The following is a 115,343-nucleotide window of genomic DNA, read 5'->3' on the forward strand; positions in this document are numbered from 1 at the left end:
TTTGAAAAACAAAATGATATCGTTCGAATTTTTAAAGAAGAGACAAATCAAACAGTTGGATATAATTTTTTTAATTGTTCAAATTTAATTGATGTTAGAACTGGGCAAGTTAGCCTGACTGAAGAACAAGCAAAAAAAATAAATGAAGCGATTATTTCTGCGGGATTCTCTGATGTTTTAGAAACGGAGCAATCCCCCAAGTTTGTTATCGGTGAAGTGAAAGAATGTTTTCCACATCCCGATTCAGATCATTTATCAATTACACAAACTGAGGTAGATAATGGTGAGATTCTTCAAATCGTTTGTGGAGCACCAAATATTGCTCAAGGCCAAAAAGTTGTAGTTGCCAAAGTGGGTGCTATGATGCCTAACGGGATGGCTATCTGGGATGGCGAGTTAAGAGGAGAGCCGAGTTATGGTATGATTTGTTCAGCTCAAGAATTGAATGTGAAAAATCCTTCAGGAAAAAATGGTATTTTAGTTCTGCCAGATTCTGTTATCACAGGTGAAATATTTCAAATAAATTAACTCGAATTAGTCTATAAAAGGCTTGAAAAGCTATCTTTCAAAAAATAGAAATGTATTTTTTGAAAGATAGCTTTTTATAATGTCTTTTTTTATAAGAATATTCCTGAATGATTCATACTTTTTTCAAAAAATAAAAATTAGTGTGTTTTTCACTTCATTCAGGACAGTAGCTTGTTTGGTTTACTGATTTTACTTCAAATTTACAAAGCACTCATTTTTTTGTCAGGCAATTAAGATTTTTGGGCATACTGACCCCTTGGAATGAGCCATTTTTTTTAACTATTGTATTGAGTATGAGTGCTACTCCCATTTAAAATGCTGGATATTCCACAAGATTTTACGAAAGAGTTTCTGATAAACGTGGGAGGAACTGAGTTTCAAAGAGGTTTTCCTTCCCGAATGAACAAGCTTACCTGCCACTTTAAATAAGAACAAGCGAATGGTTGATACTTGAAAACCTTTGGTTTCTTTCGTAAAACAAAGAGTACGCATAAAATTGACCATGTTATAAGCTAGTACGCTCACCATCATGCGTGCATGATTTTCTAAGAAACGAGGGCTGTCGGTTTTATCGAAATAAAACCCATTTTTGGCCTCTTTAATATAATTTTCCATGGTTCCTCTTTTAGAATAAGTTTGAAAGACCGCTTCTGCAGAAATATCTTCTGATAAATTAGTTACGATAAATTCATGTCGAGCAATCAATTCTGTTGCTTCACGCGTAGATTTAATACAAACTCTTCGTGAATGTGACCAGCTCTTCGCTTGATAGAGTACAGAAGCGTAGTGAACTTCTTTTCTATACCAATCGTGTTGATCATCTATAGAGATAAATTGCTCAGCGATTTTGCCTAATTTGCGATTCGATTTCAATCGAATAACATAAAAATTTCGACGTTCTTCACATAGCTCATATAATTCAGGAGTTGCAAAACCACTATCGGCACGCACTAGAATAGAACTTACAGGTACGGTTTCTTGATAATGGTCAAAAAGTGGTTGGACAAAATCTGCCACACCATTGGATGTGTACACGTTACCAGAACGAAGTTCTGCTTTCAATAAATCACCGGTCAAGCCTTCAAAGGCAACTAGCGGATGATAGCCATTCGTTTGGTAATGAGCGTTATAATTCGAATTTTCTTGATTCCCGAAGGTATCCGAATGAGTTGAGTCTAAATCAAAAATCATCTCAGTTGTATTACGTGCAGTCCGTACTTTATCAAGCAGGATTTGATTGACTTCTTGCAATTGGAAAATATTTTCTTGATTTAACCGATCCCAAAAGCGAGAAATAGACGGTTGTGAAGCAAGTTGTTCTTTAGCTAATAGGCTCTGGAAAATGGGATCTTTTGATAAAATGTCAGCCGAAGAATCTGTTTGATAGCCACCAATCAATTGAAAAATAATTTGTTCAATTATCGCCTGATTAGTATGTTTATGATAAAGTCGATTATCATTAATGATGAGGTTTTGTTTTAAAATATTAGAAAAATTAATGGTGTGCATAAACTCCTTAACTAATATTAACCCGGAATCTGAGGATAAATTACCACCAGAATGTGATACCGAAATGTTTGAATTGAAAAGTAACCGATTTTCATGTAAAATTGCCATAGAGAGAACCCCTTTCTTTGGTTACGTTTAGGTGATTTAACCATAACAGATTGGGGTTTTTTTTGCACACCCAAAGGGTGTTGAGAAATCCAGCTTAAACTAGCGCTAGAACAGTTTTTCCAGAGCATTTCAAAAAAAGTATGAATTATTCAGGATATTGTATGTTTCTTAAAGAATGCACCTATAATCACTTTATTTTTTATGGTAAACTAAGATTTGGATTGAGGTAGGAAAGGAGGGTCATCATGCCTAAATATGATGGACCTAGTTATCAAAATAATCAAGATAGTCAAAAAAAATTCAAATTTCCTTTCTATCGTGACGTAAAGAAAGTAACGAGTGAGGAAGAGTCTTTTAAAACTTCCCATTTAAAAAATAATGACATTCAGTCAACTAAACAATTAATAGAAAAGAATAAAAAAAGTTCGGAAGTTGATTTTATAACTTTTCAAAAAGACAACACGTCCGTTAGAAATTACCTCTCCACCATTAGCAGAGAGGAACAAAAGAAACAGAATGAACTGAAAAAACAAAAAAAGCAATTTGAAAAAAGAATCAAGCAAACGACTTATTCAAAAGAATCTTTAAAACATGTGGCTACACCTTTTCAAGAAGGAAGAAGTTCGACTCCTTTTAAAGTTCAAAAGGTTCCTTCTCCTTATTATGGTTTTCAGGAAAGATCAACTGAAAAGGATGAAGAAACGGATTATTTGGAAATTCTTACAGAGTTAGAAAAAGAGCCGGAAGATCGTTTATTATTTGAAGAATATCTATTAGATAAAAAAGATTTGTTTTTTGATCAAAAAGAAGAAGCGGTACAAGAAATAGAAGTCATCCAAGAAGTAGCAGAAGTAGAAGAATTTGAAGTCATGCAAGAAACAGAAGAAGTAGAAGAATTTGAAGTTATGCAAGAAGCAGAAGAAATGGAAGTTATCCAAGAAACAGAAGAAGCAGAAGAATTGGAAGTCATGCAAGAAGAAGAACTGGAAGTTATCCAAGAAACAGAAGAAGCAGAAGAATCGGAAGTCATGCAAGAAGAAGAACTGGAAGTTATCCAAGAAACAGAAGAAGTAGAAGAATCGGAAGTTATCCAAGTAGCGGAAGCGTTACAAGAATCAGAACCAAAAGAAATTAAAAAAATGGACGAAATTTCAGGAAATGAAGAAGATGCTGTCAATAAGTCTAAATTAATAGTTCCAACTAAAACTTTACGTCCTGCTAAGAAAAAGCGTGGATTATCTCGTTCATTAGCAGGTATGATTGAGGATGAGCAAAACATTCGTCTTAACCGTGGGAAAAATATTGCAAGATATTTTGGTGAAGGAACTGCTATACCAAAAAAAGTCAGACAACCTATTAGTCCAACTCGAGTCTCTAATAAAATCAAGCCTAAGAATTCTGAAGAAATTGAAAACATGGAACTAATGGCTGCGTTAAGTCGAATGAATTATTTAGATAAGCAGACATTTCCGACCAATGATATGGAACAACCAGAAAAAATAGAGCAGTCAATTGAAGTACAACCAGAAGTACAACCAGAAGTTCAGATGGATACAAATGATATGGCTGAAACTCTTATCGGAATAGTTGAAGAAGAAAATCCTATTACTAGTGCTAGTGTAGAAGTAATAGCAGCCGAGAAAGAGATAGAAGATACAGTGGGAAATAGCAATGAATCAATAGAGATGAGTGAAGAAATATATGATGAGAATTATATGTTTCCATCAGTAGATCTTTTACTTCGCCCTGTGAAACTCGAACCGAACGCAATTGATGACTGGGTGTTAGGTCAAGCAGAAATATTGAATGAGACATTAGATGCATTCAATATTCATGCTCAAGTTATCGGTTGGACGATTGGACCAGCAGTTACTCAATTCGAACTTCAATTAGGTCGTGGTGTAAAAGTTAATAAAATAACAAACCTATCGGACGACTTGAAACTTTCATTAGCTGCAAAAGATATTCGTATTGAAGCTCCAATTTTAGGGAAAAGTTCAGTAGGCATTGAAATTCCAAATAAAAAATCTAGACCGGTCATGCTATCAGAAGTTATGGAAAGTAAAGAGTTTATAGAAAGTGATTCTCCTTTAACGGTAGCTATTGGGGTTAATATCGCAGGAGATGCGGTAGTTTCCACTATTGATAAGATGCCTCATGGACTGATTGCTGGTGCAACTGGTTCAGGTAAAAGTGTCTTTATTAATTCAATTTTAATAAGCTTACTGTATAAAGCTACGCCAAGTGAAGTGAGATTAATTTTAATTGATCCAAAAGCAGTTGAGTTGGCTCCTTATAATGAAATTCCTCATTTACTTTCACCGGTTATTTCTGAACCTAAAGCAGCAAGTGAAGCTTTAAAATGGGCAGTAAACGAAATGGAAGAGCGTTACCAAAAATTAGCTGCAGCCGGTGTTCGAAATATTCAACGATTTAATGAAAAAGCGAAAGAACATAAAGAATTTGGTTTGAAAATGCCTTATATAGTGATTGTCATCGATGAGTTAGCCGATTTAATGATGGTTGCTAGTAACGATGTGCAAGATTCTATTGCACGAATTACGCAAAAGGCTAGAGCAGCAGGTATTCATTTAATTGTAGCCACACAACGTCCTAGCGTGGATGTCATTACGGGTACAATAAAAAATAATATTCCAACTAGAGTAGCCTTTATGGTATCTAGCCAAGTAGACTCACGCACCATTCTAGATACTGGTGGAGCTGAAAAACTACTTGGTAGAGGAGATATGTTGTTTCAAGAAAATGGTTCAGGGCGTCCAATACGTGTGCAAGGTACGTATGTTGAAAAAGAAATAGAACGAATCGTCAAACATGTAAAAGATCAACGGCCCGCAAGGTATCTTTTTGAACCAGAATCTCTGATGGCAAAATTAGAATCAGTAGAAGGTAAAGATGATTTGTTTGAAGATGTACTGCCATATATTGTTTCAGAAGGGCAGGTATCGGCTTCAGCACTTCAGCGTAAATTTAAAATAGGATTCAATCGAGCAGCTAATTTGATTGAGTCGCTAGAAAGCCAGAATTTTATATCAGGACATAAAGGATCAAAACCGCGAGAAGTATTTTTGACTAAGGTAGATTATGAAGAAAAATTTCTATAAATAAGTTAAGTAAAGGTGAGAAAATTAATTTTTTCTCCTTTATTTGACATTTTTAAATATAAGTGTACTAAATTTCAGTTATAAAAATTATATTAAAAAGATATGTCAATTATTTAATTGAATCCGTTCACAATATTTCATTCTATCAAGAGTGAGAGGAATTAAAGGTTTAAAGTGTGCTATTAAATTATTTCATGGTATACTAAATTCGTTGTAATTTTGTCTTTTTTGACTAATAACAAGCGGTTCAGCTTAGCCATCAATTTATGAAACAAGATGGAAATTTACTTTATTGCATCTTTTTACGCAAACTTAAAAGAACGAACTGGGGCGTTACACAAAAAAATGCTCTTAAATTGTAGCAGTCAGAAAGAAAAAGTTGAATTTACGAATATGGAGGAAATAAAGTAATGAATAAAGAAACAATTTATCATTTCGTTGGTATTAAAGGTTCAGGTATGAGTGCTCTTGCTTTGATTTTGCACGATAAAGGATTCAAAGTTCAAGGTTCTGATATAGAAAAATATTTCTTCACTCAAAAAAATATAGAAGAAGCTGAAATTCCAATTTTTAATTTTAATAAAGAAAATATCAAGCCAGGCTTAACCGTTATTTCTGGAAATGCCTTTTCAGACGACCATGAAGAGATTGTTGAGGCAAATGAAATAGGTTTAACTGTTATACGTTACCATGATTTTCTTGGACAGTTTATTGGTCAATTCAATAGTGTTGCTGTTACTGGTTCACACGGTAAAACAAGTACTACAGGTTTATTGGCGCATGTGTTAAGTTCACTTAAAAACACAAGTTATTTAATAGGAGATGGAACAGGTCATGGTGTACCTGATGCAGATTTCTTTATATTAGAAGCCTGTGAATACCGTCGTCATTTTTTAGCCTATCAACCAGATTATGCTATTATGACAAATATTGATTTTGATCATCCTGACTACTATAGCAGTATCGATGATGTCTTTGATGCTTTCCAATCAATGGCTAATCAAGTGAAGAAAGCCATAGTTGCTTGTGGAGACGATGAACAACTTGAAAAACTTCAAGCTAATGTGCCAATTCTATACTATGGTTTTGGGGATCATAATGATTTTCAAGCTAAAAATATGACTCGTTCAACAACGGGCTCTACTTTTGATGTTTATGTACGAGATGAGTTCTACGGGCATTTTGATATCCCTATATTTGGTAAACACAATATATTAAATGCACTTAGTGTGATAGCTATTTGTCAATATGAAAATATTGATAAAGAGGGTGTAATAGAAAATCTAAAGACATTTAAAGGCGTTAAGCGCAGATTTACTGAAAAACAAATGTTGGATATGGTGATCATTGATGATTATGCACATCATCCATCTGAAATTCGAGCAACAATTGATGCAGCTCGTCAAAAATATCCAGATAAAGAAATTATCGCTATTTTTCAACCACACACATTCACTAGGACAGTGGCATTGCTGAGTGAATTTGCGGAGTCGCTGAATTTGGCCGACTCGATTTATTTATGTGATATTTTTGGATCAGCACGTGAAAATCAAGGAGATATTACAATTCAAGATATGGTTGATAAAATCGATAATGGAGCGGTCATATTAAGTGAAGAGAATATGTCACCATTATTGGAACACCATGATGCAGTAGCTATTTTTATGGGTGCTGGAGATGTTCAAAAATTTGAATTGGCCTATGAAACATTGTTAAGCCATTCATCATTAACAAATTAATGAAATAAAAAACGAGAGCAGGAAAATATTGTTTAAACAATATTTTTCTGTTTTTTTTTGTTGAAGCTGATTTCAAGCGTGTTGGCTATCTGCCTGTTTTTTTGTTAAAATAATAACGCTAAGTAAGATCAGAAAATAGATTTAAAAAAAAGAACAGACTAAAATAGTTGGCAATAATAGTAGTAACTAAAAGTAGTGACCAAAAGGAGATTTCTTATGAATGAGAAAAAAAAATTAGTTCTAATCGATGGGAATAGTGTAGCATATAGAGCCTTCTTCGCGTTGCACTCTCAATTAGAGAGAATGAAAAATAAAAATGGATTACACACTAACGCATTATATGGATTTCATAATATGATTGACAATGTTTTAACAAAAGAAAAACCAACTCATATATTGGTCGCTTTTGATGCTGGAAATACGACATTTCGTCATAGTTATTTTGAAGCTTATAAAGCTGGACGTTCAAAAACACCAGGAGAATTTTCAGAACAAATGCCTTATTTGAGAGATTTGTTGGACGGATTTGGTATCAAACATTATGAATTGAAAAATTTCGAAGCAGATGATATTATTGGAACTTTGGCAACACAAGTTGATCCAACTATTTATGATGTAGTGGTTATTTCTGGAGACCGAGATTTAACACAATTGGCAAAAGAAAATGTGCGTGTTGATATCACGGTAAAAGGGGTCAGCGAATTAAAAGGTCACACAATTGAAACCATCCAAGAAGAGATGGGCATTAGCCCACTACAAATCATTGATATGAAAGGCTTAGCTGGGGATGCTTCGGATAATATACCAGGAGTAACTAAAATTGGTGAAAAGACGGCCCTTAAACTGTTGAAAGAATACGGTTCAGTAGAAGGAATCTATGAAAATATTGATTCATTAAAGAAAAGTAAGATGAAAGAAAATCTTATAAATGAAAAAGAAATAGCATTGTTAAGTAAAAAATTAGCAACTATCGATACCGAAGCTCCAATCGAAATCAAAATTGACGATTTAATTTTTTCTGGATCACACATGGAAAAACTTATAGCTTTTTATCGAGAAATGGATTTTAATTCTCATCTAAGTAAATTAGATACTTCTGAATATGACGCTGAACAAAATAACCAAAAAGAAGAAATTTCATATAAAATAGTGAGCGAAATTACAGCAGACATGTTTAATGATGATATGGCTCTTTACGTTGAAATGTTAGAGGATAACTATCATACGTCTCCAATTTTTTGCATAGGATGGGGCGATGATAAACAAATATATATTGCAGAACCTGAAATAGTTTTCGCTTCAGAAGATTTTAAAAGTTGGGCGAGTAAAGCAGAGGCTAAAAAACAAGTATTTGATGCCAAAAGAACCTATGTAGCTTTAAAGAGACAAAATATTGATATCACATCTATTAATTTTGATATCTTATTAGCCTCTTATCTACTGAATACCAAGGACAATAGTAAGGATTTATCTGAAGTTGCTATAGAACATGATTATTATGAAGTCTCTTCTGATGAAAGTGTCTATGGAAAAGGTGCAAAGCTTGCTATTCCGGAAGAAAAATCAGTAACATACGATCATATAGCAAGAAAAATAAAAGCAATCCGCGTTTTAAGCAAACAATTGAATGATAACTTAGAAGAAAATGAGCAAACTAAGTTGTTTAATGAAATGGAATTGCCTTTATCATTTATTTTAGCTGATATGGAACTTACTGGAGTAAAAGTAAATGACAAACGCCTAATGGAAATGAAAGAAGAATTTGCCATTCGACTAAATGATATTGAACAGCGAGTTTATGAATTAGCTGGTGAAAAATTCAATTTAAATTCACCAAAACAATTAGGTGTTATTTTATTTGAAAAGATGGGATATCCTGTCATCAAAAAAACCAAAACAGGTTATTCAACTGCAGTTGATGTTTTAGAGCAATTAAGAGAACAAGCACCTATTGTAGAGCACATTTTAGATTATCGACAAATTGCTAAAATCCAATCAACCTATATAGAAGGATTACTGAAAGTGATCGATAAAGAAACGGGTAAAATTCACACACGCTATATGCAGACGGTTGCACAAACTGGTCGTTTAAGTTCGGTTGACCCTAACCTGCAGAATATCCCGATTCGATTAGAAGAAGGTAGAAAAATCAGGCAAGCTTTCATTCCTAGTCATGAGGGTTGGAAAATCTTTGCATCTGATTACTCACAAATCGAATTGCGTGTATTGGGACATGTTTCAAATGATACACTATTAAAAGAAGCTTTTATTGAGGGTCAAGATATCCACTCAAGTACGGCTATGCGTGTTTTTGGTATTGCTTCTCCAGAAGAAGTTTCCCCTGAAATGCGACGCAGAGCTAAAGCAGTTAACTTCGGAATTGTCTACGGCATAAGCGATTATGGCTTATCACAAAACTTAGGTATCAGTCGAAAAGAAGCACAACAGTTTATTGATACGTATTTTGAAAAGTATCCAGGTGTAAAAACGTACATGGAAGATATTGTGAGAGAGGCAAAAGATAAAGGGTTTGTTGAAACGCTTTTCCAACGCCGTCGTTATTTACCAGAAATAAACTCTCGAAATTTCAATTTACGCTCATTCGCTGAAAGAATAGCAATCAACACACCTATCCAAGGTAGTGCAGCAGACATTTTAAAAATTGCTATGATCAAAATGGATAAAAAATTAAAAGAATTAAATATGAAAGCAACCATGTTGTTGCAAGTTCATGATGAACTTATTTTTGAAGTGCCCGAAGATGAAATAGAACAATTAGAAGCATTAGTAGTTGAAGTTATGGAAGGGGCAGTAGAATTATCTGTTCCGTTAAAAGTTGATAGCAATAGTGGGAAAAGTTGGTATGAAGCCAAATAATAACTGAAGTGTTTCAGCTGTGTTCGTTCGCAGCAGAAACACTTTTCTATATGTAGAGAGGAGGTAGAAATTTGCCAGAATTGCCAGAAGTTGAAACGGTTAGAAAAGGTTTAGAAAAACTTGTGTCAGGGGCAAGCATAAAATCCGTTGATGTATACTGGGATCGGATTATTTCTGGTTCTATCGCAAGCAGTGAATTTAAGCAGCTTCTAACAGGTGAAAAAATTATTGGCTTTGATCGACGTGGTAAATATATTATCTTTCATTTTAGGCAGTGGGCGATGGTTTCACACCTGCGTATGGAAGGTAAATATGAGGTAGAAGACTCATCAAAGCCACTCAAAAAGCACACGCACGTAGTTTTTCACTTAGCTGATGGGAGAGATTTACGTTATTTAGATGTACGCAAATTTGGCCGAATGACTCTTGTACCTTTAGGGGAAGAAATCAGTATGACAGGGATAAGATTACTTGGACCAGAGCCTACTGAAGAAACATTTGATGAAACAACTTTTTATAATAATTTGCAAACTAAAAAAAGAGCAATCAAACCGCTTTTATTGGATCAAAAGATCGTAGCTGGTTTAGGAAATATTTATGTAGATGAAGCACTTTTTCTAGCCAAAATACATCCATTAAGGATTGCAAACAGCTTGAAAAAAGATGAAGTTTCTCAGTTACACAAAGCAATCATAAAAGTACTTGGTGATGCAGTTGAAGCGGGCGGAACGACTATTCGCAGCTACCAAAATGCGTTAGGGGAAGCGGGAACCTTTCAAGTGAATTTATCGGTCTATGGTAAAAAAGGAATTCCCTGTATTCATTGTGGTACGCCAATAGAAAAAATAAAAGTTGCACAAAGAGGGACTCATTTTTGTTCTAAATGTCAACGATTGGCAGCTGATCAGTGAAAAAAGGGGAGATAAGATGACTGTGATTTTAGGTTTAACAGGGGGGATTTCCACAGGAAAATCAACTGTAAGCAAGATATTCAAAGAGCAAGGCTATCCAGTAGTAGATGCAGATGTTGGAGCAAGAGAAGTAGTGAAACCAGGAACAGATGGTTTAGAAAAAATAAAAAAAGAATTTGGAAATAAGGTTATTCTGACAGATGGTACATTAGATCGTACTGCTTTGGCTAAAATCATATTTGATGATGTGGAAAAGAGAGAGTTGCTGAATAAAATGTTGTCACAACATATTCATCAATGGATCGTAACTAAAAAGAATGACTACCTGAAGCAAGACCCAGCAATCATTGTTCTGGATATTCCCCTTTTATTTGAAATGGGTTATGAAAATGAAGTGGATCAAATTATGGTGGTAGCTACATCAGAGGAGATCCAATTAAATCGATTAATGAAGAGAGACAATATTGAAAAAAAAGAAGCAACTCAAAGGATCAATTCCCAGTTGCCTATTTCAAAAAAAGTCATTCTTGGAGATATTATAATTGATAATAGCGGGACGATCGAAAATACAAAAAAACAAGTTTTAGACTGGATAAACAAAAATAAAGACTGATAAGAGCATAAATAGTAAGGCGAAAAGAACAATCATTTATGGATTGTTCTTTTCGCCTTACAGTCAAAGGATTACCTCGTTTTTAAGCGGTTTTATCTCTGGTTGTTGTATGGTATAATAGAGTAAACATTTTCGTGCGAAATTAGTGTAGATACGAATGACACTTAAGATAGGGATGATAAACATGCAATGTCCACGCTGTCAAAATAATAATTCTAAAGTTGTCGATAGTCGTCCAGCAGATGATGGTCGTGCTATTCGCAGAAGAAGAGAATGCGAAGCTTGCAAGTTTCGTTTTACTACATTTGAAAGAGTAGAAAAAACACCTCTTTTAGTCATTAAAAAAAATGGCACTAGAGAAGAATTTAATCGAGAAAAAATTTTAAGAGGTCTAATACGCTCTTGTGAAAAACGTCCAGTAGCAATGGAACAAGTTGAAAAAATAGTAGATGAAGTAGAAAACCAAATCAGAGGATTAGGTGAAAATGAAATTTCCTCTGCTATTATTGGGGAGTACATTATGGAGAAATTAGCTGATATTGATGAAGTAGCTTATATCCGTTTTGCTAGTGTTTATCGCCAGTTTAAAGATATGAGTGTCTTTTTGAAAGAATTACAAGAATTTGAAAGAAAAAAAGCTGGAAAAATTAATTGAGATAGAAAGGTATGAGTCATTTTGGGGTATCCATGGAAAAACTTAAGTCCTAAAGATGGTTTTTTAGTAAAACAACAAGCTTTACTTTCGGATATCGATCAAAAAATTCTAACTTTTTTGTATCAACCTCTAATAGGGACTGCAGCATACAGTCTTTATATGACATTGTGGACTGAGATAGAAGAAGAAGCCTACTGGAGTGAAGGTGTCTTACATTCTGAGCTATTAGCATTGCTCAATATCGGTATTCCTGAGCTATACCAAGCTAGAATTAAGCTGGAAGCAATTGGATTGCTTAAAACGTATCTTCAAACAGATCCGACCAAACTAATAATATATGAATTGCAAGCTCCTCAAACAAGTGATGTCTTTTTTAAAGATGACTTGTTGAGCTTATTATTATTAGAAAGAGTAGGAGAACGAAAGTTTAAAAAATTAAGAAATCGATTTATTATTGAAAGTATAGATAAAAAGAAGTTTCAAGAAGTCACGAAGTCTTTTTTAGATGTTTTTCAATTTGATACTGAATTATTAAAACGAGAAAAAGAACTGCTGAAAGAACCTGTTTCATATATCGGTAAAACAAGTTCTTCAAATCCTAAAATCGATTCGAAAACATTTGATTTGAAGTTTTTTTATGCAGGATTGAATCAGCAATATATTAATCGCTCTTCTATTACTAAAGAAATAGAAGAAGCGGTACTGGTGTTGCATACATTATACGGATTAGATGAATTAGCGTTGCAACAATTTGTGCTGAATGCTTCAGATATTGAAACAGGTCAAATTGACGAAAAAAAAATGAAGAAGCTAGCATATGATGATTATCATAATAAAAACCAACAAAATATTTCTTTAAAAGATGTGGTAGAAAAAGATATACAAGTTGATTCTAACCAACAACAAATGCGTGAGAATGAACTGACCCAAAGAGGTTTAACAAAAGAGGATATTGCAGTTATTGAAGTGAGTGAGCAAATAAGTCCGGTTGATTTTATGAACTCTATAAAAGATCAAAAGGGTGGTTTTGTAACAAAACATGAAGAGTGGACTTTGGAAGAAATCGTTAAGAAAGCTAATTTACCGACCTCAGTTATCAATATCCTGATTCATTATATTTTAGTTGTGAGAAACAACCCAACACTTGATCAAAAGTTAGCTTATAAAATTGCAAATGACTGGGCGCAAGAAAAAGTAGTCGCACCTGAAGAAGCTATTCATAAAGTGAAAAAAATGTATTTAGAAAATTCTGAGAAAAGACAACAACAAGAAAATCGTAGTAAAACTTACGCACAAAATAGAAATAAAGGTAGTTATGGCAAGCAAACGACTATAAGGAAAGAAACGCTTCCTGATTGGGCTAAAGCAGAAAATAACCAAACAGAAGAAACGCCAATGAGTGAAGAAGAGAAACAATCCTTTATGGAACGTTTGAAACGAATACAAAATTTTGGCAAAGAAGGTGAATAGTAATGGAAGATATTGGTGAGAGTCTGACACGAATGATCAAGGAACGAAACTTGAATCATAAATACGAGGAATTGATCCAAGAAGTATTAGATGATCAAGATGTAGCTGAATTTATTGAAGAAAATCGTCAAAAACTTAGTAATGAAGCAATTGTCAAAAGTTATGCTAAGTTGTATGAATATGTGCAAGAAAAAAAGAAATTTCATTTAAAAAAAGGAATGATGGCACCAGGCTACCATCCTAAATTAGTTTTGAACTACCATTACATTGATGTAACTTATGTGCCTTCTGCTGAATTGATAGCTAAACAAAAAGAATTAGAAATTAAAAATCGGATTTATTCTATGGATATGCCTAAAGATGTTCGTAATGCAAAATTAGCTGATTTTGAGATGACTGATGAACGAAGACTAGCTGTTTCAGAAGTATATAATTTCATTCATGACTATTTGACTAATCCAAAAGAATTTTATAAAGGGTTGTATTTACAAGGCTCGTTTGGTGTTGGCAAAACCTATTTATTAGGAGCGCTAGCACACGAACTGGCAGAAAAAGGTTTTTCTACTACCTTGATGCATTTCCCATCGTTTGCAGTAGAAATGAAACAGTCTATCGGTAAGAATAACACAGGCGAAAAATTAGAGTTTGTCAAAAAAGCGCCCATACTAATGCTTGACGATATTGGTGCCGATTCAATGTCTAGTTGGATACGTGATGATGTATTAGGAGTAATTTTACAGTACCGAATGCAAGAACAATTGCCTACTTTTTTCTCTTCTAATTTTGATATGAAGCAACTTGAAGAAGAACATTTAAGAGTAACTCAAAGAGGCGAAGATGAGCCATTAAAAGCCAAGAGGATTATGGAACGGGTTCGTTATTTAGCTAAAGAAGTTAAAATGACGGGTTCTAATCGACGCCATCTTCAATAGAGAAATGAACAAATAAACATTATCCCCTTGAAATTAAAATTAAAAAGTGCTTTAATGATAGGTATAAAAGAAATCATTGAGAAAGACACCTAAACTTGGTTGCGATTTTTTAGAGAAGAAAACATTTGCTGAGAGTTTTCTAATTTCGTTCTTGTTTTGACCCCTTTCGAGTGCCGCTGTGAACTTTTTCCGTATTAGCAGTTGGTCGTTTAGCTAGCGTTAACAGCTTAGAGTGAATTTAGTGTATTTGCTAAATTCTGAATCTGGGTGGAACCACGTAATGAACGTCCCGTTTATAGTATTTAATATACTATAGATGGGACTTTTTTTGTTTTTTAGCTGAATAAAGATAGTATTTTAAAATTAGATCATGGAGGAATATACTATGTCAGAAATTAAAATCACATTTCCAGATGGAGCGGTAAAAGTCTTTCCTACTGGTTCATCTACAAAAGATATTGCTGAAAGTATCAGCAAAGGATTAGCTAAAAAAGCACTAGCTGGTAAGTTTAATGGGGAATTAGTTGATTTAGTACGCCCGCTAGAAGTAGATGGTGAGATTGAAATCATTACACCAGATCATGAAGATGCATTACAGATCATACGTCATTCAACGGCTCATTTAATGGCAAATGCCTTACGTCGTTTGTACCCAGATATAAAATTTGGAGTAGGTCCTGGAATTTCAACTGGATTTTACTATGACACAGACTCTGAAACTCCGATTACTGAAGAGGATATTCCAAAAATCGAAGCTGAGATGATGTCAATCGTAAAAGAGAATAACCCAATTGTCCGCAAAGAAGTTTCTAGAGAAGAAGCCTTAGAAATATTCAAAGATGATCCTTACAAAGTCGAATTAATTACAGACCTTCCAGAATCAGAAAAAATCACGGTTTATGATCAAGGAGATTTCGTAGATCTATGTCGTGGAGTTCATGTTCCTTCAACAGGCCGCATTCAAGTATTTAAATTATTGTCTCTTGCTGGTGCTTATTGGAGAGGTAATTCGGATAACAAAATGATGCAACGGGTTTATGGAACAGCCTTTTTCGATAAAAAAGATTTAAAAGAGTTTATCCAAATGCGTGAAGAAGCTAAATTACGTGATCACCGTAAATTAGGTAAAGAACTAGATTTATTTATGCTTTCTCCAGAAGCTGGTTCGGGGTTGCCTTTTTGGTTACCAAAAGGTGCTACGATCCGTCGCACGATCGAACGTTACATTACCGACCGTGAGATCAGTTTAGGTTATCAACATGTTTATACACCGATTTTGGCTGATGTAAACTTATACAAAACATCCGGTCACTGGGATCACTATCATGATGATATGTTCCCACCTATGGATATGGGAGACGGCGAAATGCTTGTCTTGCGTCCGATGAACTGTCCTCATCATATGCTGGTTTACAAAAATGATGTGCACAGCTATCGTGAATTGCCGATTCGAATTGCTGAATTAGGCCAAATGCACCGTTACGAAAAGAGTGGGGCCTTATCTGGATTACAACGAGTGCGTGAAATGACTCTGAATGATGGTCATACATTTGTACGTCCTGATCAAATTGAAGAAGAATTCAAACGAACATTGGAATTGATGTTAGCTGTATATGGAGACTTTAATATTACTGATTATCGTTTCCGTTTAAGCTACCGAGATCCTAAAAATACAGAAAAATATTTTGATGATGATGATATGTGGGAAAAAGCTCAAATGATGCTTAAGACAGCAATGGATGATATGGAATTAGATTACTTTGAAGCAGAAGGAGAAGCAGCCTTTTATGGTCCAAAACTAGATGTGTTAGTAAAAACAGCTATCGGGATTGAAGAAACACTTTCAACGATCCAATTAGACTTTTTGCTTCCAGAACGGTTCGACCTAACATATGTAGGAGAAGATGGCGAAAATACTCACCGTCCGGTAGTTATCCATCGCGGAATCGTTTCTACAATGGAGCGCTTCGTAGCTTACTTGATCGAAGAATACAAAGGGGCGTTTCCTACTTGGTTAGCACCAGTTCAAGCTACAATAATCCCAGTTAACTTAGATATGCATACTGATTATGCGTATGAGATCAAAAAACAAATGGACAGTATTGGGATGCGCGTGGAAGTTGATGAACGGAATGAAAAAATGGGCTATAAAATCCGTGCCTCTCAAACACAAAAAATACCTTATCAATTAGTTGTTGGAGATAATGAAGTTCAAGACAACACAGTTGCTGTACGCAAGTATGGTGAGAAAACTACTGAAACAATTGCATTAAGTGATTATTTAGAAAAAGTTTCAGCAGAAATTAAAAACTTCAGTAAATAAGTGATATTAATGATAAATAGCTAGTAAATGAACTATGAGATTATGATAAAGCTTAGAAGATAGTATGTACTGAAATTATTTTTGAACTGGGATTTGTTTAGTTAGTTTCGCAAATACCGCTCGATTTTTTCTTTGCCTACGAGATATTTGTTGTGATCAACTTGATTCTCAATTTTTGGCAAGCATAGCTATACTGTGTAAAAGTAAAATGGACTCTATAGAATGGACACTACAAAAAGGTGCTCTCTATAGGGTCTATTTTTGTATACTGATATAAAGAAGAATAAGGTGATACTTGAAGAAACGTTACTTTTCTCAAGTCCACAATCTACATCACTTGCACTTCGTGCAGAAAGGAGTAGCTATTTATAGAAGCAGGATTTGATCCGGAAATGATTGGTAAAAGTAGGATAAGATCAATCGTTCTTTGTACATTAAAAACATGAAAATCAGAGGGTTAATCGATGAACTATGAATAAGTGATAGGGTATAATGAACTTAATAAAAAAGATGTAGAGAGATTGGAATCTCTCGGTTATAAGAATTCTGTTATATTATTTGAGACATTGAGTTCATCTGATAAAAAAACTGAAATTATCAATGACTATGGATTTGAACCGGAGTTTATTGAATCTATTCATACTTTGATTGATCTCACAAGAATTCAATGGGGCAGTCCTAATTTTGCCAGGATGTTAGTTTCTGCCGGATATACTAATGCAAAAATGGTCTCAATGGCTGGTGCAGACGAATTATGTGGCAAACTTGATAAGGTGAATAAAGAAAACAACTATTTTAAAATGAAAATTGGCCTTAGAGATATCAAACGGCTAGTGATAGCGACGTCATATGTTTCATGAATAAGGAGGAAAGAACTATGAAAATAATGGTAACCGGTGGTACGAATGGAATGGGAAAAGGCGTTGCTAAAGTATTAGCAGCTACTGATGACCACTCACATGAAATAATTATTTTGTGCAGATCGAGAGAACTTGGCGAGAAAGTAATACAAGAATTTAAGGAAACGACTCTCAATGAAAAAGTGTCACTAATTATATGTGACCTTACAAAACTAAGTGATGTTCACAATGCGATAAATGAGATTCAAAGTAAACATACTTTTCTGGATGGAATATTTATTAATGCCGGATTAGGCTATGCTGCCAAAAGAGTAGAAACAGAAGACGGTATGGATCCACATTTTCAAGTCAATTATTTATCTCATTTTATGTTGACCTTAAACTTATTGAGCTTATTGGAAAGGTCTCAAAGCGGAGGTAGAGTCATTTTTAATGTAACAGAAGGAGGTGAAATATATTGGGATGATATGCAAATGAAAATTGATTGGGGGTACGAAGCTGGTATCCAACAGGCAATGGTTGCCAAAAGAATGTTTCTTGTGAAATTACATGATTTATACAAAAATAAACATAATACAAAAATATCATTTATCGGCTTTCAAATCCCTAAAACTGTGTGGAGCAACCAATTAAATATTATCCCTGCACCTATGAGAATGATGGCAACTTTGATGAAGTTATTTGGAAGGTTTATTACGATAGAAGAATGTGGAGAAATGATGGCTCCTCTGTTTACTGAAACTCAGAAAGAAAGCCTTAAAAAATCCGGAAAATTTATTACTTTGAAAAATGATGAATTTATAGAAATCAAAGAAGATATGGTCATATTGAATCAAGAGTTGCAAGAAAAATTATGGGAAATCAGTCTCAAATTATGTGCAGATGAAAAAACAAATCAAATTTCTAAATCACTTTTTAATCTTGAGCAATTCGATGAATAAGATTGCTCAGAACTCTTCTTTTATAAATCGAAACGAGAAAAAGTAAATGTAAACCATCTGGAAATCGGTCTGATTCCATCGCTAACAACTTGTCTCCAGTTCCATTACGTTGAATCCAAATCTGGTTGTCCATGAAGTACTGAATTTCGAAAAAACAGATATGATATATCAGAAAATGATTTAGGAGTAAATTGCTACTTATTCTAGTATATTAGGGGGAGACGAAATGAAAGGGAAAACACTGACTAACTGGTTATGCCTTTCAGGCATAGCAAGCCTCATATTTTATATCTTGCATGCTGTAGTCGGGGCGATGAACTATCCTGGATACGATTGGAGAAGCCAAGCAGTAAGTGATTTAACTGCAACGAATGCCCCATCATTTGTGGTCGCAAATGGGTTAACATCCATTCACCATTTATTTGCCTGCTTGAGCTCTGTACTGGTTTGCATAATCATTCAGGGTAAAGGGAACAAGGTATTGCGATTTGGGATATATCTGTTTGCTGTGATGAATTGGGTATCAGCGATAGGATACACTCTTTTTCCATTGACAGATAGTGGTTATGCTGGAACCTTTCAAGATGTAATGCATGTATACGTTGTTACAGGTGTTGTTGTCGTTTTATCGATTGTTTCAATTAGTCTGATTATTATCGGAGGATTCAAGGATCACAAAAAATATCAGTCATTGGCTATATGGGAAGCAGTCACGCTAGTGTTTATGTTTATCGGTCCCATCGGCACAAGCATAGTACCCAACGCGTATTTTGGAATAGCGGAGCGTTTTAGCGTTTATAGTGTGGCTGTTTTCAATGCTGTCTTAGGGTTGTATGGCTTTGTTTTCATTGATAAAGTCGAAGAAAACTTTAAATATCGAAAGGACGTATAAGATAACATTTCTTTAGGTCATCATATTTCATCAGTAGCCATAATTTAATCTCAATTTCAGCCTAATTAGTGTTAGAATGTATTAGGCATTAGGCTGGTAGACTCTCTGATGTGGAGGTACGGTGTCTGATTAAAAATAAATATATTGGTCTAAGACGAGCACATTTATGCTGTTGTCTTAAGGCTTCTTTCATTTACAAGAACAAATTTGGATTTAAAGACAGCTTAAATATCTGAGAAGCATTTCCCACTACGTTCAATTTCAAGATAAACTCCATAAAGAACAATGAAAGTATAAAATAAACTAATAGTGGCAGGCTTTTTTTATTTTTCATCATGAGCTCGCTTCTTTGATGCTAACGTTTTAACACACTTAGATATTTATGGACTACTATAGAACAAAAAATTTTAAATGAATTAAATAATTTAATGATACGAGTTATATATATCTATCAGTGTCATGGCTTTATTTCAAAAAGTAATCAATTCAGTTATGTGATTAAGGTTACGAGTATTATAATAAAATCAGAGATAAAAGTTCAAGAAGAATTGGATGCTAAAATAAAAAACCATGGCCGTAATCGTTTTGGAAGGAGTAGAGAGATGAAGAATAGAATGAAAGCAGCTCTTATTGGAGGAGCTTTGTTAGGAATTGTTTGCGTAGTAGGAGCATACGTCCGGTCTGGTTTTTCAGCGACTCCCGTTTTTGTGTTTTCACTCTGGTATAACCGAGTTATTATTGGTCTAGTCGTGGGCGCTCCATGGGGGAAGACAGTTAGAAGTAAAGCATTACTTCGTGGAGGTCTGTTAGGCCTTTTAGTTTCCTTTGCATTCTACAGTTCAACAGGATTTCAGGATCCTATCAGTTTTGTGGCTGGGATCGTATATGGCGTTTTACTGGAAGTATGGCTCAGTCGAACTGGAAAAACGAGAAAGCTATAAAAATTGATTAAATATAATTTATTCATTTTTATTGTAATCTAACTTCGATAAAGGTCTGTGTAGCGTATAGGCTCTTAAATTTTTTTTAGGCACATGGACGTAATAAAACTGCCCCTTTTTTTGAATTTACAGAAAAGAAGCACTAAAAAGTAGATTAAAAGACAAATGAAAAACGGAGGAAAATACTTATGGATAAATTTGGATGGGCTTACATTGGCTGTGGAAGTATTGCTCACACAACAGCAAACGAATTGGTGAAGACAGATGATAATCAAATCGTGGCTATCTGGAATAGAACAAAATCGAAGGCTGAAGACTTTGCAAAAGAATATGGTGGAACTGTCTATGATACCGCAGAAGAAGCGATTAACGCTTCAGGTGTAGAGGGTGTATATGTTAATGTAAACGGTGATAAGCATGCCGAATACACAAAGCTTTCTATTAAGAACAAGAAACCGATACTTTGTGAGAAACCATTTGCTGTCAATGAAAAAGTGGCAAAGGAAGTATTTGATTACGCTGCAGAAAAAGATGTGTATGTCTCAGAAGCAATGTGGACATGGCATAACGAGACAGCTTTGCAGGTGAAAAAGTGGGTGAAATCTGGTGTAATCGGAGATATACAGTCAGTTGACTGTGCCTTCGCGGTCCAATTGCTAAAACATTCTGATAATCTGCGACTTACAACCCTTTCTATGCTTGGTGGAGCGCTTTTAGATCTTGGTGTCTACGCAATCAGATATTGCTACGAGCTTTTTGGTATGCCAGAAACCATTCAGTGCGAAGGCGACATGCACGCGGTGGATTACGCGGAAGAAATCAAATTTAAGTATCCAGACTTTCAGGCTGAAATACATATTTCCATGACAGAAGAAGCTGGAAACTTCTTTGAAATAAAAGGAACAAAGGGGTCTATTTCTGTTCCAAAGTTTAATTCAGCAAAGCAGGCAACGTTGAGAACTGATGGGAAAGAAGAAATATTCGAGATGGAGGGACTTTTATATGGCACACAATTTTCCAATGTAGCAGCTGAGATTCGTGCTGGAAAAAAAGAAGGAGAAATGATTCCTGCCAAAAGTACTGTAGAAGTAATGTCACTATTGGATGAATGCCGTAGACAGATGGGGCTTGTGTATCCTCAAGAACAGGCTAGAGATTTTGAGTGAGAAAAAACAAATAATCAAATACTAAAAGTTAAGATGATCAGTCCCGGACAATCAAAGTCTAATGTAGATCTGCAACTCTAAAACTTTAGGTTTGTAAAGGTGGAGAAGCAATGGGGACCAGAAGAAAAGAAGAATTTCTGGATAGTATTGTTGAAGAAATTGGTAATAGAAAGGGTGTTTTTAGTGCGATACTCTGCGTGGAAAGCGGGGATAACAGTTTTTCTTGAACAAGAACCACTGGTGAAATGCAAAAGGATAGCCAGTACTTTATTGCTAGTGTTACGAAACTATGTTTCCACTTGCCCAATTGACTTTACGTACATATGGGAATAAGTGCAAAAGTGGGTGACAAGAATGGGCTATGTATACTCGGTTCACAATTAGCTTTTACTATACTAAATCTTTGAAAAATTAATCGTTTAGCTTGATCACGAGTTAAGTATGAGGATAGTCGGTGACTGATATATGAATAAAAATTATGATGTAATCAAGAAAGGAATACTTGTTACAATAGGTAGTTTTATTACTTTAGCAGCAGCTTTTATCTTGTATTTTCTTATCTTTATGGTTTTTTAAAATATGGCAAGTCAAGAGAGCCCATATAACTTTGTTTCATTCTTGCGAGTTGGATATGGGATCATATGGCTGCTTCTCTGTTCGATAATATATCGTGCCAAGATATACGACTGGCTTAAAGCTAGTGTGCTTACTAGTTCACTTGCTACCTTTATGATTGGAATTGGAGTACAATTATTTGAAAAACCGATCATAGTCGGTTTGATCATGTTTGTAGTTGTTGCAATAAGTGTATTTTTGCTGCATAGAATGAAGAAGCAATGGTATCATTACTACTCTATTGTAATTTCTATGATTGCTACATTATTTTACTTATAACCTATTACCCGAAACTATTGAAAAAATAGGATGTTGGACCTTTTTTTGAGTACGATATGAAAGAAATCAGTGCATAAATGAAGACTGAGTTGGATCGCAACAAATCATCGTGTAGATATAGGTTTTGCTGTGATCGCAACTTTGATATTTCAATATAATAAAGTATTTGAGAAACCAAAAGAAGGCACTCCACGATGATTAATTTCATCGTAGAGTGCCTTCTCTGTTTTCAACCTTATCTATTTGTAGGTACTATTAGTTATTATAATGAAGAAATAGTTTGATGTGACGGGGCACTGACTGTTTTTAATTAAGTAATAAATAAGTATGAGGTCTAAATTTTTTTAATGTCGTATGTATAATAGCTCTCTAATATATATAATTCATTTGACATTTCTCTTAAATCTATGTAAGATATTAATTGCCTACCAAACGGAAGGTAGGGGAGGAGTGGGATCACCTTGGAAACAAAAAAAAAAATTATAGATGCAACATTTGGATTGTTTGCTGAAAAGGGTATGGAGTTTTCTTTGAATGAAGTTGCTAATATTGTAGGAATAAAAAAAGCTTCTATTTATGCACATTTTCCAAGTAAAGAAGAGTTGTTATATCAATTATTTAATCAAGAGATTGAAGAATACTTTACTGTTGTAGAATCTCAATCAAAGAGTCTGAAAGAATTTTTTTTAGGAATTTTAAACTATTACAATAGTTCACGAAAAAAACTGTTGTTTTGGAAAAGATTGCTTTTGTTTCCACCTGATACGATGGATAGTGAAATAAGGCAAAAAATAATAGATTTGTCGGAGCAACGCTTTAAAAAAGTAAAAGAGCTTATAAGTAGTAGTTCATCTCCAAATGACAATAAAGAACAAAATGATGATTTATTAACGGTTATGTTCTTGTCTGTTATTCATGGATTATTATCGAGTGAAATTATTTATTCAAAACTAAATATAAAAAGTAGTTATGAAAAAGAGTGGAAAATCTTAGAAAATATGTTAAAGAAGGAAGAATGACATGCTAAAGCCAAAATTTTTTTCAATCATAAAAAATAGAAAAAAAGAATTACCTATAACTCAACTAAAAGATGATATAATTGCTGGTATTATTGTTGCTATTATAGCATTACCTTTATCAGTTGCATTAGCAATTGCCTCAGGAGTCGCACCCGAAAAAGGTCTTATAACAGCTATTATCGGAGGGTTTTTAATTTCCTTCTTAGGAGGAAGCCGAGTCCAAATCGGCGGACCAACTGGAGCGTTTGTTGTTATTGTATATGGAATTATTGCACAATTTGGTTTGGATGGTTTGCTGATTTCGACAATTCTAGCAGGTATATTCATGATCATTATGGGAGTAGTGAAGTTAGGTAGTGTAATTAAGTATATACCTTACCCAACGACAACGGGGTTCACAAGCGGAATCGCAATCGTACTATTATCCACCCAAGTTCAAGATTTTTTTGGACTTGAGATTGATGAAGTTCCCTCTGAATTTATAGCAAAATGGGAAGTTTATATCCAAAATTTTAACACAATAGATTTATCAACAACTTTAGTGGGATTAATTTCACTTTTGATTATCATAGTTTGGCCGAAGATCAATAAAAAAATTCCAGGATCATTAATAGCGTTAGTTTTGGTTACTCTTTTTGTTAAAGTATTTAATGTTCCAGTTGAAACTATTGGAAGTAGATTTGGAAATATATCCAATTCCATTCAGTTGATCGATTTTTCATCGATCGATATATCATTACCAATTATTAAAGAATTGATTAGACCCGCATTGACAATTGCATTTTTAGCAAGTATTGAATCATTGTTATCTGCAGTTGTATCTGATGGAATGATTGGGAAGAAACATAACTCAAATATGGAACTTGTTGCACTGGGTATAGCTAATATTTCATCTGCGTTATTTGGCGGTATCCCAGCGACAGGAGCAATAGCACGTACGGCAGCAAATGTAAAAAATGGTGGACGAACACCAGTAGCTGGAATAGTTCATGCATTAACATTGTTATTGATCATGTTGGTCTTTATGCCATTAGCAAAGCTAATTCCGATGGCTACATTGGCAGCCATATTGGTTATCGTTGCTTATAATATGAGCGAATGGAGATCGTTTAAAGGTATTTTTTATTCAACTAAAAGCGATGTTGCTGTGTTGCTAGTCACTTTTGTGCTAACTTTGTTATTCGACTTAGTTGTCGCAATAGAAGTTGGAATGATTATTGCAATGTTCTTATTTGTAAAAAGAATGTCAGAAAATAAACTGATAGAGAATGTAAGCCATGAACTTGGAATTTTTACAGATGACGAAGATGACGAATCAGATATTTTGGATGAATCATTAAAAGAACATTTAGATAGCAAAATCGTAATTTATGAAGTAAATGGTCCGCTATTTTATGGGGTCGTTAATACATTCCTAGATATGCTTAATGAGATGAAGAGTACAACAGATGTAATGATATTAAGAATGAAGAATGTTAACAGTATGGATGCAACAGCTCTGAATGCCGTAAAACAGTTAGAGAAAAGATGCAAAGTTCAAAATATACTGATTTTATATTCTGAAACGAATACTCAACCCATGAATGTTTTAGAAAAAAGTGGGTTTGTTGAAAAAAACGGAAAAGATCGTTTCTTTGATACAACTAAAGATGCAATTAAAGCAGCAAGCGAAATGGTGAAAGCAGATCGCAAATCTCTTCTATAAAAATCTTATACAAACTAGCAACAATAAGTTTTTAATATTTATTCTAGAAAAACTATCATAATCTTGGACCAATGCTTCCGTCAGCTCATCTAGACGGTTAAGGCATTGGTTCTTTTTTATGGATTTTTAAATGATCAGCTCGCTATACGGGAAGTGCAGTATAGAAAGAGCTAATCTTGGATTAAACAACAAACGGATACTATCATTACTTATTTCTAAAGTGTTTTTAAAAAGTAAATTCATCTAACGATAGTGAATTTTTGATTTATTTACTGTGTAGTGTTTTTTAACTTAAAGTTTTATAAAGCAGCTATTCGTATTGTAAACGATTTCTATAATAGTTTGGTACAATGGTATTAATAAGAAACAAAGATGGGGTGTCTTTATGACAACAGACGTACCAGAAAATAAACTAGTATCTATTGAAGAAATTAAAGAGGTGTGGTCAAAAACCTATAGCGGAGAAGGAAAACCAGACTGGTCACATATTTTTCCGTTTTATCATGAACATATCATCTTTCAAGATTCAATCCAGAGAATAGAAGGTAAAGTTAAGTTTGAAGCAATGTGTAATCGTTTGGCTAAACGCTGCAAAAGTTTAGAAATGGATATCTATCATATTATTAAAAATGATAATGTTGTAATGATGGACTGGAAGATGACAATGTCCTTCCGATTTTTTCCAGCGAAACCGATTTATGGTTCCACAAGATTAACTTTTGATAGCAAGGGTCTAATTATTGAACAAAGAGATTATTACGATCTTTGGGGTGATATTTATGATGGGATTCCTATTATCAGATCAATTTATCGTTGGTTTATGAGAGCATTTTTTGGATAAGGAGATGCAAAGTGATAAATAAATGTCCAGAACAATTGCTGTTCATCAAAAATAGTAGAACTGTTCAAAAAAAGAGTGATGAATCGATGGATGGAAAAATTTGTGTCGTATCTGGCGCAACTTCCGGTGTAGGTTATGAGGCTGTAAAAAAATTAGCTGCTGGCAAAGCGGATATTGTGATGTTGGTTAGGAATGAAAAGAAAGCTAAGGCTGTCAAAAAAGAGCTTGAAAAAAAACATTCCATTTTTGTTGATTATTTTATTGCCGATTTTTCTGATTTGAAACAAGTTGAAAAAGCTGTTAGGGCAATCGTAGATAAATATCCAAGAGTGGATGTATTGATCAATAGTGCTGGCATTCATTCAACTAAAAAGATATTAAATAAAGATGGTTATGAAATGGTTTTTTGTGTCAATCATTTGGCGTCTTTTTTGATTACTAATCTGTTATTGAATAGACTGATTGAATCTTCGCCATCAAGAATTATCCAAGTTAATTCTGAAGGACATCGCTTTAACGGACTGAAAACAAACGATTTAAATTGGGAAAAGCGTATTTATACTGGCTTGAGAAGTTACGGGGCCTCTAAGACGGCACAGTTATTGACCGTTAGGCAGTTAGCTGAAAATCTAAAAGATACCGGTGTTACGATCAATGCAATGCACCCGGGTGGTGTGAAAACTAACATTGGTAATAACAACGGCAGATTATATCGGTGGTTTTTACACCATGTAACTTGGCATTTTTTAAAAGATCCGGAAATATCTGGCGAAGCAATTTATTATTTAGCTTCAGCTAGTGAACTAAGCAATATTAGTGGTAAATTTTTTAACTTAACAATCGAAGAAAAACCAGCAAAACATGCTTTAGATTCGAAAAAACAAGAAGAAATATGGAATCTGAGTCTGGAAATGACCGGTCTAATACAAAAAGGTGGGTGATAGAATGAGATATGATGCAATTATTGTCGGTGGGGGAATCGCCGGATTGACAAGTGCAGCTTTTCTAACAAAAAACGGCTATAAAATACTGCTATGCGAAAAAGAAGATAAAGTTGGTGGTTTAGCGAACTCATTCTATTATGATGGTTTTTTGTTTGATACGGGTGCCAGAGGAATCATTGATTCCGGAATTGTTAAGCCGATGTTAAAGCAGCTCGATATAGATATTGAATTTGTTAAGAGTATTGTAACGATCGGGATCGAAAAAGAAGCGATACGAGTCGAAACAATCGACAGTCTGAATGATTATCGAGAAATGCTTGTAAACCTGTATCCTGATAGTGAAAATGATATCGACGTCATACTCCATGAGATAAAAATAGTTATGGATCATATGGATGTTCTATATGGAATTGAGAACCCTTTATTCAAAGATTTAAAAAAAGATAAAGACTATCTTTTTAAGACATTGTTTCCCTGGCTATTCAAATTTTTGACGAAATCAGGTAAAATCAAAAAATTCAATTTACCCGTTTATGATTATCTGAGTCAGTTAACTGATAATCAATCATTGATTGATATAATAAGTCAACATTTTTTCCAAAAGACTCCTGCTTCTTTTGCGTTAAGTTATTTCAGTTTGTACTTGGATTATGAGTACCCACTTAAAGGAACCCTTGATTTGGCTGAAAAGCTAAAAGAGTATATCATTAAAACAGAAGGCGTTATAAAAACAAGTACAGAAATAAAAAAAATTGACCTTTTTAATAAAACCCTTCTTGATCAGAATGACCAGTATTACGAATATAATCAGTTGATTTGGGCAGCGGATACTAATCAGCTATATAAATCGATTGATATGGAAACGATCGGTGATAGTAAAATCAAGAAAGGAATAGAGAAGCAGAAAGAACTTCTCAAAGGAAAAAAAGCAGGGGATTCAATTTATTCCTTGTATCTAGCTGTTGATTTGGGTAATCAGTACTTTAAAAAAAAATCGAGTGGTCATTTTTTCTATACACCTGATAAAAAGGGTCAATCTACCATTTTTGAGAAACTTGAGACAGTAAGTAAAGCAACTGAAAAAAAAGAAATTTTTGATTGGATGAGTGAGTATCTGGATTATACTACTTATGAAATTGCTATCCCAGCATTGCGGAATGAAAAACTTGCTCCAAAAGGAAAGACTGGATTAATGGTCAGTGTCCTGATGGATTATGATTTTATCAGTAATATTAAATCTTTAGGTTTGTATGAAGAGTTTAAGTACTTTGCTGAAGATAAGATGATTAGTGTCCTTGATGACAGTATTTATGGAGAAATAAGGCAAAAAGTGATTCATCAATTCAGTTCTACGCCACTTACCATTGAAAGGCTAAGTGGTAACCTTGAAGGCGGAATAACCGGTTGGGCTTTTACTAATGATGATATACCAACCATAACTAAGATGACTAAAATCAAAAAAACTTGTAATACACCAATTCCAGATATATTACAAGCCGGTCAGTGGACCTTTAGTCCTTCAGGTTTACCAATCAGTATCTTAACCGGAAAGATTGCAGCTGATAAAGCAGTTAAGACTTTGAAGAAAGGAAGAAGAAAATGAGAAATATTGTTCTATATAAAAGTAAATATGGAAATACTTTTCAGTATGCAACTTGGATCGCAGAAGAATTAGATTGGGAAATAAGAGATTTTTCAAAATTTAAAAAAGCAGAAATAAAAAACTATAATACCATTATCTTTGGTAGTGGCGTATATGTGGGTAAAATGAATAAAATCAAAAAAGTTCTTGAATGGTTTAAAGAAAAGCCAATCATTATTTTTGCCTGTGGTGGCAATAATAATGTTGAGAAAGATATCAATGATATTAAAATCAATAATTTTAGTGAAAATCAGTTAGCATTTCATACATTCTTTTATTTGCCTGGGGGTGTTGATTTTTCTAAGGTAAAAGGCATTATTAAAATAATGATAAATGTATTTATAAAAATTGTAGAAAACAAAAAAAATAAAAAAGAATATGAAGAAGCAATCCTTAAGAGTTATTATCATCCGACAAATTATGTAGATAAAAAGCACATTCAAGCGATTGTTTCTTATGCTAAAAAGATTTAAGATGGACTTAGGGATCTATCGTTTATATCAGTTTGTTTGTAAAATCGGATTATAGATCTTTATTCGTTAAAAACTAATAAGTCAGAAAAATCACAGTATTGTTTTAAAGGTTGAAAAATAAACTTTATAGTGATGTGGAACGTCAAAAAAATTATAAAAGGAGTAGGAAAATGAAACAAAAAACAAAAACATATATCAACGCAATTTTATTAGTTATTACATTAATTATTAATGGTATGGGTGCTTTTGGTTTAATCAATGGTCTTTCGCAAAAAGAAGTATCAGATATGTACCCAACTTTAATCACACCAGCACCCTCAACTTTTAGCATTTGGAGTGTTATTTACACATTTTTGATTATTTCGATAGTTGTCATGATCATTAAACATAAAGAGTCATATTATGGACGTGCTGTTGATGAAATCAGCTTTCTCTTTTGGGTATCATGTGCTTTAAATATTGTCTGGATAATAAGCTTTTCTTATAACTTGATTGGTTTATCAACAATTTTTATTTTTAGTTTTCTAGTTATTATGATTCTAATTGTAAAAAAAATTGGGAGGATCCAAACGCGAAAACGCTGGTTGCTTCCAATAACTTTTGGTTTATATTCAGGATGGCTTTTTATAGCAACGGTAGTAAATATAGCCGCTTGGCTTGTTAAAATTGAATGGGATAGATTTGGAATAGCTGCTGAAACTTGGAGTTCTATTATTCTTTTAGTTGCAGTAGGATTGACTTTGGTAGTCTTATTAAGTACAAAAAACGCAATATTCCCAATTCCTATTGCTTGGGCATATTTTGGGATCTATAATTATTTATTAGCACCAGAAGGTTTCCAAGGACAGTATAACTTCTTGCAAAATGTTGCATTAATAGGAATAGTACTTTTGGTTGGTATTTCAGCAATCCAATTTTATAAAAATCGATATAGTATTATGCCGGATAATTCGGTGAACACAAATCAATACTCAGTTAGGTAAATGCCTAGAAGAATCAACTTTCAGAAGTCTCTTTCTCATATCAATTAGTAAGATAGTCTTATTTGATAACACAAATATCAAAAAACAAAACAAATAAGATTGACAATTCTAATTCAGTGAAGTATAATAAATGAGTTGAGAAAATCAAGCAGAAGCACCCGCTTCTCGCCTAAGTTGACGAAAGTGTCTCTGGGCTAGATATAAACGATGATAACTTGCATTCGGTGTGAGTTAGAAATTATTTATAGGCGGGTTCGTAATGAACTCGTCTATTTTTCTGCTGTTCTTTCTCTCAAATCTAATGGAGGTGTATGACCATAGCAAAAGATATGATGGTAAATGACGGCATTCGTGCACGTGAATTGCGCGTTATTGGTAGTGACAGCGAACAACTTGGTGTAATTACCAAAAGTGAAGCGTTAAAACTTGCAGAAGAAGCAAACTTAGACTTAGTACTAGTAGCTCCAAAAGCAAAACCGCCTGTAGCACGTATTATGGATTACGGTAAATTCCGTTTTGAGCAACAGAAAAAAGAACGCGAAGCTCGTAAAAATCAAAAAGTCATTAATCTCAAAGAAGTAAGACTTAGTCCTACAATTGATTTGAATGATTTCAATACCAAATTACGTAATGCACGTAAATTCCTTGAAAATGGAGATAAAGTTAAGGCTTCAATCCGATTCAAAGGTCGTGCCATTACTCATAAAAGTATTGGTAAAGAAGTGTTAGATCGTCTGGCTAAAGAAACAGCTGATATTTCAACTATTGAATCAGCTGCTAAAATGGATGGTCGTAGTATGTTCTTAATTTTAGCACCAAAGACTGAAAAGTAAGAGTATTTTGAGGAGGAAATAACAAATGCCAAAACAAAAAACACACCGTGGTTCAGCAAAACGGTTCAAAAGAACAGGTAACGGCGGATTAAAACGTCACCATGCTAAAACAAGCCATATGTTTGCAAACAAATCACAAAAACAAAAACGTAAATTACGTAAATCAACAATGGTATCTTCTAGCGATATGAAACGTATCCGTCAACAATTAGCTAAATGGTAATCAATTACTTTTAGCATAATCGGTTCATTGTGAAATGAACAAATGTAATTCAAATTAGTCAAAAGAGTTTTCTTGTAGAGAAAACATCTTAGAGGAGGAAATTAATATGCCACGTGTAAAAGGTGGAACGGTTACTCGTAAACGTCGTAAAAAAATATTAAAATTAGCAAAAGGATACTATGGTTCAAAACATGTTTTATTCAAAACTGCTAAGCAACAAGTAATGAAGTCTTATACTTATGCTTATAGAGACCGTCGTCAAAAGAAACGTGATTTCCGTAAATTATGGATCGCTCGTATTAATGCAGCTGCTCGTTTAAATAACATGAGCTACAGCACTTTAATGCATGGCCTTAAATTAGCAGAAATTGAAGTTAACCGCAAAATGTTAGCTGATATTGCTGTAACGGATGCTCCTGCATTCACAGCATTGGCTGAACAAGCTAAAACTGCATTAAACAACAAATAAATTTCAAATTTATTAAAGACTAAAAGCTGCTTCGTTTTAATGCGAAGTAGCTTTTTTTCTACAAAAAAATAAAAAGTTGTTAATTTTGACAAATAAACTACAGAATAAACTGTGAGTGATGATTGCTGTGAGATGCCTATAAATAAGCAATTCCAATCATTTTAAATGAGTATCTGGTTAAAATTAAATGCAATTATTGCATTATTTTAATAATTTATATTGAAATTGTGATAATAAGATGATAAGATAATTTGAGTAAACTAATATTAAAAATTGAATAAATAATTACTCGATTTATTTTATAAATGAATGATAAGAGAATAAGGGGGAAATAACATGAAAAAAAGTAAATTACTTAGCTTATTAGGTTTAACAGCGACATCTGCATTAGTTTTAGCAGCTTGCGGTGGCGATGGAGATACAACAGATACTGGAAGTCAAGATTCTGGATCAAGTGAAGAACAAGTTCTAAATCTTATTGAAAGTGCTGAATTGCCAAATATGGATTCTGCAAAAACAACAGATACAGTAAGTGGTACTGTTTTGAACAACGTAAATGAAGGATTGTATCGTCAAAACCCAGAAAATAAACTTGAATTGGGGATGGCTGCGGAAGAACCTGAAGTCAGCGAAGATGGTTTAACATTTACCTTTAAAATTAAAGAAGATGCAGTTTGGTCTAATGGAGACCCTGTAACTGCTAATGATTTTGTTTTTGCGTGGCAGCGTCTAGTAACTCCTGAAACAGCTGCTGAATACTCATACATGATCGATGGAGTAGTTAAAAATGCTTCTGCAATTTTAACTGGTGAAATGGAACCTTCAGAATTAGGTGCTAAAGCTGTTGACGATAAAACGTTAGAAGTACAATTAGAAACAGCTAAACCGTATTTCAAAGATCTATTGACATTACCGATGTTTTTACCACAAAATGAAGCATTTGTAACTGAGCAAGGTGGGGATTATGCAACAAATAGCGATACTGTGCTTTACAATGGTCCTTTCGTATTGGATGAATGGGATGGAACTGGCTTAAGCTGGGTATTAAACAAAAATGAAGAGTACTGGGATACAGAAGCTGTAGCACTAGATACGATCAATGTCGATGTAGTTAAAGAAACGTCAACTGCAATCAACTTGTATGATACTGGAGCAGTAGACCGTATTACTTTATCAGGTGAATATGTCCAAACAAAACAAGGGGATCCTGAATTAAAAACTCAGCCTACATCATCTGTATTTTATTTTAAATTTAATCAAGAACGTGATGGAGAAGAAACAGCTTTAGCAAATGAAAATATCCGTAAAGCAATCGCAATGGCATTTGATAAACAAGCCTTTGCTGACACTGTTCTTCAAAATGGTTCTATTCCAGCTAATGGGTTAGTCCCAGCTGAATTAGCTGCTGATCCAGCTTCAGGTGATGATTTCCGTGCACAAAGTGGAGATCTATTAACATATAATGTTGAAGAAGCTCAAAAATATTTTGAAGAAGGTTTGAATGAATTGGGAGTGGATTCACTTACTTTAGAAATTTTAGGTGATGATACTGAAAATGCTAAAAAATCTTTAGAATTTATGCAAGCACAATTAACTTCAAATCTTCCTGGATTGGAAATCAATCTAAGAAATGTACCGTTTAAAATTCGTTTAGATGCAGATACAAACCAAGATTACGATATCGAAATGGCTGGTTGGGGTGCAGATTACGCTGATCCAATTAACTTCTTAGAATTGTTCCATTCAGAAAATGGGAACAACAAATCTAGCTACGCTAACCCTGAATACGATGCTTTGGTTGAAAGTGCTCAAACAAACGTATCTGATTTAGAAGGTCGTTGGGAAGATATGTTAGAAGCCGAAAAAATCTTGATGGAAACAGGCGGAATTGCACCAATCTATCAACGTGCATACTCTGTTCTAGAAAAAGACTACCTTAAGGATTTAACATCTCACTTAACAGGTGCAGAATATTCTTATAAATGGGCTTCAATTGAAGGAAAAGAATAATTTTTTAAAAAAAAGAGCGAATTTTATTCGCTCTTTTTTTGTGTTTACTATGTGAAAAAGCTAAGATTCCTATGAGAGTAATTCGATACTCGTTTCTCTCTCTTTTAAATGATGATAAAATGATGAAGTTATGAATTATTTGTGATTAAATTTATTATGATTTATTAGGAGGAACAGCATTGGAAAAGAAAAAATATCTTCAGTTAATGGGATTATCACTTGCTTCTGTTAGTTTATTAGCAGCATGTGGCGGAGACTCAGAAGAATCAACAACTGATAAAGATGGTAACGACAAGCAAGTATTGAACTTAGTTGAGTCAGCTGAGCTTCCAACAATGGATTCCGTATTAGCAACAGACTCTGTAAGTTTTAATGTAATGAATAATGTTAACGAAGGGTTATTACGTCAAGGACCAGATGGCGAACTTGAGTTAGGAATGGCTGAAGAAGAACCAGTCGTTAGCGAAGATGGATTGACTTATACATTTAAAATTAGAGAAGACGCTGTATGGTCAAATGGTGACCCGGTAACAGCAAACGACTTTGTTTTTTCATGGACAAGCTTGGCAACACCTGAAACAGCTGCAGAGTACTCTTATATGATTGATGGAGTAGTTGCAAATGCAACAGCTATTTTACAAGGTGAAATGGAACCATCTGAATTAGGCGTAACAGCTGTTGATGATAAAACTTTAGAAATTCAATTAGAAAAAGCTGTTCCTTATTTTGAAAGTTTGACAACATTGTCAATGTTCTTCCCGCAAAACGAAGCTTATGTAACTGAAAAAGGGGAAGCTTATGCTTCAAATAGTGATAACATTCTTTACAACGGACCGTTTGTACTAGATGAATGGGATGGAACCGGCTTGAGCTGGGTAATGAATAAAAATGAAGACTACTGGGATGCAGATGCTGTTGAGTTAGATACGATCAACATCGACGTTATCAAAGAAACTTCAACTGCTTTGAATCTATATGACACTGGTTCAATCGATCGTATGGTATTATCTGGTGACTATGTTCAAACACAACAAGGCAATTCAGATTTGAAAACTCAACCAACTTCTACTGTTGCTTACCTTAAATTTAACCAAGAACGTAACGGAGAAGAAACGGCTTTAGCAAATGAAAATATTCGTAAAGCGATCGCAATGGCGTTCGATAAGCAAGCCTATGTTGACACGGTTCTTCAAAATGGATCTATCCCAGCCGATGGACTTGTTCCAGAAGCTTTAGCGGTTGATCCAGCAACAGGAGAAGATTATCGTGAACAAAACGGCGACTTACTAAGTTTTGATAATGAAAAAGCGCAAGAATATTTTGACAAAGGGTTAGATGAATTAGGTGTTGATTCATTGTCACTTGAAATTTTAAGTGATGATACTGAGAATGCTAAAAAATCAATCGAATTTTTACAAGGTCAACTAACACAAAACTTGCAAGGTCTAGAGATCTCATTAAGAAATGTACCGTTTAAAGTACGTTTAGATGCTGACAGTAATCAAGATTACGATATTCAGTTAGCTTTATGGGGAGCAGATTACGCTGATCCTATAAACTTCTTAGAATTATTCCATGCAGAAAATGGGAATAATAATTCTGGATACGATAGTGCTGAATACAACAGCTTAGTTGAAAGTGCTCAAACAAATGTAACTGATTTAGAATCACGTTGGCAAGATATGCTTGACGCAGAAAAAGTATTAATGGAAGAAGCAGGTATAGCACCAATCTATCAACGTGCTTATGCAATTCTAGAAAAAGACTACGTTAAAGATTTTACTACTCATTTAGTTGGAGCAGAATGGTCATTCAAATGGACATCTGTAACAAACTAATTTAAATTTTAGTATATTTAAAAGGAGAGATGAGGCTGAGACGAAATTGTCCTGGTTTCATCGCTCCTTTATTTATATTCCAATTGAAAAAGAGCTAAATACAAAATATTAAATTAAAAAGCTCTTTAAAAGCTCTTTAAAAGCTCTTTAAAAGCAGTGGCATAATAAACTAAATAGGAGGATCATAAAATGGAAGAAACAGAATTAAAAATGTTGAAAGAATTAACAGATGCGAATGGAATTGCAGGGAATGAAGGCCAAGTGAGAGATGTTTTTGTTAAGTACGCAAAAAATAATGCAGATAGCATCAGTTATGACGGTTTAGGCAGCGTGATCGCAAAAAGTATTGGCGATAAAAATGGTCCTAAGGTATTATTTGCTGGACATCTAGATGAAGTTGGTTTTATGGTGACAAAAATTACAAAAGAAGGCTTTATTAAATTTCAAACAATTGGTGGCTGGTGGGCACAAGTTATGTTAGCTCAACAAGTCGAAATTACAACAGCAAAAGATAAAGTTATCCATGGCGTTATTGGATGTAAACCACCGCATGTCTTGACTGTTGAAGTGCGTAATAAAGCTTATGATATCCAAGACATGTTTATTGATATTGGAGCCACTTCTAAAGAAGAAGCAACCGAATGGGGAATTAAACCAGGTGATATGGTAACGCCTTACACTGAATTTAAACGTTTAAACGGATCAAAATTTATGTTAGCTAAAGCTTGGGATAACCGTATTGGAACAGCTGTAACTTTAAAAGTATTAGAAAATTTAAAAGCCGAAGGGCACCCTAATAAAGCATTTGCAGTTGGAAATGTGCAAGAGGAAGTAGGGTTAAGAGGAGCAAAAACAGCAACTCATTTAGTGGATCCTGATATTGCTTTTGCACTTGATACTGGAACAGCTGGAGATACCCCAGGTATGACTGAAAAGGAAGCAGATTCTAAGTTAGGGAAAGGTCCTCAAATCATCATTTATGATGCTTCTATGGTAACCCACAAAGGGTTACGTGACTTTGTTATAAATGTTGCTGAAGAACTGGATATTCCTTTCCAATATACAGTGATCGCGGGCGGAGGAACTGATGCAGGAAGTCAGCATGTCAGTAAAAATGGCATACCTGCAATAGCTATTACTGTAGCAACGCGCTATTTGCATTCTCATACCTCAGTCATTCATGAAGATGATTATTTAAACACCGTGAAATTAGTTACAGAAGTAATTAAACGATTAGATACTAAAACTGTCGGAAAAATCAAATACAATAGTTAAGAAATGGAAAATAGAAATAAGCTGTATTGTATAGAGAAAAATTATAGAATACAGCTTATTTCTATTGATATCAATTTTTGTGAAAAATCAATGAATTTTTAACTAATCTTTTATAGGTAAACTAGAATAACGTTTCTTTTTAGTAACATAACAAGTAAACTGGATATAAATGATCCGATAAGAAAGGGGGGAATAGATGAAGAGAGCTAAAAAAAGAATTGCAGTAATAGGTGGAGGAATAACGGGGTTAGTTACTGCTTATCGAATTAGACAGCAAATCATAGAAGAACAGTTGCCCTTTGAACTTGTTTTAATAGAGTCTGCGTTAAAGTTAGGTGGTAAAATTTGTACAATCAAGGTCGGAGATAATTACTTTGATTTAGGGGCTGAATCTATTGATATTCGCTATCCTGAAGCGATAGATCTAATTAAAGAATTAGGCCTAATGGACCAATTGATTTACAGTGAAGGAAATAAGCCAGACATCTTTTTTTATAATAAGTTACATAGTCTCGACTATCCAACTTATAAAGGTATTCCAGTAAGAAAAATGGACATCTGGAAGAATAATTTATTAACTTTTCATGGTAAAATAGCTAGCTTTAAAGATAATCTATTCCCTATCAAACCTTTGGAAAAAGATATTGAAATGAGCAGATATCTGAAAAAAAGATTTGGAGAAGAAATGGTCGAACACATAGTTGAACCGTTTTTTTCAAAGATTTATGCTAGTGATTTAGATGAAATGGGAATTAAATCTTCTAAAGAGGTTATTTATTCTTTAGAACAAAAATATGGGAGTCTCTCAAAAGGAATCAAGCATCACCCCGAATTGCTAGATGGTCCTGGTAATTACGTTACTTTTCAAAAAGGTTTATCCGTTTTAACGGATAAACTAACCGAAATTTTAAAACCTCATATTCAAACAAGTAAAAAAGTAGTTGATATCAAACAAGGTATTGAAGGTACGTACATTATAGATCTTAACCGAAAAGAACAGGTGCGTGTTGGTGCAATTTGCATTGCAACGCCAGTAACTGAATATTCAAAATTGATCAAAAATGAGACCTTCGGGCAAATTTTTGATCAAGTGGAAACAGCATCTATCGGCTATATCTTGTTTAAGTTTAAAAAAGAGGCTATAAAAAATGAACCAAAAGGATTTGGTGTAGTTACTCCTAGACGAAGCGATTCTTTTGTAACGTCAATCGTTCTTTTAAATAAAAAATGGTCGTTTCTTAGAGATGAAGAAGATGTATTTATTGGCGTAAGTTTTGGTAGAAAAGGGGAAGACTTGCTTGTTTCTTTGAGCAATAAAGAAATAGAGGAGTCCATACTTAAAGACTTAAAAACGATACTCGGAATCACGGAAAAACCTATAAATCGTATTGTAAAACGCTGGCCTGATGCGATACCCCAGTACACCGTAATACAAGAAGAAAAAATAAAAGAAATGATTGAATTGCTAAAAAATGAATATCCGGGAGTGTATATTTCTGGAATAGGGCTAGAAGGTTTTGGTGTCAATCAATGTATTGGCCAAGCTAATAAAACGAGTAAAAAAATAGTTGATCATATAAAAAAACAAAATTGTATTTATAATAAATGAGATAGCTTATAAAAAAATAAAAAGACTCTTTTTAACATTAAAAAGGTTCTTTTTATTTTAAACTTTGTTTTCTTAGTGTAAGGTATTGTATAAAAGATAAACTAAAAATAGGAGTGAGGGAAGAAAATGAAGTTAACTATATTAGGTTTTTGGGGCGGGTACCCAACAAAAAATTCAGGTACAAGTTCTTATTTATTAGAAACAGAAAATTATCATTTATTGATCGATGTAGGAAGTGCTTCTTTGATTGCTTTAGAAGATCATTTAGATCCATTACAATTGGATGCGGTTATCTTATCTCATTATCATTATGATCACATAGCTGATTTAGGCGTTTTACAATTTACACGTCAATTGAAACGAATGAAAAATAATCTTGAAAGAGCTCCTATGTTTCCTATCTATGGGCACCAAGGAGACAATGAAAATTTTAAACGATTAACTATGGACACTGTGAGTGAAGGGATAGCTTATGATGAAGGTCAAAAATTATATATTGGTCCATTTGAAATACAGTTTATGAGAACTCTGCATCCAGTGGAATGTTATGCTATGAGAATTGTTGAAATAAAAACAGGTAAGATATTAGTCTATACAGCAGATTCTGGTTATCTACCCGATTTCGTTACCTTCAGTAAAGAGGCAGATGTATTATTGGCAGATACAAATTTCTTCAATGGAATGGAGAATCATCGTGTTCATATGTCAGCAGCTGAAGTAGGTAGAATTGCAAAAGAGGCAGATGTGAAAAAAGTTATTTTAACACACTTGCCACAAGTTGGAGACCTAGAGCTGTTGAAAGCTCAAGTAATCAATGAAACACCAAAAACAGAAATTATATTAGCTGAAAAAGATTTAGTCATAGAGATTTGATGAAAGCTGTAATAAAGTGAAATAGAAAAATGTAGAAATGAGGAAACAATAGATGTACTATGTCAAAAATATTCGTGATGGTAAAGAAATAACAGATCCTACAATCAATCTGGCAATCGAATACCATTTGTTAAATAATGTTGTATTGGATGAACCAATATTGCTTTTTTATATTAATGAACCCTCTATCATAATTGGAAGAAATCAAAATACGATTGAAGAAATCAATACAGAATATGTAGAAAAAAATAATATTCATATAGTCCGCCGATTTTCAGGTGGTGGAGCTGTTTATCATGATTATGGAGTCTTTTGTTTTTGTTTTATTACACAAGATGATGGAGATTCTTTCCGCGATTTTGGTAAATTTACAGAGCCTATCATAGAGTCCTTACACAAAATGGGCGTTGAAGGTGCTAAGCTTGAAGGTAGAAATGACTTGCTGATCAATGGACAAAAATTTTCTGGAAATGCAATGTATTCAAAAAATGGTCGAATGACGGCGCATGGTACAATCATGTTTGATAGTGATATTGAAGAAGTCGTAAATGCTCTTAAGGTAAGGAAAGATAAAATTGAATCAAAAGGAATCAAATCAATAAGAAGCCGTGTGACGAACATAAAACCTTATTTAGCTGATGATTATCAATTTATGAATACAAAAGAATTCCGAGATCGGTTATTATTAAATATATTCGATGTGGATAGTGCTGAAGACGTTAAGGAATACAAATTGACGGATCATGATTGGAAGCAGATAGAAGAACTCTCCGAAAAATATTTTAATAATTGGGATTGGAATTATGGGAAATCACCAAAATTTGAATTGGTTCGCCGTCATCGTTTTTCAATTGGTTCAGTTGAATTTAAAATGAATGTGGCTAAAGGATTAATTCAAGATATTCGTATTTTTGGAGATTTTTTTGGATTAGGAGATATTTCAGATGTTGAAGAAAAATTGACTGGTATTAAATATGATATTTTATCTATAAATGAAGCATTAGACGATATAAATATTAAAAAGTATTTTGGAAATATTACTAAAGAAGAATTAGTGCATTTAATATACTAAAAAAAGCTGAAGCAGTTAGGATAACTATCCTGAGCGCTTCAGCTTTTTTTGCTATCTGTTTTTTCTTCCTAAACCGATGGCATTCTTCATTTTTATGAGTGTTTTATTGGCTACAGAACGAGCTTTAATAGCACCTTCATCTAGAATCAAGTCTAGCTCATCAGAATCGATCAATTCATTGTGTCTGATTTGAATAGGTTCTAGTACAGCTACAATAGCTTCTCCTAAGTCTTCTTTAAATTGGCCATATCCGCTATTTTGATAACGATCTACCAGTTCAGCAATACTAAAATCAGTAAATGAAGCATAAATCGTTAATAAATTTGATATACCAGGTTTATTTTCAGAATCATATTCAATAACCCCACTAGAATCGGTCACAGCACTTTTGATTTTTTTACGAATGATTGCAGGCGCATCTAACATCGAAATAAAACTTTTTTTATTATCATCAGATTTACTCATTTTTTTTAAAGGATCTTGCAAGCTCATTATACGACCGCCAGATTTTGGTATTTTAACTTCTGGTACAGTCAGCAAGTGATTACCATTGCTGTATTTATTATTAAAACGAGTGACAAAATCACGCGTTAATTCTAAGTGTTGTTTTTGATCATCCCCAACAGGAACTAAATTTGATTGATAAAGAATGATATCTGCAACCATTAAAGGCGGATAAGTTAATAAACCAACTGATACACCAGAACGACTATTTTTTGCGGATTTATCTTTGAATTGTGTCATCCGTTCTAATTCGCCGATATTCGTATTGCATTGAACGATCCAAGCAGCTTCAGCATGTGCAGAAACTTCAGATTGAATGAAAATTATAGCTTTGGCTGGATCTAACCCGATAGCTAAGTATAAGGCAGCAAGACTTTTCGTTTGCTGCCTAAGTTTTAGCGGCTCTTGTTGCACAGTAATAGCATGTTCATCAACGATACAAAAGTAACTTGTATAACTTTCCTGTAAAGATATAAATTGTTTCATTGCCCCAATGTAATTTCCAATAGTAGGAGTTCCACTAGGTTGAATACCTGAAAAAATTGTCTTCATTTTATCCACCCCTTATTTCTAAGTACATCAGTACTAGTATACGTCATTTTTAAGCCGATTATAGATTTTGTTGAAAACAAGTACTAAAAAATCATCTTTCAATCAAATAATACGCTAGCAATGTAATCAAACTAACGACTAATAATGCTGAACCTACCTTTAAAAAAAGGAAATACCCTTTGCCAATTAGTTTTGAGAGAGGTTTAATAGTGAACTCTTCATCGGAATGTCTACCTTTGCGAATATTAAAAGCCGTTTTTCGCATACTGTAGTTAAAGAAATCAAAAAAACCTGATGAAAAAGATGCGCCAAAAAGACCGATAATGAGAAATAAAGAGGCTCCATAGAAAGTAAGATTTGTAGTATGATAGAATGACAGCTCTTTATAAGCAATTAATTCAATCAACAAGCATAAAAAGAGCGACACCAAAAAGATACGCATAGGTGTTTTATTTTGTTTCACTGATTTTCCTCCTTAAAGTGTACATACAATAGTACTAAACTATATTATAATAGGAATACTATGAAAAATATATGAATATTTTAAAAAGAGATAAGGATCAAACTTGGCAATACATATCTGATTTCTATTCATATTCTAATCTTATTTTAATCTTATAGTGTAATATGATAGCATAATTAAAAAAAGTTTTGCAATATTGGTTTTGACAAGCTATTCTATATAGTATATTCTTTTTTGTAGGAGAATTAAAATTAAAATTGTTGGAGGTGCTATAATCGATGAAAAGCTATGCTAGATTTTTAGGAAAACGCGTGTTATACATGTTGTTGACATTATTTTTAATTGCATCGATTACTTTTTTCTTGATGAAGCTTTTACCGGGTACTCCATATAGTAACCAGGATAAACTTTCAGAAGAACAAATCTATATTATGAATGAACAATATGGATTAAATGAACCGGTGCCGGTTCAGTATTTAGTATATATCGGAGGATTACTTCAAGGTGATTTGGGAGTATCATTCCAGTTTAGCAACACTCCAGTAACAAAACTATTATCTACGCGTGTAGGGCCGTCTTTACAGCTAGGTATTCAAGCCGTTGCATTAGGGACAATATTTGGTATTGTTTTAGGTGTAATAGCGGCAATGTATCAAAATACTTGGATCGATACGCTTGCAACTTTTTCAGCGATATTAGGAAGATCAATTCCTAACTTTGTTATTGCTGTTTTGTTACAGCTAGTGTTCGGTGTATATCTCCAATGGTTCCCAATCGCTTTATGGGATGGAGGATTCAGCTCATCAGTTCTTCCTACGTTAGCATTAGCAATCTCTCCTCTAGCAGATTCAGCTCGTTTTATTAGAACAGAAATGGTAGATGTCTTAGGTAGTGATTACGTTGAATTAGCAAGAGCCAAAGGATTAAGCAGATGGACAGTAGCTTTTAAACATGGTGTCCGCAATGCTCTAATTCCGTTAGTAACGATTTTAGGACCTATGGCTGTTGGTTTGATGACTGGTTCAATGGTTGTAGAAAACATCTATGCTATTCCTGGTATTGGTGAACAATTCGTTAAATCGATCATGACAAATGATTACCCAACGATCATGGGCGTAACTATCCTTTACTCTGCTATGCTTGTATTTATTATTTTAGTTGTTGATATTTTATACGGAGTAATTGATCCGCGTATTCGTGTTTCTACTGAAGGAGGGGACAAATAATGAATAAACAAGAAAATACTCCTGTTGTAGATGAATTTAAAAATTTGTCTCCTGACATGTTTGCCCCAGCTACTGGGTCAAGTATTGGAGATAACGAAAAAATTTCTGCACCTTCATTAAGTTTTATTCAAGACTCATGGAGAAGATTGAAAAAGAATAAAGCGGCTGTCGTTAGTTTGGTAGTCTTAATAATCATGATCGTTCTTACGATTGCAGCGCCAATCGTCGCACCTTATGATCCAGATATCCAAACAGTAGAGTTTGCGAGCCTGCCACCTAAAATTTCAGGAATTGATATTAATGGTTTAAACGGAACTCAAAAAGTTGGAGAAACTCGTATAGACAAATATGCCGAAAAGGATGTTCCTGAGGATCAGTATTATATCCTAGGTACAGACAGCTTAGGCCGTGACTTGCTTTCCCGTATTCTTTACGGTACAAGGGTATCCTTGATTATTGCTTTTGTAGCAGCCTTTTTTGATCTAACTATAGGTGTAACTTATGGTTTGGTTTCAGGTTGGATCGGCGGTAGAGTGGATAACTTTATGCAACGTGTTTTAGAAATATTATCAGGTGTTCCAAACCTTGTTGTAGTTATCTTAATGTTATTGGTACTAGAGCCAGGGATTATGTCTATTATTATTGCTTTAGCCATTACTGGTTGGATTTCAATGGCTAGGGTAGTCAGGGCACAAACCTTAAAATTAAAAAATCAAGAATACATTTTAGCTGCTCGTACATTAGGTGAATCTTCAATTAAAATTGCATTTAAACATCTAATTCCAAATTTATCCGGTATAATTATCATTCAAACGATGTTCTCGATTCCTTCTGCCATTTTCTTCGAAGCATTCTTGAGTTTCATTGGTATAGGAATTCCAGCACCAACGGCTTCATTAGGAACATTGATTAATGACGGATACAAAACATTTCGCTTCCTACCCCATTTAATGTGGTATCCAGCTGCAGTTATTTGTATATTAATGATTTCATTTAACTTATTGGCTGATGGTCTGCGTGATGCATTTGATCCGAAAATGAAAGATTAGCGAGGTGAAAACGAATGAGTAATGTATTAGAAGTTAAAGATTTAGAAATTACGTTCGACACCTATGCTGGTAAAGTAAAAGCTATCCGCGGTGTCAGTTTTGATTTGAAAAAAGGTGAAACGTTAGCTATCGTAGGAGAATCCGGTTCAGGAAAATCTGTTACAACACGTAGCATCATGCGTTTACTGTCACAAAATGCTAATATTGAAAATGGAGAAATTTTATTTAATGGTGAAGATCTTATCAAAAAAACTGAAAAAGAAATGCAAGGTATTCGTGGTAAAGAAATTGCAATGATTTTTCAAGATCCTATGACTTCGCTTAATCCAACAATGACGATTGGTAAACAAATTTCTGAACCAATTCGGTTGCATCAAAAATTAAATAAAGAAGATGCTAGAAAAAGAGCTTTAGAACTATTAAATTTGGTAGGGTTACCAGATGCCGAAAGACGGATGAAACAATACCCACACCAATTCTCTGGTGGACAAAGACAACGTATTGTTATTGCGATCGCTCTTGCATGTAACCCTGAAGTATTAATTGCTGATGAACCAACAACAGCATTAGATGTAACGATCCAAGCACAAATTTTAGATTTAATGAAAGAATTACAGAAGAAAATTGCAACGTCAATTATCTTTATTACACATGATCTAGGTGTAGTAGCAAATGTTGCAGATCGTGTTGCGGTAATGTACGCTGGTAAAATTGTTGAAATTGGAACAGTTGATGAAATTTTCTATAATCCACAACACCCATATACATGGGGATTGATCAGTTCTATGCCAACATTAGAGATCACTGAAACATTGTATGCCATTCCTGGGACACCACCAGATCTATTGGATCCTCCAAAAGGGGATGCATTTGCTCCACGTAATGCATTTGCAATGAAAATTGATACCGAATTAGAACCGCCTTTCTTTAAAATTTCTGAAACACATTCAGCTTTAACGTGGTTATTACATCCGGATGCTCCTGCAGTTGAGCCGCCACCAGAAATTAAAGCACGTCATAAAATTTATGAAGAAAAATTTGCCCCACTTCATGGATCTTTAAAGGACGCTAAGACTCAAGTCGAAGGAGGGGTAAACTAAATGGAAAATAAAGAAAAAATCTTAGAAGTTAAAGGTTTAAAGCAGTACTTCAATAAAGGTACAAAAAATGAAGTTCGTGCAGTAGATGATATTACTTTTGATATTTATAAAGGTGAAACTTTTGGTCTTGTTGGTGAATCTGGTTCAGGTAAATCAACAACAGGTCGCTCAATTATCCGTTTATACGATCCAACGGCTGGAGAAATTGACTTTGAAGGTACAAAAGTTCATGATATATCTGGTAAAAAAGATATGTTGAAATTCAGAAGAGATATGCAAATGATTTTCCAAGATCCTTATGCATCTTTAAATCCAAAAATGAAAGTCCGTGATATTATTGCTGAAGGTATCGATATTCATGGATTAGCCAGTTCTACTGAGGATAGAAATCAACAAGTAGATGATTTACTAAAAACTGTTGGTTTAAATCCAGATCATGCTTCACGCTATCCACATGAATTTTCAGGTGGGCAACGACAACGCATAGGGATCGCTAGGGCTTTAGCAGTCAAACCTAAATTCATTATTGCGGATGAACCAATATCTGCTTTGGATGTCTCAATTCAAGCTCAAGTTGTAAACTTGTTGATGGAATTGCAAAAAACTCAAAAATTAACATTTTTATTTATTGCCCATGATTTATCAATGGTTAAATATATCAGTGACCGAATTGGTGTAATGAATACTGGGAAATTGCTTGAATTAGCTCCTGCTAATGAAGTTTATAACACACCCTTACATCCTTACACTGAAAGCTTATTGTCTGCCGTACCCTTACCAGATCCTGAATATGAGCGTAACCGTGTACGTACTCCATATATTCCTCGTGAACAAAATGGGGAACCTGAAGAATTACGTGAAATCTCTCCTGGACATTTTGTTTACTGTAGAGAATCTGATATACCAGCTTTAAAAGAAAAAAAAGCAAGCTATAAAAAGTAATATGAAAAGGCTGTAAATTAGACAATAAAGTCTGGTTTGCAGCTTTTTTTGTAAATCTGATTTGTCAAATTAAGCTATACAAACTATCTTCATCCATATAACTCATAAAAACTTCCAACGGTGTTTGGTAATTTAGTGACTTCCTTGGAATGTTATTTCGTTTGTGTGCAACAGATGATACGAAAGTCTGGTCAACTTCGTTGAAATCCATTTTTTTTGGCAATCCATCTTTTCGAAGAAGTCCATTAGAATTCTCATTTAAAGCTCGTTGTGAAGGCGTTCCAGGATCAGCGAAGTAAATAGCGACATCATGTTGGTTGCACAAAGATTTCCAGTTGGAAAACTCCTTTCCGCAATCAAACGTAATGGATTTGAATAAATTTTTTGGTATGGCTTGGAACCATTGATTCATGGCATTCTCAATGTCGCAGGCTTTACGCCCTTTGGGCTTTAAGGTAATGATAGCTTTTGATAAAATCTCTACTAGAGTAATAACCGCACTTTTGTGGTGAACACCTACAATGGTATCTCCTTCGATATGACCAAACTCTTCTTTAAATGTGGGATAGTCTATTATTCTTTCAGAGATATTTCGTTTATAAGCTTGTCTACCTCTACGTTCTTGATGTCCGTTAGGTTTTCTTTTCCCTTTCATCGGGAGTGTAACTTCATCGAATATTCTTTCTTTAAACTGCCTATAAAGTGTTCGTACGGAACAGTCTATTGTCATTTCTTTACGGCCAATAATGACATCCGGCGTCCAGCCCTCAGCTACTTTTCCCTTGATATAAAGCTGTTGTTCTTTTGGTAAATCAATTTTTTTGCGTCCACACTGTTTCTTGTTTTTTTTATACCGTAGGTAATGGTCGAAAGCTGTGTGTCCTGCTTTGAAGAACCTGATAACATTATTAATCGGTGTACGAGTACGATTCAAGTAAGTAGCTATTTTAGCAACTGGAACACCTTGGTGGTAATAAGCTTCTATCATCACTAGTTCATCCATGGTAATATGGGTATAGGTCATTCGTGATCACTCCTTGTTTTCTGTGGTTGGAAATACAATTAGAGTGTATCACGAATGGCTTTTTTATTTGTATAGCTTAATCTTACAATCGACGAAAAGAAAAACTATAAACAATCAATAGTAAAAAAAAAATTTTTTTTGAACGAAATATTGTTTATAATAAATTCTTATTTGTACTAATTATTGTTAGTTTCATTTAGAATAAAACATGGTTAAATATGATTTTTGATTATGCAAATAAGAACTGGTAAAATATATTATCCTAAATTTAATAAGAAGTGACAAGAAAATGACAAAAGGGGTAGTATTTTTAAAATGAATGTTTTATAATGAAGTTGTAAGGCGTTTCATAGTTTCATTACTGATCCTCAATTTTTTTGAACAATTTATCTGATTAAAAAAGGAGAGAGTAACATATGGTAACTTTATATACATCGCCTAGTTGTACATCATGTCGTAAAGCTAAAGCGTGGTTAGAAGAAAATAATATTACTTATAATGAAAGAAATATTTTTTCAGAGCCACTAACAATCGCTGAGATCAAATCGATTTTAAAAATGACAGAAGATGGTACCGAAGAAATCATTTCGACGCGTTCCAAAGTATTTCAAGAGCTGAATGTCGATTTAGATGATTTACCTTTAAATAAAATGTTCGATTTGATTCAAGATAATCCAGGTCTGTTACGTCGGCCAATTATGGTAGATGAAAAAAGATTGCAAGTGGGTTATAACGAAGACGAGATTCGTCGTTTCTTGCCTCGCGAAGTAAGAGCACTTGAATTGAAACAAGCTCAACTTATAGTTGGATATTAACAATTAGTTCAAAACTACGCATCTTAACAGTGTCGTAGTTTTTTTGGCACTTTTAACTTTACATTTAATTTATTTCGTTTAGAATGGTTATATAGATTATTCATAAGTTGAAATATTTTTAACTGTGAAGATGAGAAATGAGGTGTAGGACTATGGAAATGGAACATATTAACGAAAACACCATCCGAGTATTGATTGAGAACGCTGATTTAGAAGAGAGAGGCGTAACTTTTTTGGATCTTTTAGGAAATCATAAACAAATTGAAAATTTCTTTTATAGTATTTTAGAAGAAGTAGATGTAGACGAACAATTCCATGAATCTGATGCCATTACATTTCAAGTATTACCAAATGGGAATGGGTTAGAATTATTCATTAGCAAAGGTGGTCCAATAAACGATCAATTAGACTTTTCTTCAGCATCTGAAAACCTTAATTCAGATGAATTCTCTCAATATATAAAAAAACAGATGGTACAAAATTTAAATAAATCTGAAAATGAAAATGAGGACGGGAATGAGATTAAAAGTCCTGAAGATGAAACAAAAGAGATTGTTTTAAGATTTGATCAGTTTGAAAATATGATCGCATTATCAAAAATGATGTATTTAGATAATGCACTTTCTAATTTGTTTATTTATAAAGAAAGATATTATTTGAATTTGATCTTTCCTATTAACGAAATGACTGAAAGAAGTGCTGATGAAGAAATTTCACTTGCATTAGAATTTGCTGAAAAAACGCCAGTTACTCAAGGGATTTTAGAAGAACATGGCAAAGTAATTATGGAAAATAAGGCACTTGAATTAACACGTCACTATTTCAAATAAACTAAATAGTATCGATTATGAAATCAAAGAAGGTTTTCCTTTCTTTGATTTTTTTGTTTTAAAATAGATTTCCTCTCTTTTTTTGCGGATAGTTAGTATGTGAAATGTATGAGGGGAGACTATAGTGATGCTAATTGCGTTAAACAATAAAAACCAATATCTTAATGCGATGAATGAGCAAAAAATTAAGAATCAAAAATATGACTATTATTGTCCGAATTGTAGAGAACCTGTTTTTCTCAAGAAGGGACTAATCAAACAAGCTCATTTTACACATTTTCAAAAAAGTGAGTGTAATGTTTTTTCAGAAGGTGAAACTGAAGAACATATTTTGGGTAAAAATATACTTTATCAGTGGTTCACACAACAAAAGATTCCCTGTCAATTGGAAGCTTATTTGTCAAATTTAAAACAACGGCCTGATCTATTGATTTGGTTAGATGAACAAACTCCAATTGCTATTGAATTTCAATGCAGTGCTCTTTCTATTCAACGGATGGTTGAACGAACGACTGGATATATTAAAAATGGATACAAAGTTTATTGGATTTTAGGAAAACAATATCATTTTAAAAATAGGTTAACTAGTTTCCAAAGATTATTTATCAATGAGCATAAATTAGTAGGATGCTATTTTTTAGAATTACATGTTGATAAAAATATATTAATGGTTCATTGCCGTATCAATCAGCAAGGGAATTCAACTCATATAAGTTCCTGCTCTAGTCAATTTGAGTTAGCTAAAATGAGTACCAACTTAGAATATATTAGTAAGCAATTATTATTTTTTGGAAAAAGCAATCAAAATGAATCCAAAAACCAGTTGATTCAAAGTCACTATTTTTTGAATCAAGGGAGAAATTATCAAGTACCGGAGATTGTATTGTTCCAAAAATATATTTATAAAAGAGGAGATTCTTTGATTTCTTTGCCGGTAGAAGTTTATTTACCTGTGAAAGATCAAATATTTATTAAGTCATTATCTTATTTTTGGAAATACCTATTATTGGAATGGCTAATGGAAAGAGACAACAAAGAAGTTATTACTAAGAAAGAAGTGTACCAAAAATTTTCTTTGATGGTAAAAAATAATGAGTTGATTTTTCATGTTATGCCACTTATAACAATTGAAAGCAAAAAAAAGTGTGTTGATCATTTCATGGCTCTTTTGACCCAAAGAGGTGTATTGTCAGCTATTTCTAATTCAGATTGGATAATTCAAAAAAAACCTAAACGGTATGGAAATGAGAATGAAAAGATGACCGATTTTTTATCTTTAGATCAGTAACATATAGTTGATTCTTAAATGAAAGTTTCTTTATTTAAAAATATTTTATGGTAAGATTAAAGATAAGAAAATTTCAAGGAGGTTTTTTAATGAGTGAGCCAAAAAAATTACCAAAAAGGGATAAGATACCTGATGAATCAACCTGGGACTTAGGCGTGATTTTCCAATCCGATGAAGCATTTAAACAATCATATAAAGAGTTAGAAAAAAAAATAGAGTCTGTTGTAACTTATAAAGGTACATTAACTAACGGATCAGAAAGTTTCTTGAGAGCGATTCAAACTATTTTAGACTTATCTAATCAAATGGAGAAGTTATACGTTTATGGTCAATTAAAAAATGATCAAGACACAACGAACTCAATCTATCAAGGAATGTATGAACAAGTCACTAAATTAGCTACGCAAGCTCATGAGGCTATTTCGTGGTTCGAACCTGAAGTGTTAGAATTACCAGAAGAAAGATTAAATCACTATTTTATTGAAAATGAAGAGTTAACTATCTACAAACACTTTATTGATCAATTAACAGCGACTAGAGAACATGTTCTAAGTGCTAATGAAGAAGCATTGTTAGCAGGAGCAGGAGAGATTTTTAATGCTTCCAGTCGGACGTTTAACATCTTAAATAATGCAGATATAACATTTCCAACAATCAAAGATGAAAATGGAGATGATATTCAATTAACACACGGAGTCTATGGGCAATTAATGGAAAGTACTGACCGTTCTGTTCGCGAATCGGCTTTTAAAAATCTTTATAAAGTGTATAAAGGATTACAAAACACTTTTTCAAGTACTCTCTCTTCACATGTTAAATACCATAATTACAATGCAAAAGTTCATCATTATCAATCTGCACGTGAAAAAGCTTTAAGCAGCAATCATATTCCAGAATCTGTTTATGATACATTATTGGATGTCGTCCATGATCATTTACCGTTATTGCATCGCTATGTTGCTTTAAGAAAAGAACTGTTAGGTGTAGATGAGCTTCATATGTACGATATGTACACGCCTATTAGTGGAGAAGCTGGTATTAAGTATACTTATGAAGAAGCTGAAGCTGAGACTTTAAAAGCTCTTCAACCACTAGGTGAGGAGTACTTGTCTGTTTTAAAAAAGGCTTTTAATAATCGATGGATCGATGTCATAGAAAATGAAGGCAAAAGAAGTGGTGCATACTCTTCAGGAGCGTACGAAACAAATCCTTATATTTTGTTGAATTGGCACGATTCACTAAACCATTTGTACACGCTCGTTCATGAATTAGGACACAGTGCCCATAGTTACTACACAAGAACGAATCAGCCATATGTGTATGGAGATTATTCTATTTTTTTAGCAGAAATAGCTTCTACTACAAATGAAAATATTTTAACGGATCATCTGTTAGAGACACAAACAGATCCGAAAGTCCGAGCATATGTTTTAAATCATTATTTGGATGGGTTTAAAGGCACTATGTTTAGACAAACTCAATTTGCTGAGTTTGAACATTTTATACATGAAGAAGCAGCAAAAGGGACACCTTTAACAAGTGATTTTTTAACAGATTATTATGGAGAATTAAATGCACAGTATTATGGTCCAGATGTTGAAAAAGATCCTGAAATTGCTATCGAATGGACTAGAATTCCACATTTTTATTATAATTACTATGTTTATCAATATTCAACAGGTTTTTCAGCTGCTACAGCTTTAGCAGATAAAATCGTTAAGGGTGAAGAAGGAGCTTTAGATAAATACTTGACCTATTTGAAATCTGGAAACAGCGATTATCCTATTGAAGTAATGAAAAAAGCGGGAGTAGACATGACCAATAAAACCTATATAGAGGATGCTATGAAAGTATTTGAAGCTAGATTAAATGAATTAGAAGAATTGATTGAAACCTTAAAAAGTTAGGCCGTTTGAAAAATAAAGCAGTTACAATATTAGTGCTTCCTTTAGCAATCAGGGGCTTCAGTGAAATTGCCATCCCTGAAAAATTTTCATGTAATTAATTTAGTTTACTCGCACTAAAAAATTATAGATCAAAAATTTAATAGTATGCAAAAAAAAACTAAGCCAAATGATATATTGGCTTAGTTTTTTAGTATCAATAAAAATTAGATCAAATTGAATTTTAAAGTACTTGCAATGAAGCTTTATTAATTAAACGGGTTTTATTTTTTGAGATTATTTGATTTCTTGCTTCAATGATCATTGGATTAGGGTTTTGCAGTGCTTGAAGCAGTTCGACCGTAATGCCTTCTTCAATCAATAAACCGTGCTCTTTATGATTGTCATTAAATAGTAAACAAGAAGGGGTATTAAAAGCATTTACCTCACAAGCTATTTTTTGATCAGCTTCAAAAGAAGTTTTTGTAAAGTCTAATTCTTTATCTTCAAGAAACATAGGAATATCTAATTTGGCTTGCTCAGCAGATTCCAAAACAAGATTTTCTGAAAAGACTCTATTTTCTTCAAGTAATGCATGTTGCAATTCAAGTAGGAAATTACGGCCTTTTTTCTTTCCTTGCATAGTTGCAGCAGTATAATAAAGACAAATGTCATACACTACAGAATGTACAGAATTACGTAACTCTAAATCACTTTTTGGTAAGTTGTTTGTAGAAAGATACTGAGTCACCGTGGTTAAATTATGAACTGGAATAAAATTAACACGAATTTTACTAGCAGCTTTTTCAATAAAATTTAATACTTCCTTTTCAGCTTGGAAACAAGTAGAATCAATTGGATTAATAAATAAATAAATTTCAATCAACTCATTATGAGCTGATCCATTTTTAGTATACGTAGTTGAGAACATTTATCTTCACCTTAGTCTTAGTATTTTTAAATCTATTTTCGTACTCTATTGTTGTTTACAAGTATACTTTATCAAAAATAGCTAAGAAAATATAATAAAGGGTCTCATTTTCGGATGATTTTTTGTACAAATTGTAACAAAGCCGCCACATTTCGGTTTTTCTATCTTAATACCATTAATAATTAATCAACTTGATTCCATCATTCGTTTGATTTTATTTTTCGTTGATCGTTTTTTGATTGAATAGAGCTGAAGTAAATGGTCAAAATAAACTTCCCCTACTTCACGAGAATTTGTTTCGAATTCTAACTCATAGTCTGTTTTAGAGCCATACGAACTTTCATCTATTACAATTAGACCTTGCTCAATTTTTTTTCATAACGCTTTGTTACCAATGAACCAAATAAAGAGAGTTCTTTTAAATTAACGTTCAATTCAGTTAATTGCTTGGCTACATGGCCATCTAATTTGATCGTATGAGTATTTAAGAGCAGTTTTCCTTGCTTCAATGATAAGTTATCAGTCGTTTCTAAAAAATCTTTTCCAGTAGGTGTTTTTAGTGTTAGTTCTGCAGAATCTGAAAATAAACGGATGCGTAAAGCAGAATGTAATTTTTTTAGTTTCCAATCTTTCGTATCGTAATAATAATTTTCTTGAAGATAAAAATCTTTTTCAGATAAGTTTAAGCTGCTTAACAATTTAGTATATTCATTTTTTGTTAAACTATTGTTAAATTCAATTTCTACCTGCTGAGCCATTTATTTCATCCCTTTTTAACTTGATTTAAGTATCGTGATAAGTATATATTTTACTAGTGCTAAATTATCTATCTATCATATCATTTTATTTCTATTTTAGTATATTTCATCTTTCTAATTAAATATGTTAAAATGAAGCCATATAGCGCTTTGAAAAGTGCGAAATCATAAGTTCCTAGAAGAGGGTATAAAGTGATGAATCAAGATCAAAAGTGGGAAGATTTTTTAATACCTTATAATCAGGCTGTTGAAGAATTAAAAATAAAACTAAAAGGAATTCGTAAAGAATTTAGTAAAGGGAATCGGCATATTCCAATCGAATTTGTTACTGGGAGAGTAAAACCGGTAAATAGCATTATTGGAAAAGCAGCTTTAAGGAATATTCCGTTCGATAAAATAGATACTGAGATGCAAGATATAGCAGGATTAAGAATCATGTGTCAATTTGTAGAAGATATTCATGAAGTAGTTAGACTTTTAAGAAATCGAAATGATATGAAAATAATTGAAGAACGAGATTATATAACGAATAAGAAGGAAAGTGGCTACCGGTCGTACCATGTTGTATTTGAGTACCCAGTGCAATTGATCGATGGCGAAAAAAGAATACTTGTTGAGATACAGGTGCGTACATTGGCAATGAATTTTTGGGCTACGATTGAACATTCATTAAACTATAAATATCAGGGTGAGTTTCCAGATGCTATTAATGTTCGTTTAAAACGAGCTGCAGAAGCTGCTTTTCAACTAGATGAAGAAATGTCTCAAATTAGAGAAGAAATACAAGAAGCGCAACACTTATTTTCTCACAGTAAAAGACCAGTTATTGATGAAACATCAAACAGGTATTAATTTATTTGGTAGTTACTGTTTGAGATTTCTGCATTATCAGGTGTAATTAAAAGGGAGGGACAACTTTGAAAATAGCAGTAGTTAATAATAATGGAGAGCAATCTTTAAAACTAGCTAAAGAATTTCGGATACTCTGCTTGAAAAACCGTCTTCTATTAGATGATAAAAATCCAGATATCGTTGTAACGATCGGTGGAGATGGAACATTGTTGTCCGCTTTTCATAGGTATGCCCATATGTTAGATCATGTTCGATTTGTGGGGGTACATACAGGACATTTAGGTTTTTATACAGATTGGCGAGATTACGAGTTAGAAGATTTAGTCTCAAGTTTACTTAGAGATGAAGGTGAAAGTGTTAGCTATCCATTGCTTGATGTTAAGGTAACATACCAAGGGCAAAAGGAATCTTCTCACTTTTTGTCCTTAAATGAATCAACAATGAAACGGATAGATGGAACAATGGTGTGTGATGTATTCATAAAGGATGAACTGTTTGAAAGGTTTAGAGGAGATGGAATGTGTGTTTCGACACCTACTGGTTCGACTGGCTATAATAAGTCTGTAGGAGGAGCAGTTATCCATCCTCGACTGGAAGCACTACAGCTGACTGAAATCGCTCCTATTAATAATCGGGTATTTCGTATTCTAGGTTCACCCTTAATTGTTGCACGGGATGAATGGATCAGAATCAAACCAATCACAACTGAGGGGTTTGTTTTAACCATCGATCAATTGACATCTTCCGAAAAAAATATTACTGAATTAAATTATAGCATTGCGAAAGAACGCATTCACTTTGCTCGTTACAGACATACTCATTTCTGGAGCCGAGTTGAAGATGCTTTTATTGGAGCGAAAAAAAAATATGAAATTTAGTTGGATATATGATCTGCCAACTAGTCTACAAGTGAAATCATTTTTAAAAATAAAAGGAATTTCACGTAGTTTACTAGCAAAAATAAAGTTCCGCGGCGGGAAAATTGAAGTCAATGAAACTGAAGTAACTGTGCGTTATCTCTTGAAAGAAAACGATAGTATACAAATCACGATTCCTAATGAAACTCCTCATGAAACAACAGTTCCTATCGATATTCCGATTGATATCTTGTATGAAGATCAACATTATTTAGTTGTAAATAAACCTTATGGAGTTGCTTCGGTACCGTCTCAAGTTCACCCTGAAAGTACCATGGCAAATCGAGTTAAAGGTTACTATGTACGTCAAGGTTACGTTGATCAAGTTATTCATATTGTGACTCGACTTGACCGAGATACTACAGGATTAATGTTGTTCGCTAAACATGGCTACGCACATGCATTAATGGATGTGCAGTTAAGAAGTAAAGAAATTCAAAAAAAATATACTGCACTGATCAAGGGTCAGCTAGACGAAGGGGAACATGGATTTATTGATGCTCCTATTGCACGAACTGTCGATTCCATTATTACAAGAAGAGCTCATTCCTCTGGAAAAGAAGCTTTAACCGAGTATTGGGTCAAAAAGTCTTTCCCACAAGCAACCTTGGTCGATATTCAATTGCATACCGGAAGAACTCATCAAATAAGGGTTCATTTTACTCATATTGGCCACCCGTTAATGGGAGACGACTTATATGGTGGTGAGAAGAATAATTGGATAGTTAGGCAAGCGTTGCATTGTAATGAATTAAATTTTATACACCCTTTTACAAACGAAAAAATAAATCTTACACTAGACCATCCTGAAGATATTGCCCAATGGCTACATCAGCATAAGCAGCAAGAGGTCAATCGTTAATGAAATGAATTTAGGAAGGGGTGTAGCCCTTGAAAGAAGTACAAGTAGAATTTGAAGAGCAAATAGAACAGTTGAAAAGCTATTTAATAGCTGAAGATATCAATTCATTCAGAGAAAAATTTTTAGAATTGCACGTTTATGAACAAAGTCAAGTTTATCTATCCTTGTCAAAGGATGAACGTTTAAGAGCATATAACTTTTTATCTCCTAATGAAATGGCAGATACGTTCGAAATACTCGAAGAAGAAGAAGAATCAGTCGAAAAATATTTGGAAGAAATGAACCCTCAGTATGCTGCAAATATGCTGAGTGAAATGTACCGAGATAATGCAGCAGATATGCTGAATCAACTAGAACCTTATACGATCAAAAAATACTTAAGTTTAATGCCAAAAAAAGATGCTGATGGCATTAAAAAATTGTTGAAGTATGAAGACGATACTGCTGGTTCAATTATGACAACTGAGTATATTTCAATTTTTGCAAATCAGACGATCCAGTCAGCCATGGCGATTTTAAAAAAGAAAGCACCAGAAGCTGAAACGATTTATTATGTATATGTAGTAGATGCAACTAGAAAATTAGTTGGTGTTATATCATTAAGAGACTTAATCGTGCATGAAGACGATGAAATGATTTCAGACATTATGGGTGATCGTTTGATATCTGTAAACGGCAATGATGATCAAAGAGACGTCGCGCGCACTATGCAAGATTATGACTTTCTAGCTATTCCTGTAGTAGACGATGAGGAACGGTTGATAGGAATCATTACTGTAGATGATATCATGGATGTTATCAGTGATGAAGCAGCCAGCGATTACTCCGGTTTAGCTGGGGTCGATGTAGAAGAACGATCTGAAAACCCATTTGTTGTTGCTTCAAAAAGGCTTCCTTGGTTGATCATATTATTATTCCTTGGAATTGGAACCTCCACTTTAATCAGCAATTATGAAGAGATGATCAGTAAAGCAAGTATTTTAGCTGTATTTATATCATTGATAACAGGAACTGCAGGAAATGCAGGGACCCAATCATTAGCTGTTGCTGTTCGTAAATTAGCAGATAATGATGAAAATAAAAGAAATTTCAAGAAATTAATTATAAGTGAAATAGCTTCCGGTCTGATAACCGGTGTTGTGACAGGAGCCACAATATTCTTAGCAGTAGGAATTTGGAAAGAAAATTTTGTTTTAGGATCAGTTATAGGTATAGCAATGCTAGTAGCAATCACAATTGCCAATCTTGCCGGAAGTTTCATCCCTATTCTAATGGAAAGAATAGGGTTTGACCCTGCAGTTGCTAGTGGCCCATTTATTACGACACTTACAGATTTAACCAGTGTATTAATTTACTTTAATATTGCTGCATTGTTTATGGAATATTTAGTTTAGAAAAATTATTAGCGAGATAGTGATTAAATTTATAAAGATGGAAGCTACAATTGCGCTAGAAAAGGATGAACATTTGTGCCAGTAAGAAAAAAAAAGAAGATTACCAAGAAACAAAAAGAAAAAAGAACAAAATTTATTTCTGCTGGATTAGTCCTTCTGCTAGTTTTCTCAGTAGGATTATTTTTAGGGGAGAATAAACAGTCTGATCTTACTTTAAATAGGGGAATAGAGTTATTTAAAGAAGAATTGCTTACTTTTTTCAATACGAAAGAAGAAATAGATCAAACAGAAAATCAAGAAACAACGATTCGTTTCTTGGATGCTAATCAAGGATCTGCAACACTGATCCAAGCAAAAGACGGTACGACGATCTTGATGGATAGCGGACGATATGAAGATAAAGATAAAAAAATCATTCAACAATTGGATCAATACGTTGGAACAGGTGGGAAAATTGATTTGCTTATCTTCACGCACAACGACTCAGATCACATTGGTAATGGAGATCTTATTACAAACTATTATGACGTCAAAGAAGTTTGGATGAATGGAAATGATGCTACAAGTCAAATCTATGAGCGACTGTTAGACGCTATCGGTAAAAGCAATGCCATTTATACAGAACCAAAAACTGGTGAAAACTATCAAGTAGGACCTTTTAAAATTGAAGTGTTAAACCCTAATGAGCAATCAAAAAATGATCAAAATGATGATTCGATCATAACTAAAATTACTGTCAATCAAGTAAGTGGTCTATTCAGTGGAGATGCCTCTCAGGGCATCGAAAAGACTATTTTTGAATCTGGAACAGATCTAACAGCAGATTACATTTTAATGGGTCATCATGGATCGGATACCAGTACTAGTGAAGAGTGGATAAAAGCTAGTCGACCAAAATTTGCTATTTTTTCAGCAGGCGAAAATAATAGCTATGGACATCCTGGTGAAGAGGCAATAGATCGTTTAAGAAAACAATCTATTCCAATTTATGGAACGATTGAAAATGGAACGATAACAGCTACTATTCATGAAGATGGAACTTACAGTATTGAAACTGAGAAGGGGGATAATCTTGTTGAAGATGATGCTTGAAGAAATAGAAGGTGAGCAAGCTCGATTTATCCCTGATGAAGGTTCACCCATTCATGTGGCAAAAGATTTTTTGCCACAAAATTATCGAATCGGTGAAATCTATGAGGTGACCATTGAAGGTGAACGAGTTCTTGACATTGTCCCTTTAAAAGAAGAGACACAGAAACGACTTGCTAAAATGAAACAAAAACGAGTAGAACTACTTAAAAAAAATGAAAATCATTGAAATATCAAGAAAATTAATTTGATTTAAGATTGAAAAATAGTGCTGTAAACAAACAGAAAAATATCCTGTTTGTTTACAGTACTATTTTTTTTGACTTCGCATAACGAAATCAATCAAGGTCCTTGCTCATCGTATGGTGTGGGATACCAGCATCCATAAAACCTTCGCCTTCAACTTGATAACCTAAATTTTTATAAAAATTTAGAGCATGATCTTGTGCATCAAGTATTAATTTTTCGACATGTTTGGTTTTTGCATAACGTTCTATTTCAAGCATTAATTGCTTTCCTAATTTTTTTTTGCGAAAATCAATAGAAACAGCAACGCGTTGAACTTTAAATGTTGTTGCGTTTTTTTGATAGAGTCTGGCTGTAGCAACAGGTTTATTTTCTAAGTAACCAATAACATGGATCGTTTGATCTTCTAAATCGTCAATTTCTAATTCTAGCGGAACGTATTGCTCTTCTATGAAGACTTTTTTTCTAATTTCTATGGCATCAGTATAGTAGCTCGTGTTTAAATCGGTTGTCCAAATATATTCCATAATATCCCTTCTTTCTATCTATGTAATTAAAATCGTAACATAACTTATTAAAGGAATCTATAATAATAAATCATCCGCAGCTTTTATCTTGAGATTCTTTATTTATTGCTGTGGATGAACTATACTAAAGAATGTAAACTAAAAAGAATGGTGGCTAATGTGATGAATGAAAGAACGATCCAACTTGTTGAAAAATTAACAACAATACCTTCACCAACAGGGAATACGTATGAAATAATTGCTTTTATCCAAAACTATTTAAACAAGTTAGGCTATGAAGCTAAAAAAACAAATAAAGGAAGCTTAATGATTACTGTAAAAGGAACAAACCATCAAAAACAACGATTCGTAACAGCACATGTGGATACATTAGGTGCAATGGTGAGAGCTATTAAACCCAATGGACGCCTAAAACTGGATTTAATTGGCGGTTTTCGTTACAACGCAATTGAAGGCGAATACTGTACAGTACATACAGATCAGGGAAAGATATCCGGTACGATCTTGATGCATCAAACGAGTGTCCATGTTTACAAAGATGCAGGAACTGCCGAAAGAAATCAAGAAAATATGGAAGTTCGTATCGATGAGAAAGTTCACACAAAAGAGGAGACAAAAGCCTTAGGCATATCTGTAGGAGACTTTATCAGTTTTGATCCTAGAACTGAAATTACAGCGAATGGTTTTATTAAATCTCGTCATTTAGATGACAAAGTTAGTGTAGCTATATTATTACAATTTTTAAAAAAAATTAATGATGAAAAAGTTAGCCTCCCTTATACAACACATTTTTATATTTCAACTAATGAAGAAATTGGATACGGTGGAAATTCAAATATCTCTGATAAAGTGGTAGAGTATCTAGCTGTTGATATGGGCGCAATGGGGGACGACCAACAAACCGACGAATATTCTGTTTCTATATGTGTTAAAGATGGCAGCGGTCCTTATCATTACGAAATGAGAAAAAAACTTACGCAAATTTGTGAAGATAATGCTATTCCATATCAATTAGATATTTATCCATTTTACGGTAGTGATGCATCCGCTGCGATGGCAGCGGGGGCAGACGTTCGTCATGCACTGATTGGAGCAGGTATTGAAGCAAGTCATGCTTATGAGAGAACGCATGAAGAATCGATAACAGCAACAGAACAATTGATTGAGTGCTATTTATTAAGTAATATGCTAGATTAATCGGAGAGGACAAATTTTATGGATTATTTTAAAAAATCAAAATTAATGTTTTGGACAGTTTGGCTATTGGTTAGTGCCACATTGATATTTATGAGTACAAAAATTGATTTCGTTTTTCAACCTTTAACTACATTTTTTTCGACATTATTTACACCGATTATTATAGCTGGGTTTTTATATTACTTATTGAATCCTTTGATTGGACAATTAGAAAAAATTAAAATTAAACGAAAATATGGTATAATAATCGTTTTTTTATTATTTTTAGGGTTTCTAATATTTCTAGCTATTTCAGTTATTCCTAATTTACTTGAACAATTAGGACAATTGATTACGAGTATACCGTCATTTTTGAAAGCATTAGAAGACTATTCTAATGAACTTCTTCAAAAACCGATGTTTGATAATTTTGATTTGGAAAAAAGTCTAAGCCAAATGGACTTATCGATCGAGAATATTGCAAATACAATATTTACGACATTAACTTCAAGTGTAGGTTCTTTGATAGGAGCAGTGGCGAATACAACAATTGTCATATTTACTGTTCCAATCATCCTATTTTATATGTTTAAAGACGGTAAAAATTTTCGTCCGTCAGTTGCTAAATTCTTTCCAAAAGATTATCGGGGCCAAATGATTGAACTGTTAGGCCAAATGAATGAGACAATTGCTTCTTATATAAGTGGACAAACGCTAGTTTGCCTATTTGTAGCAGTATTTACGTATTTAGGCTATTTAATTACAGGAATGCCTTATGGCTTATTATTAGGCAGCATTGCGGGAATCACCAATATTATCCCTTATATCGGTCCTTATATTGGGGCTGCACCGGCAGTCATTATCGCATTAACTATTTCACCAACACAAGCGCTATTGGTTGTATTAGTTGTTTTAGTGGTCCAACAAATTGATAGTGCTTTTATTTCACCGAATGTGATTGGGAAAACATTATCAATCCATCCTTTGACCATTATTATCTTATTATTAGTTGCAGGAAATATCGCTGGAATCATCGGAATGATTTTAGGGGTTCCGACATATGCTGTTGTTAAAACAATTGTTGTTTATTTAAAAGATATGTTTATGATTAGGAAAAAACATGCTTCAACTTAAAAAAAATAATAAAGCGTTGTTTTATTCATACGGTTTGTGATATAATTTTCATAGTGAAAGTATGAACATTTTTTCACAAAAAGATGTTAAAGATGTTATAGTTACGAATACACAAAAAATAGCTTTGTAGGAGGATACAAAAAATGAAAGTAATCGTTATTGGATGTACTCATGCTGGCACCTCAGCTGTTAAAACAATTTTAAAAGAAAATCCATCTGTGGAAGTTTCTGTTTTTGAAAGAAATGACAACATTTCGTTCTTATCTTGTGGAATTGCAATGTACGTTGGAGGAGTTGTAAAAGATGCTGCTGGTTTGTTCTATTCTAATCCTGAAGAATTAACTCAAATGGGCGCAAGTGTTAAAATGGAACATAATGTTACAAGTATTGATACTGAAGCTAAAAAAGTAGTTGTAGAAAACATGACTACTGGAGAAGTATTTGAAGAAACTTATGATAAGTTAGTTAACACAACAGGTTCTTGGCCTATCATACCGCCGATTCCTGGTATTAAAACAAAAAATGTTTTATTATGCAAAAACTATAATCAAGCTCAAGAAGTGATCAAACAAAACCAAACAGCTAAAAAAGTCGTAATTGTTGGTGGAGGATACATTGGTATTGAATTAGTAGAAGCATTTGAGCAATCGGGCAAGCAAGTAACCTTAATTGATGGATTAGATCGTATTCTTAATAAATATTTAGATCCAGAATTTACGGATGTATTAGAGAGTGCTATAGAAGAACATGGCGTTAAAGTAGCGTTGAACCAAGCAGTTACTTCATTTAATGCTGATGAAAATGGTTCAGTTAAATCTGTAACAACTCCAAAAGGGGAATATGAAGCAGATTTAGTTATCTTATGTGTCGGATTCCGTCCAAACAATGAATTACTAAAAGGTAAAGTTGATATGATGCCAAACGGTGCGATCCTTGTGGATGATTACATGAGAACAAGTGACAAAGACATATACGCAGCTGGAGATAGTTGTGCAGTTCATTACAATCCAAATAACGGATCTGCTTATATTCCTTTAGCAACAAATGCTGTTCGTATGGGTACTTTAGTAGGTAAAAATATCATTGAGCCTAAAATAAAATACAGAGGAACACAATCTACTTCAGGTCTGTACTTATATGGATACAATATTGGGTCAACAGGTGTTAACGTCAATAGTGCTTCACACTTCGGCCTAGAGGTTCGTTCAGTTTTTATTAAAGACAATTACCGTCCAGAATTTATGCCTACAACTGAAGAAGTTATGATGAAATTAGTTTATGAAGTGGGAACAAACCGCATCGTTGGTGGACAAATCATGTCTAAATATGATGTAACAGCTTCTGCTAATACACTTTCATTAGCTATTCAAAATAAAATGACGATTGAAGATTTAGCTTATGTTGATTTCTTCTTCCAACCTTATTTTGACCGTCCTTGGAACTACTTGAACATCTTAGCTCAAGCAGCTTGTGATCAAGAAGATCAATTAGCTAAATAATCGACACTGTAAATCAAGTAAATGCATTATATGAAAAAATAAATTTCTGAAACTTGATTGTCTAAGAGATTCATAATAAAATAGTAAAGGGTCTGAGATATCTTTCTCAGACCTTTTTTTATAGGTGAATAATTAGGAGGCAAGTCATGAAAATGAACAAAAAGATCATATCTGGACTAGCTGCTCTTGTCCTTTCTGTTAGTGGTTTATACATCATAGATCAAGATAAGGAAACAACTTCTACTCTAAAAACAGAACAAATAGCTATTGAACTCGTAAGAACCATTGCCGGAGATACCATCGTCTTTAATGAAAATGGTGCAGAAAAAAAGTTGAGGCTGCTTCTTATTGATACCCCAGAAAGCAGTAAAACTAAAACCGGTTCTGCTCAGCCATACGGTATAGAAGCGAAAGAATTTCTTGCCAATTATTTGAAAAAGAAAAATTTATCAATAGAATATGATCCTTCTCATGAGAAAATCGATGACTATGAAAGAGTGCTAGCCTACCTTTATGCAGATGGAGAACTGGTACAAGAAGTAATGGTTGAAAAAGGTTTGGCACGCGTAGGGTACGAAAATGGAGATGAAATTTACTTGGGGGAACTTGAAGAGGCGGAACAAAAAGCAAGTGCTGTTGAAGTGAATATCTGGTCTATTGAAGGGTATGTTGGAGATTACGGATTTAATAAATAGTGAATAGGGTATAAAATGTAATACTAAATATGCTATAATAATTGAGGTAACGATGCATGCTGCCATACTTGAGGCATGTTTGACTAAGGATACAGTTATAGATTAATTAAGGTAAATAAAAGACTTATTAGATGAGGGATAAATTATGGAAGATTATTTAAAAAAGGAAGTAGAGTCGCGAAAGACATTTGCAATTATTTCCCATCCGGATGCGGGGAAAACGACGATCACTGAGCAGCTGTTGTTATTTGGTGGAGCAATTCGTCAAGCTGGCACGGTAAAAGGAAAAAAAACAGGGAAATTTGCTAAATCAGATTGGATGGAAATTGAAAAACAACGTGGAATTTCTGTTACCAGTTCGGTTATGCAATTTGATTATAAGGATAAAAGAATCAATATTTTAGATACACCAGGACATGAAGATTTTTCTGAAGATACTTACCGTACACTAATGGCGGTCGATAGCGCAGTGATGGTCATTGACAGTGCAAAAGGTATCGAACCCCAAACAAAAAAACTATTTAAAGTTTGTCGCATGCGTGGCATTCCAATTTTCACGTTCATTAATAAATTAGACCGCGATGGAAGAGAGCCGTTAGATTTATTAGAAGAATTAGAAGAAGTTTTAGAAATTGATTCTTATCCGATGAACTGGCCGATTGGTATGGGTAAAGGATTATTAGGACTTTACGATAACTACAATAAAACAATTGAGATCCATCGTCCTGAAATTAACGGCTTAGATGGACAGAAGGTCATAAAATTGAATGAGGCTGGGGAAATCGAAGGAGATCATCCTATTAAAGCGTCAAGTTTATATTCGCAAGCTTTAGATGACATCGAGTTGTTGAATGAAGCTGGAAATGAATTTTCAGAAGAGAAGATTGCTTCGGGTAAACTTACCCCTGTATTCTTTGGATCAGCATTAACCAATTTTGGAGTAGAAACCTTTTTAAATACCTTTATCAATTTTGCACCAAGCCCGACAGCTCATACGACAACGAGTGGTGAAAAAATAGAACCAACGACAAATGAATTTTCTGGTTTTATTTTTAAAATCCAAGCTAATATGAATCCTGCCCATCGAGACCGGATCGCTTTTGTGCGTATATGTTCAGGAACGTTTGACCGCGGAATTGATGTTACATTAGCGAGAACAAACAAAAGAATAAAATTATCAAATTCAACTCAATTTATGGCTGAAACCCGTGAAGTTGTACAGCATGCTGTTGCAGGAGATATTATAGGGCTTTATGACACTGGTAATTTCCAAATTGGCGATACAATTTTTGAGGGAAAATTAAATGTGGAATATGAAAAACTTCCTCAATTTACTCCGGAAATGTTTATGAAAGTGAATGCTAAAAATGTGATGAAACAGAAATCATTTCATAAAGGTGTGCAACAATTAGTTCAAGAAGGTGCCATTCAACTGTATAAAACGTTCCATACGGAAGATTATATCATTGGGGCAGTTGGGCAATTACAATTTGAGGTATTTCAATACCGTATGTTAAACGAATACAAATCAGAAACCATTATGACCCCTATGGGAAATAAAATTGCCCGTTGGATCAAACCTGAAGATCTGGACGAAAATATGTCTTCAAGTCGTAATTTACTGGTACGTGATCGTTTCGGGAATCCCTTATTCTTATTTGAAAATCAATTTGCATTGCGTTGGTTTGCCGATAAATACCCAGATGTCGAATTAACGTCATTATTATAAAAAAACAAACCATTCTATTTTAATTTAGAATGGTTTGTTTTTTTTTTTTATTAGGTTGTGTCTTAAAACTATTTGGTTAAGAGAAAAATAGCTGCTATATATACAAAGGCTAAGTAGGACGTTGCGAGTTTATCATAACGTGTCGCGATATGACGGAAATGCTTTAACTTATTAAAGAAACACTCCACCAAATGACGTTCTTTATATAGCCACCAATCAACAGTCCAAGGTTCTTTTGTATTTTTCTTTGGTGGAATGGTATAAGTCGCATCGTGATTCGTCACATAAGTCCGAATGTCTAAAGAACCGTATGCACGATCGCCAATAACATTACTGCCTTGTATTTCAACGTGTTGAAGAACTTCAATAGCGAGAACACTATCATGGAGATTTCCACCTGATAGCTGAAAATATAATGGATTTCCTAATCCGTCTACGATGACATGTATTTTTGTTGTGTGCCCACCACTGCTTTTACCGATATGTTGCGAGATGACAGAATTTAGCCCCCTTTTTTTACACCGGCACTCTGCTGATGCGCCGTTACAACGGTTGAATCGATACTCAAGTTTTCGTAATCTGCTTCATAATTCAACGTAATAAAAAGGGATTCAAGTAAACCAGTATCACGCCATAAACAAAAGCGGCTATAGACCGTTTTCCATGATCCGTAACGTTCTTTTGGCAGATCTCGCCAAGCAGCACCGCTTCTAGCAATCCATAAAACAGCATTGAACATTATACGATTGCTTTTAGGTGGTCTACCTGTGTGATATTCGGGAAACAGATTTTTGATTTGATTCCACTGCACATCAGTCAGCTCATAACGTTCAATACTCATCATGATCACTCCTGTTTTCTTTTATTATACCGAAAATCAGGATGGCAGTCAGTTTTCAGACACGCCCTAATTAAAAGGAAAAATATTTTTTTGGGAAAATCACTTGAAATAAAGTTGTTCACTATAAAAGTCAGTCTTCAATAGGTACAGAAAGTTCAACAATATGTGGAGCATGTAGAATATCAACATTTTCTAAAGTTGCTTCAAGGATACTTTCTAATACAAAACTGATTTCCGCATTCTTTATATTACGGTTTTTATTTAGTAAAAGAACATCTTTATGTGTTGCAGCACCTGAATAGATAATTGTTGTCGGACCTAAAGAAAAAACTTTCACAAAATTTGCATCAGTATTCTCTAGTTGTTCCATCACAAGATCAGAATGATTATTCGTAACATCTATTAGTTTCATAATCTTTCACCTCTTTTTATACCGGTTAGGTTACATACATTATATAATTAAAAACGGAACAATTCAAAGCATTTCAACTGCCCGGCACTTACTTAAGTGAAAACGATAAGAAAAATAAATGTAATTTAAAGCAGCAACAACTTAGTATGACAGATATGAATCAGCCAAAACTGAGTGAAATAGTTCAAATGGTACGCATAACTATACTGAATATTATTATTATTTAGGATAAGTTTATTTTAAGAGAAGTAGTGACCAAAATAATCTAGTCATTAGTTCAGTGATTTGCCAAAAAGATAGCACTCCATCAAGATATTTTTATCTTTATTGGAGTACTGTCTCTATATTTTAAAATTTAATTTTCGGTATCGGGTTCTTCCTTTAATCCAGTAGGAGATCCTGCTGAGATAATTTCTTTTGCCTCTACAACAATGTTCCCTTCATCGTTTGTTTTTGCAATCAATTCTTTTACAGAAGGGTAATCAAGATAGAAATCTGCAATTCGATCTTCAATTTGTTCTTGAATAACACGTCGCAAAGGACGCGCGCCTAATTTTGGATCATAGCCTAATTCGACTAGTTTTTCTTTAGCAGAAGGTTCTACTTCGATTGTTATACCTTGATGTTCGAGCATATCATTTACATCCTTTATCAATAAATCGACAATAAATAATAAGTTTTCTTTTGTAAGAGAATTGAATTCAACGATTCCATCAAAACGGTTTATAAATTCTGGTTTGAAGTAATCTGTTAAATGATTCAATATGGATTTTTGTGTACCAGAAGCGGTGGCACCAAAACCTACGCTAGCTTCTATATCACTCGTACCAGCATTGCTTGTCATAATGATAATAGTATCTTTAAAACTAACTGTACGGCCTTGGGCATCCGTTAATCTGCCATCGTCAAGGATTTGTAGAAACATATGCAACACATCAGGGTGAGCCTTTTCAACTTCATCTAATAAAATGATACTGTAAGGATTGTGACGAACTTTTTCGGTAAGTTGACCTGCTTCTTCATAGCCAATATACCCAGGAGGAGAACCAATTAATTTAGAAACACTGTGTTTTTCCATATATTCACTCATATCAAATCGAATATAGGCTTCTTTGTTCCCAAATAGTTCTAATGCTAGTTGTTTAGCTAATTCAGTTTTCCCAACACCAGTAGGGCCGATGAAAAGGAAAGAACCAATTGGACGGCTTTTATTATTGAACCCAACACGGCTTCTGCGTATCGCCCTAGAAACTTTGTCGATTGCTTCATCTTGTCCAATAACATGCTTTTTAAGATCTTGTCCCAAGTTCCGTAATTGTGTTTGCTCTTTTTCTTTTAAATCTCCTACAGGAATATTTGTCTTCATTTCAATAATTTCGATCATATCCTGCTCAGTTACTGTAGGCTCATCTGAATCAGGATTTTGTTGATCTCTCATGGTAGAGAATTTTTTAGCCTGATCACGATAAAAAGCCGCTTTTTCATAATCTTCTTGTTGTAAAGCTAGTTGTTTTTGTTGAGCAGCTTCTGCAATTTTATCCTCCAATTGTTTCGGATCAACAACTTGTATCGTTAAATTCTTTTTAGAACCCGATTCATCTAACAAATCAATCGCTTTGTCGGGCAAAAAACGATCTTGAATGTAACGGTTAGATAAGCTAACGGCGCTCTTAATAGCTTCATCCGTGTAATGAACATGATGGTAATCTTCGTATTTTTTTTGGAGACCTTGAAGAATAGTAATAGTTTCTTCAACGGATGGTTCACTAACACGTACGGGCTGCATACGACGCTCCAAAGCAGCATCTTTTTCAATCGTGCGGTACTCTTTTAACGTTGTTGCCCCGACCATTTGCATTTCACCGCGTGCAAGAGCTGGTTTAAGCATATTGCCAGCATCCATACTGCCTTCCGCACTTCCGGCTCCAACAATTTCGTGGACTTCATCAATAAACAAAATTATTTGTGGATTTTTCTTTAATTCATCCATTAATTGTTTCATACGTTCTTCAAACTGACCACGTATGCCCGTTCCTTGAACTAAGGAAGCAACGTCTAGTCGAATGACTTCCTTACTTAATAATTTTTGAGGCACATCACCATCAACGATTTTTTGTGCTAAACCTTCAACAACTGCCGTTTTACCAACACCAGGTTCACCTGTCAATACAGGATTATTTTTAGTCCGGCGATTTAGAATTTCAATCACTCGTTCAATTTCCTTATCGCGTCCAATGACTGGATCTATAGCCCCTGTTCGTGCTAAATCGGTTAAATTCGTTCCATATTCACCTAAAAGTCCAGGCTTTTTATTTATAGGCGGCTGACCTCCAGAACCCTTTTGAGTGGGAGGGACGCTTGAATTATTTTGTTGTGAGTTGTTATTTTGAGGATTTTGCATGGAACGGAAAAATTGATCTAAATTACCGAAACCAAAAGGATCTTGTGGTGATCGATTATTTCTGATCTCGCCATGATTTTGAGCATCTTTTATAAGTTGGTAACAATTTTGACAAACATCCAATTGACCTTTTTGGCCATTCATATTGGTGTATAAATGGATAGTTGCTTCACGTTGATTGCAATTTTGACATAACATTTAAACACAACCTTTCATTTAGTAGGTTAGTAAATCAAATAAAATTAAATAAATGATTGACCATTACTGACCTTTCTAGTTATCATTATACACTGACCTTTTTTGACTTTCAAGTAATTGGTACTATAATTTTTTGTTTTTTTGAATTAAACTGATTATGATCAAGTTAGTTAAAACATTAGTAAAGGCCTGAATGATTCATACTTTTAAAAAAAATAATAATTGGTGCATTTTTCACTTCTTTCAGGTCATTAGTTTGTTAGGTTTACTTATTTTACTTCAAATTTCCAAGTCACTTATTTTTTTGTCAGAAAATTAAGATTTTTAGGCATACTAACCCCTTGAAATTAGCCTTTTTTTTAAAACTATTCCATTAGGTGTGAGTGTTACTGCCATTTGAAATGCTGAATATTCCGCAAGATTTTATGGAAAAGTTCATGGTAAACGTGATAGGAACTGAGTTTTAAAAAGGTTTTTCGTCCAGAATGAACAAGTTTACCCGCTACTTTAAATAAGAGCAAACGAATAGTTGAAACTTGAAAACCTTTGGTTTCTTTCGTAAAACAAAGAGTACGCATAAAATTGACGATGTTGTAAGCTAGTACACTCACCATCATACGTGCATGATTTTCTAAAAAACGAGGACTGTTGGTTTTATCGAAATAAAATCCATTTTTGGCCTCTTTAATGTAATTTTCCATGGTGCCTCTTTTAGAATAGGTTTGAAAGACCGCTTCTGCAGAAAGGTTCTCTGATAAATTGGTTATGATAAATTCATGTCGAGTAATCAATTCGGTTGCTTCGCGCGTAGATTTAATACAAATTCTTCGTGGATGTGTCCAGCTCTTCGCTTGATAGAGTGTAGAAGCGTAGTGAACTTCTTTTTTATCCCAATCCTGCTGGTCATTTATAGATACAAATTGCTCAGCGATTTTTCCTAAGTTGCGATTCGATTTCAATCGAACAATATAAAAATTTTGACGTTTTTCACACAGTTCATATAATTCAGGAGTTGCAAAACCACTATCTGCACGCACTAGAATAGAACTTACAGGTACGGTTTCTTGGTAATGGTCAAAAAGTGGTCGGACAAAATCTGCAACACCATTGGATGTGTACACATTACCAGAACGAAGTTCTGCTTTCAAAAAGTCGCCAGTCAGACCTTCAAAGGCAACAAGTGGATGATAGCCATTCGTTTGGTAATGGGCATTATAATTCGACTTCTCCTGATTGCCAAAGGTATCCGAATGTGTTGAGTCTAGATCAAAAATCATTTCAGTTGTATTACGAGCAGTACGTACTTTATCAATCAGGATTTGATTGACTTCTTGTAATTGGGAAATGTTTTCTTGACTTAACCGATCCCATAAACGAGAAATAGACGGTTGTGAAGCGAGTTGCTCTTTAGCTAATAGACTCTGGAAAATGGGATCTTTTGATAAAACGTCAGCCGAAGAATCCGTTTGATATCCAGCAATCAATTGAAAAAGGATTTGTTCAATAATTGAATGATTAGCATGGTTATAGTAAAGTCGATCATCGTTAATAGTGAGGGTTTGTTTCAAAATGTTAGAGAAATTAATGGTGTGCATGAATTCCTTAACTAATATCAATCCGGAATCTGAGGATAAATTACCCCCAGAGTGAGATACCGTAATGTTTGAATTGAAAAGCAAACGATTTTCATGTAAAGTTGCCATAGAGAGAACCCCTTTCTTTGGTTATGTTTAGTCGCTTTAACCATAGCAGATTGGGGTTCTTTTTGCACACCCAAAGGGTGCTGAGAAAATTAACTCAAACTAGCGTTATAACAGTTTTTCCAGAGCGTTTTAGAAAAAGTATGAATTATTCAGGAAAGGAAGTCTTAATAATGACCAGAGAAGAATTACAAAATCAGCTGAAACAGTTGATCAAAGGCGATATTGATACAATGGCTATTGAAAAAAAAGATTTTATGACTTTTCGAGAAATTTGGATCAATCATGAAGAGAAAGAATCTATTATCGGAGAGGCTCTGCATAATGGAGATGTTATTTATCGGTATAGGTCAAATGGAAAGTAGCATAGAATATTTAGAAAAAAATAGTTGTTAAAACAGAAAAAAAATGGTAGTCTTATAAGTTGTAAGGGCTATATCGAATGTTTTTGCTGAAAAGAATATTATTTACAGTCGAAACTGGATGGAGTCCTCAAAAATAATATATATTAAAGGGGATTTTTTAATTATGGAAAAACGCGAATTTCACGTAGTAGCTGAAACAGGTATCCATGCACGTCCAGCAACATTATTAGTACAAACAGCAAGCAAATTTAGTTCAGATATCAACCTAGAATATAAAGGTAAATCTGTAAACTTAAAATCAATCATGGGCGTTATGTCTTTAGGCGTTGGACAAGGTGCTGACGTAGTTATCTCTGCTGATGGTTCAGACGAATCTGAAGCTCTTGCAGGAATCGAAGAAACAATGAAGAAAGAAGGTTTAGCTGAATAATGGTTGAAAAATTAAAAGGGATCGCAGCAAGTGATGGTATTGCAGTAGCAAAAGCTTACTTACTAACTGAACCCGATTTAACTTTCAACAAAATTTCAGTTGAGAACTCTGATTCAGAAATTAACCGCTTAAAATCGGCATTAAAAGAAGCATCAAAAGAACTTGAGATCATTCGATCTAAAGCAGCAGAATCTTTAGGTGAAAAAGAAGCCCAAGTTTTTGATGCTCATTTAATGGTTCTATCTGATCCAGAATTAATCGGGAGTATCGAAAGCTCTATTAATGATAATAAAGTCAATGCAGAGAGTGCATTAAAAGAAGTAACGGATATGTTTATTGGGATGTTTGAAGGCATGGAAGATAACCCTTACATGCAAGAACGTGCAGCTGATATCAAAGATGTTACTAAACGAGTGTTAAGCCACTTGTTAGGTGTGAAACTGCCTAATCCTTCAATGATCGATGAAGAAGTGATTGTGGTTGCTCATGACTTAACACCAAGTGATACTGCTCAATTAAATCGTCAATTTGTGAAAGCCTTTGTTACAGACATTGGTGGACGTACATCACATTCAGCTATTATGGCTCGTTCGTTAGAAATTCCTGCAATTGTAGGAACGAAAGAAATCACTTCTTTTGTTAAAGAAGGCGATCTTATCATCATTGATGGTTTAGAAGGCGATGTAATCGTTCACCCTGAATCAACAGATGTTGAAACTTACGAAACAAAAGCAAAAGCTTTCGCTGATCAAAAAGTTGAATGGGATAAATTAAAGGATGAACCAACATTAACAGCAGATGGAAAGCACATCGAACTAGCTGCAAATATTGGTACTCCTAAAGATTTAGTAGGCGTAAAAAACAATGGCGGTGAAGCTGTTGGACTATACCGTACAGAATTCCTTTATATGGATTCACCTGATTTTCCTACAGAAGAGGCTCAGTTTGAAGCTTATAAAGAAGTTTTAGAAGGTATGGAAGGCAAAGGCGTTGTTGTTCGTACAATGGATATTGGCGGAGACAAAGAGTTGCCTTACCTAAAATTGCCACATGAAATGAATCCATTCTTGGGTTACCGTGCAATTCGTATTTGTTTAGCAAAACCGGATATGTTTAGAACGCAATTGCGTGCATTATTACGTGCCTCTGTTTTCGGACAATTACGTATTATGTTCCCAATGATCGCAACTTTACAAGAGTTCCGTCAAGCTAAAGAGATGCTTTTAGAAGAGAAAGCTAAATTAGTAAATGAAGGTATTGAAGTATCAGATGATATCGAAATTGGTATCATGATCGAAATTCCTGCTGCTGCCGTTATTGCAGATAAATTTGCTAAAGAAGTAGATTTCTTCAGTATTGGTACCAACGATTTGATTCAATATACTATGGCTGCTGACCGTATGAATGAACGCGTTTCTTATCTTTATCAACCATATAACCCATCAATTTTGCGTTTAATTAAAACGGTGATCGATGCTTCTCATAAAGAAGGAAAATGGACTGGTATGTGTGGAGAAATGGCTGGGGATCAAACGGCTGTACCGCTTCTGCTAGGACTGGGATTAGACGAATTTTCTATGAGTGCTTCAAGCATTCTTAAGACACGTAGTTTAATGAAACGTTTAGATACGAAAAAAATGACTGAATTAGCTGATAAAGCAATCAATGATTGTGATACAGCTGATGAAGTTGTAAAACTTGTTGAAACGTATACTAAATAAAGAGAGGGAGTACAAGAATCAATTTGATTTTTGTGCTCTTTTTTTGCTGCTTTTCACTAAATAAATTACGCTCTCTTTGCAAGAACTGATATACTAGATTTAAATTGAACAAGAGGAGAGGACACTAATGAAAAAAACTATCGGGTTTATCGGAACTGGAGTAATGGGTTCTTCTATCGTTAAACACTTATTAACAGCTGACTACACAGTAACAGTATACAATCGTACAAAGAGTAAGGCCGACGAATTAATTCGTTTAGGAGCAAACTGGGCCGATTCACCAGCTGAGGTAACTGAAAAGAGCGAAATTATTTTTACTATTGTAGGGTATCCCAAAGATGTTGAAGAAAGTTACTTTGGTGAAAATGGCATCTTTAAAACAGCCACTGAGAAACATATTTTGGTAGATATGACGACCAGTACACCTACATTAGCTAAAAAACTGTACAATGAGGCACAACAAAGAGGTATTGAGGTTTTAGATGCTCCAGTTTCTGGAGGAGACTTAGGGGCTAAAAATGGAACTTTAACCGTTATGGTTGGTGGAGACGTAAATACTTATGAAAAAGTAAAACCTATTTTTGAATTATTTTCTGCTAAAGTAAATTTGCAAGGCGAAGCTGGTAGTGGACAACACACAAAAATGGCTAATCAAATTATGATTGCTGGGACAATGATGGGTATGGCAGAATTATTAGTCTATGCAGAAGCTGCAAATTTAGATCTTGAAAAAGTATTGGATACGGTTGGCGGAGGTAGTGCCCAAAACTGGTCTTTATCAAACTATGCACCAAGAATCATTAAAGAAGATTTCACTGCTGGTTTTTTTGTTAAGCATTTTATTAAAGACTTAAAAATTGCATTAGATGAAGCTGAAAAAATGTCTTTAGATTTGCCTTCTACTCGTTTAGCGAAACAGCTATATGAAGATTTAGCACAAAATGGTTTTGAAAACGACGGGACACAAGCTATTATTAAATTATGGTGGCCAGAAGGAAAACGTTCAAGATAAAAACTAAAAAGGCAGAAATGAAATTGATTCAATTTCATTTCTGCCTTTTTAGATATAAGGATAGTGTTATAAATTAGATTTATTTTCTTGGGTGTAATTACGCAATCGTTTGACAGCTTCCACTAATTTTTCCATGCTAGCAGCATAACTAATACGGATGTAACCTTCGCCAGCGCTTCCGAAGGCGGAGCCGGGTATCAATGCTAGTTTATTTTTTTCAGCTAACTCAATGCAAAAATCCATACTATTTTGTATAAACTCTTGCGGGATTTTTGCAAAAAGATAAAAAGCTCCATTTGGACGAGCAACTTCAAAGCCTAATTGAGTCAATTCTTCAAAAAGATAATCTCTTCTTTTATGGTATTCTATTTTCATTGGAAGAGCATCGTCTATTCCAACGGTCAAAGCTGCTAAAGCTGCTTTTTGAGAAATAGAGGTAGCGCATGTGACAAGGTATTGATGTACTTTGATAATTTGTGCTGTAAGTTCTTTTGGTGCAAAAATAAAGCCAATTCTCCACCCGGTCATAGCATGTGATTTTGAAAGTCCATTGATCAAGATAGTTTGATCTCTTAAGTATTCAGCAATAGAGACATGTTCAACATCGTAAGTTAGTTCACTGTAAATTTCATCACTAATAACAAATAAAGGGTATTTTTTAATGGTTTCAGCAAGAGCTTTGATCTCTGCTCTTGTATAGGTCACACCAGTTGGATTATTTGGGTAGTTTAAAATAATAGCCTTTACACTCGTTCCGTGTTTTTTTAGTTCATCCTCTATCATCTCAGGAGTCAATACAAATCCGTTGACACTAGTATCAATAAAGATAGGCGTTGCTTGACTCAACGTGATCAATGGTTCATAACCAGGAAAAATTGGAGAAGGAACCAATATCTTATCACCAGGATTTAAAATAGCCAGCAAGGAAGCAGAAATGGCCTCAGTAGCTCCGACAGTCACCAATACTTCATTTTTTGGATCATAAGAAACCGTATATTTTTTTTGCATGAAAGCCGAAGCGGCTTCACGCAATTGACTATCACCAGACATACCTGTGTAATGCGATTCATTGTTGTTGATTGCTTCGATAGCAGCTAATTTGATATGATTTGGAGTATTGAAGTCAGGTTCACCCAAAGTCAGTTTAAGGATGTTTTTTATCGGTGAAACACGTTCGTCAAATTTTCGAATATCTGACACTTCGATTTTGTACGTTTGATTGTTAAAATGATCAAGTAATGGATTCATAACTTTTACGCTCCCTTTTGAAATATACATTGCAATTATATTAACATAAGTTTTCATGAAAAAATGTTTTTTTAGATAAAGATTATTTTTTTATGAAAATAGAGTGAGTTTAATGTCTTTTATATAAAATTCTGGTAGAATGATTATTGAGTTAAGTTTGAAAGGGGCACGAAACTATGACAACTTCACAATTAGTAGGAATTATTCGCCGATTGGAAGCTATGCTAGAAGATACAGAAAGTGAAGTTCAAGTTCGTCGATTTGAAAAAGAAGGAAACGAACGTTGTATTATTACGTATGATGCAAAAACTGAAACATTTGAATTATTAGAAACAGCTACTCAACAAGTGTATCAATTTGATGATGTAGACTTGGTTGCTATGGAAATATTTGAATTATTTCAAGATTAAAATAGCCGTTAATGGTAAAATTTTATCTGAAAAAGACGTATAGAAAAATTCTTTTTAGAATTTTTCTATACGTCTTTTTTTGATTTTTTAAACTAGTATTTTTCCTGAAATTCGTTATACTAATAATATCGATAGTTAAAAATCAATGAGAAAAAATACTGAAAATTTATATAAAGAGCAATGATAAAAATGAATTAGGAGATACCGAAGGGGGAAAAAGGATGGAAAAACAATTGCAAATAGGCATTTTAGGTTTCGGAACAGTTGGGAGCGGTGTTTTACGCATCTTGAAACATCATGAACCAAAGTTAAATCAAATGACAGGTGTTTCATTAAAAGTAAAAAAAGTTTTAGTGCGCGATATTTTGAAAAATCGTGGCACAATTGCTGATGGTATTGAATTAACGCTTGATGCTGATGAGATTGTGAATGATCCTGAAATCGATATTATTGTCGAAGTTATGGGCAGCATTGATCAGGCGAAAAAATACATTGAAAAAGCCTTGATAGCTGGGAAACATGTCGTTACAGCAAACAAGGACTTAATGGCATTGCACGGAAATGAATTAGTTGCCTTGGCAAAAGAAAACCGATGCGATCTCTACTATGAAGCTAGCGTTGCTGGAGGTATCCCGATTTTACGCACAATAGTAGATAGTTTAGCTTCTGATGAGATACAAAAAGTTTTTGGTATTGTGAATGGTACAACAAATTTTATCTTGTCAAAAATGACAAATGAAGGAAAATCTTATGATCAGGCCTTAAAAGAAGCACAGGAATTAGGTTTTGCAGAGAGTGACCCGACGAATGATGTTGACGGTATAGATGCTGCGCGTAAAATGGTCATACTAACTCGTTTAGCTTTTGGCATGAATGTAGAAGTAGATCAAATTGAAACAAAAGGAATTCGGGATCTACAGCAAGAGGATATTGAAATAGCCGATAAATTAGGTTATAAAATCAAATTGATTGGATCAGCTATTCAAATAAAAAATAAAGTCAGTGTAGATGTGGGGCCGATTTTAGTGCCGATCAATCATCCATTAGCAAGTGTCCAAAATGAGAATAATGCTATTTTTGTAGTAGGGGCTGCAGTTGGGGAAACGATGTATTATGGACCTGGAGCCGGTGAATTGCCAACTGCAAACAGTGTCGTCAGCGATGTTATTACAGTAGCTAAAAATATCCGTTTAGGTACAAGCGGCAATGTATTTAGTTCTTATCAACATGAAACGAAACTTGCAAGGGATACAGAAGTGAACAATAAATATTACATTGCTATTGAGATGCAAGATAAAACAGGACAATTTTTAGCATTAACAAAATTATTTAGCCAATTTGATATTGGTTTTGATCAAATTATCCAACAACCACTTTCAAGTGATATGGCGAAAGTAGTGATCGTGACCCACAAAATAAATAAAGCACAACAAAAAGAAATGGTGAGTGCACTTAAAGAGGTAAATGAAATGAATTTGCTTGTTTGTTTTAAAGTGATGGAGGGAAAATGATGTATCAAGGATTACTTGAAAAATATAAAAAGCTATTGCCGATAACAGATAAAACGCCTATGATTTCGCTGTATGAAGGAAATACACCTTTGATCCCATTGACAAATCTTTCAAACGAGCTTGGTATCATACTATATGGGAAATACGAGGGATTGAACCCCACTGGTTCATTTAAAGATCGTGGAATGGTTATGGCAGTGGCTAAAGCAAAAGAAGCAGGGGCAAAAGCAATTATTTGTGCATCTACTGGAAATACCAGTGCTGCAGCTGCAGCATACGCTGCACGAGCTGGGTTAAAAGCGTATGTTGTCATTCCAGATGGAAAAATTGCTTTGGGTAAGTTGGCTCAAGCTGTTATGTATGGGGCCGACATCATTTCTATACAAGGTAATTTTGATCAAGCTTTAAAATCAGTAAGAAAGTTAGCTGAAACAGAAGCTGTTACTTTAGTTAATTCAGTAAACCCTTATAGAATTGAAGGACAAAAGACTGCTGCCTTTGAAGTGTGTGAAGATCTCGGAAAAGCTCCAGATGTGTTAGCTATCCCAGTCGGGAATGCCGGGAATATTACGGCTTATTGGAAAGGCTTCAAAGAATGGGATGAATTGAATCAAACAGGGTTGCCAAAGATGCATGGCTACGAGGCAGAGGGCGCGGCTGCTATTGTTCATGGTAAAATCATTGAATCTCCTGAAACAATCGCAACAGCTATAAGAATAGGCAATCCAGCCAGTTGGGAATTAGCTGAAAAAGCTCGAGATGAGTCCAGAGGAAAAATAGATTTTGTTACAGATGATGAGATCATTCAGGCTTATCAAAAAGTAGCAATGATGGATGGTGTATTTATTGAACCAGGGTCAGCGGCTTCACTAGCAGGGGTGATCAAAGACGTCAAAAGTGGAGCTATAAAAAAAGGTGAAACGGTTGTCTGTGTATTTACTGGGAATGGCTTGAAAGATCCAGATACAGCTCTTGAAGTAACTAGTATTCCTATTTCAAAAATGGATGATGTAGAGGATATGAAGAAACATTTGCAAGCAGGTGTTAAAAAACAATGAAAATAATTGTGCCAGGAACGACTTCAAACTTAGGTCCTGGGTTTGACTCATGTGGATTAGCACTAAACCTCTATTTAACATTAGAAATAGGAGACGAAATTGAAAGTTGGGTGATTCATCATACCCTTGGTGAAAACATTCCAAGTGACGAAACGAATCTTATTGTTCAGACCGCTCTTTCGCTTGCTCCGGCTATTCATCCTCGAGAATTGTGGATGGAAAGCGAGATACCAGCAACGCGTGGATTAGGCAGTAGTTCGGCTGCTATTATTGCAGGGATAGAAATGGCTAACCAATTAGCTGGATTGAAATTAAGTGACAAAGAAAAAGTGACCATAGCATCGACTTTAGAAGGACACCCAGATAATGCAGCACCGGCTATACTGGGAGACTTTGTTGTAGCAACCATGATCAACAATACCATTTTTACGGTGAAACAAGTCTTTCCGGATACAGGTATATTAGCCGTTATTCCAAACCATGAATTATTGACAAAAGAAAGCCGCGATGTATTGCCTAAAATTTTGGATTATCCACAAGCTGTTCAAGCTAGTTCTATCAGTAATGTTATGATTTCAGCTGTTTTAGCTAATGACTTGAATTTAGCAGGTGAAATGATGGAAAATGATTTATGGCATGAGATCTATCGTGAAAATTTGGTGCCTCATTTGTCTCAAATTCGTAATTTAGCCAAAAAAAATGGAGCTTATGCTACTTTTTTAAGCGGAGCTGGATCAACTGTTTTGATTTTAGTTCCTTATCTAAAATTAAAACAAATAGAACAATTATTAAAAAACACCTTCTCAGATGCTGAGGTGAAACAGTTTAGTGTTGACCGAGAAGGTATGAAAGTACAAACATAACTAAAAATAGAGTCGGAACAAAAGTTCCAACTCTATTTTTAGTTGTGTTAGATGTGCTTTCAAAGCTCACCGACAATTTTTGAACCATGTAGTTCTGAAACGCCTAAGTAGTGATGGATATCATCTGCATTTTCATTAGTGATGCCCCCGCCTGGAAGAATAAGAATACGATCTTTTGCATAATCAACCAACTCTTTGAGGTGTGGAAGCGTTTCTTCAATTGGCAAACTTAAATCCCCACCATGAGTTAAAATTCTTTGCACACCATGTCCTGCCAACCAATCGATTGCTTCAAACTGCTTTTCAACTGGGATCGCATCAAAAGCCATATGAAAAGTGGTCTGTAATCCATAAGCTTCTTCTAATAATTGCTCGATTGCATCTTCGTCAATTAAATGGTCATCTGTTAAACAACCCAACACGATTCCATCTAATCCCAAATTACGAGCTTCAATAATGTCATAACCCATAATTTTTAATTCACTATCATTATAGATGAAATTACCCGAACGAGGACGAATCATAGCCATTAACGGTATCATTTTTTCAGCGCAATAAGCAGCCGCTTCATGCATGACACCTTTGCTGACAGTTGTTCCCCCACTTACCAAGTAATCACATATTTCTATTCTAGTTGCTCCTTGTGCAATTGCTTTAGGAAGAGAGCTATAATTTTCTATACAGACTTCTTTTAAATACATAATGAAAAACTCCTTTTAATGGTTTATAAGCTAATTGTAAATCTACTGGTTGAAATTTATATTTATCAGTTCAACACTAAGTAGTATAGCAAAAAAACACTAAATAGTTCTATGAAATTCGTAAGATAATTGAATCTAAAGAATGTCTTCGCTATAATAGAGCAGAAATACTAAATGAAATGTTTATTATTTTTAAAATAATTAGACAGCAACGATTTTTTTCATGAAAATCGTTTCAAAGGATGGTAATAATGAAAATTTTAATTCAAAAATTTGGCGGTACTTCAGTAAAAGATGAAGAAAGCCGATCAGCTGCAGAGAAACATATCGTACATGCCGTTTCGTTAGGATATAAAGTAATAGTGGTCGTATCAGCTATTGGAAGAATGGGTGATCCATATGCGACAGATTCTCTTTTGGCGTTGGTTGATGGAGAAAAAAGCTATTTAGATCTAAGAGAGCGAGACATGTTGTTATCCGTTGGAGAGACAATATCTACAGCCGTCTTTACGAATCAATTAAAAAAAAATGGCACTCATGCAATAGGTCTGACTGGACAAAGTGCCGGTATATTTACTAATGAAGACTTTGGACAGGCAAGGGTAAAAAGAGTAGAGACAGCTATGATTTATGAATATTTGAAAACAAAAGATGTAGTCGTAGTGGCTGGGTTCCAAGGGGTAAGCGAAAAAGGAGATGTCACAACTATTGGACGTGGAGGTAGTGATACCACGGCTGCTTTGTTAGGTGCTGCTTTTAAAGCAGAATATATTGATATCTTTACAGATGTCTGTGGAATGATGACAGCAGATCCACGATTAGTTGAAAAAGCTCAATTTTTGCAAGTTGTGAGCTATAACGAAGTAAGCAATATGGCTCATGAAGGAGCGAAAGTCATCGATCCAAAAGCAGTTGAAATTGCGCAACAAGTAGGGATACCCGTGCGGATCCGGTCCACTTATCAATCTGTTAAGGAAACGGGAACATTAATTACCAATTCAGAAAAGCAAAGTGGTCCACAGCGTTTAGTAACTGGAATTGCTCATGTACCTCGTTTAGTTCAATTTACGATTGAAACAAATAAGAATTTACAAGAGTCATTATTTAATCTGTTAGCTCAATCGGGTTTTAGTTTGGATTTCATTAATATATTTCCTGAAAAAATTGTTTTCACACTTCCACAAGCTTTTTCTGGAAAAGCGAAACAATTACTGAATGAACAAAAAATTACTTTTACAACTCACGAAAATTGTGCAAAAGTTGCAATCGTAGGAGCAGGTATAACTGGCGTTCCAGGTGTAACAGCTAAAATCGTTACGGCAATGTCAAAATCAAGGATCCCGATTTATCAATCATCGGATAGCTACACAACTATTTGGATTTTAATTGAGGAAAAAAATTTAAAACAAGCATTAAATGAGCTACATGAAGTATTTCTACAAACAAATGAATACTAAAAAAAGTATAGCTGTGACATTCAAGTATAAAATAACGATGTCTCATGAGAATTAGCCTAAAAAAAGACTGGTAATGATTGTTTTTTTTATAATTTGGCGTATAATTAAGAAAATAGTAAACTTGAGGAGTACTGTTAAGAGGTACTCCTATTTTAGTGGGTAAGGAGAAAAAATGTTAACGATATTTAAGCCGACGTACATGGTAGAAGCTATTTACCATATAACACCAGAACAATTGAAAGAACAAAATGTCAAAGCTGTCTTAGCAGACTTGGACAATACTTTGATTGCATGGAATAATCCAGATGGAACTGAAGAATTGATTGAATGGATCAATATTATGGAAAAAGCCGGTATTCCTGTAGTGATTCTTTCTAATAACAAAGCAACACGTGTGGAACGAGTTGCAAAGGTATTGCAATTAGACTATGTTTCGAGAGCTTTAAAACCAACAACGATTGGGTTTAAAAGAGCAAGTAAAAAATTAAATCTATCCACTGATGAGATCATTATGGTCGGCGATCAGATTATAACGGATATTTGGGGAGCAAACCTTGCTGGGATACGTAATGTATTAGTAAAACCGATACTAAACACAGATGCTTGGAATACTCGCTTTAACCGCTTTATGGAACTGCATATTATGAACTATATGATCAAAAAAGATCCAACTATGAGATGGAGGAAATCAATAAATGACGATAGTAGAATTAAATAATGAAGAAGAGATTCGTTGCGTTGGTTGTGGAGCCATTATTCAAACAACAGAAAAAGAAGCGGTGGGTTATACACCAACTTCAGCCTTAGAAAAAGGGTTAGAAAAAGGCGAAGTGTATTGTCAACGTTGTTTTAGATTGCGCCATTATAATGAGATCCAAGATGTCCAATTAACGGATGATGATTTTCTGAAATTATTGAATGAACTTGGTTCAGAAGATGCATTGATCGTAAATGTTGTTGATATTTTTGATTTCAATGGGAGTTTAATACCAGGTTTGCATCGCTTTGTTGGGAAAAATCCAGTTCTTTTAGTTGGAAATAAGGTGGATCTACTTCCTAAATCATTAAAACGCGGAAAAATGACGCAATGGATGCGTGAACGAGCTCATGAAGAGGGCTTGCGACCTGAAGATGTTTTGTTAACCAGTGCTATGATACCTGCTGAAATGGAAGTCTTGCTAGATACGATTGAAAAACACCGCAAAGGACGTAATGTGTTTGTAGTTGGTGTAACAAATGTTGGGAAATCAACATTAATCAATCAAATCATCAAGTCGACTGCAGGGGTACAGGATCTAATCACAACTTCTCAATTTCCTGGAACAACGCTTGACCGGATAGAGATACCATTAGATGATGGTAAATTTTTAATTGATACTCCGGGAATTATTCATCGTCATCAAATGGCTCATGTTTTGGGAGATAAAGATTTAAAATTGATTGCGCCTAAAAAAGAAATAAAACCAATCGTTCATCAACTAAATGAAGGACAAACATTATTTTTTGGTGGAGTAGCTCGGTTTGATCACTTAAAAGGGGGCAGACATTCATTTACTTGTTTTACTTCAAATGATTTGCTTATTCACCGCACAAAATTAGAAAAAGCAGATGAATTGTACCAAAAACAAGTGGGTAAACTGTTGCAGCCTCCACGTGAAGATGAAGTTGCGGACTTTCCTAAATTGGTTCGTTTTGAATTCTCTGTTAAAGAAAAATCAGATATCGTCTTTGCTGGACTTGGATGGGTTACAGTCAATGAACCAGGATGCGTCGTAGCAGGGTGGGCACCAAAAGGTATCGATGTCCTTATTCGAAAATCTTTAATATAAATAGAAATAAATAGAAATAAATAGAAATGATCATTAGGATCTTAATGGAGTGAATAAAATGAAATTAACTGGTAAACAAAAACGTTTTTTAAGAAGTGAAGCACATCATTTGAACCCTATTTTTCAAATTGGGAAAAATGGATTAAATAAAGAGGTAATCGTTCAAATTAACGAAGCTTTAGAGAAAAGAGAATTAATCAAAGTGGGCTTGCTTCAAAATACAGATGAAGTGGCTCAAGAAGTAGCAGCTGTTCTTGAACAAGAAATCGGTTGTAATGCAGTCCAAGTGATTGGTCGCGTTATCGTATTATTTAAGAAATCTACTCAAGAAAAGTATCAACGTATTTCCAATGAAATTCCAAGAGTGAAATAACAACTTTTGTTCGATATTATTTAGTTTACATGAAGAAAGGTGAGCGACTTGAAAGAGCAAACTTTTTCTGCTAATAAAATACAATTTTCAACAGAAATAGAAATTGATATTCAGCCAAAAAGAAGAGTGGGTATCCTTGGAGGGACATTTAATCCTCCACATATCGGGCACTTGATTATTGCTGATCAGGTTTGTCATCAACTGGGTCTAGAAAAGATTTATTTTATGCCGAGTGCAAATCCACCACATCAAGATGAAAAGAAAGCAATCGATGCCAAGCATCGACTTCATATGGTTGAATTGGCTATAGAAGATAATATGGTTTTTGATGTCGAAAAATCAGAAATTGATCGTGGCGGAAAAAGTTACACGTATGATACGTTAGTGAAATTAAAGGAAGAACACCCAGATATAGAATACTATTTTATTATCGGTGGAGATATGGTTGAATACTTACCTAAATGGTACAAAATAGAAGATCTGGCTCAGCTTGTAGAATTTGTGGGGGTGAATCGTCCAGGATACCCCTTTATTAGTCCGTATTCTATTATTTGGGTCGATGTTCCTTCAATGGATATCAGTTCTACTTCCTTACGTAAAAATCTAAAAATGAACTGTCCAGTAAATTACTTGATCCCTGAAAAGACCCTTAATTATATTCGTCAGGAAGGATTGTATCAAGATGGAAAATAAAAAAAATTCATTAGTATATTCAAAAAAATACGTTTCTCTGACAAGAGATAAATTGATTCAGATTATTCAAAGTCAAATGAGCCGAGAACGATTTCAACATGTCCTAGGTGTAGAGCAAGTTGCTGTTCAGTTGGCAGAAAAATTTGGAGTATCAACAGAAGCTGCTAGTATTGCTGCTCTGACCCATGATTATGCTAAAGAACGTAGTGATAAAGAAATGCAAGAGTTGATTTTTAGCGAAAAATTAAATCTAGAATGGCTTGATTATGGAAGCAACATTTGGCACGGTCCTTTAGGAGCTGTCTTAGTTGAACGAGAATTAGGTATCTCAAATCCAGATATTTTGAATGCTATTAGACATCATACAATAGGTGCTGAAAAGATGACTTTGTTAGAACAAGTGATCTACGTCGCAGATTATATCGAACCTGGCAGGAATTTTCCAGGTGTTGAACGTGCACGGGTGCTTGCAGCAGAGAATTTACAAGAAGCCGTTCGTTATGAAACAAAACGAATATTGCAACATTTAATTGAGCAAAACAGAAAAATTTATCCAAAAACAATTGCTACTTATAATAAATGGGTAGCAAATTCTTAGGAGGAATAACATGACAACTGAAAGTATAAAATTAGTAGAAACAGTCGTTAAAGCAGCAGATGATAAAAGAGCAGAAGATATCGTAGTAATGGATGTCAGCAAGATTTCAATTTTGGCCGATTACTTTATTGTGATGCACGGAAATAATGAAAAACAAGTTAAAGCTATTGCTGAAGAGATCATCGATAAAGCTCAAGAGTCAGGAATTGATGTAAGAAGAGTGGAAGGTCGTGAATCGTCTAAATGGATGCTTATTGACCTTGGAGATGTAGTTGTACATGTCTTCCACTATTCAGAACGTTCATTCTACGATCTTGAAAAATTATGGAGTGATGCTCCATTGGTAGACATCACTAAAATGGTCTAAGTCTAATGAGTTATCAAACATTTGCACAGGTCTATGATGCCATTATGGATGAAACTCTTTACGATCGATGGGGAGAATTTGTGGATAGTCAGCTTTTAGATAATAAGCCGCCATTATTGGAACTTGCTTGTGGGACTGGAGCTTTGGCTGTAGCACTTTCTAAAAGAGGCTATGACGTAACAGGGCTAGATTTATCTGAAAACATGTTGAGTTTAGCTAATGAACGAGCTATGGTCGAGCAAGTAAACTTACCTTTGATTCAAGCAGACATGATGGATCTGTCTGAAGTTGGTCAATTTGGAGCTGTTACTTGTTTTTCAGATTCACTTTGTTATATGCCTGATGAAGAGGCCGTATTAAAAGTTTTCCAGCAAGTGTACAATGTATTAACAGAAAATGGAACATTTCTGTTTGATGTTCATTCAATTTATCAAACAGATGTAGTGTTTCCTGGTTACATGTTTAATGACCAATCAGAAGGAATTAGTTTTTTATGGAAAAGTTATGCGGGTGAAAAAGCCCATTCTGTTGAACATGATTTAACTTTCTTTGTATACGATGAAGAATTAGATCTTTATGACCGTTACGATGAAACACATAAAGAACGGACATATTCATTAGAACAGTATAAAAGTATGCTCTCAAAAGCTGGTTTTTCTTCAATTAAAGCAAGTGCTGATTTTGGAGAGTCAGAAATAACAGAGGAAAGCCCACGATGGTTTTTTATTTGTACCAAATAAACCGCTTATGAAGTAGAAACTTTTTAATGAAAAAACAGAAAAATCGACTAGGATTTTTCTGTTTTTTTTCATAATGATTTTTATAGAAAGGAGAGATACATTGTTAACTAAGGCTTATGATGTACTCAAAGAAATTTACGGGTTTTCAGAATTCAAAACGGGACAAAAAGAAGTCATTGATAAAATATTACAAGGAAAAGATGCCCTAGCCATTATGCCTACAGGTGGTGGGAAATCTCTTTGCTACCAAATTCCTTCTCTAGTTTTCGAAGGAATAACGATAGTTGTATCACCGCTTATTTCATTGATGAAAGATCAAGTAGACGCTTTGACCGAGTTGGGAATACCAGCCACTTATTTGAATAGTACATTGACAGCTGCCGAGATGAATGTTCGACTAAAAAAAGCAGTCAATGGAGACTACAAACTGATTTATGTTGCTCCAGAACGATTTCAGACAGAAGAAATTTTTTACTTGATGCACACTATAACCATATCAATGATAGCTATTGATGAAGCACACTGTATTTCGCAGTGGGGACATGATTTTAGGCCAAGTTATCTGTCTTTAGGAGAATCGATCCAACAATTAGATTATCGTCCAATCGTATTGGCGTTGACCGCTACAGCAACTCCAGTCGTTTCAAATGATATCATAAGTTTATTAGGCATCCATTCAGATAATCGAATCAAAACGGGATTTGAACGCGATAATCTTGCTTTTCAAGTAATTAAAGGTCAAGAACGAAATCGGTTTTTATTGGATTATCTAACAGTGAATAAAGGTCAATCAGGAATCGTTTATGCTAGTACACGTAAAGAAGTAGAACGTATTTATGAATTGCTGAATGCTAAAAATATTAAAGCTGGAAAGTATCATGGCGGGTTAAAAGAAGATGAACGTAATAGTTGGCAAGAAAAATTTCTGTATGATGAAGTAACGGTAATGGTAGCCACAAATGCATTTGGAATGGGTATCGATAAGAGCAATGTTCGTTTTGTTATTCATTATCAGATTCCTAAAAATATTGAAGCTTATTACCAAGAAGCTGGACGTGCAGGCAGGGATGGATTGCCAAGTGATGCCATTTTATTGTTTTCTCCTCAAGATATGCAAATCCAAAAATTCTTTGTTGATCAATCAGAGTTGAATGACGAATTAAAAAATCAAGAATACCGTAAAATAAGAGAAATGGCTCAATATGGCTCCACTCAGATTTGCTTGCAGCGGTATATCGTTGAATATTTTGGAGACAATTGCGACGATTGCGGAAGATGCAGCAATTGTCTAGACGATCGTGAGGCTACAGACATAACTTTAGAGACTCAAAAAGTATTATCCTGTGTCAAAAGAATGGGTGAAACTTATGGTAAGTCGTTGATCATGAAAGTGTTGACAGGATCTAAAGATAAAAAGGTGACTCAATGGCATTTTGAAGAACTTTCAACTTATGGGCTGATGAAAGGTGTACCTCAAAAAGAAATAACACAATTGATCGATTATTTAACAGCCGAAAAGTATTTATCTCCGACAGACGGTCAATACCCTGTTTTAAAATTAACAGAAAAAGCCGTTACTGTTTTAAAAGGGGAAATGATCGTCACTAGAAAACAAGCAAAAGTCGCACAAAAAGTTGCCGTTGATGATGCCCTATTTGATCAGTTGAGAGAACTGAGACGGACTTTTGCTACAGATCAAAAGGTTCCGCCTTATGTTATTTTTTCAGATGAAACGTTGCATCAAATGTGTGTCTTAATGCCTCAAAATAAAGCAGGAATGCTAGAAGTAAAAGGCGTTGGTGAAAATAAATTTGAAAAATATGGTGAAGCTTTTTTAACTTGTTTAAAGCAAGTTAAAGTAACGAATTAAAGAGAGGTTACTAGATATGAAAAGTTGTGGTGTAGTTGTAGAATATAACCCCTTACACAACGGGCATGTGTATCACTTGAAAAAAGCTAGAGAATTATCAGGTGCAGATATAATTATTGCTGTTATGAGCGGAAATTTTCTGCAACGCGGGGAGCCGGCTATTGTAGATAAGTGGTCTCGAGCGCAAATGGCTTTAGCAGCTGGAGCAGATATCGTAATAGAATTACCGGTTGCTTTTAGTACACAACCAGCTGATTACTTTGCAAAAGGAGCAGTTGGATTATTGCATGCCATGAAATGTGATGCCATCTGTTTTGGTTCTGAAACAGGCGAAAGTAAAGATTATCAAAAGCTGGCTCAATTTTTAAGGCAGCACATGTCAGAGATTAATCGGCGATTTAAAGAAAACAAAGATCCGGGACAGACTTATGCTTGGCAGATGGATCAAGTTCTTAAAGAATTTATGCCTGATCAGCCTGTTTCTCTTTCAATGCCAAACAATATTTTAGGATTAGCTTATGCCAAAGAAAACTTGCTGTATGAAAAACCAATGGAACTTTACACCATAACAAGATTAGGGTCAGATTACCATGATAAAGAATTGATCAAAGAAAATTTCTCGAGTGCTACGGCCATTCGAGAAAAATTACTGGATCCTATGCAAAAAAAAGATCTGATTGAAGAATTAAAGTTCAGTATGCCCTATCGTAGTTTTCAATTAGTAACAACACATCCTTTAGTTAGTTGGGAAAACTATTGGCCGTACTTAAAATACCAAATACAAGTTCAATCGCTTGAAGAGTTACGGAGTGTTTATCAAGTAACAGAAGGTATTGAATATAGATTAAAGGCATATATTCAAGAAGCAGAAAGCTTTGAACAGTTTATTTCATCTGTGAAAAATAAAAGAGTATCGTGGACTCGTTTGCAACGTATCTGCGTATATATTCTGCTTCAATTAAAAAAAGAAGAGATGACTGATGAATTGAAGAAGCCAAAAGCCATACACTTATTAGGCTTTAATCCTATAGGAAGAAGTTATTTAAAAGTAATGAAAAAAGCTTTTTCTTTACCGTTGATAGCCAATGTAACAAAAAAGAATAATAATTTATGGACATTAGATATAAAAGCAGGTAAAATTTATCAAATGGGTCGGATGGATTTAATAAAAGAACAAGATTATTATCGTCAGCCGCTAAAATTTTATTTTGAAAATGACCATGAAAACAAAGCTTAGCAAGAAAAGACTGTAAGGTAAAATACGTTGACAAAGGGTTCATTCACTAGTATAATAATCCTTGTTGCTTTAGGAGTGATATAAAATGAAATGGTCATTAAACGAATTGCAAAAATACCGCAATCAACCGTTAGTTTTCTCGGAAACTGTTGACTTAAAAAAGCCGTTGATGAATCGAGAAAAAGAATTAATGGATGTTTCTCCGATTGATTTGGAAGGAACGCTCATTGTTCATGAAAAAGAAATCTTGCTTCATATGGTTGTTTCATTAAATGTGACACTACCCTCTGCAAGATCATTAAAACCAGTTTTGTTCCCTATGTCTATTAGAATAGATGAAATATATATTCCGCCTTCTGTTACACCTGGTTCTAAAATAGATAATGAGGAAGAAACAGTCATTCTTTTAGATAAAGATATGATTGATCTGACTGATGCTATAATAGATGCTGTTTTGTTGAATCTCCCATTGCAAGTCTTTACGCAAGAGGAGATAGAAGGACAAGAAATGCCTAGTGGAAATGATTGGCTGGTCGTTTCTGAAGATGAATACATTTCAGATTTAGAAACACAGAAATCAGAAACTGAAGATCCGCGTTTTGCTGGTTTGAAAGATTTATTTAAAGATGAATCTGATAATCAGAAATAAGTATGTATCATAGGCTTCTTTCTAGCACAAATTTGTGCAGAGAAGCAACTTTTAAGGAGGTGTAAGGAATGGCAGTACCAGCAAGAAAAACATCAAAAGCTAAGAAAAACAGACGTCGTACTCATTATAAATTAGAAGTTCCAGGTATGAACGCATGCCCTAACTGTGGCGAATTGAAAAAAAGCCATCACGTTTGTGCATCATGTGGACATTACGATGGTAAAGAAGTAATCAGCAAAGAAGCTTAATTTTTTGCACATTTCATCATGAGATGATTTGAAACCCCTTATTGAGACCATGGCTCAATAAGGGGTTTTTTTTTGATTTACTAAGAATATACAATTAGGAGTATACAAAAAAAGAAAATTACGTTAAATTTAAAAAAGATAGTTTGGCCTGAATGATTCATACTTTTTTCAAAAAATAAAAATTAGTGTGTTTTTCACTTCATTCAGGACAGTAGCTTGTTTGGTTTACTGATTTTACTTCAAATTTACAAAGCACTCATTTTTTTGTCAGGCAATTAAGATTTTTGGGCATACTGACCCCTTGGAATGAGCCATTTTTTTTAACTATTGTATTGAGTATGAGTGCTACTCCCATTTAAAATGCTGGATATTCCACAAGATTTTACGAAAGAGTTTCTGATAAACGTGGGAGGAACTGAGTTTCAAAGAGGTTTTCCTTCCCGAATGAACAAGCTTACCTGCCACTTTAAATAAGAACAAGCGAATGGTTGATACTTGAAAACCTTTGGTTTCTTTCGTAAAACAAAGAGTACGCATAAAATTGACCATGTTATAAGCTAGTACGCTCACCATCATGCGTGCATGATTTTCTAAGAAACGAGGGCTGTCGGTTTTATCGAAATAAAACCCATTTTTGGCCTCTTTAATATAATTTTCCATGGTTCCTCTTTTAGAATAAGTTTGAAAGACCGCTTCTGCAGAAATATCTTCTGATAAATTAGTTACGATAAATTCATGTCGAGCAATCAATTCTGTTGCTTCACGCGTAGATTTAATACAAACTCTTCGTGAATGTGACCAGCTCTTCGCTTGATAGAGTACAGAAGCGTAGTGAACTTCTTTTCTATACCAATCGTGTTGATCATCTATAGAGATAAATTGCTCAGCGATTTTGCCTAATTTGCGATTCGATTTCAATCGAATAACATAAAAATTTCGACGTTCTTCACATAGCTCATATAATTCAGGAGTTGCAAAACCACTATCGGCACGCACTAGAATAGAACTTACAGGTACGGTTTCTTGATAATGGTCAAAAAGTGGTTGGACAAAATCTGCCACACCATTGGATGTGTACACGTTACCAGAACGAAGTTCTGCTTTCAATAAATCACCGGTCAAGCCTTCAAAGGCAACTAGCGGATGATAGCCATTCGTTTGGTAATGAGCGTTATAATTCGAATTTTCTTGATTCCCGAAGGTATCCGAATGAGTTGAGTCTAAATCAAAAATCATCTCAGTTGTATTACGTGCAGTCCGTACTTTATCAAGCAGGATTTGATTGACTTCTTGCAATTGGAAAATATTTTCTTGATTTAACCGATCCCAAAAGCGAGAAATAGACGGTTGTGAAGCAAGTTGTTCTTTAGCTAATAGGCTCTGGAAAATGGGATCTTTTGATAAAATGTCAGCCGAAGAATCTGTTTGATAGCCACCAATCAATTGAAAAATAATTTGTTCAATTATCGCCTGATTAGTATGTTTATGATAAAGTCGATTATCATTAATGATGAGGTTTTGTTTTAAAATATTAGAAAAATTAATGGTGTGCATAAACTCCTTAACTAATATTAACCCGGAATCTGAGGATAAATTACCACCAGAATGTGATACCGAAATGTTTGAATTGAAAAGTAACCGATTTTCATGTAAAATTGCCATAGAGAGAACCCCTTTCTTTGGTTACGTTTAGGTGATTTAACCATAACAGATTGGGGTTTTTTTTGCACACCCAAAGGGTGTTGAGAAATCCAGCTTAAACTAGCGCTAGAACAGTTTTTCCAGAGCATTTCAAAAAAAGTATGAATTATTCAGGTTTGGTATTGTTTTGCGGTATAAGTAAAATGCCTATTGATCGAATTTACATATTTTAAAAAGGTGGGATAAAAGTGGATTCTAGAACTTCTTTAATAATGGGTAAAGTAATTCTGTATTGTTTGCCCATTATTTTACTGGCTTTGTTTAGCAAACCAACACAGCGTCATTTTAAAAAACAAAATTCAGCTATTAAATTAGCAGATTTATTGGTTCCTTTTTTAATCTTAGGTATCCATATTCTTAGTCAGTTAACATATGGATTTTCTTTAATTCCATATTTTTTGATTTTTATTTTCAGTCTAGGAATTGTGATTCTTTTGATCATAGCGGTAAAAAAGGGCGAAATTTTATATAAAAGCTTTTTTAAAACTTATTGGCGTTTTGTTTTTATTAGTTCTATTGTAACTTATTACGGCTTAGTCGCAGTCGATATAGTTCTAACTTTAAATTGAGTTGCAGAGAGTTGTGCAGAATAAAAATGATCGTATCAGAAAATCGGTGGGATGATCGGTTGTAATAGTATGTAAAATCATTGTCTAGGATTCATATTGATAGGATCATCAGCACGGTCATTTAAATAGGTTTAATCGTAATAAGTCTAAGAAGTAAGATAAGGATATATTGTCCTTATCTTACTTCTTTTTTTTCGTTATTTAGCAAGAACTAAAAGATCATCAGCGTAAATACACACTAAGAAAGTGAGGATTATGCCGTTTAAAAAACAAATATTACATTAACAAGAAGATTTATATCTTTTTTTGAATAATTGTGGAGGAAAGTGGGGCATTGTGGTAGACTAAAAATATCTAATCGGAGACTGAGGTGAGACAGCTATGTTAATGGGTGAACACAAGCACAACATTGATGCAAAAGGTCGTTTGATCATGCCATCAAAATTTCGATCTGATTTAGGTGAGAAATTCATTCTCACTCGTGGATTAGATGGATGTTTGTTTGGATACCCACAAGAATCATGGTCTGCTCTTGAAGAAAAACTCAAACAACTCCCGTTAGCAAAGAAAGAAGCTCGTGCTTTTACAAGATTCTTTTACTCCGCAGCTGTTGAATGTGAATTAGATAAACAAGGAAGAATCAATATTCCTCAAACATTAAGAGAACATGCAAAACTAGAAAAAACGTGTCATATTATTGGCGTATCTGAACGCATTGAAATTTGGAGTGAAACAAGATGGAACCAAGTTTCCGAAGAGGCTGAAGAAATGTTCGACAGCATTGCTGAAGAAATGATTGATTTTGGTTTCTGATAAAAGAACATTGCATAAGTAGAAAATACTACGAAAAATAGTGAGTAAGGTAGGCGAAAAAATGACAGCATTTAATCATGAAACGGTCCTATTAAAAGAAACCGTTGATGGGCTTTCGCTATCCCCAGAAGGCATATACGTCGATTGTACTTTAGGCGGAGCCGGGCATAGTGAATATTTATTATCACAATTGAATGAAAATGGGCATTTGTATGCCTTTGATCAAGACGAGCGTGCAATTGAAAACGCAAAAGTTCGGTTGGCTGAATATGTAGAAAAAGGTATGATCACTTTTATTAAGGCAAATTTTCGTTTTATAAAAGAAGAATTAACAAATTTAGGAATAAACGAAGTAGATGGAATTCTGTATGATTTAGGTGTTTCTTCCCCTCAATTAGATGAAGCAGAAAGAGGGTTTAGTTACCACCAAGATGCTCCTCTAGATATGAGGATGGACACCGATGCTCCATTAACAGCTAAAGAAGTCATCAATGAGTGGTCTTATCACGATTTGATAAGAATTTTTTACCGCTATGGGGAAGAGAAATTTTCAAAACAAATTGCTCGTAAAATTGAGGCTGCCAGGGAAATAAAACCAATCGAAACAACATCTGAATTAGTAGAATTGATTAAAGCAGGGATACCAGCACCAGCTAGAAGAAAAGGTGGCCATCCAGCAAAGCGTGTTTTTCAAGCTGTGCGAATTGCGGTTAATGATGAGTTATCTTCAGTCGAAGACTCCTTGGAACAAGCTATTGATTTATTAGCGATAGGCGGACGTATCAGTGTAATTTCTTTTCATTCATTAGAGGACCGAATCGTTAAATCTATTTTCAAAGATCACTCAAAAGGCCCTGATTTGCCACGCGGATTGCCAGTTACTCCAGATGGATTCTTACCTGAATTAAAATTGATTACCAGAAAACCTATTTTACCCTCAGAGCAAGAATTAGAAGTAAATAATCGTTCGAGAAGTGCTAAATTACGAATTGCTGAAAAACAAAATAAACTAGTGTAACCATTAGAAGTCAGGAAGGAAGAATTGAATATGTCATCGGAAAGTAATTTAGCTAGAAACCTTGAAATCGAAGTGCCATTTCAGCCTCAGACAGCTCCTACTCCTAAAAAGGAAAAAGTACATACTCCTTTAACAAAAAGAATAGGTATTACAAAAGGCGAAAAATTACTCGTAAGCACTATTCTAATCGTTTTATTTGCTTTAATTGCCGTTAGTATTTCATTAGAAATAACGATTGCCAGTACGAGTCGTACGCTACAAGATACGGTGACATCTATAACCGAATCAACAACGGTTAATGAAAACTTAGAACAAGAAGTCCAAGAATTATCTCGCTATGATCGTGTATATGAAATAGCAAATAAATTCGACTTAGACATGAATGAAAAAAATGTAAGGAATGTTATAAAATGAATAATAAAAATCCTCTAAAAAACAGAAAAAAGGTTGCCATACTTTTATTCTTTGGCACAATTTTTTTGCTAGCCGTTTTTGCGGGACGAATTGCATTTATAATGGTAAAAGGTGAAGTCAATGGGGAGAATTTGTCTCAAAATCTAAATAATCTATACACAAGAAGTAGTATCCTAGAAGCAAACCGAGGAACCATATACGATGTTGGGGGAGAATCGGTTGCATTGGATGCTACTTCTTATTCTTTAGTAGCGGTTTTAACGGATGAATGGTCGAACCCTGATGAACCACAGCATGTAGTCGATAAGAAAAAAACAGCTGAACTATTAGAAAAATTCATTCCGATGAGCAAAAAAGATATTTTAGCTACTTTAAATCAGAAAAATCTTTCTCAAGTTGAGTTTGGCGAAGCAGGAAAGAATTTATCCTTTGATACAAAAAAAAGCATTGAACAAGAAAATTTGTCTGGGATCGTCTTTGAAGAAACACCTACAAGACTTTATCCCAACGGAATTTTTGCTTCACATTTAGTAGGGTATGCAGCATTGCCCTCTGGAGGGGAAGAAGAAGCCTCTAGTACAGATTTAACCGGTATGATGGGGATCGAACTTGCTTATGATGATTTACTAAAAGGGACAGACGGTAAAACGATCTACCAAAAAGATAGTTTTGGTTATGTCATTCCCAATTCTGAAGTAGAAACGACTGAACCTGTAAATGGTGATGATATTTACCTTACAATAGATAAACGTATGCAAGTATATATGGAAAACGTTATGAGTGAAATAGATGAAAAATACAATTCTGCTATGGTGACAGCAACTTTGATCAATCCGGAAACGGGAGCTATCATAGCAACGTCGCAAAGGCCAACTTTTAATGGAACAACAAAAGTTGGAATCGATCAATTATGGCAAAATTTATTAGTCGAAAATACTTTTGAACCCGGATCAACGATGAAGATTATAACCTTAGCAGCAGCAGTCAGTGAAGGAGTCTTTGATCCAAATGCCTATTATCAATCAGGAGTAAAAATGATTGGCAAAGAGCCGATACATGATCATGATCCAGAAGGTTGGGGAACGATTTCTTATCTAGAAGGTTTAGCTCGTTCAAGTAATGTAGCATTCGCTAACCTAATGGAAAAAATGAGTCCAGAAACTTGGAAAGAGTATATGGATGCTTTTGGATTAGGCCAAACGACTAATTCAGGATTGGCCAATGAAGCAAAAGGTTCAATAGGTTTTAAATATCCCTTAGAGCAAGCCAATACAGCATTTGGACAAGGATTAACTGTAACAGCAGTCCAAATGTTGCAAGCTTTCACTGCAATTGCAAATGACGGTCAAATGATGAAGCCTCAATATATAAGCAAATTTATTGATTCTGATACAGGTGAAGAAACAATCGTTGAACCCGAAGTAGTTGGCGAACCAATTACCGAAGAAGTAGCCCATCAAACACTAGAGTATTTAAAAGAGGTCGTTTATAATGAAAATGGTACCGGAGTAGGCTATCAAATTGATGGTTACGAGATTGCCGCAAAAACTGGAACGGCAGAGATTGTTAATCCTGAAACAAAACAGTATTATAGCGGTGGAACTGATTATATTTACTCAGTGGCAGCTATGGCTCCAGCAGATGATCCTAAGGTGATTCTTTACATTACCGTGCAACAGCCGGAAATTAAGGATGGCAGTACAACGGGAAGTGGAGTAGTCAAAGAAATCTATCAGCCTATTATGAAACGAGCATTAGAATATTTATCTTTGGGTGAAGAGGAAGATGCTGAAATAAATGCTGTAGAAATGCCAAAAGTTACGGGAACAACAAAAGAAGAGGCTCTTAAAATATTAGAAGATACTCAGTTAAATGTGACCGTTGTGGGAAATGGTGATACAATAGTACAGCAATTGCCATTACCAAACAAAACAACTATTGAGAATCAACGTGTCGTTTTGATGACGAATGGTGCAATGACGATGCCTGATATGATGGGATGGTCTAAAAATGATGTTTTGAAGGTTTCTGAGATAACGGGATTAGAATTCACATTTGAAGGTGAAGGCTATGTAGAGACCCAAAGCCTGGAACCAAATGCAAATATGCATGATGCAGATAAAATTACTATAGGATTAGAAACACCATAAGAATAGAAAAAGGTGAAAATAGTGAAAGCAATTGAATTGATCAAACCATTAAAAACAACAGAAATTTCGATGGAAATTTCCAATGATTTGGAAATAAATAAAGTTACTCAAGATACGAGAGAAGTTGAATCAGGTTCGCTTTTTATTTGCATTACTGGTGCTCTTCAGAACGGACATGATCTTGCGAAAGAAGCTGTTCAAAAAGGAGCAGTTTTAGTAGTGGCAAGTGAGCCAATCGAGGTAACGGTTCCTGTTATTTATGTAAATAATACAATGAAGGCTATGGCAATTTTAGCAGCAGCTTTTTATCAGTATCCAAGTCAAAATTTGCGGGTGATCGGTGTCACAGGTACAAACGGAAAAACAACTGTCACACATCTTTTAGATTATATATTTCACGATCACAAGGAAAAAACTGGCGTTATTGGAACAATGTATCGTCGTATTGGTTCTGAGGTGTATGAAACTAAGAACACAACACCAGACAGTATCACTCTACAAAAAACCTTATACGAAATGCAAAAAAGCGGTGTGAATACTTGTTCTATGGAAGTCTCTTCTCATTCTTTGGTTCAAGGCAGAGCGTGGGGTACTGATTTTGACATTGCTATTTTTACTAATTTAAGTCAAGATCACTTAGAATACCATCATACTATGGAAAAATATGCTGAAGCTAAAAGTCTTTTGTTTTCACAATTAGGTAACGGTTATCAACAAGGTAAAGCTAAATTTGCTATTCTAAATTTTGATGATCCGGTGGGGAAAAGTTTTGAAGAAAAAACAGCTGCTCGGGTATTCTCATACGGAATCGATCAACCAGCTGATTTTAAGGCAACTGATCTGAGTATCACAAATAAAGGAACACGGTTTAATTTAAATTTTGAAAATCGGGTATATGAAGTACAGTTACAATTAGTTGGCAAGTTTAATGTATCAAATGCTCTAGCGGCAATTGCTGGAGCTTATGCTGCAGGCCTTGAGGTGTCTTCTGTTATTCAGTCTATCGGCGAAATAAGTGGTGTGAGAGGTCGTTTTGAACTAGTTAAAGGCGATCAGGACTTTGCTGTGATCGTTGACTATGCACATACACCAGATGGTTTATTAAATGTTTTAAATGCAGTAAATGAAATTAAAACAGGTAACGTCTTTTGTGTAGTTGGATGTGGTGGAGACCGCGATCGTACTAAACGACCAATAATGGCTGAAATTGCGCAAAAAAATTCAGATACGGTTATCTTTACAGCTGATAATCCGAGGACTGAAGATCCAATTGCAATATTAGATGAAATGGTCGAAGGATTGAAAGAGGAAACTTATCAATTGATTCCTGATAGAAGAGAAGCTATTCAAGCTGCTATAAAACAAGCAAAAACAAATGATATTGTATTGATTGCTGGAAAAGGTCATGAAAATTACCAAATTATCGGCACTAAAAAAATTCATTTTGATGATGTTGAAGAAGCTAAACGGGCAATAGAAATAAAAAACAACGATAATTAGGAGCGGGAAATAATGCAATGGACAGAAATGGTAATTGCAATTGTGAGTGGATTTGCCTTAACCATTATGGCAATGCCAATCGTAATTGGATTTTTTAGAACAAAACAATTAGGCCAAACGACTAGAGATGAAGGTCCTAAATGGCATGAGATAAAAACAGGAACTCCAACTATGGGAGGGATCGTTTTTCTAGTAGCTGCCATTATTTCGACTATCTGGGTAGCTATATGGCAAGATGTCCTTACATTAGGTATTGGTTTGTCGTTATTCATCTTAATTCTTTATGGATTGCTTGGATTTTTAGATGACTTCATAAAAGTATTTAAAAAGAGAAATCTTGGATTAACTTCTAAACAAAAATTAATAGGCCAAATATTCGGTGGGCTGCTCTTCTTTGTTGCTTACCGTTATGATGGACTTCCGACCGAACTAGTCTTTCCCTTTCTAGGTATAGTTGACATAGGATGGTTTTATGGGTTGTTTATTATTTTTTGGCTAGTCGGCTTTTCAAATGCCGTTAACCTGACAGATGGTTTGGATGGATTAGTAGCTGGAACAGCAAGTATTGCATATGGTGCATATGCAATCATCGCTTGGAATCAAGAACAAATAGATATTTTGATCATTTGTTTAACTATAGTTGGCGGTTTGATCGGCTTTTTCTTTTTTAATAAAAAACCTGCAAAAATATTCATGGGCGATGTTGGTTCATTAGCTTTAGGCGGTGGTTTAGCAGCAATCTCAATTTTACTGCACCAAGAATGGTCACTTCTTCTGATTGGTTTTATCTTTGTTGTGGAAACAGCTAGTGTTATGATCCAAGTGACTTCTTTTAAATTGAGAGGTAAAAGAGTATTTAAAATGAGCCCTATTCACCATCATTTTGAAATGAGCGGATGGAGTGAATGGCGTGTTGTTTTAACTTTTTGGGCTATTGGATTAATAGCTGCAGTAGCTAGTCTATTCATGATCCTATAATGCTTACTAAAAGAATATAACTACTTATTAAATTTGAAATCTTCCTTATTTTTAAGAAAAAGAGGTCTATAAATGAAAAAAATAAAACGCTATGAAAATAAAAAAGTATTGGTTTTAGGTTTAGCTTTAAGTGGAGTGAATGCAGCAAAATTACTTCATTCTTTAGGGGCATTAGTAACAGTTAATGATTATAAAAAATTCGATGAAAATCCTCAGGCACAAGAATTGTTAGAGTCCGGTATACGAGTTGTCACGGGTGGACATCCTGTTGAATTATTAGATGAAGATTTTGAATGGGTCGTGAAGAATCCAGGCATTATGTACAATAATCCTATCATTATAAGAGCTAAAGAAAAAAATATACCTGTCATTACTGAAGTCGAATTAGCTTACGAAGTGGCCGAAAGTATGGTCATCGGGATCACAGGTACAAATGGGAAAACGACGACTACAACTATGATTGCTGAGTTGCTAAATGCAGAACGTTCTAGAGGCCAGGCATATGTAGCTGGAAATATTGGTACACCTGCCAGTCTAGTGGCTCAAAAAGCAACATCAGATGATGAGATCATCATGGAATTGTCTAGTTTTCAGTTAATGGGTATCACTGAATTGAAACCACATATTGCAGTGATCACGAATATTTATTCTGCTCATTTAGATTATCATGGAACAAGAGAAGAATATGTAGCAGCTAAAATGAATATTACAAAAAATCAAACTGAAGAAGATTACTTAATTGTCAATTGGGATCAACCTGAGTTAAGAGAGTTGTCTAAAAAGAGTAAAGCCATTATCATTCCTTTTTCAAGGAAAGAAATTTTAAATGATGGAGTGTATCTTCAAGATGATGTTATTTATTACCAAGGCGAGCCTGTCATGGCTAAAGAAAATATCTTGATTCCTGGGGACCATAATGTTGAGAATGCCATGGCAGCAATTGCTGTTGCTAAATTATTGAATCAAAAGAATGGTATTATTCGGGCAAGTTTAGAAAAGTTCACCGGTGTAAAACACCGTACCCAATTTGTAACAGAATTTAAAGAAAGACGTTTTTATAATGATTCAAAAGCAACCAATATTTTAGCAACAGAGAGCGCCTTGAAAGGTTTTGATGCACCAGTTATTTTATTAGCTGGCGGTTTAGACCGAGGAAACAATTTTGATGAGTTGATTCCATCTATGAGTGGGAAAGTAAAAGCGCTTATTGTTTTTGGAGAAACAGCAATGAAGTTGAATGAGATAGGTGAAAAAGCTGAAATACCAACTATTATTTCAGTTCAGAATGTTGAAGCAGCTGTATCTGCAGCTTATGCTTTAAGCGAACCGAATGATGTCATCTTATTATCTCCGGCTTGTGCCAGCTGGGATCAATACCGAAGTTTTGAGGTTCGTGGAGATGCTTTTATTCATTCCGTTGAGCAATTAGTAGAAGAAGCAATAGAAGAGGGGGAATAGACCGACTGGTCTGACAACTAATGAAAATATTATTATCAGGTGGCGGTACTGGAGGGCATGTCTATCCAGCACTCGCACTAATGCGTCGTATACAAGAAGTTGACCCAACAGCCGAGTTTTTGTATGTTGGAACTGAAAAAGGTTTAGAAAGCAAAATTGTAAAAGACTATAATATTCCTTTTGCTTCTGTAGAAATAAAAGGATTTAAGCGCTCATTGTCGCTTGATACTTTCAAAACGATTCGAATGTTTATCAGCAGTATCAAACAAGCTAAAAAAATCGTTAAAAAATACCAGCCTGATATTGTTATTGGAACAGGCGGTTATGTATGTGCCCCCGTAGTTTATGCTGCATCAAAATTAGGAATCCCTAGTATCATACATGAACAGAATAGCGTTGCGGGTATAACAAATAAATTTCTTTCACGTTATGTGACCAAAATTGCCATTTGTTTTGAAGAAGTAAAAAAAGACTTCGCTAAATATCCAGCTAAAATTTGTTTTACTGGTAATCCTAGAGCACAAGAAGTGAGCAATGTACAAAAAAAAGCAGCTTTAGAAGAATATAATTTAGATTCTAAAAAACCGACTGTTGTAATTTTTGGTGGAAGCAGGGGAGCAAAAAAAATCAATGAGGCCTTTATTGAAGCTTTACCTATGTTAGCTACCAAAAACTATCAAGTATTGATGGCAACAGGGGATGTTCATTATGAAGCCATCCAAAACCAGTTGATTAAAATAAAAAATGATAAGTTTAATGTCTCAGTAGTGTCTTACATCCCTAATATGCCAGAAGTTTTTTCAACGGCTTCATTAGTTGTTTCAAGAAGTGGTGCTACAACCTTGGCAGAACTTACAGCGTTAGGATTACCAAGTATTTTGATCCCTAGTCCTTATGTTACGAACGATCATCAAACGAAAAATGCAGAAAGTCTAGTGAATAAACATGCCGCAATGCTGCTTAAAGAATCTGAATTAACGGGTGAAAAATTAGTCGAAACACTGGATGAATTGATGTTGGATCCAAATAAGCGTCAAGAGATGGCAGAAAATGCTAAAAAAATTGGTATGCCAGATGCTTCAGATCGATTAATCGAAGTAATAAACGAGATTATGAAAAAATGACTTTTATTAAGGAGGATAGGTGCATGAAAAAAGAAAATAAGAAACAAAAAAAGCAGTTTAAATTGCACCTTTCTTCCTTGAAAAAAAGTGCAAAGATAAAAAATAAATCAACCGGTGATCAACAGTTTCGAATTAAAAAAATGAAAAATCAATCAGATGAAAAATCAAAATCATTTGAAAATACTTTACAAAATTTAAAAAAGCAACGTCAAAAAAAACTCACTACAAGATTGATCACACTAATTTTATTATTTTCATTTGCAATTTTAGTAGTCGTATATTTCATAAGTTCATTAAGCAAAGTTGATATTGTTTCGGTTAGCGGCACAAAAGAAGTAGCGGACCAAGAGGTAATTGACGTCAGCCAAATCAAATCTGGAGACGACTTCTGGGGGGTTTTCTTTGAAAGAAAAGAAATCTCAAAAAAAGTTTTTTCTGAATTGCCGCAAGTTAAAGCCGTGGAGATAAATTTTAGTGGGTTAAATGATTACACTATAAAAATTGAAGAGCACCAAACAGTCGCTTATTTAGCTGAAAACAATCGATACTTTAATATTCTTGAAAATGGGAAAATTGTAAATGAAAGTAGAAAAATATCCATTGGAAATCCACCAATATTTAAAAATTTCAAAGAAAATGAAGCTTTAAATACAATCATCGTACAATATCAATTATTAAATGAGAATATCCAAAATAGTATATCAGAAATTGAATATACACCTAGTGATATTGATGATCATCTTATTAGACTATATATGAATGATGGCAATGAAGTGATTGCTTCAATTCCTTCCTTTGCTGAAAAAATGGTTTATTATCCTGACATGGTAAAAAAAATAGGTGATCAAAAAGGAACATTTAATATTGAGGTGGGGGCTTATTTTTCCCCTTTTGAATATAGTGAGGAAAAAAATGGCGCAGAAAAAGAAGAAGAAAAAACAACCAATAATGAAAATAGCGCAGAACTCAATTTAGAAGAGGAAACACAGTAACATAGAATAAAAAAAATCACGTAAATAAATAGAACAAAATACTGAAATACTTCGTAAATTGATGATGCTTATGTTAAAATTAGCATTACTATAGGTTTTAATAAAAAATTATGATATAGGAGGTTTCAATGAATGGGAAATACTGAAATGTATGTAAGTCTGGATATTGGAACCACTTCAATAAAAGTAGTTGTAGCTGAATATATTAATGGTGAAATGAATATTATTGGAGTAGGGAATGAAAAATCTGAAGGTTTAAATCGCGGAATTATCGTTGATATTGATAAAACCGTACAATCAATCAATAAAGCTATTAAACAAGCAGAACAAAAAGCAAATGTAGATATTCACAATGTTATTGTAGGTGTTCCAAGTAATTCTGTTGAAATAGAATCTTGCCATGGAATGATAGCAGTAGCTGGGGAAAATCGTGAAATTACTGAAGAAGATGTTCAAAATGTTTTGGCAGCTGCAATGGTAAAATCGGTACCGCCAGAAAGAGAAATTTTAACTATCTTACCTGAAGAGTTTATCGTAGACGGTTTTGATGGAATCAAAGATCCAAGAGGAATGATTGGTGTTCGTTTGGAAATGCATGCTGTGATGTTGACTGGGCCTAAAACCATCATTCATAATACAAAGCGTTGTGTAGAAAAAGCGGGTCTACAAATCCAAAATATTGTTATGCAACCTTTAGCAGCAAGTAGTGTAGCTATGTCTAGCGGTGAAAGAGATTTTGGTACAATATTAGTTGATATGGGTGGCGGACAAACGACAGCTTCAGTTATGCATGATCATCAATTGAAATACACTTATGTAGATCAAGAAGGTGGAGATTATGTAACGAAAGATATCTCTGTTGTTTTAAATACCACCATTGAAAATGCAGAAAGAATTAAACGAGATTATGGTTACGCTATACCTGAAGAAACATCTCAAGAAGAAAAATTCCCAGTAGAAGTGATAGGTAAAAGTCAACCGGTAAAAGTAGATGAACGCTATTTGTCAGAAATCATAGAAGCTCGATTAGTTCAAATTTTTGAAAAAATTAAAAATGAGTTGGATAAAGTAGGAGCAAGAGAATTACCCGGTGGAGTTATCTTAACTGGTGGAGCTGCGGCTTTACCAGGTATAGTGGAGTTAGCTGAAGATGTTTTTGAGATTCCAGTGAAACTTTATATACCTAATCAGATGGGTATGCGTTATCCAACGTTTACTACCGGGATAGGACTGATCCAAAATGAAGCCAACTTAGATGAAATTCATCAAATCGTTAAAAAATACCAATTGGGTATCATGAACAAAGAAAACAGTTCGTCTAATTTTAAATCAGAATACCCATCAGAATACAACGAGGTAAGTCCTTTAGAAGTTGAAAAAGAAAAGACTGTAAGAAAAGAAAAGAAAAAAGAAGAAAAATGGGGAAATAAAGCAAAAAGCTTTATTTCAAATTTTTTTGATTAAATAAATGCATTCAAATTGTAGTAGGAGGAAATGGAATGGACTTAGAATTTGATACAAATCCAGCTAATGGAGCAATAATTAAAGTAATAGGTGTTGGTGGAGCAGGTAACAACGCGGTTAACCGTATGATCGATGAAAATGTACAGGGTGTAGAATTTATTGTAGTAAACACAGACTTGCAAGCATTAGCAGGCTCAAATGCCGAAGTTAAAATTCAACTTGGACCAAAATTGACTCGTGGACTAGGAGCAGGAGCAAATCCTGAAATCGGACGCAAAGCAGCAGAAGAAAGTGAAGAACAAATTGCTGAAGCCTTGCGTGGAGCAGATATGATTTTTGTGACTGCTGGTATGGGTGGCGGAACAGGTACTGGAGCAGCACCAATTGTTGCCCGTATTGCTAAAGAACAAGGAGCTTTGACCGTTGGGGTAATTACAAGACCTTTTACTTTTGAAGGACCTAAACGTGGACGTTTCGCTGCAGAAGGTGTAGCTCAAATGAAAGAGCACGTAGATACCTTAGTTATTATTTCTAACAATCGTTTACTAGAAATGGTTGATAAGAAAACGCCAATGCTTGAAGCATTTCATGAAGCTGATAATGTTTTACGACAAGGTGTACAAGGGATTTCAGATTTAATTACAGCACCAGGATATGTAAACTTAGATTTTGCTGACGTAAAAACAGTGATGGAAAATCAAGGTTCAGCATTGATGGGTATTGGTATGGCTAGCGGTGAAAATCGTACTGTTGAAGCGACTAAAAAAGCTATTTCTTCTCCACTGTTAGAAGTTTCTATAGACGGAGCAGAATCGGTATTATTAAATATTACCGGTGGATCTGATTTGACATTATTTGAAGCACAAGACGCATCAGATATCGTTTCAGCAGCATCTACTACAGAAGTGAATATTATTTTCGGTACTTCTATCAACGAAAATTTAGGTGATGACGTTATCGTAACAGTTATTGCAACAGGTATTGATACAGGTAAAGCAAAAGAAGCAAAACCACAATCAAATGAAAGAAGTAGAAATGGTTCTGCACAACGAAATATGCTTGAAAATTCAGCTGCACAATCAGAGCAAACAAAAGATCCTTTTGGCGATTGGGATATCCGTCGCGAACCTAGTTCGCGTGATCAAAGAGTTAAAGCTCAAATAAATGGTTTAAATCAACAAAATGAAAAACCAGAATTTGATATTTTTAAACGAGAAGAAAAACAAGAACAAGATAAGCGTCAAGATGATGATAATCTTGATACTCCACCATTCTTTAGAAGACGCCGTAAATAAAAATGAATTCGGTAAAAGTAAATAGCCAAAAAATCGAGCAAATGTTGAATCTTTCATTGGAAGCATCCAGTCGAAAACGATCTGATGTCCAAGTCATTGTAGTGACCAAAAAGGTTTCTAGTGAACAAGCTATGGCTGCAATTGAAGAAGGTTATATGCATCTTGCTGAAAATCGCCCTGAAGGTTTAGAATTAAAGCAAAAAGAGCTAAACGATAAACGGCTGGTTTGGCATTTTATCGGAAATCTGCAAACAAGAAAAGTGAAAAAAGTAATCAATAAAATTGATTACTTTCACGCTCTTGATCGCTTGCCTTTAGCTGAAGAGATTGAAAAGAGAGCACTTAATGTTGTCTCATGTTTTATTCAAGTTAATGTTACTGGTGAAGAAACAAAAAGCGGAGTAAGCCCGGATCAACTTGATGATTTTATAAATAGTCTTTCGCAGTTCTCAAAAATAAAAATAGTAGGTCTAATGACTATGGCACCATTAAATGCGGAGGAAGCAGTTATCCGTTCTGCTTTTGCTCAGTTAAAAAAATTACAAGAATCAATCAAAGATAAGGCCCTACCCTACGCACCTTGTACTGAACTCAGTATGGGAATGAGTAAAGATTACACAATAGCTGTTGAAGAAGGAGCAACTTTTGTTCGAATTGGAACGTCTTTTTTTGAATAAGAATCGATTTTTTGAAATATAAATCGATTTAAAAAGGAGGACTTTAAATGGGCATGTTAAATAATTTTACTCAATTTTTTGGTTTAAATGATGAAGAAGAGTTTGAGTCAGAAAAAGCAACAAATAATAATGAAAAGTTTTTAGCTAAAGCTAAAAAAAATGAAGAAAAACGTGAAGTAGAAAATCGAAAATCCTTTAATACACGTCGCGAACCAGCAACAACCAATAAAGTTGTATCAATGAAAAATCCGGAAAATGCTTACCAATCAAAAATCGTTGTATTTGAACCTAGAGTTTACTCTGAAGTTCAAGAAATAGCTGATCTTTTGCTTAGTAATCAATCTGTAATTTTAAATTTTACTCGTATTGAAGAAGATCAAGCTAAAAGAATCGTCGATTTCTTAACAGGTACGATCTATGCGATAAGTGGAGATATTCAACGGGTCGGAGAAGAAATTTTCTTATGTACACCTAAAAATGTTGAAATTGATGGTGTTTCACCAGATGTAATGCAAGAAAAAAATTTTTATTAAAGAAAAGAGGAAAAACGGATAGTGGCTAATTTTATATCAATACTATATACAGTACTTTCTAGAGGTTTGGATATATATTCCACACTAATTATAGTTTATATCCTAATGTCTTGGTTTCCTGGGGCTTATCAATCTAAGTTTGGCCAAATATTAGCAACGGTTTGTGAGCCATATTTAAATTTCTTCAGAAGATTTATCCCACCAATCGGTATGATCAATTTTTCGGGAATTGTTGCATTGGTCGTCTTGAATTTAGCTAAAAGTGGTTTATTTTCATTATTCCAACTGATCATAAGGATTATCTATTAAGTGAAGGAGGTGTTTTTCTTATGATTGAAAATGTTTATCAACATTTTAGAAAAGAAGAACAACCCTTTATTGATAACGTTATAGGATGGATAAGAAGTGTAGAAGACCAATACACTCCTTATTTAACCAATTTTTTAGATCCTCGCCAATTGCATATCGTAAAAACGATAGTTGGAAAAAATAATGAAATCAATATTCATTCTTTTGGAGGGTATGAAGCGGCAGAGAGAGTGAGAGCTTTTATCTGTCCTACATATTTCACACCAAAGCAAGAAGACTTTGAGATAACTATTTTTGAAATACGATATCCTGTCAAATTTGCTTCATTATCGCATGGGAAAGTGTTAGGTACATTGCTTTCAACTGGGTTGAAAAGAGATTATTTTGGCGATATCATATCGGACGGAACACGTTGGCAAGTATTTGTTGAAAATTCAACAAAAGGCTACATTGAGCAACAAGTTATTAGTATTGGAAAAGTTGCAGTTCGAATGGAAGAAAAAAATTATACAGAAATTTTATTACCGATAGATAATTGGATGATTGAAAGTCAAACAGTTTCATCAATGCGTTTAGATACGCTTGTTTCTAGTGTGTTTAAAATCTCTAGACAACGAGCTAAACAAATGATCGAATCGGGTAAAGTGAAACTGAATTGGGTAGAATTAAATCGGCCTGATTTTGAAATCGGTTTATTAGATATTGTTTCGGTTCGTGGATATGGGAGATTACAAGTACAAGAAATTGAAGGCAAAACTAAAAAAGATAAATGGCGTCTTCAGTTAGGCGTCTTGCATAAATAATAATCAATTCGTTTACATGTAGTTAAGTTTATGCTATTTTTATACTAAAGCACGTTAAATTTAAAAATTGGAGGTGTCTTATATGGTGTTGACTCCCTTAGATATACATAACAAAGAGTTCCCTGTCAAGATGCGAGGCTACGATCAAGATCAAGTAAATGATTATTTAGATCAAATCATTAAAGACTACGAAATGGTTTTAAAAGATAAGCGTGAATTAGAAAAACAATTGCAATTTTCTGAAGAGAAAGTAGGGCATTTTAACAATCTTCAAGATGCTTTAAATAAATCAATCATTGTTGCTCAAGATGCAGCAGATAGATTAAAAGAAAATGCCATTAAAGAAGCAAATATTATTGGCCTTGAGGCTGAAAAAAATGCTGATCGTTTATTAGATGAAGCCGTTTCTAAAGCCAAGAAGATCACAATGGAAACAGACGAATTGAGGAAACAAAGTAGAGTCTTTAAACAACGTTTGCAGATCATGATAGAATCACAATTAGAAATGGTCAAAAATTCTGAATGGGATGATTTATTAAAACCTATAGAAGAAGAAGCGCTGAATATTCCTACATTGAAAGAAATTTTATCTAGTGTTAATAAAAGTGAAGAAGACTCAGCGAATATTGATATTGAATCTAGTAATGAAACGGTAACGGCAACAGTAGTTAGCGATACGGATACAGCAAATAGTCATGAAGAAGAACAATCTTCAGTAGAGGGAAAATTACAGGCAATTGAATTTCCTAAATAAATCATATCAAGTAAATCAGTGAATGGAACAGAAAAACGATAGAATACTAAATCAAGCGAGTTAGAAAATAGTGAAAGTCTAACGGTCCCTTCTATTTGTAAGATCCTCCATGAGTGTTAATTTGAACCAGAGTAAAATTAACCGTTTAATTGGCGTTATACAATTACTTAAGAGAATAGAAAAAGGAGAAATTTCTTTTCTATTCTAAATTTGGGTGGTACCACGAAGATTTCGTCCCTCTAGGGATGGAGTCTTTTTTTTTATTGTTAAGAATAGTTGCAATTGATAAAGCTCAGTTGTATGATGAGCATGTCATTTTGGAATGAAAGAGATAAATTTAATAAATAAGGGGTCGATATTTGATGAAGATGAAAGAGACATTACAATTAGGAAACACAAAATTTCCCATGCGTGGGAATCTACCAGTTCGCGAATTAGAGTGGCAAAAGAATTGGGAAGAATTAGATATTTATGGACAACGCCAAAAAATGAATGAAGGCAAACCGACATTTGTTTTACATGATGGTCCTCCGTATGCAAATGGAAACATTCATATAGGTCATGCGTTAAATAAAATTAGTAAAGATATCATTGTTCGCTACAAGTCTATGTCTGGTTTTAGATCTCCCTACGTTCCAGGTTGGGATACTCATGGATTACCTATCGAGCAGGCGCTAACGAATAAAGGTGTAAAACGTAAAGAAATGAGTATTGCCGAATTTCGTAAATTATGTGAGGAATATGCTTGGGAACAAGTGAATAAACAAAAAGAAGATTTTAAACGGTTAGGGATTGCTGGCGAATGGGACCACCCATACGTAACATTAACAAAAGAATACGAAGAAGCACAAATTCGTGTATTTGGAAAAATGGCTGAGAAAGGCTATATCTATAAAGGATTAAAACCAATTTATTGGTCACCTTCTAGTGAATCAGCTCTTGCTGAAGCTGAAATTGAATACAAAGATGTTAAATCAGCTAGTATTTATGTAGCATTTAAAGTAGCTGATGGGAAAGGGCTTATTGATGAAGATACATCATTTGTTATTTGGACAACTACTCCATGGACGATCCCATCAAATCTTGCAATTGCAGTTCACCCTGACTATGATTATTCAGTTATTCTAGCAGATGGCAAAAAATATGTTTTGGCAAAAGATTTAATTGAGACGGTAGCAGAAGAAATTGGCTGGGATAAATTTGAAATCATTAAAGAATTAAAAGGGAAAGATTTAGAATTAATGACGGCTAAACATCCAATGTATGATCGTACTTCTCTCGTGATTCTCGGAGACCATGTTACGCTTGATGCCGGAACTGGGCTTGTTCATACGGCTCCAGGACATGGGGACGATGATTTCATTGTAGGCCAAAAATATAAATTAGCTGTTTTATCGCCGATTGATGATAAAGGATGCTTTACAGACGAAGCACCAGGCTTAGAAGGTATCTTTTACGACAAAGGAAATAAAGTGATCACAGAATGGCTGGAAAAAGAAGGAGCATTATTGAAATTAAACTTCTTTACTCATAGTTACCCACATGACTGGAGAACTAAGAAACCGGTTATTTTCCGTGCTACACCGCAATGGTTTGCATCTATTGATAAGTTCCGCGGAGATATCTTAGAAGCTGTTGAAGGCGTTGAATGGGTCCAGAAATGGGGGATGCAACGTTTATACAACATGGTACGTGATCGCGGAGACTGGGTTATCTCACGTCAGCGTTCTTGGGGAGTTCCACTACCTATTTTCTATGGTGAAAACGGAGAGCCGATTATTACACCTGAAACTATCGAACACGTAGCTGCTTTATTTGGAGAATTTGGCTCAAATAGTTGGTTTGAGCGTGAAGCTAAAGATCTATTGCCAGAAGGATTCACTCATCCTTCAAGTCCAAATAATATTTTTACAAAAGAAACCGATATTATGGATGTATGGTTTGATTCAGGATCTTCTCATGAAGCCGTATTAAGAGCAAGAGAAAATTTAACTTTTCCAGCCGATATGTATCTTGAAGGTTCAGATCAATACCGTGGATGGTTCAATTCAAGTATCACAACTAGTGTAGCCATCAATGGAGTAGCTCCTTATAAAACAGTTCTCTCTCAAGGAATGGTTTTAGATGGTGATGGCCGCAAGATGAGTAAATCGATTGGCAATACTATTGCACCAAGCAAAGTGATCAAGCAAATGGGAGCAGATATCATACGTCTATGGGTTTCTAGTGTAGATACTCAAGCTGATGTACGTGTCAGTGATGAAATTCTAAAACAAGTTTCTGAAGTTTATCGTAAAATTCGTAATACAATGCGCTTCTTATTATCTAATACTACTGATTATGACCCTTCAGAAAATAAAGTTGCATTTGAAGACTTGCGTTCTGTTGATAAATATCTGATGGTTCGTTTGAACCAATTAGTAGAAAAAGTAGAAGGCCATTATGAGAAATATGAATTCTCTTCTATTTATCAATTGATCAACAACTTTTGTACCGTCGATTTATCACAATTTTACTTGGATTTTGCTAAAGATGTCGTTTATATCGAAGCTGAAGATGCTTACGAACGACGTGCTATGCAAACGGTCTTCTATGAAGTTCTAGTAAAAATCACAAAATTATTGACTCCAATTCTTCCACATACAGCTGAAGAAATATGGTCATTCTTAAGTGAACCAGAAGAATTTGTTCAATTAACGGATATACCAGCTTTTGATAACTACGAAAATGAAACAGAACTGTTGAATATTTGGAATGCGTTTATGGAAATTCGTGTCGTTGTTCAAAAAGCACTCGAAGAAGCGCGTAATCAAAAAATTATTGGAAAATCTTTTGAAGCAAAAGTTACGCTTTATCCTACGGAACAAACAAAAGACCTATTTGTTTCGTTGAATAGTAATTTAGCTCAATTATTGATCGTTTCAGATCTAGAAATAGCAGAATCGATCGATGATGCGCCAATTAACGCTATCCGTTCTGAATCGGTGGCTGTTGTAGTCGAACATGCTCATGGAGAAACTTGCGAAAGATGTCGTGCTATTAAAGAAGAAGTTGGATCTAATGAACAGACACCAACTCTTTGTGCTCGTTGTGCAGCAATTGTTGAAAAACATTTTCCAGAAGCTTTAATTCCTGAAACAGAAGAAAATAATTGACAAAAATGCATCCAAAGGTTGATCTTTGGATGCATTTTTCATTGTATTTTATAAATGAAATGGTAAAATATATTAAAGAAAAAATAGGAGGTACAGCACAATGCAATTAGAATTGATCAAGGTTCATGGATCAGAGAATGAATTCTTTATTTTAGATGAAACACTGCTTGAAAGACCGTTGACACAAGATGAACTAGTATCTCTAACGAAAATCATTACAGATCGTAATACTGGACTACTTAAGGGGGCTGACGGTGTCCTATTAGTAGGGACAGCTAAGCGCAAGGAGTCGGGTGAAAGCATGCGAGTAATCAATAATGACGGTAGTGAAGCTAGTATGTGCGGAAATGGCTTGCGAACGGTTGCGCGCTATCTTTCTGAAAAGAAAAAATTAGATGAATTTGTTATTGAAACAATGCACGCTGATTTACAGGTGAAAAAAGCAGAAGAGATAGGGAAAAATATTCAAACCTTTCAAGTTGAGATTTCTCCTGTATCCTTTAATGTAGAAAAATTACCATTTAATTGGAAATCAGAAAATTTTATTGATCAAGAATTGGCTGATTTAGCGCCTGGTTTGAAGTTTTCAGCAGTAGCAGTGCCAAACCCTCATTTGATTAGTTTCGTTGATCATGGGACATTAACTAGCCTACAGTTTGAAAAACTTGCAAAGTACTTAAATGGTAAAAACCCTTATTTCCCTGATGGAGTAAATATCAGTTTTGTAGAAGAGCTAGGTAAACAAGAAATATTTGTTCGTACATTTGAAAGAGGTGTAGGTTTTACAAATGCTTGTGGAACAGCAATGGCAGCTAGTAGTCTAATGTACGTATTGTTAAAAGGTGGTATGATCGAAGAAAAAATTCAAGTGACCAATCCTGGTGGGATGGTCCAAACGATTGTTCATAAACATGAAGATGGAACTTACTGGATGGATCTAATTGGGAATGCAACATTCCTTAACAAAGTTTCCATTTCATTAGAAGATATTTTAGATTCTAAATTGGATAACAGTAATTCTGTATCACTGAATGAAGCTAAAGCTTATCGTGAATTCATTGGAAATTTTTCTGCTCTTTAAATGTTTTTTTTACAAGAACGGCTCTATTAAAGAAAAGTATCCCCTTGCAAAATGAAAAATGCTGCGTTATAATTACCTTGTAATCGATTTCATTGTATTGAAAAGACGAATAACCACAAAAGAAAATCAATTGCAAAATGACTAATCGGGGGTACAGTAAATTATGGAAAAAGGAACAGTAAAATGGTTTAATAGTGAAAAAGGTTTTGGCTTTATTGAAGTTGAAGGCGGAGATGATATATTTGTACATTTCAGTGCAATTACCGGTGAAGGCTTCAAATCATTAGAAGAAGGACAAGCAGTTGAATTTGAAATCGTTGAAGGAAATCGTGGAGCGCAAGCTGCAAATGTCGTGAAACTTTGATTTCAATTGTATCCAGACTTCATTTTTAGCATAGCTAAATAATAAAAATGTAATTGTAAAAGTAAAGCGTACAGCTCTATTAAAGTGCCAGCAGAGTAACAAATCTGTTGGTACTTTTTTGTGTTTTATTTTATATATTTTTTTAAAAGTTAGTTATTTGCTGGATTATATAATGAAGTTAGCCACTAAGGCTAAAATATAAAAACGCCATGTGAATTTCATGTTATATTGAAGTTACCACTAACTCTCAATAGACAGGATGAATTCACATGACGCACTCTAACGATAACACACCAGCACGTAAGGGGAAACACTTATCTTATTCAGAACGATCTCAAATTGCTATTTTGAAACAGGAAGATTATTCGAATCGTCCTATTGCTATTGTCCTGAATCGAGTACCTCAAACAATCAATAATGAGATAAAGCGTGGAACAATTACTCAACTTAAACGTCAAAAGCAAAAGAGTAAGATTTATGATTATTTTATTAGAATTTATGATGCTGGTACCGGTCAGGCTGTTTATGACAAGCATCGTTTAAACTGTGGCCGTCGACCAAAATGGGCGGATACAGATGCCTTTATAGAGTGGGCCGATGATAAAATGTTGACTGATAAATGGTCACCTGATGTAGTGGTTGGCTTTGCTTTAAAGCATGAGCTGTTTGATCCCACAATTATCCCTTGTACCACGACACTTTATTACTGGATAGATAGAGAGATTATGAGAACGAAAAACCTCGACCTTCTAGAAAAGCTGTCTCGGAAACCGAAGGTATTATCTCTGAAGAAGCGTCCAAATAAGCGTATACTTGGACAATCAATTGACAACCGTCCAAAAGAAATTGATAATCGTAAAACCTTTGGTCACTGGGAAATCGATACTGTGATTGGCAACAAAATAAAGACAGATGCCGTATTACTCACTTTGGTTGAACGCCAAACACGCCTTGAAGTTATTATGAAAATAAATGGTAAAGATCAAGAATCTGTAAATCAAGCGATTCGTACTCTTCAAGCACGATCCAGAGAGGACTTTCCAACTTTTTTCAAAACGATTACCTCAGATAATGGTTCTGAATTCGCGGGACTAGATGAGGCTTTGAAAGACACTTTAGATGTTTATTTCAGCCACCCTTATGCTTCTTTTGAACGAGGAACGAGTGAGAATCAACATAAATTTATTCGTCGATTCATTCCTAAAGGGAAGCCTATCAGCCAATTCACTGAGACACAATGCCTGCGAATTCAACAATGGATGAATGATTATCCCAGAAAAATATTAGATTATAGGACCCCACATGACTGCTTTGTGAACGCACTTCGCCTAGAACGACAAACAGCTTAAAAGCCTTTTTCGGCATAACTTGAAAGCTGGGAAGATGACCGTAGACAGTTCGTCGATAAACTTGTGATATCTCAGTGTAGCACCAAGCCTTACAAAATGAATTAAGCTCTTTAATTTTCACATGAAATAATTCTT

Annotated in this window: 105 protein-coding genes, 1 pseudogene and 1 other annotated feature (1 of these 107 running past the window's edge); of the genes and pseudogenes, 92 read left to right on the forward strand and 14 right to left on the reverse strand. The window is 34.4% G+C overall.

Translation table 11 applies throughout. The features are described 5' to 3' along the window. Positions 1 to 528: the 3' portion of a YtpR family tRNA-binding protein gene (gene ytpR / locus BR50_RS09080; RefSeq protein ID WP_034548038.1), read on the forward strand. It extends 81 nt beyond the left edge of the window; 528 of the gene's 609 nt are visible here — the last part of the coding sequence; its start codon lies off the left edge, out of view; the stop codon is at positions 526 to 528. A 300-nt stretch (positions 529 to 828) separates the two neighbouring features. Here the strand turns inward: ytpR and BR50_RS09085 are convergent, their stop codons facing one another. Beyond that, on the reverse strand, positions 829 to 2,145 hold the full coding sequence (locus BR50_RS09085; RefSeq protein ID WP_034546789.1) for an IS1380 family transposase: 1,317 nt from the start codon (positions 2,143 to 2,145) through the stop codon (positions 829 to 831). A 245-nt stretch (positions 2,146 to 2,390) separates the two neighbouring features. On the opposite strand from BR50_RS09085, the gene BR50_RS09090 reads away from it, so the two are divergent. The 31 genes from BR50_RS09090 (at position 2,391) to lplA (ending at position 40,290) form a co-directional block, all read left to right on the forward strand. After that, entirely contained in the window at positions 2,391 to 5,267 is a 2,877-nt protein-coding gene (locus BR50_RS09090; RefSeq protein WP_034548040.1) for a DNA translocase FtsK, read from the forward strand. A gap of 410 nt (positions 5,268 to 5,677) precedes the next feature. Then, positions 5,678 to 7,006 carry a UDP-N-acetylmuramate--L-alanine ligase gene (gene murC, locus BR50_RS09095; RefSeq protein WP_034548042.1) on the forward strand — a complete coding sequence of 443 codons (1,329 nt, stop codon included), beginning with the start codon at positions 5,678 to 5,680 and terminating at the stop codon, positions 7,004 to 7,006. Between the two features lie 216 nt (positions 7,007 to 7,222). After that, positions 7,223 to 9,883, forward strand: a complete 2,661-nt coding sequence (gene polA, locus BR50_RS09100; RefSeq protein WP_034548044.1) for a DNA polymerase I — start codon at positions 7,223 to 7,225, stop codon at positions 9,881 to 9,883. Positions 9,884 to 9,954: 71 nt separating this feature from the next. Beyond that, complete coding sequence (gene mutM, locus BR50_RS09105; RefSeq protein ID WP_034548046.1) at positions 9,955 to 10,794, forward strand: DNA-formamidopyrimidine glycosylase; 840 nt, start codon at positions 9,955 to 9,957, stop codon at positions 10,792 to 10,794. 16 nt (positions 10,795 to 10,810) lie between these two features. Continuing rightward, complete coding sequence (coaE, locus tag BR50_RS09110) at positions 10,811 to 11,407, forward strand: dephospho-CoA kinase (RefSeq protein ID WP_034548048.1); 597 nt, start codon at positions 10,811 to 10,813, stop codon at positions 11,405 to 11,407. Positions 11,408 to 11,591: 184 nt separating this feature from the next. After that, positions 11,592 to 12,062: a transcriptional regulator NrdR gene (nrdR, locus tag BR50_RS09115; RefSeq protein ID WP_034548050.1), complete on the forward strand. Its 471-nt coding sequence runs from the start codon at positions 11,592 to 11,594 to the stop codon at positions 12,060 to 12,062. Positions 12,063 to 12,083: 21 nt separating this feature from the next. Continuing rightward, complete coding sequence (locus BR50_RS09120) at positions 12,084 to 13,532, forward strand: replication initiation and membrane attachment family protein (protein ID WP_034548052.1); 1,449 nt, start codon at positions 12,084 to 12,086, stop codon at positions 13,530 to 13,532. A 2-nt stretch (positions 13,533 to 13,534) separates the two neighbouring features. Then, on the forward strand, positions 13,535 to 14,464 hold the full coding sequence (gene dnaI, locus BR50_RS09125; protein WP_034548054.1) for a primosomal protein DnaI: 930 nt from the start codon (positions 13,535 to 13,537) through the stop codon (positions 14,462 to 14,464). Positions 14,465 to 14,849: 385 nt separating this feature from the next. Then, complete coding sequence (thrS, locus tag BR50_RS09130; RefSeq protein ID WP_034548056.1) at positions 14,850 to 16,787, forward strand: threonine--tRNA ligase; 1,938 nt, start codon at positions 14,850 to 14,852, stop codon at positions 16,785 to 16,787. 479 nt (positions 16,788 to 17,266) lie between these two features. Then, positions 17,267 to 17,647, forward strand: coding sequence for a DUF4332 domain-containing protein (locus tag BR50_RS09135; protein WP_034548058.1), 381 nt, complete (start codon positions 17,267 to 17,269; stop codon positions 17,645 to 17,647). Positions 17,648 to 17,664: 17 nt separating this feature from the next. Further along, positions 17,665 to 18,588 carry an SDR family NAD(P)-dependent oxidoreductase gene (locus BR50_RS09140; RefSeq protein ID WP_034548060.1) on the forward strand — a complete coding sequence of 308 codons (924 nt, stop codon included), beginning with the start codon at positions 17,665 to 17,667 and terminating at the stop codon, positions 18,586 to 18,588. 226 nt (positions 18,589 to 18,814) lie between these two features. Then, a complete protein-coding gene (locus BR50_RS12640; protein ID WP_074200265.1) occupies positions 18,815 to 19,480 on the forward strand; it encodes a DUF998 domain-containing protein in 666 nt (221 codons plus the stop codon). A gap of 428 nt (positions 19,481 to 19,908) precedes the next feature. Then, entirely contained in the window at positions 19,909 to 20,421 is a 513-nt protein-coding gene (locus BR50_RS09155) for a hypothetical protein (protein ID WP_211249829.1), read from the forward strand. Between the two features lie 188 nt (positions 20,422 to 20,609). Continuing rightward, complete coding sequence (locus tag BR50_RS09160; protein WP_034548065.1) at positions 20,610 to 21,587, forward strand: Gfo/Idh/MocA family protein; 978 nt, start codon at positions 20,610 to 20,612, stop codon at positions 21,585 to 21,587. Positions 21,588 to 22,166: 579 nt separating this feature from the next. After that, positions 22,167 to 22,481, forward strand: coding sequence for a hypothetical protein (locus BR50_RS12785; RefSeq protein WP_143298353.1), 315 nt, complete (start codon positions 22,167 to 22,169; stop codon positions 22,479 to 22,481). Positions 22,482 to 22,942: 461 nt separating this feature from the next. Next, positions 22,943 to 23,500 (forward strand): TetR/AcrR family transcriptional regulator, encoded by a 558-nt coding sequence (locus BR50_RS09165; RefSeq protein ID WP_034548067.1) that lies wholly within the window; start codon positions 22,943 to 22,945, stop codon positions 23,498 to 23,500. A gap of 1 nt (position 23,501) precedes the next feature. Next, complete coding sequence (locus tag BR50_RS09170; RefSeq protein ID WP_034548069.1) at positions 23,502 to 25,205, forward strand: SulP family inorganic anion transporter; 1,704 nt, start codon at positions 23,502 to 23,504, stop codon at positions 25,203 to 25,205. Positions 25,206 to 25,590: 385 nt separating this feature from the next. Beyond that, positions 25,591 to 26,046, forward strand: coding sequence for a DUF2358 domain-containing protein (locus tag BR50_RS09175; protein ID WP_034548071.1), 456 nt, complete (start codon positions 25,591 to 25,593; stop codon positions 26,044 to 26,046). Positions 26,047 to 26,057: 11 nt separating this feature from the next. Continuing rightward, a complete protein-coding gene (locus BR50_RS09180) occupies positions 26,058 to 26,987 on the forward strand; it encodes an SDR family NAD(P)-dependent oxidoreductase (RefSeq protein ID WP_034548072.1) in 930 nt (309 codons plus the stop codon). 4 nt (positions 26,988 to 26,991) lie between these two features. Beyond that, positions 26,992 to 28,593 carry a phytoene desaturase family protein gene (locus tag BR50_RS09185; protein ID WP_034548073.1) on the forward strand — a complete coding sequence of 534 codons (1,602 nt, stop codon included), beginning with the start codon at positions 26,992 to 26,994 and terminating at the stop codon, positions 28,591 to 28,593. Beyond that, entirely contained in the window at positions 28,590 to 29,105 is a 516-nt protein-coding gene (locus BR50_RS09190) for a flavodoxin domain-containing protein (protein ID WP_034548075.1), read from the forward strand. The genes BR50_RS09185 and BR50_RS09190 overlap by 4 nt, the downstream gene beginning before the upstream one ends. 170 nt (positions 29,106 to 29,275) lie before the next feature. Further along, positions 29,276 to 30,088 (forward strand): TspO/MBR family protein, encoded by an 813-nt coding sequence (locus tag BR50_RS09195; RefSeq protein WP_034548077.1) that lies wholly within the window; start codon positions 29,276 to 29,278, stop codon positions 30,086 to 30,088. A 140-nt stretch (positions 30,089 to 30,228) separates the two neighbouring features. Next, positions 30,229 to 30,371 (forward strand) — a sequence feature (ribosomal protein L20 leader region). 28 nt (positions 30,372 to 30,399) lie between these two features. After that, on the forward strand, positions 30,400 to 30,921 hold the full coding sequence (infC, locus tag BR50_RS09200; RefSeq protein WP_034548079.1) for a translation initiation factor IF-3: 522 nt from the start codon (positions 30,400 to 30,402) through the stop codon (positions 30,919 to 30,921). Between the two features lie 25 nt (positions 30,922 to 30,946). After that, positions 30,947 to 31,144, forward strand: coding sequence for a 50S ribosomal protein L35 (rpmI, locus tag BR50_RS09205; RefSeq protein ID WP_034548081.1), 198 nt, complete (start codon positions 30,947 to 30,949; stop codon positions 31,142 to 31,144). A gap of 106 nt (positions 31,145 to 31,250) precedes the next feature. Continuing rightward, positions 31,251 to 31,613 (forward strand): 50S ribosomal protein L20, encoded by a 363-nt coding sequence (rplT, locus tag BR50_RS09210; protein WP_034548083.1) that lies wholly within the window; start codon positions 31,251 to 31,253, stop codon positions 31,611 to 31,613. A 336-nt stretch (positions 31,614 to 31,949) separates the two neighbouring features. Beyond that, positions 31,950 to 33,623 (forward strand): peptide ABC transporter substrate-binding protein, encoded by a 1,674-nt coding sequence (locus BR50_RS09215; RefSeq protein WP_034548086.1) that lies wholly within the window; start codon positions 31,950 to 31,952, stop codon positions 33,621 to 33,623. Between the two features lie 179 nt (positions 33,624 to 33,802). Continuing rightward, entirely contained in the window at positions 33,803 to 35,461 is a 1,659-nt protein-coding gene (locus BR50_RS09220; RefSeq protein WP_034548088.1) for a peptide ABC transporter substrate-binding protein, read from the forward strand. A gap of 189 nt (positions 35,462 to 35,650) precedes the next feature. Next, the gene (locus BR50_RS09225) at positions 35,651 to 36,736 is read left to right on the forward strand and encodes a M42 family metallopeptidase (RefSeq protein WP_034548090.1); all 1,086 of its coding nucleotides are present in this window, start codon (positions 35,651 to 35,653) and stop codon (positions 36,734 to 36,736) included. 196 nt (positions 36,737 to 36,932) lie between these two features. Next, entirely contained in the window at positions 36,933 to 38,345 is a 1,413-nt protein-coding gene (gene hemG / locus BR50_RS09230) for a protoporphyrinogen oxidase (protein WP_034548093.1), read from the forward strand. Between the two features lie 126 nt (positions 38,346 to 38,471). Continuing rightward, positions 38,472 to 39,218, forward strand: coding sequence for an MBL fold metallo-hydrolase (locus tag BR50_RS09235; protein ID WP_034548095.1), 747 nt, complete (start codon positions 38,472 to 38,474; stop codon positions 39,216 to 39,218). A gap of 52 nt (positions 39,219 to 39,270) precedes the next feature. Next, complete coding sequence (gene lplA / locus BR50_RS09240) at positions 39,271 to 40,290, forward strand: lipoate--protein ligase (RefSeq protein ID WP_034548097.1); 1,020 nt, start codon at positions 39,271 to 39,273, stop codon at positions 40,288 to 40,290. Between the two features lie 51 nt (positions 40,291 to 40,341). Here lplA and trpS read toward each other — a convergent pair whose 3' ends face one another. After that, positions 40,342 to 41,346 carry a tryptophan--tRNA ligase gene (gene trpS / locus BR50_RS09245; protein ID WP_034548099.1) on the reverse strand — a complete coding sequence of 335 codons (1,005 nt, stop codon included), beginning with the start codon at positions 41,344 to 41,346 and terminating at the stop codon, positions 40,342 to 40,344. Positions 41,347 to 41,437: 91 nt separating this feature from the next. Beyond that, complete coding sequence (locus BR50_RS09250) at positions 41,438 to 41,809, reverse strand: DUF3899 domain-containing protein (protein ID WP_051905782.1); 372 nt, start codon at positions 41,807 to 41,809, stop codon at positions 41,438 to 41,440. 278 nt (positions 41,810 to 42,087) lie between these two features. On the opposite strand from BR50_RS09250, the gene opp3b reads away from it, so the two are divergent. The 4 genes from opp3b to BR50_RS09270 are packed head-to-tail and all read left to right on the forward strand — an operon-like array spanning position 42,088 to position 46,126. Continuing rightward, the gene (gene opp3b, locus BR50_RS09255; protein WP_034548100.1) at positions 42,088 to 43,035 is read left to right on the forward strand and encodes an oligopeptide ABC transporter permease; all 948 of its coding nucleotides are present in this window, start codon (positions 42,088 to 42,090) and stop codon (positions 43,033 to 43,035) included. Continuing rightward, on the forward strand, positions 43,035 to 44,084 hold the full coding sequence (gene opp3C / locus BR50_RS09260; RefSeq protein ID WP_034548101.1) for an oligopeptide ABC transporter permease: 1,050 nt from the start codon (positions 43,035 to 43,037) through the stop codon (positions 44,082 to 44,084). The genes opp3b and opp3C overlap by 1 nt, the downstream gene beginning before the upstream one ends. Before the next feature lie 14 nt (positions 44,085 to 44,098). Continuing rightward, positions 44,099 to 45,184 carry an ABC transporter ATP-binding protein gene (locus tag BR50_RS09265; RefSeq protein WP_034548103.1) on the forward strand — a complete coding sequence of 362 codons (1,086 nt, stop codon included), beginning with the start codon at positions 44,099 to 44,101 and terminating at the stop codon, positions 45,182 to 45,184. Then, positions 45,185 to 46,126, forward strand: coding sequence for an ABC transporter ATP-binding protein (locus tag BR50_RS09270; RefSeq protein WP_034548104.1), 942 nt, complete (start codon positions 45,185 to 45,187; stop codon positions 46,124 to 46,126). A 64-nt stretch (positions 46,127 to 46,190) separates the two neighbouring features. Here the strand turns inward: BR50_RS09270 and BR50_RS09275 are convergent, their stop codons facing one another. Next, entirely contained in the window at positions 46,191 to 47,150 is a 960-nt protein-coding gene (locus BR50_RS09275) for an IS30 family transposase (RefSeq protein WP_034545409.1), read from the reverse strand. A 416-nt stretch (positions 47,151 to 47,566) separates the two neighbouring features. Here BR50_RS09275 and spxA point away from each other — a divergent pair, with 416 nt between their 5' ends. From spxA to pepF, 4 genes are all read left to right on the forward strand, one after another. Continuing rightward, positions 47,567 to 47,965, forward strand: a complete 399-nt coding sequence (gene spxA, locus BR50_RS09280) for a transcriptional regulator SpxA (RefSeq protein ID WP_034548105.1) — start codon at positions 47,567 to 47,569, stop codon at positions 47,963 to 47,965. Positions 47,966 to 48,117: 152 nt separating this feature from the next. After that, complete coding sequence (locus BR50_RS09285; protein WP_034548107.1) at positions 48,118 to 48,795, forward strand: adaptor protein MecA; 678 nt, start codon at positions 48,118 to 48,120, stop codon at positions 48,793 to 48,795. Positions 48,796 to 48,964: 169 nt separating this feature from the next. Continuing rightward, the gene (locus tag BR50_RS09290; protein ID WP_245792778.1) at positions 48,965 to 50,083 is read left to right on the forward strand and encodes a competence protein CoiA family protein; all 1,119 of its coding nucleotides are present in this window, start codon (positions 48,965 to 48,967) and stop codon (positions 50,081 to 50,083) included. 89 nt (positions 50,084 to 50,172) lie between these two features. Next, positions 50,173 to 51,990, forward strand: a complete 1,818-nt coding sequence (pepF, locus tag BR50_RS09295) for an oligoendopeptidase F (RefSeq protein ID WP_034548111.1) — start codon at positions 50,173 to 50,175, stop codon at positions 51,988 to 51,990. Positions 51,991 to 52,210: 220 nt separating this feature from the next. Here pepF and BR50_RS09300 read toward each other — a convergent pair whose 3' ends face one another. Continuing rightward, positions 52,211 to 52,852, reverse strand: coding sequence for a DsbA family protein (locus BR50_RS09300; protein ID WP_211249830.1), 642 nt, complete (start codon positions 52,850 to 52,852; stop codon positions 52,211 to 52,213). Positions 52,853 to 53,083: 231 nt separating this feature from the next. Then, a pseudogene (locus BR50_RS09305) lies at positions 53,084 to 53,655 on the reverse strand (CYTH domain-containing protein). A 195-nt stretch (positions 53,656 to 53,850) separates the two neighbouring features. Here BR50_RS09305 and yjbM point away from each other — a divergent pair. The 6 genes from yjbM to BR50_RS09335 all read left to right on the forward strand — a co-directional run bounded on the left by yjbM (position 53,851) and on the right by BR50_RS09335 (position 58,998). Continuing rightward, positions 53,851 to 54,507: a GTP diphosphokinase gene (gene yjbM, locus BR50_RS09310; RefSeq protein ID WP_034548115.1), complete on the forward strand. Its 657-nt coding sequence runs from the start codon at positions 53,851 to 53,853 to the stop codon at positions 54,505 to 54,507. A 65-nt stretch (positions 54,508 to 54,572) separates the two neighbouring features. Further along, positions 54,573 to 55,385, forward strand: a complete 813-nt coding sequence (locus BR50_RS09315) for an NAD kinase (RefSeq protein ID WP_034548116.1) — start codon at positions 54,573 to 54,575, stop codon at positions 55,383 to 55,385. Beyond that, positions 55,375 to 56,286 (forward strand): RluA family pseudouridine synthase, encoded by a 912-nt coding sequence (locus tag BR50_RS09320; RefSeq protein WP_034549132.1) that lies wholly within the window; start codon positions 55,375 to 55,377, stop codon positions 56,284 to 56,286. Before BR50_RS09315 ends, BR50_RS09320 begins: the two co-directional genes overlap by 11 nt. A 29-nt stretch (positions 56,287 to 56,315) precedes the next feature. Beyond that, complete coding sequence (gene mgtE / locus BR50_RS09325) at positions 56,316 to 57,680, forward strand: magnesium transporter (RefSeq protein WP_034548117.1); 1,365 nt, start codon at positions 56,316 to 56,318, stop codon at positions 57,678 to 57,680. A gap of 75 nt (positions 57,681 to 57,755) precedes the next feature. After that, positions 57,756 to 58,772, forward strand: a complete 1,017-nt coding sequence (locus tag BR50_RS09330; RefSeq protein WP_034548118.1) for a ComEC/Rec2 family competence protein — start codon at positions 57,756 to 57,758, stop codon at positions 58,770 to 58,772. After that, positions 58,762 to 58,998, forward strand: coding sequence for a DUF3006 domain-containing protein (locus tag BR50_RS09335; RefSeq protein ID WP_245792841.1), 237 nt, complete (start codon positions 58,762 to 58,764; stop codon positions 58,996 to 58,998). The genes BR50_RS09330 and BR50_RS09335 overlap by 11 nt, the downstream gene beginning before the upstream one ends. Before the next feature lie 109 nt (positions 58,999 to 59,107). On the opposite strand, the gene BR50_RS09340 is transcribed toward BR50_RS09335, so the two are convergent. Then, the gene (locus BR50_RS09340) at positions 59,108 to 59,542 is read right to left on the reverse strand and encodes a GNAT family N-acetyltransferase (protein WP_034548120.1); all 435 of its coding nucleotides are present in this window, start codon (positions 59,540 to 59,542) and stop codon (positions 59,108 to 59,110) included. Between the two features lie 162 nt (positions 59,543 to 59,704). Between BR50_RS09340 and BR50_RS09345 the strand changes: the two genes are divergently transcribed. The 5 genes from BR50_RS09345 (at position 59,705) to BR50_RS09365 (ending at position 65,775) form a co-directional block, all read left to right on the forward strand. After that, positions 59,705 to 60,739, forward strand: coding sequence for a M42 family metallopeptidase (locus tag BR50_RS09345; RefSeq protein ID WP_034548122.1), 1,035 nt, complete (start codon positions 59,705 to 59,707; stop codon positions 60,737 to 60,739). A gap of 18 nt (positions 60,740 to 60,757) precedes the next feature. Beyond that, entirely contained in the window at positions 60,758 to 61,852 is a 1,095-nt protein-coding gene (locus BR50_RS09350) for an AI-2E family transporter (RefSeq protein ID WP_034548124.1), read from the forward strand. 143 nt (positions 61,853 to 61,995) lie between these two features. Further along, positions 61,996 to 63,351 carry an FAD-dependent oxidoreductase gene (locus tag BR50_RS09355; protein WP_034548127.1) on the forward strand — a complete coding sequence of 452 codons (1,356 nt, stop codon included), beginning with the start codon at positions 61,996 to 61,998 and terminating at the stop codon, positions 63,349 to 63,351. Positions 63,352 to 63,497: 146 nt separating this feature from the next. Beyond that, a complete protein-coding gene (locus tag BR50_RS09360; RefSeq protein WP_034548129.1) occupies positions 63,498 to 64,046 on the forward strand; it encodes a thermonuclease family protein in 549 nt (182 codons plus the stop codon). A gap of 145 nt (positions 64,047 to 64,191) precedes the next feature. After that, entirely contained in the window at positions 64,192 to 65,775 is a 1,584-nt protein-coding gene (locus BR50_RS09365; protein ID WP_034548133.1) for a peptide chain release factor 3, read from the forward strand. Between the two features lie 68 nt (positions 65,776 to 65,843). Here the strand turns inward: BR50_RS09365 and BR50_RS12645 are convergent. From BR50_RS12645 to BR50_RS09385, 4 genes are all read right to left on the reverse strand, one after another. After that, positions 65,844 to 66,619, reverse strand: a protein-coding gene (locus tag BR50_RS12645; RefSeq protein ID WP_143298355.1) for an IS5 family transposase whose coding sequence is annotated in 2 segments (ribosomal slippage) — positions 65,844 to 66,280 and positions 66,280 to 66,619 — 777 coding nt in all. Because the reading frame shifts where the segments join, the coding sequence is not laid out codon by codon here. A 127-nt stretch (positions 66,620 to 66,746) separates the two neighbouring features. Beyond that, complete coding sequence (locus tag BR50_RS09375; RefSeq protein WP_034548139.1) at positions 66,747 to 67,028, reverse strand: DUF1827 family protein; 282 nt, start codon at positions 67,026 to 67,028, stop codon at positions 66,747 to 66,749. A 355-nt stretch (positions 67,029 to 67,383) separates the two neighbouring features. Further along, positions 67,384 to 69,627: an ATP-dependent Clp protease ATP-binding subunit gene (locus BR50_RS09380; RefSeq protein ID WP_034548142.1), complete on the reverse strand. Its 2,244-nt coding sequence runs from the start codon at positions 69,625 to 69,627 to the stop codon at positions 67,384 to 67,386. A gap of 386 nt (positions 69,628 to 70,013) precedes the next feature. Beyond that, the gene (locus tag BR50_RS09385; protein WP_034548144.1) at positions 70,014 to 71,330 is read right to left on the reverse strand and encodes an IS1380 family transposase; all 1,317 of its coding nucleotides are present in this window, start codon (positions 71,328 to 71,330) and stop codon (positions 70,014 to 70,016) included. Between the two features lie 170 nt (positions 71,331 to 71,500). Here BR50_RS09385 and BR50_RS09390 point away from each other — a divergent pair, with 170 nt between their 5' ends. The 4 genes from BR50_RS09390 (at position 71,501) to BR50_RS09405 (ending at position 74,855) form a co-directional block, all read left to right on the forward strand. Beyond that, a complete protein-coding gene (locus tag BR50_RS09390; RefSeq protein WP_034548146.1) occupies positions 71,501 to 71,692 on the forward strand; it encodes a hypothetical protein in 192 nt (63 codons plus the stop codon). A gap of 163 nt (positions 71,693 to 71,855) precedes the next feature. Continuing rightward, entirely contained in the window at positions 71,856 to 72,122 is a 267-nt protein-coding gene (locus tag BR50_RS09395; protein WP_034548148.1) for a phosphocarrier protein HPr, read from the forward strand. After that, complete coding sequence (gene ptsP, locus BR50_RS09400; protein ID WP_034548150.1) at positions 72,122 to 73,843, forward strand: phosphoenolpyruvate--protein phosphotransferase; 1,722 nt, start codon at positions 72,122 to 72,124, stop codon at positions 73,841 to 73,843. Before BR50_RS09395 ends, ptsP begins: the two co-directional genes overlap by 1 nt. A gap of 127 nt (positions 73,844 to 73,970) precedes the next feature. Continuing rightward, the gene (locus tag BR50_RS09405) at positions 73,971 to 74,855 is read left to right on the forward strand and encodes an NAD(P)-dependent oxidoreductase (protein WP_034548152.1); all 885 of its coding nucleotides are present in this window, start codon (positions 73,971 to 73,973) and stop codon (positions 74,853 to 74,855) included. Between the two features lie 66 nt (positions 74,856 to 74,921). Here the strand turns inward: BR50_RS09405 and BR50_RS09410 are convergent, their stop codons facing one another. After that, positions 74,922 to 76,103, reverse strand: coding sequence for a pyridoxal phosphate-dependent aminotransferase (locus BR50_RS09410; RefSeq protein WP_034548153.1), 1,182 nt, complete (start codon positions 76,101 to 76,103; stop codon positions 74,922 to 74,924). A gap of 176 nt (positions 76,104 to 76,279) precedes the next feature. On the opposite strand from BR50_RS09410, the gene BR50_RS09415 reads away from it, so the two are divergent. The 4 genes from BR50_RS09415 (at position 76,280) to thrB (ending at position 79,945) form a co-directional block, all read left to right on the forward strand. Next, positions 76,280 to 76,513 carry a YkuJ family protein gene (locus tag BR50_RS09415; RefSeq protein ID WP_034548155.1) on the forward strand — a complete coding sequence of 78 codons (234 nt, stop codon included), beginning with the start codon at positions 76,280 to 76,282 and terminating at the stop codon, positions 76,511 to 76,513. A 221-nt stretch (positions 76,514 to 76,734) separates the two neighbouring features. After that, on the forward strand, positions 76,735 to 78,024 hold the full coding sequence (locus BR50_RS09420) for a homoserine dehydrogenase (protein ID WP_034548157.1): 1,290 nt from the start codon (positions 76,735 to 76,737) through the stop codon (positions 78,022 to 78,024). After that, a complete protein-coding gene (gene thrC, locus BR50_RS09425; RefSeq protein ID WP_034548158.1) occupies positions 78,024 to 79,082 on the forward strand; it encodes a threonine synthase in 1,059 nt (352 codons plus the stop codon). Before BR50_RS09420 ends, thrC begins: the two co-directional genes overlap by 1 nt. Beyond that, positions 79,079 to 79,945 (forward strand): homoserine kinase, encoded by an 867-nt coding sequence (gene thrB / locus BR50_RS09430; protein WP_034548161.1) that lies wholly within the window; start codon positions 79,079 to 79,081, stop codon positions 79,943 to 79,945. Before thrC ends, thrB begins: the two co-directional genes overlap by 4 nt. A 59-nt stretch (positions 79,946 to 80,004) precedes the next feature. On the opposite strand, the gene BR50_RS09435 is transcribed toward thrB, so the two are convergent. After that, the gene (locus BR50_RS09435) at positions 80,005 to 80,646 is read right to left on the reverse strand and encodes a copper homeostasis protein CutC (RefSeq protein WP_034548164.1); all 642 of its coding nucleotides are present in this window, start codon (positions 80,644 to 80,646) and stop codon (positions 80,005 to 80,007) included. 251 nt (positions 80,647 to 80,897) lie between these two features. On the opposite strand from BR50_RS09435, the gene dapG reads away from it, so the two are divergent. The 12 genes from dapG (at position 80,898) to rpmF (ending at position 90,707) form a co-directional block, all read left to right on the forward strand. Continuing rightward, on the forward strand, positions 80,898 to 82,103 hold the full coding sequence (dapG, locus tag BR50_RS09440; RefSeq protein WP_034548165.1) for an aspartate kinase: 1,206 nt from the start codon (positions 80,898 to 80,900) through the stop codon (positions 82,101 to 82,103). A gap of 172 nt (positions 82,104 to 82,275) precedes the next feature. After that, positions 82,276 to 82,821: a YqeG family HAD IIIA-type phosphatase gene (locus BR50_RS09445; RefSeq protein ID WP_034548167.1), complete on the forward strand. Its 546-nt coding sequence runs from the start codon at positions 82,276 to 82,278 to the stop codon at positions 82,819 to 82,821. Then, positions 82,799 to 83,932 carry a ribosome biogenesis GTPase YqeH gene (gene yqeH, locus BR50_RS09450; protein WP_034548169.1) on the forward strand — a complete coding sequence of 378 codons (1,134 nt, stop codon included), beginning with the start codon at positions 82,799 to 82,801 and terminating at the stop codon, positions 83,930 to 83,932. The genes BR50_RS09445 and yqeH overlap by 23 nt, the downstream gene beginning before the upstream one ends. Positions 83,933 to 83,990: 58 nt before the next feature. Further along, a complete protein-coding gene (yhbY, locus tag BR50_RS09455) occupies positions 83,991 to 84,305 on the forward strand; it encodes a ribosome assembly RNA-binding protein YhbY (RefSeq protein ID WP_034548171.1) in 315 nt (104 codons plus the stop codon). Between the two features lie 39 nt (positions 84,306 to 84,344). Beyond that, positions 84,345 to 84,998, forward strand: a complete 654-nt coding sequence (locus BR50_RS09460; protein WP_178377445.1) for a nicotinate-nucleotide adenylyltransferase — start codon at positions 84,345 to 84,347, stop codon at positions 84,996 to 84,998. Then, complete coding sequence (gene yqeK, locus BR50_RS09465; RefSeq protein WP_034548175.1) at positions 84,988 to 85,596, forward strand: bis(5'-nucleosyl)-tetraphosphatase (symmetrical) YqeK; 609 nt, start codon at positions 84,988 to 84,990, stop codon at positions 85,594 to 85,596. The genes BR50_RS09460 and yqeK overlap by 11 nt, the downstream gene beginning before the upstream one ends. A 10-nt stretch (positions 85,597 to 85,606) precedes the next feature. Then, entirely contained in the window at positions 85,607 to 85,963 is a 357-nt protein-coding gene (gene rsfS, locus BR50_RS09470; RefSeq protein WP_034548177.1) for a ribosome silencing factor, read from the forward strand. Between the two features lie 5 nt (positions 85,964 to 85,968). Next, positions 85,969 to 86,703: a class I SAM-dependent DNA methyltransferase gene (locus tag BR50_RS09475; protein ID WP_034548180.1), complete on the forward strand. Its 735-nt coding sequence runs from the start codon at positions 85,969 to 85,971 to the stop codon at positions 86,701 to 86,703. A 73-nt stretch (positions 86,704 to 86,776) separates the two neighbouring features. After that, entirely contained in the window at positions 86,777 to 88,573 is a 1,797-nt protein-coding gene (gene recQ, locus BR50_RS09480; protein WP_143298356.1) for a DNA helicase RecQ, read from the forward strand. A gap of 16 nt (positions 88,574 to 88,589) precedes the next feature. Continuing rightward, positions 88,590 to 89,810, forward strand: a complete 1,221-nt coding sequence (locus tag BR50_RS09485; protein WP_034548185.1) for a nucleotidyltransferase — start codon at positions 88,590 to 88,592, stop codon at positions 89,808 to 89,810. Positions 89,811 to 89,895: 85 nt separating this feature from the next. Then, positions 89,896 to 90,459 (forward strand): YceD family protein, encoded by a 564-nt coding sequence (locus BR50_RS09490; RefSeq protein ID WP_034548188.1) that lies wholly within the window; start codon positions 89,896 to 89,898, stop codon positions 90,457 to 90,459. A 68-nt stretch (positions 90,460 to 90,527) separates the two neighbouring features. Then, positions 90,528 to 90,707: a 50S ribosomal protein L32 gene (rpmF, locus tag BR50_RS09495; protein WP_034548189.1), complete on the forward strand. Its 180-nt coding sequence runs from the start codon at positions 90,528 to 90,530 to the stop codon at positions 90,705 to 90,707. 345 nt (positions 90,708 to 91,052) lie between these two features. Here rpmF and BR50_RS09500 read toward each other — a convergent pair whose 3' ends face one another. Further along, positions 91,053 to 92,369: an IS1380 family transposase gene (locus tag BR50_RS09500; RefSeq protein ID WP_034546789.1), complete on the reverse strand. Its 1,317-nt coding sequence runs from the start codon at positions 92,367 to 92,369 to the stop codon at positions 91,053 to 91,055. Positions 92,370 to 92,596: 227 nt separating this feature from the next. Here BR50_RS09500 and BR50_RS09505 point away from each other — a divergent pair, with 227 nt between their 5' ends. From BR50_RS09505 to BR50_RS09600, 21 genes are all read left to right on the forward strand, one after another. After that, entirely contained in the window at positions 92,597 to 92,977 is a 381-nt protein-coding gene (locus BR50_RS09505) for a DUF3397 domain-containing protein (RefSeq protein ID WP_051905784.1), read from the forward strand. A gap of 381 nt (positions 92,978 to 93,358) precedes the next feature. After that, the gene (gene mraZ, locus BR50_RS09510; protein WP_034548190.1) at positions 93,359 to 93,790 is read left to right on the forward strand and encodes a division/cell wall cluster transcriptional repressor MraZ; all 432 of its coding nucleotides are present in this window, start codon (positions 93,359 to 93,361) and stop codon (positions 93,788 to 93,790) included. A 61-nt stretch (positions 93,791 to 93,851) separates the two neighbouring features. Beyond that, positions 93,852 to 94,808, forward strand: a complete 957-nt coding sequence (gene rsmH, locus BR50_RS09515; protein WP_034548193.1) for a 16S rRNA (cytosine(1402)-N(4))-methyltransferase RsmH — start codon at positions 93,852 to 93,854, stop codon at positions 94,806 to 94,808. A gap of 30 nt (positions 94,809 to 94,838) precedes the next feature. Then, on the forward strand, positions 94,839 to 95,222 hold the full coding sequence (gene ftsL / locus BR50_RS09520; RefSeq protein WP_034548196.1) for a cell division protein FtsL: 384 nt from the start codon (positions 94,839 to 94,841) through the stop codon (positions 95,220 to 95,222). Then, on the forward strand, positions 95,219 to 97,372 hold the full coding sequence (locus BR50_RS09525) for a penicillin-binding transpeptidase domain-containing protein (RefSeq protein WP_034548198.1): 2,154 nt from the start codon (positions 95,219 to 95,221) through the stop codon (positions 97,370 to 97,372). Before ftsL ends, BR50_RS09525 begins: the two co-directional genes overlap by 4 nt. Positions 97,373 to 97,393: 21 nt before the next feature. Next, positions 97,394 to 98,872: a UDP-N-acetylmuramoyl-L-alanyl-D-glutamate--2,6-diaminopimelate ligase gene (locus tag BR50_RS09530; RefSeq protein ID WP_034548199.1), complete on the forward strand. Its 1,479-nt coding sequence runs from the start codon at positions 97,394 to 97,396 to the stop codon at positions 98,870 to 98,872. A gap of 12 nt (positions 98,873 to 98,884) precedes the next feature. Continuing rightward, positions 98,885 to 99,850 (forward strand): phospho-N-acetylmuramoyl-pentapeptide-transferase, encoded by a 966-nt coding sequence (gene mraY / locus BR50_RS09535; protein ID WP_034548202.1) that lies wholly within the window; start codon positions 98,885 to 98,887, stop codon positions 99,848 to 99,850. Positions 99,851 to 99,922: 72 nt separating this feature from the next. Further along, entirely contained in the window at positions 99,923 to 101,308 is a 1,386-nt protein-coding gene (gene murD / locus BR50_RS09540) for a UDP-N-acetylmuramoyl-L-alanine--D-glutamate ligase (RefSeq protein WP_034548204.1), read from the forward strand. A gap of 20 nt (positions 101,309 to 101,328) precedes the next feature. Then, a complete protein-coding gene (murG, locus tag BR50_RS09545) occupies positions 101,329 to 102,432 on the forward strand; it encodes an undecaprenyldiphospho-muramoylpentapeptide beta-N-acetylglucosaminyltransferase (RefSeq protein WP_034548207.1) in 1,104 nt (367 codons plus the stop codon). 23 nt (positions 102,433 to 102,455) lie between these two features. Further along, positions 102,456 to 103,424, forward strand: a complete 969-nt coding sequence (locus BR50_RS09550) for a cell division protein FtsQ/DivIB (protein ID WP_034548210.1) — start codon at positions 102,456 to 102,458, stop codon at positions 103,422 to 103,424. A 132-nt stretch (positions 103,425 to 103,556) separates the two neighbouring features. Continuing rightward, positions 103,557 to 104,888, forward strand: a complete 1,332-nt coding sequence (gene ftsA, locus BR50_RS09555) for a cell division protein FtsA (protein ID WP_034548212.1) — start codon at positions 103,557 to 103,559, stop codon at positions 104,886 to 104,888. A 35-nt stretch (positions 104,889 to 104,923) separates the two neighbouring features. Further along, the gene (gene ftsZ / locus BR50_RS09560) at positions 104,924 to 106,183 is read left to right on the forward strand and encodes a cell division protein FtsZ (protein WP_034548214.1); all 1,260 of its coding nucleotides are present in this window, start codon (positions 104,924 to 104,926) and stop codon (positions 106,181 to 106,183) included. A gap of 2 nt (positions 106,184 to 106,185) precedes the next feature. Then, entirely contained in the window at positions 106,186 to 106,860 is a 675-nt protein-coding gene (locus BR50_RS09565; protein ID WP_034548216.1) for a YggS family pyridoxal phosphate-dependent enzyme, read from the forward strand. A gap of 47 nt (positions 106,861 to 106,907) precedes the next feature. Beyond that, the gene (locus BR50_RS09570; protein WP_034548218.1) at positions 106,908 to 107,393 is read left to right on the forward strand and encodes a cell division protein SepF; all 486 of its coding nucleotides are present in this window, start codon (positions 106,908 to 106,910) and stop codon (positions 107,391 to 107,393) included. Positions 107,394 to 107,414: 21 nt separating this feature from the next. Then, positions 107,415 to 107,702, forward strand: coding sequence for a YggT family protein (locus BR50_RS12650; RefSeq protein WP_211249831.1), 288 nt, complete (start codon positions 107,415 to 107,417; stop codon positions 107,700 to 107,702). 20 nt (positions 107,703 to 107,722) lie between these two features. Further along, positions 107,723 to 108,505, forward strand: coding sequence for a YlmH family RNA-binding protein (locus BR50_RS09575; protein WP_034548219.1), 783 nt, complete (start codon positions 107,723 to 107,725; stop codon positions 108,503 to 108,505). 82 nt (positions 108,506 to 108,587) lie between these two features. Beyond that, entirely contained in the window at positions 108,588 to 109,259 is a 672-nt protein-coding gene (locus tag BR50_RS09580) for a DivIVA domain-containing protein (RefSeq protein WP_034548222.1), read from the forward strand. A 362-nt stretch (positions 109,260 to 109,621) separates the two neighbouring features. Further along, positions 109,622 to 112,414, forward strand: coding sequence for an isoleucine--tRNA ligase (gene ileS, locus BR50_RS09585; RefSeq protein WP_034548224.1), 2,793 nt, complete (start codon positions 109,622 to 109,624; stop codon positions 112,412 to 112,414). A 100-nt stretch (positions 112,415 to 112,514) separates the two neighbouring features. Continuing rightward, a complete protein-coding gene (gene dapF / locus BR50_RS09590; RefSeq protein WP_034548226.1) occupies positions 112,515 to 113,495 on the forward strand; it encodes a diaminopimelate epimerase in 981 nt (326 codons plus the stop codon). A gap of 163 nt (positions 113,496 to 113,658) precedes the next feature. After that, positions 113,659 to 113,859 carry a cold-shock protein CspD gene (gene cspD, locus BR50_RS09595; protein ID WP_034548228.1) on the forward strand — a complete coding sequence of 67 codons (201 nt, stop codon included), beginning with the start codon at positions 113,659 to 113,661 and terminating at the stop codon, positions 113,857 to 113,859. 269 nt (positions 113,860 to 114,128) lie between these two features. Next, the gene (locus tag BR50_RS09600) at positions 114,129 to 115,208 is read left to right on the forward strand and encodes an IS30 family transposase (protein ID WP_034545658.1); all 1,080 of its coding nucleotides are present in this window, start codon (positions 114,129 to 114,131) and stop codon (positions 115,206 to 115,208) included. Positions 115,209 to 115,343: the final 135 nt, after the last annotated feature.

The sequence above is a fragment of the Carnobacterium alterfunditum DSM 5972 genome, assembly GCF_000744115.1.
Lineage (GTDB): Bacteria > Bacillota > Bacilli > Lactobacillales > Carnobacteriaceae > Carnobacterium_B > Carnobacterium_B alterfunditum.

What these genes read in the sequence shown, in the direction of transcription:
- thrC (WP_034548158.1), top strand. Translation starts at nt 78,024, where the DNA reads ATGTATCAAGGATTACTTGAAAAATATAAAAAGCTATTGCCGATAACA.
- BR50_RS09340 (WP_034548120.1), bottom strand. Translation starts at nt 59,542, where the DNA reads ATGGAATATATTTGGACAACCGATTTAAACACGAGCTACTATACTGAT.
- BR50_RS09355 (WP_034548127.1), top strand. Translation starts at nt 61,996, where the DNA reads ATGAAAGTAATCGTTATTGGATGTACTCATGCTGGCACCTCAGCTGTT.
- BR50_RS09155 (WP_211249829.1), top strand. Translation starts at nt 19,909, where the DNA reads ATGATACGAGTTATATATATCTATCAGTGTCATGGCTTTATTTCAAAA.
- BR50_RS09395 (WP_034548148.1), top strand. Translation starts at nt 71,856, where the DNA reads ATGGAAAAACGCGAATTTCACGTAGTAGCTGAAACAGGTATCCATGCA.
- BR50_RS09215 (WP_034548086.1), top strand. Translation starts at nt 31,950, where the DNA reads ATGAAAAAAAGTAAATTACTTAGCTTATTAGGTTTAACAGCGACATCT.
- rpmI (WP_034548081.1), top strand. Translation starts at nt 30,947, where the DNA reads ATGCCAAAACAAAAAACACACCGTGGTTCAGCAAAACGGTTCAAAAGA.
- BR50_RS09270 (WP_034548104.1), top strand. Translation starts at nt 45,185, where the DNA reads ATGGAAAATAAAGAAAAAATCTTAGAAGTTAAAGGTTTAAAGCAGTAC.
- spxA (WP_034548105.1), top strand. Translation starts at nt 47,567, where the DNA reads ATGGTAACTTTATATACATCGCCTAGTTGTACATCATGTCGTAAAGCT.
- BR50_RS09475 (WP_034548180.1), top strand. Translation starts at nt 85,969, where the DNA reads ATGAGTTATCAAACATTTGCACAGGTCTATGATGCCATTATGGATGAA.
- BR50_RS09490 (WP_034548188.1), top strand. Translation starts at nt 89,896, where the DNA reads ATGAAATGGTCATTAAACGAATTGCAAAAATACCGCAATCAACCGTTA.
- BR50_RS09550 (WP_034548210.1), top strand. Translation starts at nt 102,456, where the DNA reads ATGAAAAAAGAAAATAAGAAACAAAAAAAGCAGTTTAAATTGCACCTT.
- BR50_RS09485 (WP_034548185.1), top strand. Translation starts at nt 88,590, where the DNA reads ATGAAAAGTTGTGGTGTAGTTGTAGAATATAACCCCTTACACAACGGG.
- ileS (WP_034548224.1), top strand. Translation starts at nt 109,622, where the DNA reads ATGAAGATGAAAGAGACATTACAATTAGGAAACACAAAATTTCCCATG.
- BR50_RS09190 (WP_034548075.1), top strand. Translation starts at nt 28,590, where the DNA reads ATGAGAAATATTGTTCTATATAAAAGTAAATATGGAAATACTTTTCAG.
- BR50_RS09570 (WP_034548218.1), top strand. Translation starts at nt 106,908, where the DNA reads ATGGGCATGTTAAATAATTTTACTCAATTTTTTGGTTTAAATGATGAA.
- BR50_RS09275 (WP_034545409.1), bottom strand. Translation starts at nt 47,150, where the DNA reads ATGACCTATACCCATATTACCATGGATGAACTAGTGATGATAGAAGCT.
- BR50_RS09575 (WP_034548219.1), top strand. Translation starts at nt 107,723, where the DNA reads ATGATTGAAAATGTTTATCAACATTTTAGAAAAGAAGAACAACCCTTT.
- thrB (WP_034548161.1), top strand. Translation starts at nt 79,079, where the DNA reads ATGAAAATAATTGTGCCAGGAACGACTTCAAACTTAGGTCCTGGGTTT.
- BR50_RS09185 (WP_034548073.1), top strand. Translation starts at nt 26,992, where the DNA reads ATGAGATATGATGCAATTATTGTCGGTGGGGGAATCGCCGGATTGACA.
- rsfS (WP_034548177.1), top strand. Translation starts at nt 85,607, where the DNA reads ATGACAACTGAAAGTATAAAATTAGTAGAAACAGTCGTTAAAGCAGCA.
- BR50_RS09600 (WP_034545658.1), top strand. Translation starts at nt 114,129, where the DNA reads ATGACGCACTCTAACGATAACACACCAGCACGTAAGGGGAAACACTTA.
- BR50_RS09405 (WP_034548152.1), top strand. Translation starts at nt 73,971, where the DNA reads ATGAAAAAAACTATCGGGTTTATCGGAACTGGAGTAATGGGTTCTTCT.
- ftsA (WP_034548212.1), top strand. Translation starts at nt 103,557, where the DNA reads ATGGGAAATACTGAAATGTATGTAAGTCTGGATATTGGAACCACTTCA.
- dnaI (WP_034548054.1), top strand. Translation starts at nt 13,535, where the DNA reads ATGGAAGATATTGGTGAGAGTCTGACACGAATGATCAAGGAACGAAAC.
- BR50_RS09385 (WP_034548144.1), bottom strand. Translation starts at nt 71,330, where the DNA reads ATGGCAACTTTACATGAAAATCGTTTGCTTTTCAATTCAAACATTACG.
- BR50_RS09285 (WP_034548107.1), top strand. Translation starts at nt 48,118, where the DNA reads ATGGAAATGGAACATATTAACGAAAACACCATCCGAGTATTGATTGAG.
- BR50_RS09525 (WP_034548198.1), top strand. Translation starts at nt 95,219, where the DNA reads ATGAATAATAAAAATCCTCTAAAAAACAGAAAAAAGGTTGCCATACTT.
- yhbY (WP_034548171.1), top strand. Translation starts at nt 83,991, where the DNA reads ATGAAATTAACTGGTAAACAAAAACGTTTTTTAAGAAGTGAAGCACAT.
- pepF (WP_034548111.1), top strand. Translation starts at nt 50,173, where the DNA reads ATGAGTGAGCCAAAAAAATTACCAAAAAGGGATAAGATACCTGATGAA.
- yjbM (WP_034548115.1), top strand. Translation starts at nt 53,851, where the DNA reads ATGAATCAAGATCAAAAGTGGGAAGATTTTTTAATACCTTATAATCAG.
- rpmF (WP_034548189.1), top strand. Translation starts at nt 90,528, where the DNA reads ATGGCAGTACCAGCAAGAAAAACATCAAAAGCTAAGAAAAACAGACGT.
- lplA (WP_034548097.1), top strand. Translation starts at nt 39,271, where the DNA reads ATGTACTATGTCAAAAATATTCGTGATGGTAAAGAAATAACAGATCCT.
- BR50_RS12640 (WP_074200265.1), top strand. Translation starts at nt 18,815, where the DNA reads ATGAAAGGGAAAACACTGACTAACTGGTTATGCCTTTCAGGCATAGCA.
- murD (WP_034548204.1), top strand. Translation starts at nt 99,923, where the DNA reads ATGAAAAAAATAAAACGCTATGAAAATAAAAAAGTATTGGTTTTAGGT.
- BR50_RS09365 (WP_034548133.1), top strand. Translation starts at nt 64,192, where the DNA reads ATGGAAGATTATTTAAAAAAGGAAGTAGAGTCGCGAAAGACATTTGCA.
- BR50_RS09085 (WP_034546789.1), bottom strand. Translation starts at nt 2,145, where the DNA reads ATGGCAATTTTACATGAAAATCGGTTACTTTTCAATTCAAACATTTCG.
- infC (WP_034548079.1), top strand. Translation starts at nt 30,400, where the DNA reads ATGACCATAGCAAAAGATATGATGGTAAATGACGGCATTCGTGCACGT.
- BR50_RS09350 (WP_034548124.1), top strand. Translation starts at nt 60,758, where the DNA reads ATGGATTATTTTAAAAAATCAAAATTAATGTTTTGGACAGTTTGGCTA.
- BR50_RS09175 (WP_034548071.1), top strand. Translation starts at nt 25,591, where the DNA reads ATGACAACAGACGTACCAGAAAATAAACTAGTATCTATTGAAGAAATT.
- BR50_RS09445 (WP_034548167.1), top strand. Translation starts at nt 82,276, where the DNA reads ATGTTAACGATATTTAAGCCGACGTACATGGTAGAAGCTATTTACCAT.
- recQ (WP_143298356.1), top strand. Translation starts at nt 86,777, where the DNA reads ATGATTTTTATAGAAAGGAGAGATACATTGTTAACTAAGGCTTATGAT.
- murG (WP_034548207.1), top strand. Translation starts at nt 101,329, where the DNA reads ATGAAAATATTATTATCAGGTGGCGGTACTGGAGGGCATGTCTATCCA.
- ftsZ (WP_034548214.1), top strand. Translation starts at nt 104,924, where the DNA reads ATGGACTTAGAATTTGATACAAATCCAGCTAATGGAGCAATAATTAAA.
- ftsL (WP_034548196.1), top strand. Translation starts at nt 94,839, where the DNA reads ATGTCATCGGAAAGTAATTTAGCTAGAAACCTTGAAATCGAAGTGCCA.
- BR50_RS12785 (WP_143298353.1), top strand. Translation starts at nt 22,167, where the DNA reads ATGGCAAGTCAAGAGAGCCCATATAACTTTGTTTCATTCTTGCGAGTT.
- BR50_RS09335 (WP_245792841.1), top strand. Translation starts at nt 58,762, where the DNA reads ATGATGCTTGAAGAAATAGAAGGTGAGCAAGCTCGATTTATCCCTGAT.
- BR50_RS09410 (WP_034548153.1), bottom strand. Translation starts at nt 76,103, where the DNA reads ATGAATCCATTACTTGATCATTTTAACAATCAAACGTACAAAATCGAA.
- polA (WP_034548044.1), top strand. Translation starts at nt 7,223, where the DNA reads ATGAATGAGAAAAAAAAATTAGTTCTAATCGATGGGAATAGTGTAGCA.
- yqeH (WP_034548169.1), top strand. Translation starts at nt 82,799, where the DNA reads ATGACGATAGTAGAATTAAATAATGAAGAAGAGATTCGTTGCGTTGGT.
- BR50_RS09170 (WP_034548069.1), top strand. Translation starts at nt 23,502, where the DNA reads ATGCTAAAGCCAAAATTTTTTTCAATCATAAAAAATAGAAAAAAAGAA.
- BR50_RS09415 (WP_034548155.1), top strand. Translation starts at nt 76,280, where the DNA reads ATGACAACTTCACAATTAGTAGGAATTATTCGCCGATTGGAAGCTATG.
- BR50_RS09565 (WP_034548216.1), top strand. Translation starts at nt 106,186, where the DNA reads ATGAATTCGGTAAAAGTAAATAGCCAAAAAATCGAGCAAATGTTGAAT.
- opp3b (WP_034548100.1), top strand. Translation starts at nt 42,088, where the DNA reads ATGAAAAGCTATGCTAGATTTTTAGGAAAACGCGTGTTATACATGTTG.
- ptsP (WP_034548150.1), top strand. Translation starts at nt 72,122, where the DNA reads ATGGTTGAAAAATTAAAAGGGATCGCAGCAAGTGATGGTATTGCAGTA.
- coaE (WP_034548048.1), top strand. Translation starts at nt 10,811, where the DNA reads ATGACTGTGATTTTAGGTTTAACAGGGGGGATTTCCACAGGAAAATCA.
- cspD (WP_034548228.1), top strand. Translation starts at nt 113,659, where the DNA reads ATGGAAAAAGGAACAGTAAAATGGTTTAATAGTGAAAAAGGTTTTGGC.
- dapG (WP_034548165.1), top strand. Translation starts at nt 80,898, where the DNA reads ATGAAAATTTTAATTCAAAAATTTGGCGGTACTTCAGTAAAAGATGAA.
- hemG (WP_034548093.1), top strand. Translation starts at nt 36,933, where the DNA reads ATGAAGAGAGCTAAAAAAAGAATTGCAGTAATAGGTGGAGGAATAACG.
- trpS (WP_034548099.1), bottom strand. Translation starts at nt 41,346, where the DNA reads ATGAAGACAATTTTTTCAGGTATTCAACCTAGTGGAACTCCTACTATT.
- BR50_RS09290 (WP_245792778.1), top strand. Translation starts at nt 48,965, where the DNA reads ATGAATGAGCAAAAAATTAAGAATCAAAAATATGACTATTATTGTCCG.
- BR50_RS09090 (WP_034548040.1), top strand. Translation starts at nt 2,391, where the DNA reads ATGCCTAAATATGATGGACCTAGTTATCAAAATAATCAAGATAGTCAA.
- mraZ (WP_034548190.1), top strand. Translation starts at nt 93,359, where the DNA reads ATGTTAATGGGTGAACACAAGCACAACATTGATGCAAAAGGTCGTTTG.
- BR50_RS09235 (WP_034548095.1), top strand. Translation starts at nt 38,472, where the DNA reads ATGAAGTTAACTATATTAGGTTTTTGGGGCGGGTACCCAACAAAAAAT.
- thrS (WP_034548056.1), top strand. Translation starts at nt 14,850, where the DNA reads ATGTCAGAAATTAAAATCACATTTCCAGATGGAGCGGTAAAAGTCTTT.
- dapF (WP_034548226.1), top strand. Translation starts at nt 112,515, where the DNA reads ATGCAATTAGAATTGATCAAGGTTCATGGATCAGAGAATGAATTCTTT.
- BR50_RS09420 (WP_034548157.1), top strand. Translation starts at nt 76,735, where the DNA reads ATGGAAAAACAATTGCAAATAGGCATTTTAGGTTTCGGAACAGTTGGG.
- murC (WP_034548042.1), top strand. Translation starts at nt 5,678, where the DNA reads ATGAATAAAGAAACAATTTATCATTTCGTTGGTATTAAAGGTTCAGGT.
- BR50_RS09390 (WP_034548146.1), top strand. Translation starts at nt 71,501, where the DNA reads ATGACCAGAGAAGAATTACAAAATCAGCTGAAACAGTTGATCAAAGGC.
- opp3C (WP_034548101.1), top strand. Translation starts at nt 43,035, where the DNA reads ATGAATAAACAAGAAAATACTCCTGTTGTAGATGAATTTAAAAATTTG.
- BR50_RS09500 (WP_034546789.1), bottom strand. Translation starts at nt 92,369, where the DNA reads ATGGCAATTTTACATGAAAATCGGTTACTTTTCAATTCAAACATTTCG.
- rplT (WP_034548083.1), top strand. Translation starts at nt 31,251, where the DNA reads ATGCCACGTGTAAAAGGTGGAACGGTTACTCGTAAACGTCGTAAAAAA.
- nrdR (WP_034548050.1), top strand. Translation starts at nt 11,592, where the DNA reads ATGCAATGTCCACGCTGTCAAAATAATAATTCTAAAGTTGTCGATAGT.
- BR50_RS09380 (WP_034548142.1), bottom strand. Translation starts at nt 69,627, where the DNA reads ATGTTATGTCAAAATTGCAATCAACGTGAAGCAACTATCCATTTATAC.
- BR50_RS09160 (WP_034548065.1), top strand. Translation starts at nt 20,610, where the DNA reads ATGGATAAATTTGGATGGGCTTACATTGGCTGTGGAAGTATTGCTCAC.
- BR50_RS09345 (WP_034548122.1), top strand. Translation starts at nt 59,705, where the DNA reads ATGAATGAAAGAACGATCCAACTTGTTGAAAAATTAACAACAATACCT.
- BR50_RS09375 (WP_034548139.1), bottom strand. Translation starts at nt 67,028, where the DNA reads ATGAAACTAATAGATGTTACGAATAATCATTCTGATCTTGTGATGGAA.
- BR50_RS09580 (WP_034548222.1), top strand. Translation starts at nt 108,588, where the DNA reads ATGGTGTTGACTCCCTTAGATATACATAACAAAGAGTTCCCTGTCAAG.
- BR50_RS09265 (WP_034548103.1), top strand. Translation starts at nt 44,099, where the DNA reads ATGAGTAATGTATTAGAAGTTAAAGATTTAGAAATTACGTTCGACACC.
- BR50_RS09195 (WP_034548077.1), top strand. Translation starts at nt 29,276, where the DNA reads ATGAAACAAAAAACAAAAACATATATCAACGCAATTTTATTAGTTATT.
- BR50_RS09140 (WP_034548060.1), top strand. Translation starts at nt 17,665, where the DNA reads ATGAAAATAATGGTAACCGGTGGTACGAATGGAATGGGAAAAGGCGTT.
- BR50_RS09225 (WP_034548090.1), top strand. Translation starts at nt 35,651, where the DNA reads ATGGAAGAAACAGAATTAAAAATGTTGAAAGAATTAACAGATGCGAAT.
- BR50_RS09320 (WP_034549132.1), top strand. Translation starts at nt 55,375, where the DNA reads ATGAAATTTAGTTGGATATATGATCTGCCAACTAGTCTACAAGTGAAA.
- BR50_RS09435 (WP_034548164.1), bottom strand. Translation starts at nt 80,646, where the DNA reads ATGTATTTAAAAGAAGTCTGTATAGAAAATTATAGCTCTCTTCCTAAA.
- rsmH (WP_034548193.1), top strand. Translation starts at nt 93,852, where the DNA reads ATGACAGCATTTAATCATGAAACGGTCCTATTAAAAGAAACCGTTGAT.
- BR50_RS09360 (WP_034548129.1), top strand. Translation starts at nt 63,498, where the DNA reads ATGAAAATGAACAAAAAGATCATATCTGGACTAGCTGCTCTTGTCCTT.
- mraY (WP_034548202.1), top strand. Translation starts at nt 98,885, where the DNA reads ATGCAATGGACAGAAATGGTAATTGCAATTGTGAGTGGATTTGCCTTA.
- yqeK (WP_034548175.1), top strand. Translation starts at nt 84,988, where the DNA reads ATGGAAAATAAAAAAAATTCATTAGTATATTCAAAAAAATACGTTTCT.